At 68.2% G+C, this 111759-nt stretch carries 97 protein-coding genes, 1 tRNA gene and 18 pseudogenes (2 of these 116 running past the window's edge); 51 read left to right on the top strand and 65 right to left on the bottom strand.

The annotated features are described in order from the left end of the window. Nucleotides 1-784, bottom strand: the 5' portion of a protein-coding gene (locus AB0I94_RS28830; protein ID WP_363312609.1) for an ABC transporter ATP-binding protein. It extends 113 nt beyond the left edge of the window; 784 of the gene's 897 nt are visible here — the first part of the coding sequence; the start codon lies at nucleotides 782-784; its stop codon lies off the left edge, out of view. Beyond that, nucleotides 781-1185 carry a GntR family transcriptional regulator gene (locus AB0I94_RS28825; RefSeq protein WP_363312608.1) on the bottom strand — a complete coding sequence of 135 codons (405 nt, stop codon included), beginning with the start codon at nucleotides 1183-1185 and terminating at the stop codon, nucleotides 781-783. Before AB0I94_RS28825 ends, AB0I94_RS28830 begins: the two co-directional genes overlap by 4 nt. 191 nt (nucleotides 1186-1376) lie before the next feature. On the opposite strand from AB0I94_RS28825, the gene AB0I94_RS28820 reads away from it, so the two are divergent. The 5 genes and pseudogenes from AB0I94_RS28820 to AB0I94_RS28800 all read left to right on the top strand — a co-directional run bounded on the left by AB0I94_RS28820 (nucleotide 1377) and on the right by AB0I94_RS28800 (nucleotide 5144). Further along, complete coding sequence (locus AB0I94_RS28820) at nucleotides 1377-2282, top strand: hypothetical protein (RefSeq protein ID WP_363312607.1); 906 nt, start codon at nucleotides 1377-1379, stop codon at nucleotides 2280-2282. A 241-nt stretch (nucleotides 2283-2523) separates the two neighbouring features. Beyond that, the gene (locus AB0I94_RS28815) at nucleotides 2524-3060 is read left to right on the top strand and encodes an SMI1/KNR4 family protein (protein ID WP_363312606.1); all 537 of its coding nucleotides are present in this window, start codon (nucleotides 2524-2526) and stop codon (nucleotides 3058-3060) included. A 438-nt stretch (nucleotides 3061-3498) separates the two neighbouring features. Then, a pseudogene (locus tag AB0I94_RS28810) lies at nucleotides 3499-3666 on the top strand (ISL3 family transposase); the annotation flags it as partial. Nucleotides 3667-3888: 222 nt separating this feature from the next. Further along, nucleotides 3889-4272, top strand: a complete 384-nt coding sequence (locus AB0I94_RS28805) for a VOC family protein (protein WP_363312605.1) — start codon at nucleotides 3889-3891, stop codon at nucleotides 4270-4272. Continuing rightward, complete coding sequence (locus AB0I94_RS28800) at nucleotides 4269-5144, top strand: sigma-70 family RNA polymerase sigma factor (protein ID WP_363312604.1); 876 nt, start codon at nucleotides 4269-4271, stop codon at nucleotides 5142-5144. Before AB0I94_RS28805 ends, AB0I94_RS28800 begins: the two co-directional genes overlap by 4 nt. 482 nt (nucleotides 5145-5626) lie before the next feature. Here AB0I94_RS28800 and AB0I94_RS28795 read toward each other — a convergent pair whose 3' ends face one another. Continuing rightward, entirely contained in the window at nucleotides 5627-6565 is a 939-nt protein-coding gene (locus AB0I94_RS28795) for a chlorophyllase (RefSeq protein WP_363312603.1), read from the bottom strand. Nucleotides 6566-6743: 178 nt separating this feature from the next. Here AB0I94_RS28795 and AB0I94_RS28790 point away from each other — a divergent pair. The 4 genes and pseudogenes from AB0I94_RS28790 to AB0I94_RS28775 form a co-directional block, all read left to right on the top strand. Beyond that, nucleotides 6744-7094: pseudogene (locus AB0I94_RS28790) on the top strand (MerR family transcriptional regulator); the annotation flags it as partial. A 61-nt stretch (nucleotides 7095-7155) separates the two neighbouring features. Then, the gene (locus tag AB0I94_RS28785) at nucleotides 7156-7701 is read left to right on the top strand and encodes a helix-turn-helix domain-containing protein (protein WP_363312602.1); all 546 of its coding nucleotides are present in this window, start codon (nucleotides 7156-7158) and stop codon (nucleotides 7699-7701) included. Then, a pseudogene (locus AB0I94_RS28780) lies at nucleotides 7641-8395 on the top strand (IS5 family transposase). Before AB0I94_RS28785 ends, AB0I94_RS28780 begins: the two are co-directional and overlap by 61 nt. A 43-nt stretch (nucleotides 8396-8438) precedes the next feature. Beyond that, nucleotides 8439-10187, top strand: coding sequence for a protein kinase (locus AB0I94_RS28775; protein ID WP_363312601.1), 1749 nt, complete (start codon nucleotides 8439-8441; stop codon nucleotides 10185-10187). A 143-nt stretch (nucleotides 10188-10330) separates the two neighbouring features. Here the strand turns inward: AB0I94_RS28775 and AB0I94_RS28770 are convergent, their stop codons facing one another. Next, the gene (locus AB0I94_RS28770; protein WP_363312600.1) at nucleotides 10331-10660 is read right to left on the bottom strand and encodes a cytochrome P450; all 330 of its coding nucleotides are present in this window, start codon (nucleotides 10658-10660) and stop codon (nucleotides 10331-10333) included. Continuing rightward, complete coding sequence (locus tag AB0I94_RS28765) at nucleotides 10624-10854, bottom strand: hypothetical protein (RefSeq protein ID WP_363312599.1); 231 nt, start codon at nucleotides 10852-10854, stop codon at nucleotides 10624-10626. The genes AB0I94_RS28770 and AB0I94_RS28765 overlap by 37 nt, the downstream gene beginning before the upstream one ends. 68 nt (nucleotides 10855-10922) lie before the next feature. On the opposite strand from AB0I94_RS28765, the pseudogene AB0I94_RS28760 reads away from it, so the two are divergent. Next, nucleotides 10923-11211, top strand: a pseudogene (locus AB0I94_RS28760) (amidase); the annotation flags it as partial. Nucleotides 11212-11238: 27 nt separating this feature from the next. On the opposite strand, the gene AB0I94_RS28755 reads toward AB0I94_RS28760, so the two are convergent. Further along, entirely contained in the window at nucleotides 11239-12633 is a 1395-nt protein-coding gene (locus AB0I94_RS28755) for an NAD(P)/FAD-dependent oxidoreductase (protein ID WP_363312598.1), read from the bottom strand. 245 nt (nucleotides 12634-12878) lie between these two features. On the opposite strand from AB0I94_RS28755, the gene AB0I94_RS28750 reads away from it, so the two are divergent. The 5 genes and pseudogenes from AB0I94_RS28750 (at nucleotide 12879) to AB0I94_RS28730 (ending at nucleotide 15161) form a co-directional block, all read left to right on the top strand. Continuing rightward, nucleotides 12879-14000, top strand: a complete 1122-nt coding sequence (locus AB0I94_RS28750) for a glutamate--cysteine ligase (protein ID WP_363312597.1) — start codon at nucleotides 12879-12881, stop codon at nucleotides 13998-14000. A 213-nt stretch (nucleotides 14001-14213) separates the two neighbouring features. After that, a pseudogene (locus AB0I94_RS28745) lies at nucleotides 14214-14303 on the top strand (DNA-binding response regulator); the annotation flags it as partial. 217 nt (nucleotides 14304-14520) lie between these two features. Continuing rightward, nucleotides 14521-14646 (top strand): annotated as a pseudogene (locus AB0I94_RS28740) (IS5/IS1182 family transposase); the annotation flags it as partial. A 13-nt stretch (nucleotides 14647-14659) separates the two neighbouring features. After that, nucleotides 14660-14770: pseudogene (locus AB0I94_RS28735) on the top strand (hypothetical protein); the annotation flags it as partial. Between the two features lie 34 nt (nucleotides 14771-14804). Further along, nucleotides 14805-15161, top strand: a complete 357-nt coding sequence (locus AB0I94_RS28730) for a class I SAM-dependent methyltransferase (protein WP_363312596.1) — start codon at nucleotides 14805-14807, stop codon at nucleotides 15159-15161. A gap of 184 nt (nucleotides 15162-15345) precedes the next feature. Here AB0I94_RS28730 and AB0I94_RS28725 read toward each other — a convergent pair whose 3' ends face one another. The 4 genes from AB0I94_RS28725 to AB0I94_RS28710 form a co-directional block, all read right to left on the bottom strand. Beyond that, the gene (locus tag AB0I94_RS28725) at nucleotides 15346-15624 is read right to left on the bottom strand and encodes a hypothetical protein (RefSeq protein ID WP_363312595.1); all 279 of its coding nucleotides are present in this window, start codon (nucleotides 15622-15624) and stop codon (nucleotides 15346-15348) included. 230 nt (nucleotides 15625-15854) lie between these two features. Beyond that, nucleotides 15855-17195 (bottom strand): cytochrome P450, encoded by a 1341-nt coding sequence (locus AB0I94_RS28720; protein ID WP_363312594.1) that lies wholly within the window; start codon nucleotides 17193-17195, stop codon nucleotides 15855-15857. Nucleotides 17196-17206: 11 nt separating this feature from the next. After that, the gene (locus AB0I94_RS28715) at nucleotides 17207-18208 is read right to left on the bottom strand and encodes a terpene cyclase (RefSeq protein WP_363312593.1); all 1002 of its coding nucleotides are present in this window, start codon (nucleotides 18206-18208) and stop codon (nucleotides 17207-17209) included. Nucleotides 18209-19498: 1290 nt separating this feature from the next. After that, a complete protein-coding gene (locus AB0I94_RS28710) occupies nucleotides 19499-20179 on the bottom strand; it encodes a TetR/AcrR family transcriptional regulator (RefSeq protein ID WP_363312592.1) in 681 nt (226 codons plus the stop codon). Between the two features lie 105 nt (nucleotides 20180-20284). On the opposite strand from AB0I94_RS28710, the gene AB0I94_RS28705 reads away from it, so the two are divergent. Beyond that, a complete protein-coding gene (locus tag AB0I94_RS28705) occupies nucleotides 20285-21079 on the top strand; it encodes an alpha/beta hydrolase (protein WP_363312591.1) in 795 nt (264 codons plus the stop codon). 233 nt (nucleotides 21080-21312) lie between these two features. Here the strand turns inward: AB0I94_RS28705 and AB0I94_RS28700 are convergent, their stop codons facing one another. Continuing rightward, nucleotides 21313-21879: a hypothetical protein gene (locus AB0I94_RS28700; RefSeq protein ID WP_363312590.1), complete on the bottom strand. Its 567-nt coding sequence runs from the start codon at nucleotides 21877-21879 to the stop codon at nucleotides 21313-21315. A 1036-nt stretch (nucleotides 21880-22915) separates the two neighbouring features. Between AB0I94_RS28700 and AB0I94_RS28695 the strand changes: the two genes are divergently transcribed. The 3 genes from AB0I94_RS28695 (at nucleotide 22916) to AB0I94_RS28685 (ending at nucleotide 26615) form a co-directional block, all read left to right on the top strand. Next, complete coding sequence (locus AB0I94_RS28695; RefSeq protein WP_363312621.1) at nucleotides 22916-24037, top strand: tyrosine-type recombinase/integrase; 1122 nt, start codon at nucleotides 22916-22918, stop codon at nucleotides 24035-24037. Next, entirely contained in the window at nucleotides 24034-24363 is a 330-nt protein-coding gene (locus tag AB0I94_RS28690) for a helix-turn-helix transcriptional regulator (protein ID WP_363312589.1), read from the top strand. Before AB0I94_RS28695 ends, AB0I94_RS28690 begins: the two co-directional genes overlap by 4 nt. 1079 nt (nucleotides 24364-25442) lie before the next feature. Continuing rightward, on the top strand, nucleotides 25443-26615 hold the full coding sequence (locus AB0I94_RS28685; protein WP_363312588.1) for a hypothetical protein: 1173 nt from the start codon (nucleotides 25443-25445) through the stop codon (nucleotides 26613-26615). Here AB0I94_RS28685 and AB0I94_RS28680 read toward each other — a convergent pair. Beyond that, nucleotides 26545-26892 (bottom strand): hypothetical protein, encoded by a 348-nt coding sequence (locus tag AB0I94_RS28680; protein ID WP_363312587.1) that lies wholly within the window; start codon nucleotides 26890-26892, stop codon nucleotides 26545-26547. The two genes, AB0I94_RS28685 and AB0I94_RS28680, sit on opposite strands and share 71 nt — an antisense overlap. A 243-nt stretch (nucleotides 26893-27135) precedes the next feature. Here AB0I94_RS28680 and AB0I94_RS28675 point away from each other — a divergent pair, with 243 nt between their 5' ends. From AB0I94_RS28675 to AB0I94_RS28665, 3 genes and pseudogenes are all read left to right on the top strand, one after another. After that, nucleotides 27136-28536, top strand: coding sequence for an ISL3 family transposase (locus AB0I94_RS28675; RefSeq protein ID WP_363312620.1), 1401 nt, complete (start codon nucleotides 27136-27138; stop codon nucleotides 28534-28536). Further along, nucleotides 28506-28655 (top strand): annotated as a pseudogene (locus tag AB0I94_RS28670) (hypothetical protein); the annotation flags it as partial. The gene AB0I94_RS28675 and the pseudogene AB0I94_RS28670, both read left to right, overlap by 31 nt. A gap of 368 nt (nucleotides 28656-29023) precedes the next feature. Continuing rightward, complete coding sequence (locus AB0I94_RS28665) at nucleotides 29024-30091, top strand: hypothetical protein (RefSeq protein WP_363312586.1); 1068 nt, start codon at nucleotides 29024-29026, stop codon at nucleotides 30089-30091. Nucleotides 30092-30281: 190 nt separating this feature from the next. On the opposite strand, the pseudogene AB0I94_RS28660 reads toward AB0I94_RS28665, so the two are convergent. Together AB0I94_RS28660 and AB0I94_RS28655 are read right to left on the bottom strand one after the other, a co-directional pair. Continuing rightward, nucleotides 30282-30365: pseudogene (locus tag AB0I94_RS28660) on the bottom strand (IS630 family transposase); the annotation flags it as partial. A 402-nt stretch (nucleotides 30366-30767) separates the two neighbouring features. Next, entirely contained in the window at nucleotides 30768-31604 is an 837-nt protein-coding gene (locus AB0I94_RS28655; protein ID WP_363312585.1) for an NmrA family transcriptional regulator, read from the bottom strand. An 82-nt stretch (nucleotides 31605-31686) separates the two neighbouring features. On the opposite strand from AB0I94_RS28655, the gene AB0I94_RS28650 reads away from it, so the two are divergent. After that, nucleotides 31687-32652, top strand: a complete 966-nt coding sequence (locus tag AB0I94_RS28650) for an AraC family transcriptional regulator (RefSeq protein ID WP_363312584.1) — start codon at nucleotides 31687-31689, stop codon at nucleotides 32650-32652. A gap of 65 nt (nucleotides 32653-32717) precedes the next feature. On the opposite strand, the gene AB0I94_RS28645 is transcribed toward AB0I94_RS28650, so the two are convergent. From AB0I94_RS28645 to AB0I94_RS28620, 6 genes are all read right to left on the bottom strand, one after another. Next, nucleotides 32718-33413, bottom strand: coding sequence for a siderophore-interacting protein (locus tag AB0I94_RS28645; RefSeq protein WP_363312583.1), 696 nt, complete (start codon nucleotides 33411-33413; stop codon nucleotides 32718-32720). Between the two features lie 127 nt (nucleotides 33414-33540). Then, nucleotides 33541-35058 (bottom strand): DHA2 family efflux MFS transporter permease subunit, encoded by a 1518-nt coding sequence (locus AB0I94_RS28640; RefSeq protein WP_363312582.1) that lies wholly within the window; start codon nucleotides 35056-35058, stop codon nucleotides 33541-33543. Between the two features lie 701 nt (nucleotides 35059-35759). Continuing rightward, nucleotides 35760-35933 (bottom strand): DUF6233 domain-containing protein, encoded by a 174-nt coding sequence (locus AB0I94_RS28635; RefSeq protein ID WP_363312619.1) that lies wholly within the window; start codon nucleotides 35931-35933, stop codon nucleotides 35760-35762. Nucleotides 35934-36513: 580 nt separating this feature from the next. Next, complete coding sequence (locus AB0I94_RS28630; RefSeq protein WP_363312581.1) at nucleotides 36514-37770, bottom strand: family 1 glycosylhydrolase; 1257 nt, start codon at nucleotides 37768-37770, stop codon at nucleotides 36514-36516. A 78-nt stretch (nucleotides 37771-37848) separates the two neighbouring features. Continuing rightward, nucleotides 37849-40143 carry a glycoside hydrolase family 78 protein gene (locus AB0I94_RS28625; protein ID WP_363312580.1) on the bottom strand — a complete coding sequence of 765 codons (2295 nt, stop codon included), beginning with the start codon at nucleotides 40141-40143 and terminating at the stop codon, nucleotides 37849-37851. Nucleotides 40144-40190: 47 nt separating this feature from the next. Beyond that, entirely contained in the window at nucleotides 40191-41660 is a 1470-nt protein-coding gene (locus AB0I94_RS28620) for an MFS transporter (protein WP_363312579.1), read from the bottom strand. A gap of 251 nt (nucleotides 41661-41911) precedes the next feature. Here AB0I94_RS28620 and AB0I94_RS28615 point away from each other — a divergent pair, with 251 nt between their 5' ends. After that, nucleotides 41912-42535 carry a TetR/AcrR family transcriptional regulator gene (locus AB0I94_RS28615; protein ID WP_363312578.1) on the top strand — a complete coding sequence of 208 codons (624 nt, stop codon included), beginning with the start codon at nucleotides 41912-41914 and terminating at the stop codon, nucleotides 42533-42535. Nucleotides 42536-42824: 289 nt separating this feature from the next. Here the strand turns inward: AB0I94_RS28615 and AB0I94_RS28610 are convergent. The 3 genes and pseudogenes from AB0I94_RS28610 to AB0I94_RS28600 all read right to left on the bottom strand — a co-directional run. Then, nucleotides 42825-42923 (bottom strand): annotated as a pseudogene (locus tag AB0I94_RS28610) (IS5/IS1182 family transposase); the annotation flags it as partial. Nucleotides 42924-42990: 67 nt separating this feature from the next. Then, nucleotides 42991-43401 (bottom strand): VOC family protein, encoded by a 411-nt coding sequence (locus tag AB0I94_RS28605; protein ID WP_363312577.1) that lies wholly within the window; start codon nucleotides 43399-43401, stop codon nucleotides 42991-42993. A 207-nt stretch (nucleotides 43402-43608) separates the two neighbouring features. Beyond that, a pseudogene (locus AB0I94_RS28600) lies at nucleotides 43609-43704 on the bottom strand (IS5/IS1182 family transposase); the annotation flags it as partial. A gap of 696 nt (nucleotides 43705-44400) precedes the next feature. On the opposite strand from AB0I94_RS28600, the pseudogene AB0I94_RS28595 reads away from it, so the two are divergent. The 6 genes and pseudogenes from AB0I94_RS28595 to AB0I94_RS28570 all read left to right on the top strand — a co-directional run. Then, nucleotides 44401-44523, top strand: a pseudogene (locus AB0I94_RS28595) (GNAT family N-acetyltransferase); the annotation flags it as partial. 558 nt (nucleotides 44524-45081) lie between these two features. Beyond that, entirely contained in the window at nucleotides 45082-47835 is a 2754-nt protein-coding gene (locus AB0I94_RS28590) for a PQQ-dependent sugar dehydrogenase (protein WP_363312576.1), read from the top strand. Between the two features lie 31 nt (nucleotides 47836-47866). Then, nucleotides 47867-49618 (top strand): ThuA domain-containing protein, encoded by a 1752-nt coding sequence (locus AB0I94_RS28585; protein ID WP_363312575.1) that lies wholly within the window; start codon nucleotides 47867-47869, stop codon nucleotides 49616-49618. Nucleotides 49619-49676: 58 nt separating this feature from the next. Further along, nucleotides 49677-51224, top strand: a complete 1548-nt coding sequence (locus AB0I94_RS28580) for a hypothetical protein (RefSeq protein ID WP_363312574.1) — start codon at nucleotides 49677-49679, stop codon at nucleotides 51222-51224. A 67-nt stretch (nucleotides 51225-51291) separates the two neighbouring features. Then, a tRNA-Gln gene (locus AB0I94_RS28575) sits at nucleotides 51292-51367 on the top strand. A gap of 115 nt (nucleotides 51368-51482) precedes the next feature. Then, nucleotides 51483-51794, top strand: a complete 312-nt coding sequence (locus AB0I94_RS28570) for a hypothetical protein (protein ID WP_363312573.1) — start codon at nucleotides 51483-51485, stop codon at nucleotides 51792-51794. 271 nt (nucleotides 51795-52065) lie between these two features. On the opposite strand, the gene AB0I94_RS28565 is transcribed toward AB0I94_RS28570, so the two are convergent. From AB0I94_RS28565 to AB0I94_RS28555, 3 genes are all read right to left on the bottom strand, one after another. Continuing rightward, nucleotides 52066-52479, bottom strand: a complete 414-nt coding sequence (locus AB0I94_RS28565) for a GNAT family N-acetyltransferase (protein ID WP_363312572.1) — start codon at nucleotides 52477-52479, stop codon at nucleotides 52066-52068. 187 nt (nucleotides 52480-52666) lie between these two features. Then, complete coding sequence (locus AB0I94_RS28560) at nucleotides 52667-53227, bottom strand: isochorismatase family protein (protein ID WP_363312571.1); 561 nt, start codon at nucleotides 53225-53227, stop codon at nucleotides 52667-52669. 435 nt (nucleotides 53228-53662) lie between these two features. Then, nucleotides 53663-54955 carry an MFS transporter gene (locus AB0I94_RS28555; protein ID WP_363312618.1) on the bottom strand — a complete coding sequence of 431 codons (1293 nt, stop codon included), beginning with the start codon at nucleotides 54953-54955 and terminating at the stop codon, nucleotides 53663-53665. A 500-nt stretch (nucleotides 54956-55455) separates the two neighbouring features. On the opposite strand from AB0I94_RS28555, the gene AB0I94_RS28550 reads away from it, so the two are divergent. After that, on the top strand, nucleotides 55456-56241 hold the full coding sequence (locus AB0I94_RS28550) for a transposase (protein WP_363312570.1): 786 nt from the start codon (nucleotides 55456-55458) through the stop codon (nucleotides 56239-56241). 690 nt (nucleotides 56242-56931) lie between these two features. Here the strand turns inward: AB0I94_RS28550 and AB0I94_RS28545 are convergent. Both AB0I94_RS28545 and AB0I94_RS28540 read right to left on the bottom strand, forming a co-directional pair. Beyond that, entirely contained in the window at nucleotides 56932-57870 is a 939-nt protein-coding gene (locus AB0I94_RS28545) for an NADP-dependent oxidoreductase (RefSeq protein ID WP_363312569.1), read from the bottom strand. Nucleotides 57871-58210: 340 nt separating this feature from the next. Next, complete coding sequence (locus tag AB0I94_RS28540; RefSeq protein WP_363312568.1) at nucleotides 58211-58735, bottom strand: hypothetical protein; 525 nt, start codon at nucleotides 58733-58735, stop codon at nucleotides 58211-58213. 570 nt (nucleotides 58736-59305) lie between these two features. Here AB0I94_RS28540 and AB0I94_RS28535 point away from each other — a divergent pair. Next, nucleotides 59306-59608 carry a hypothetical protein gene (locus AB0I94_RS28535; RefSeq protein ID WP_363312567.1) on the top strand — a complete coding sequence of 101 codons (303 nt, stop codon included), beginning with the start codon at nucleotides 59306-59308 and terminating at the stop codon, nucleotides 59606-59608. Between the two features lie 30 nt (nucleotides 59609-59638). On the opposite strand, the pseudogene AB0I94_RS28530 reads toward AB0I94_RS28535, so the two are convergent. The 3 genes and pseudogenes from AB0I94_RS28530 to AB0I94_RS28520 all read right to left on the bottom strand — a co-directional run. After that, nucleotides 59639-59797: pseudogene (locus AB0I94_RS28530) on the bottom strand (DUF4259 domain-containing protein); the annotation flags it as partial. 350 nt (nucleotides 59798-60147) lie between these two features. Beyond that, nucleotides 60148-60585, bottom strand: coding sequence for a hypothetical protein (locus AB0I94_RS28525; protein WP_363312566.1), 438 nt, complete (start codon nucleotides 60583-60585; stop codon nucleotides 60148-60150). A 117-nt stretch (nucleotides 60586-60702) separates the two neighbouring features. Next, a complete protein-coding gene (locus AB0I94_RS28520; RefSeq protein ID WP_363312565.1) occupies nucleotides 60703-61605 on the bottom strand; it encodes a LysR family transcriptional regulator in 903 nt (300 codons plus the stop codon). 188 nt (nucleotides 61606-61793) lie between these two features. Here AB0I94_RS28520 and AB0I94_RS28515 point away from each other — a divergent pair, with 188 nt between their 5' ends. Continuing rightward, entirely contained in the window at nucleotides 61794-62087 is a 294-nt protein-coding gene (locus AB0I94_RS28515; RefSeq protein WP_363312564.1) for a DUF1330 domain-containing protein, read from the top strand. Nucleotides 62088-62623: 536 nt separating this feature from the next. Here the strand turns inward: AB0I94_RS28515 and AB0I94_RS28510 are convergent. The 15 genes and pseudogenes from AB0I94_RS28510 to AB0I94_RS28440 all read right to left on the bottom strand — a co-directional run bounded on the left by AB0I94_RS28510 (nucleotide 62624) and on the right by AB0I94_RS28440 (nucleotide 74185). Continuing rightward, complete coding sequence (locus AB0I94_RS28510) at nucleotides 62624-63898, bottom strand: wax ester/triacylglycerol synthase domain-containing protein (protein ID WP_363312563.1); 1275 nt, start codon at nucleotides 63896-63898, stop codon at nucleotides 62624-62626. Nucleotides 63899-63955: 57 nt separating this feature from the next. After that, entirely contained in the window at nucleotides 63956-65164 is a 1209-nt protein-coding gene (locus AB0I94_RS28505; RefSeq protein ID WP_363312562.1) for a beta-ketoacyl-[acyl-carrier-protein] synthase family protein, read from the bottom strand. Next, nucleotides 65161-65436 (bottom strand): phosphopantetheine-binding protein, encoded by a 276-nt coding sequence (locus AB0I94_RS28500; protein WP_363312561.1) that lies wholly within the window; start codon nucleotides 65434-65436, stop codon nucleotides 65161-65163. The genes AB0I94_RS28505 and AB0I94_RS28500 overlap by 4 nt, the downstream gene beginning before the upstream one ends. Nucleotides 65437-65461: 25 nt before the next feature. After that, on the bottom strand, nucleotides 65462-66757 hold the full coding sequence (locus AB0I94_RS28495; protein ID WP_363312560.1) for a wax ester/triacylglycerol synthase domain-containing protein: 1296 nt from the start codon (nucleotides 66755-66757) through the stop codon (nucleotides 65462-65464). A 118-nt stretch (nucleotides 66758-66875) separates the two neighbouring features. Further along, complete coding sequence (locus AB0I94_RS28490; protein WP_363312559.1) at nucleotides 66876-68165, bottom strand: wax ester/triacylglycerol synthase domain-containing protein; 1290 nt, start codon at nucleotides 68163-68165, stop codon at nucleotides 66876-66878. A 138-nt stretch (nucleotides 68166-68303) separates the two neighbouring features. After that, a complete protein-coding gene (locus tag AB0I94_RS28485; RefSeq protein WP_363312558.1) occupies nucleotides 68304-68561 on the bottom strand; it encodes an acyl carrier protein in 258 nt (85 codons plus the stop codon). Between the two features lie 163 nt (nucleotides 68562-68724). Beyond that, complete coding sequence (locus AB0I94_RS28480; protein ID WP_363312557.1) at nucleotides 68725-69888, bottom strand: cytochrome P450; 1164 nt, start codon at nucleotides 69886-69888, stop codon at nucleotides 68725-68727. Beyond that, a pseudogene (locus AB0I94_RS28475) lies at nucleotides 69884-70068 on the bottom strand (VOC family protein); the annotation flags it as partial. The gene AB0I94_RS28480 and the pseudogene AB0I94_RS28475, both read right to left, overlap by 5 nt. 98 nt (nucleotides 70069-70166) lie before the next feature. Beyond that, entirely contained in the window at nucleotides 70167-70394 is a 228-nt protein-coding gene (locus tag AB0I94_RS28470; RefSeq protein WP_363312556.1) for a hypothetical protein, read from the bottom strand. A 267-nt stretch (nucleotides 70395-70661) separates the two neighbouring features. Continuing rightward, nucleotides 70662-71258: a hypothetical protein gene (locus AB0I94_RS28465; RefSeq protein WP_363312555.1), complete on the bottom strand. Its 597-nt coding sequence runs from the start codon at nucleotides 71256-71258 to the stop codon at nucleotides 70662-70664. 474 nt (nucleotides 71259-71732) lie between these two features. Next, the gene (locus tag AB0I94_RS28460) at nucleotides 71733-72572 is read right to left on the bottom strand and encodes a hypothetical protein (RefSeq protein ID WP_363312554.1); all 840 of its coding nucleotides are present in this window, start codon (nucleotides 72570-72572) and stop codon (nucleotides 71733-71735) included. Beyond that, a complete protein-coding gene (locus AB0I94_RS28455; protein ID WP_363312553.1) occupies nucleotides 72569-73300 on the bottom strand; it encodes a MerR family transcriptional regulator in 732 nt (243 codons plus the stop codon). The genes AB0I94_RS28460 and AB0I94_RS28455 overlap by 4 nt, the downstream gene beginning before the upstream one ends. Nucleotides 73301-73437: 137 nt before the next feature. Further along, nucleotides 73438-73563, bottom strand: a complete 126-nt coding sequence (locus AB0I94_RS28450; RefSeq protein ID WP_363312552.1) for a hypothetical protein — start codon at nucleotides 73561-73563, stop codon at nucleotides 73438-73440. 180 nt (nucleotides 73564-73743) lie between these two features. Next, a pseudogene (locus AB0I94_RS28445) lies at nucleotides 73744-73871 on the bottom strand (IS5/IS1182 family transposase); the annotation flags it as partial. A gap of 65 nt (nucleotides 73872-73936) precedes the next feature. Continuing rightward, nucleotides 73937-74185: a hypothetical protein gene (locus AB0I94_RS28440; protein ID WP_363312551.1), complete on the bottom strand. Its 249-nt coding sequence runs from the start codon at nucleotides 74183-74185 to the stop codon at nucleotides 73937-73939. A 679-nt stretch (nucleotides 74186-74864) separates the two neighbouring features. Between AB0I94_RS28440 and AB0I94_RS28435 the strand changes: the two genes are divergently transcribed. Then, on the top strand, nucleotides 74865-75209 hold the full coding sequence (locus AB0I94_RS28435; protein ID WP_363312617.1) for a hypothetical protein: 345 nt from the start codon (nucleotides 74865-74867) through the stop codon (nucleotides 75207-75209). 793 nt (nucleotides 75210-76002) lie between these two features. Next, nucleotides 76003-77064, top strand: a complete 1062-nt coding sequence (locus tag AB0I94_RS28430; RefSeq protein ID WP_363312550.1) for an acyl-CoA desaturase — start codon at nucleotides 76003-76005, stop codon at nucleotides 77062-77064. A gap of 255 nt (nucleotides 77065-77319) precedes the next feature. Here AB0I94_RS28430 and AB0I94_RS28425 read toward each other — a convergent pair whose 3' ends face one another. Next, nucleotides 77320-77928, bottom strand: coding sequence for a tryptophan 2,3-dioxygenase family protein (locus AB0I94_RS28425; RefSeq protein WP_363312549.1), 609 nt, complete (start codon nucleotides 77926-77928; stop codon nucleotides 77320-77322). Nucleotides 77929-79093: 1165 nt separating this feature from the next. On the opposite strand from AB0I94_RS28425, the gene uppS reads away from it, so the two are divergent. From uppS to AB0I94_RS28410, 3 genes and pseudogenes are all read left to right on the top strand, one after another. Then, on the top strand, nucleotides 79094-79804 hold the full coding sequence (gene uppS, locus AB0I94_RS28420; RefSeq protein ID WP_363312616.1) for a polyprenyl diphosphate synthase: 711 nt from the start codon (nucleotides 79094-79096) through the stop codon (nucleotides 79802-79804). Further along, complete coding sequence (locus tag AB0I94_RS28415) at nucleotides 79801-81270, top strand: oxygenase MpaB family protein (protein ID WP_363312548.1); 1470 nt, start codon at nucleotides 79801-79803, stop codon at nucleotides 81268-81270. Before uppS ends, AB0I94_RS28415 begins: the two co-directional genes overlap by 4 nt. A 140-nt stretch (nucleotides 81271-81410) precedes the next feature. Beyond that, nucleotides 81411-82146: pseudogene (locus tag AB0I94_RS28410) on the top strand (IS5 family transposase); the annotation flags it as partial. Between the two features lie 434 nt (nucleotides 82147-82580). On the opposite strand, the gene AB0I94_RS28405 reads toward AB0I94_RS28410, so the two are convergent. The 7 genes from AB0I94_RS28405 to AB0I94_RS28375 all read right to left on the bottom strand — a co-directional run bounded on the left by AB0I94_RS28405 (nucleotide 82581) and on the right by AB0I94_RS28375 (nucleotide 89442). Further along, complete coding sequence (locus AB0I94_RS28405; RefSeq protein ID WP_363312547.1) at nucleotides 82581-83954, bottom strand: tryptophanase; 1374 nt, start codon at nucleotides 83952-83954, stop codon at nucleotides 82581-82583. Then, nucleotides 83927-85183, bottom strand: coding sequence for a tryptophan dimethylallyltransferase family protein (locus tag AB0I94_RS28400; protein WP_363312546.1), 1257 nt, complete (start codon nucleotides 85181-85183; stop codon nucleotides 83927-83929). Before AB0I94_RS28400 ends, AB0I94_RS28405 begins: the two co-directional genes overlap by 28 nt. A 349-nt stretch (nucleotides 85184-85532) precedes the next feature. Continuing rightward, nucleotides 85533-86885, bottom strand: coding sequence for a cytochrome P450 (locus tag AB0I94_RS28395; RefSeq protein ID WP_363312545.1), 1353 nt, complete (start codon nucleotides 86883-86885; stop codon nucleotides 85533-85535). Beyond that, a complete protein-coding gene (locus AB0I94_RS28390) occupies nucleotides 86882-87487 on the bottom strand; it encodes an ATP/GTP-binding protein (RefSeq protein WP_160509866.1) in 606 nt (201 codons plus the stop codon). The genes AB0I94_RS28395 and AB0I94_RS28390 overlap by 4 nt, the downstream gene beginning before the upstream one ends. Next, the gene (locus AB0I94_RS28385; RefSeq protein ID WP_363312544.1) at nucleotides 87462-87851 is read right to left on the bottom strand and encodes a DUF742 domain-containing protein; all 390 of its coding nucleotides are present in this window, start codon (nucleotides 87849-87851) and stop codon (nucleotides 87462-87464) included. Before AB0I94_RS28385 ends, AB0I94_RS28390 begins: the two co-directional genes overlap by 26 nt. After that, a complete protein-coding gene (locus AB0I94_RS28380; RefSeq protein ID WP_160509868.1) occupies nucleotides 87848-88246 on the bottom strand; it encodes a roadblock/LC7 domain-containing protein in 399 nt (132 codons plus the stop codon). Before AB0I94_RS28380 ends, AB0I94_RS28385 begins: the two co-directional genes overlap by 4 nt. Continuing rightward, the gene (locus AB0I94_RS28375; protein WP_363312543.1) at nucleotides 88243-89442 is read right to left on the bottom strand and encodes an ATP-binding protein; all 1200 of its coding nucleotides are present in this window, start codon (nucleotides 89440-89442) and stop codon (nucleotides 88243-88245) included. The genes AB0I94_RS28380 and AB0I94_RS28375 overlap by 4 nt, the downstream gene beginning before the upstream one ends. A gap of 728 nt (nucleotides 89443-90170) precedes the next feature. On the opposite strand from AB0I94_RS28375, the pseudogene AB0I94_RS28370 reads away from it, so the two are divergent. After that, nucleotides 90171-90440: pseudogene (locus tag AB0I94_RS28370) on the top strand (1-acyl-sn-glycerol-3-phosphate acyltransferase); the annotation flags it as partial. 184 nt (nucleotides 90441-90624) lie between these two features. Here AB0I94_RS28370 and AB0I94_RS28365 read toward each other — a convergent pair. Continuing rightward, nucleotides 90625-91473 (bottom strand): helix-turn-helix transcriptional regulator, encoded by an 849-nt coding sequence (locus AB0I94_RS28365; protein WP_363312542.1) that lies wholly within the window; start codon nucleotides 91471-91473, stop codon nucleotides 90625-90627. A 137-nt stretch (nucleotides 91474-91610) separates the two neighbouring features. Between AB0I94_RS28365 and AB0I94_RS28360 the strand changes: the two genes are divergently transcribed. Beyond that, nucleotides 91611-92390, top strand: coding sequence for an NAD(P)H-dependent oxidoreductase (locus AB0I94_RS28360; RefSeq protein WP_363312541.1), 780 nt, complete (start codon nucleotides 91611-91613; stop codon nucleotides 92388-92390). 581 nt (nucleotides 92391-92971) lie between these two features. On the opposite strand, the gene AB0I94_RS28355 is transcribed toward AB0I94_RS28360, so the two are convergent. Then, a complete protein-coding gene (locus AB0I94_RS28355) occupies nucleotides 92972-94150 on the bottom strand; it encodes an alpha/beta fold hydrolase (RefSeq protein ID WP_363312540.1) in 1179 nt (392 codons plus the stop codon). A 231-nt stretch (nucleotides 94151-94381) separates the two neighbouring features. Between AB0I94_RS28355 and AB0I94_RS28350 the strand changes: the two genes are divergently transcribed. Further along, nucleotides 94382-94771 (top strand): hypothetical protein, encoded by a 390-nt coding sequence (locus AB0I94_RS28350; RefSeq protein WP_363312539.1) that lies wholly within the window; start codon nucleotides 94382-94384, stop codon nucleotides 94769-94771. A 114-nt stretch (nucleotides 94772-94885) separates the two neighbouring features. On the opposite strand, the gene AB0I94_RS28345 is transcribed toward AB0I94_RS28350, so the two are convergent. After that, nucleotides 94886-95416 (bottom strand): hypothetical protein, encoded by a 531-nt coding sequence (locus tag AB0I94_RS28345; RefSeq protein ID WP_363312538.1) that lies wholly within the window; start codon nucleotides 95414-95416, stop codon nucleotides 94886-94888. On the opposite strand from AB0I94_RS28345, the gene AB0I94_RS28340 reads away from it, so the two are divergent. After that, complete coding sequence (locus AB0I94_RS28340) at nucleotides 95415-95921, top strand: hypothetical protein (RefSeq protein WP_363312537.1); 507 nt, start codon at nucleotides 95415-95417, stop codon at nucleotides 95919-95921. The genes AB0I94_RS28345 and AB0I94_RS28340 overlap by 2 nt on opposite strands. 239 nt (nucleotides 95922-96160) lie before the next feature. Further along, on the top strand, nucleotides 96161-96388 hold the full coding sequence (locus tag AB0I94_RS28335; protein WP_363312536.1) for a hypothetical protein: 228 nt from the start codon (nucleotides 96161-96163) through the stop codon (nucleotides 96386-96388). Between the two features lie 17 nt (nucleotides 96389-96405). Here AB0I94_RS28335 and AB0I94_RS28330 read toward each other — a convergent pair whose 3' ends face one another. Continuing rightward, on the bottom strand, nucleotides 96406-96861 hold the full coding sequence (locus tag AB0I94_RS28330) for a DUF3592 domain-containing protein (protein ID WP_363312535.1): 456 nt from the start codon (nucleotides 96859-96861) through the stop codon (nucleotides 96406-96408). 245 nt (nucleotides 96862-97106) lie between these two features. Between AB0I94_RS28330 and AB0I94_RS28325 the strand changes: the two genes are divergently transcribed. Further along, nucleotides 97107-97268, top strand: coding sequence for a hypothetical protein (locus AB0I94_RS28325; RefSeq protein WP_363312534.1), 162 nt, complete (start codon nucleotides 97107-97109; stop codon nucleotides 97266-97268). Between the two features lie 166 nt (nucleotides 97269-97434). Next, nucleotides 97435-97881, top strand: coding sequence for a hypothetical protein (locus AB0I94_RS28320; RefSeq protein WP_363312533.1), 447 nt, complete (start codon nucleotides 97435-97437; stop codon nucleotides 97879-97881). Nucleotides 97882-98110: 229 nt separating this feature from the next. On the opposite strand, the gene AB0I94_RS28315 is transcribed toward AB0I94_RS28320, so the two are convergent. Continuing rightward, entirely contained in the window at nucleotides 98111-98500 is a 390-nt protein-coding gene (locus AB0I94_RS28315; RefSeq protein ID WP_363312532.1) for an erythromycin esterase family protein, read from the bottom strand. On the opposite strand from AB0I94_RS28315, the pseudogene AB0I94_RS28310 reads away from it, so the two are divergent. The 5 genes and pseudogenes from AB0I94_RS28310 to AB0I94_RS28290 all read left to right on the top strand — a co-directional run. Next, nucleotides 98456-98599 (top strand): annotated as a pseudogene (locus AB0I94_RS28310) (DUF664 domain-containing protein); the annotation flags it as partial. The gene AB0I94_RS28315 and the pseudogene AB0I94_RS28310 overlap by 45 nt on opposite strands. A 484-nt stretch (nucleotides 98600-99083) precedes the next feature. Further along, nucleotides 99084-99476: a DUF6355 family natural product biosynthesis protein gene (locus AB0I94_RS28305; RefSeq protein WP_363312531.1), complete on the top strand. Its 393-nt coding sequence runs from the start codon at nucleotides 99084-99086 to the stop codon at nucleotides 99474-99476. Nucleotides 99477-99817: 341 nt separating this feature from the next. Continuing rightward, nucleotides 99818-100510, top strand: a complete 693-nt coding sequence (locus AB0I94_RS28300) for a hypothetical protein (RefSeq protein WP_363312530.1) — start codon at nucleotides 99818-99820, stop codon at nucleotides 100508-100510. Between the two features lie 495 nt (nucleotides 100511-101005). Continuing rightward, a complete protein-coding gene (locus AB0I94_RS28295) occupies nucleotides 101006-101416 on the top strand; it encodes an Imm10 family immunity protein (RefSeq protein ID WP_363312529.1) in 411 nt (136 codons plus the stop codon). A 119-nt stretch (nucleotides 101417-101535) separates the two neighbouring features. Next, nucleotides 101536-102000, top strand: a complete 465-nt coding sequence (locus tag AB0I94_RS28290; protein WP_363312528.1) for an SMI1/KNR4 family protein — start codon at nucleotides 101536-101538, stop codon at nucleotides 101998-102000. A gap of 115 nt (nucleotides 102001-102115) precedes the next feature. On the opposite strand, the gene AB0I94_RS28285 is transcribed toward AB0I94_RS28290, so the two are convergent. Further along, complete coding sequence (locus tag AB0I94_RS28285) at nucleotides 102116-102997, bottom strand: ArsR family transcriptional regulator (RefSeq protein ID WP_363312527.1); 882 nt, start codon at nucleotides 102995-102997, stop codon at nucleotides 102116-102118. A gap of 373 nt (nucleotides 102998-103370) precedes the next feature. Here AB0I94_RS28285 and AB0I94_RS28280 point away from each other — a divergent pair, with 373 nt between their 5' ends. Continuing rightward, nucleotides 103371-103757, top strand: coding sequence for a hypothetical protein (locus AB0I94_RS28280; protein ID WP_363312526.1), 387 nt, complete (start codon nucleotides 103371-103373; stop codon nucleotides 103755-103757). 211 nt (nucleotides 103758-103968) lie between these two features. Here the strand turns inward: AB0I94_RS28280 and AB0I94_RS28275 are convergent, their stop codons facing one another. The 5 genes in view from AB0I94_RS28275 to AB0I94_RS28255 are tightly spaced (each overlapping or abutting the next) and all read right to left on the bottom strand, a layout consistent with a single transcriptional unit that may run on beyond the window. After that, nucleotides 103969-104793: a phytanoyl-CoA dioxygenase family protein gene (locus AB0I94_RS28275; protein WP_363312524.1), complete on the bottom strand. Its 825-nt coding sequence runs from the start codon at nucleotides 104791-104793 to the stop codon at nucleotides 103969-103971. Next, nucleotides 104790-106643: a non-ribosomal peptide synthetase gene (locus tag AB0I94_RS28270; RefSeq protein WP_363312523.1), complete on the bottom strand. Its 1854-nt coding sequence runs from the start codon at nucleotides 106641-106643 to the stop codon at nucleotides 104790-104792. Before AB0I94_RS28270 ends, AB0I94_RS28275 begins: the two co-directional genes overlap by 4 nt. After that, nucleotides 106636-110580 (bottom strand): amino acid adenylation domain-containing protein, encoded by a 3945-nt coding sequence (locus AB0I94_RS28265; protein ID WP_363312522.1) that lies wholly within the window; start codon nucleotides 110578-110580, stop codon nucleotides 106636-106638. The genes AB0I94_RS28270 and AB0I94_RS28265 overlap by 8 nt, the downstream gene beginning before the upstream one ends. Beyond that, complete coding sequence (locus tag AB0I94_RS28260) at nucleotides 110577-111608, bottom strand: TauD/TfdA family dioxygenase (RefSeq protein WP_363312521.1); 1032 nt, start codon at nucleotides 111606-111608, stop codon at nucleotides 110577-110579. The genes AB0I94_RS28265 and AB0I94_RS28260 overlap by 4 nt, the downstream gene beginning before the upstream one ends. Further along, a protein-coding gene (locus AB0I94_RS28255) for a radical SAM protein (protein WP_363312520.1) crosses the window boundary here: on the bottom strand, nucleotides 111605-111759 show its 3' portion. The gene runs 1633 nt beyond the window's last position; 155 of the gene's 1788 nt are visible here — the last part of the coding sequence; its start codon lies off the right edge, out of view — the gene reads right to left on this strand; its stop codon occupies nucleotides 111605-111607. The genes AB0I94_RS28260 and AB0I94_RS28255 overlap by 4 nt, the downstream gene beginning before the upstream one ends.

Raw genomic sequence — 111759 nt, 5'->3', positions numbered from 1 at the left:
CGTGAACCGCGGTGTCGGTGCGCACCAGGAGGGTGGTCTGCCGGTCGGTGTGGCTGGCGGTGATGACATGCTGGCCGGCCGGGAGCGCGTCCGGGTCCCGGCGTGGTCCGGTGAGCCGGTGGTGGCAGGCGACCAGGTCGTCGATGTCGCCGGCCACCTGCACCCGGGAGTCGACCAGGACGATGACGTAGTCGCAGGTTCGCTCCACGTCGGAGACCAGGTGGGAGGAGAGCACGACGCTCAGCTCGTGCTCGGCGACGGCCTCCATCAGGTCCTGCATGAACTCCCGCCGGGCCAGCGGGTCCAGGGCGGCGACCGGCTCGTCCAGGATGAGCAGTTCCGGGCGCTTGGCGATGCCCAGGGTGAGAGCGAGCTGCGCGCGCTGGCCGCCGGACAGCTTGCCGGCTTGTTGCTTGGGGTCCAGGCCGAGGCGACGGATCCGGTCGCGCGCCACGGCGTCGTTCCAGTTCGAGTTGAGACGCTTGCCGAAGTTGAGGTGGTCGGCGACGCTCAGCGCCGCGTAGGTCGGGGTGTCCTGGGCGACAAAGCCGACTTTGGCCAGCTGTGCCACACTCCCGTCAGGACGGCCACCGCACACCTCTATGGCGCCGGCCGTCGGGGTGAGCATGCCGGAGGCCAACTTCAACAGGGTCGACTTGCCGGCGCCGTTGGGGCCGACCAGGCCCACCACCCGGCCGGCGGGGATGTCCAGGTCGCAGTGCTGCAGCGCCCAGCGCTGCTTGTATCTCTTGCCCAGGCCCTGGGCTCGTAAGACAGCGCTCACGCTACGTCCTCTCCGGCGGCGTTGTGAAAGGTGTTCATGAACAGCGCCTCGATGCTCTCGTCGTCGAGCCCGGCCAGGCGGGCCTTGGTCAGCCAGCGTTGCAGGTCCTTGCGCAGCGGTCCCTGCGCGGCGAGCGTGCCGTCGGCCAGCGTTCGGGTTACGAATGTCCCGACGCCGGGACGGGCGGCCACCAGGCCGTCGTGCTCCAACTCCCGGTACGCCTTGAGCACCGTGTTCGGGTTGACCGCCATCTGCCTCGCCACGTCCTTGACCGTCGGCAGCCGGTCCCCCTCCTTCAGCAGGCCAAGGCGCAGTGCATGCCGAACCTGCTGGACCAGCTGCTGGTACGGGGACAGGCCGGACCGGCTGTTCAGGTGGAACTCAATCACCGGTTCCTCCATTTATCTAGTTGCCTAGCACTATAGCTCTCTACGTTGACCATTCGGCAAGGCGTCGCACTGCGGGCGCCGGCGCCCGGCGCCAAGGGAAGCCAGCCGCGCATGGTTGGCGCTCGACAGACCTTGCTCGGGTGTCGAGAAAGGATGGCCGCCGTACCTGGCACACTGCCCGGAGCGGCAACCAGGGGGGACACATGACGGAGCAGGATGTCGATGCGCTGGTCGAGGAGCTGGCCCGGGGGCTGCGGCGGATGGCCGCAGGGCTGTTGGAGGCGGCGGCCGAGCATCCGGACGCCGTACGGGCGCGGGAGTTGACGGCGGCCGCCCGGATGCTGACGAACGACGTGCTGGCGCGCCTGGACGGCGAAGCCGTCACGGACTCTCCGGCCCGCCGCATCGAGCCCGATGTGCAGGATGCACCACCGTCGGGCCGGAGCACGGTTGCGGTGTCCGGCAGGGCGCTCGAGGAGCTGGTGGAGCTGTATCTGCCGGACTACGAGCGGCGCCTGGACGACGACCCGGTGATGACCGACCCGGGACTGCCCTACGAGCGGTGGAACCATCTGCACCGGCTCGAGTACGGACGCGGCGAGCCCTTCGAGGATGCGCCGCTGTGGAACGACACCGTGCCCAGCCGGGGGAAAGCCGTGGTGCGCGGTATGACCTCCAAGCAGGAGGTGCTGCGCCGACTGCACCACAGCTACGTGACCCGGCGGCACCTGGACAGCCCGGAGGGCGAGCTGGCAGTTCGTGTGCGGCAAGGGTGCACGGCGATCCGGCGCTCCCGCGCGATCGACGACGGCGACTTCATCGACACCTCGGACCTGAAGGTGAAACTGGAGGATCTGCAATGGCGGGCCCTGGTGGTCGCCGCCGAACGCGGCCATCACGCCCGTACCCAACTCCTCACTCAGCTGCGGCAGTTGGAGGCGCTGGCTGTCGTGGTCCTCGAATTGGACATGGCGTTCCGGCAGCGCAACAACGACCCCTCCCTGGGTGCCCGGATCGCCGGGGCCGCCCAGGCAGCGAAGGCGATGCTCCGGCACTGGCCGCCGAACGTCGAGGAAGCAATGACGGAATCAGGCCACACGGCGCTGTAACCCGCGGCCCTCGACGCCCTCCTCATCTGGACGCGACGCGACGCGTCGCTGAGCAGGCCCAGCCCGCCCGTCGTCACGCCAGGGCCGAGGAGCAGATCCTCGCCGCGTACGAGAGGATGGAGACGGAAGCAGTACGAGGCCTACCGTAACGGGAAGCTCGACACCACCCAAGAGACGAGGGTGTTGAGGGACATCGGAACGAAGACCGGTGCTACAAGATTGTTGTATGTGGGTTCAGCGGGTGATCGAAGTGACCGGGTGGAAGCCACTCGGGATTTCCGTCGACTGGGCGGCAATCGAGGGAGAGCTGGGGGTCCCGCTGCCGGCGGACTACAAGGAGCTCTACGAGGCATTCGGCGGCGGCGTCTTCAGTGATTCCGTCTACTTTCTGGGGCGTGACGAGGGCGCCTCGTTCGACTTCCTGACACAGTGGCGGGTCTCTCTGTCGGTCGACCAGGACAGCAAGCTCGGAGACGTCTCCGCCGTCGATCCCTATGCGATCTACGCACCGGGCGGCAAGGGGCTGGTTGAGTGGGGCTCCACCGAGTGGGCCGACGAGTACTTCTGGCTGATCGATGCCGAGCGGCCGGGCCATTATCCCGTCCTTGCGCGGTCCCATGACGGCCGTGCACGGGACCGGTACGACATGTCCACCTCTGAGTTCCTCTACCGCGTCCTTGCCGACGCCGATTTTCAACCTTTTTCAGTCGCGCCGTACGACCTCGGTACGACGTTCGCGCCCGGCTCCGGCGGCGCCTTCGATGGCCGGCCGCTCTGACGAGAGGCCGGGCGTCCCATGTTCGTGGACACGACAGTGCCGTCGTTTCTCGGTTCTGGCACAGACCTGGAGCGTCGATTCGCCGCGGGATGCACCAGCCTCACCCGACTGCACGGCGAGCTGGTCGCCGAGCGCGCTCCCGTCACCTACGGCATGGTCCGCGCACACGTCGCCACCTTGCGCGGGGCTCCGTCCGAGGCGCCGCCCCGGCCGCCGACAGTGCGGCAGGTGACCGGTTGGCTGACGCGTCACCCCAGGACCCTGACGGAGGAAGACCGCGCCGGCCTGAAGGAGGTGCTGGCCCGCTGTCCTGAGCTGGACACGGCTTCCTCCGGACACGTCCGCGATTTAGGCGAGATGCCCTCTGACCGCCTCGGCGGCACGTTCCCTGCCTGGATCGGCGCAGTCGACGCCAGCCAGTCACCCGGCCTCACCGGCTTCGCAGTCCACCTGCTTCAGGACCTCGACGCCGTGACAGCCGGGCTCACCCTGGACTGGAGCTCGGGCAGCGTTGAGGGCGTCGTGAACCGCAGCAAGAAGATCAAGAGACAGTTCTACGGTCGAGCCGGATTCGAACTGCTCCGCAAAATTATCTTGCTCCAGTAGCTCCTCGCGATGGTGTCGGCCTGTCGTCGGTCGGCACGTTCGAGGTCGGAGTCCGGTCGTCCAGGTCCCGCCAGGGACTGCAAGCCTGTTGCCGAATCACACCGGATGCGCCCGGTATTCGCCACGGCGGACCGTCCTGTTACCTTCGCCCGTCGGCATGCGTCATGGGTGTGACGACCGGATACGAACGGTCGTCACACCCACGAGTGAATCGAGAACAGGATGCTGACCAACATCATGTACGTGACGATCTACGTCACCGATCAGGATCGCGCGCTGGAGTTCTACACCGAGGGACTCGGTCTGGAGAAGCGGCTCGACTTCCCGGGGCCCGACGGACGTTTCCTCACCGTCGGTGTTCCCGGCAGTCCGGTGCAGATCATCCTGTGGTCGCATGCGCCGGACGCGGGACAGCCGGGTGGCTCGGGCGCGCCCGGTCCGCTGATCCTCGAATCCGAGGACTTGCGAATGGTTTTCGAGGCCATGCGCCGCCGCGGCGTTGCCTTCGAGGAGTCCGAACCCGTGGACTATCCGTTCGGGGTCCGCATCGAGGCGCTGGACCCGGACGGCAACCGGATCTCGCTCCGTCAGCAGCTCAAGCCGTGACCGCCCACCCGCCCGGCCTCGCTGCCGAGGCGTTCGAAGCCCAGCGTGATCGGCTGCGTGCCGTCGCGTACCGCGTGCTGGGCTCGCATGCCGATGCCGAGGACGCGGTCCAGGAAGCCTGGATGCGTCTTGCCCGCCAGGACGTGGCGACCATCGGCAATCTGGCCGGCTGGCTGACCACCGTGGTCGGCCGGATCAGCCTGGATCTCCTGAGATCTCGCAAAGCCCGCCCCGAAACCGCCTACGAGCAAGAGTTCGCGAACCTCGTGGTGACACCCAACGATGACCCCGCGCCCGACGAACTGGTGGCGCTGGCCGATTCGGTCGGCCTCGCCCTGCTCGTCGTGCTCGACTCGCTCACCCCGAGCGAACGCCTGGCGTTCGTCCTGCACGACATGTTCGGGGTCCCGTTCCAGGAAATCGGCCAGATCCTGGGCAAATCAGCCGACGCCACCAAGATGGTCGCCAGCCGCGCCCGCCGCAAGGTCCAAGCCACGGACCCCGCGACGGGCCCCGGCCGTGAGTACCGAGAGGCCGTCCAGGCATTCGGCTCCGCCGCCCTCAGCGGCGACTTCGCAGCGCTCCTGCGTGTCCTCGACCCGAACGTGAAGCTGACTGTCGACACCCCCGATGGCGTGGTCGTCACCCTCGGCGCCACCAAGGTCGCCGCCGGCGCCCGCATGTTCTCCGGCGAGGTCGCCCGCCAAAGGCCCATACTGCTCAACGGCATCCCCGGCCACATGGCCTGGAGCCCCGACGGAACACCTCTCTCCGTCATCGCCTTCACCGTCAGCGAAGGCCGGATCATCGGCATCCACATCGTCGTCGACCCGGCCAAACTCGCCTCGATCCATCTGCCCACCCCGGACTGAACTGGTGCCGGCCGGCTCGAACAGCCAGCGGGCTCAGTCTCGCCCCACCAACTCACTCCGCGCCCAAAGGAATCACCGCCCCGGCAAACGCTGAGTCGTTCTGCTTCAGCTCCCCACATGCCCCAGTTGATTCACTTCGTGAAACGACCCGGGCGAAGAACAGCTGAGGGGAAAATTCGAAATCGGCATCACCCTTCGAACGACATCGTCCCCTCAGCAACCGCTCCCCAAGATCTGTGCAAGAACCCGTTTCTCATCGAGATCCGCGAGCCAGAGGATCACCAACTGCCTCCGGAGCCGGTCGCCAAACGCTGCGGAGATCGACGAAGCCAGACCGGTGTTCTCTGGGGGCAGGTCGATGTGGATGCGGACCCGCCGTAGGAGCGTGTATCGCCCCGCTCCCTCGACCTCGGCGGCATCTGTGCCGGTGACCACGAACGTCCCCAGTCGGCACGAAGCAGCCCTGCCCGACCAGCCGATGGTCACTTGCTGTCCAGCCGCCCCAGCGCGTGTGCGTCGGCGAGGACGGTCCGGGCCATCTGCCAGTCGGTGTGGTCGATTCCGGTGATGTGGCGTAGGTAGGCGAGGGTGACCTGCTGGACGAGGGCGACGCGACTGGGGTTCTCGTCGGTGGTCTCTGCTGCACGGTAGCCGGAGATGCCGCCGAGGAAGTGCTCGCCGCCGTAGACGGTGAGCAGGCTCTTGTTGCCGCGGCTGAGGGTGTAAGGGTCGCTCGTCCAGGCGGGTCCTCGGGTGGTGAGCGGGAGGTCGTCCTTGTCGCCGGCGACCACCAGTCCGGGGGCGGTGATGTGGGAGAAGTCCTGGTCGCGGAGCCAGGGAAGGTTTTCGTGGGCGAAGGGGGTCAGTTCGTCACCGCCCTTGCCGGCCGTGGCCAGTTGGATGCTGGCCATGACCCGGGAGTCGGACAGGTCGTCGGCGGTGCCGGTCTGGGGGTCGGTGACGCGAAGACCTACGAGGATGCCCGCGGTCTGGCCTCCGAAGGAGTGGCCCGCTGCGACGATGCGGCTGTGGTCGACCCGGCCGGAGAGGCCGGGCACGGATGCCTCCAGCGGCTTGAGCTCATCCAGGATGCGCTTCATGTCCTGCACGCGGTAGCGCCACAGGTGGGGCCTGCGGGAGTCGTCCGCGGCGATGGCGACCCGCTGGGAGTCGAGATGCGTAGCTTGGATCACCACGAAGCCGTGAGAGGCCCAGTGGTCGACCAGCGGTGCGTAGCCGTCCAGGTCGGAGCCGAATCCGTGTGCGAAGAGCACGATCGGCAGGCGTGTGCCAGTGAGCGGTGCGGAAATGCGTACGTGCAGGTCCTGGCCGCGCTGGAGGGCAGGCAGCACGATCGGTTTCGCCGTCACGGTCGGGGTGGGAGCGGGGCCGGTGAGGCCGGTCGTCTGGTGGGTGGTCATGTGCGTACTACTTTCCGGTGCGGTGTGGGTGGCGGGTCAGGTGATCTTGAGGCTTGGATGCGTCCGGTGATGATCCGTTACATATCGGGTGAAAACCCGGGAGTTATGTCAGCTACGCTAAAACTTGACGTCGACGTCAAAGGCAAGCCGTTATGGCGTAGATCACATGGAGCTCGGAATGCGCATTGGGGAACTCGCCCGCCGCACAGGCGTCAGCACCCGGGCCCTGCGGTACTACGAGGAGCAGAACCTGCTCACGGCCGAGCGCAGCAACTCCGGCCAGCGCCACTATCCGGAGACTGCGGTTGCCCGGATTCTCCTGGTCCGGGAGCTGTTCACTGCCGGCCTGTCGAGCAAGATCATCGCCGAGCTCATGCCCTGCGTCATCGACGGCAAGGCCACACCCGAACTCCTCGACCGCCTGGCCGTGGAGCGCGGTCACATCGACCAGCACATCGTCGATCTCACGCACACCCGAGACCGGCTCGACTCGGTCATCACCAGCGCCTCCGCATCCATGGACACCGGGACCCCCTGCCGGCCCGGCCCGGCGTCGACCGCTCCGGCGCAGGTCAGCGGCGCTACCCTCCGTGGCATCAAGAAGCTCGGGAAGGTGGGGGACGGCGTCGTCTAGTGGCCTTCGCGGTGCTCTGGAACAGGGACCAGCTCGCGTTGTCACGAGAACTGGCGAGCTCGCGAACGGCGCCGCTGCGGCGGGTGCGGCGAGCGCATGTCGCCCTGGCCTGCGCACAGCGCACAGCGCACAGGGCACCGCGAACGCCGTCATCGCCCGCATGCTCTCGCTGCACCTGGACTCCGTGCGCCGCTGGCGTAAGCGGCTCACCGCTGAAGAACTCGCAGCTCTGGAGTACCGTCCCCGGCCGGGGCACTCGCGCCGCTACGCTCCGAAGTGCATCCCGTTGGGGCGGGTGAGCCATCCGCGTACCAGGTGCGGTTTTAGGTCGAGGCCTGCCGAGACGGCAACGCCGGTACGCGTGAGCGAGCCGCCTGAGAGCAGGCGCCGACTCCTACGCCGAGGCGAGTTCGACTCCCGCCAGGGGTCGTTGTCGCAGGTATGGGGCGGGGCGATCCGACGGATGCCGAGTGGGGACGGCTGCGGCCGTTCCTCCCGGTGAGCAACGGCCGTTGTGGCCGATGGCGGGATCACCGGCAGGCGATCGACGGGATTCTGGACCGGGCGCGGACCGACGTGCAGTGGCGGGATCTACCCGAGAAGTACGGCCCCTGGAAGACCGTCTGAACACCAGGCCGAGACGCCGTGGCAGAGCCTGCTCGCCCAGCTGGTGGAGGCGGTGCGGGAGATGAGAGCCTGGGCCGCTCGCGGGGCGGGTTCACCAGCAAACAACTCCACCTGAGCGCGGACGCCCGCTGTCGCCCGCTGTCAACTGGTCGTCACCGCCGGACAGTTGGCGGACCGCACCCAGTTCCAGACGGTGCTGGAAAAGATCCGCGTTCCGCGGGGCGGGCCAGGCCAGCCGCGCGCACGAAACCCGACAGCCTCGCGGCCGACAAGGGATACAGCGACAATCCGTGCCGCACATATTGGCGGCGCCGGGGCATCCGGCACACGTTCCCGGAGAAGACCGACAGCCGGGCTGCCCGCCTGCGCAAAGGCTCACGCGCGGCAGACGACCACCCAGCCTCGACGAAGAGCGATACGAGAAGCGCAACACCGTCGAACGAGCGATCAGCAGGCTGAAGCAGTCCCGGGCCGAGTCCCGGGCCGTGGCCACGCGCTACGACAAGCGCCGCTACGTCTCCCTGGGCACCATCACCGCAGCAGCTCTCGTCATCTGGCTCCGCACGTGATCACCCTAATCGCCCTGGTAGTCGGCATGTACATTGTCTCGTCGTGATCGAAAGTGTGGGCGGGCGAGTCGTTGCCGACAGGTACGTGCTCGGCGACCGGTTGGGCAGCGGCGGGATGGGCACGGTGTGGCGTGCCTGGGACCATCTGTTGCAGCGGACGGTGGCTGTCAAGGAACTCCATGCTGTTGGCGGCGGGTATGAGCAGCAGGCGGCGATGCGGCGTGTGCTGTCGGAGGCGCGGGCGATCGCCCGGGTGACGCACGCGCATGTCATCGACATCTACGATCTGGTGGAGTTCGACGGCGGTCTGTGGATCGTCATGGAACTGGTGCCGGGTGGCTCGCTGAGCGAGCGAGTGCGATCGAGCGGGCTCCTGTCACCGGTGGAGACAGCCCGCGTCGGCCTGGAGGTCCTGACCGCGTTGGATGCGGTCCACGCGGCCGGTGCGCTGCACCGTGACGTGAAACCGGCCAACGTGCTTCTGCGTGCCGACGGAAGCAGCGTGCTCACCGACTTCGGTATCGCCGCCCTGTCCGGTCACACAGGTCTCACGGGCCCGGGGGGCGTGGTCGGCTCGGCCGAGTACATGGCCCCGGAACGCCTACGCGATCAACCTGCCGGACCGGCCAGCGACTTGTTCTCCCTCGGCGTCACTCTGTGCTTCCTTGCCTCGGGCCAGACCCCCTTCGCCCGCGGGGACCTCACGGCCACCTCGTTCGCCGTCGCCTTCGAACCGCCCTCCGTCCACGTCCGGGGCCCGCTGGGCGACGTCATCGAGCAGTTGCTGGACAAGGACCCCGCCAAGCGCCCGTCCAGCGCACAGCTCGCAGACGCGCTGCGATCGATAGTCGACGGCGTTCCCCAAACGGTGCAGGCGACACTGCGGCAGCCGGTGCAGCCCGCACGCGCGAACCGGCGCCGCACGTCGGCCGCAGGGGCGAACCGGCACCGCATGGCGATCACAGGGGCGATCGCCGTGGTGGTGCTGCTCTCCGGAGCAGGCGTGACGGCATACATCGTCGGAGACGACTCCGGATCTGGTTCGCCCAATCAAACCAGGCAGACGTCCACCAGTGCCCATGCAGGCTCACGTGTGGATGCGGTGATGCCGGTTCCGGGTGTGCAGGGCAGGTTCTGGGTGTTCTCCGGCAGCGAGTACATGGTCGTCGAGGTGGGTGCGGACCCGGCGGCGGCGCGGCGGGTGAGCGGGCCTGCTCCGATCGCGCAGTGGCGCAAGACGTTCGGCGGCCTGGACCGCTTCACGGACAAGATCGACGCGGTCCTGCCGGTTCCGGGTGACGACCATCGCTTCTGGGTGTTCTCCGGCGATCAGTACCTGCTCGTCCACACCGCGGGCGACCGCTCCGGCAAGGGCCGCCTCCAAGAACCGCGCCCCCTCACCGACTGGAGCAACAGCATCGGTGAGGCCCCGGGCTTCTCGCGTCGTGTGGATGCGGTGATGCCGGTTCCGGGTGTGCGGGGCAAGTTTTGGGTGTTCTCCGGCAGCGAGTACATGGTCGTTGAGGTGGGTGCGGACCCGGCGGCGGCGCGGCGGGTGAGCGGGCCTGCTCCGATCGCGCAGTGGCGCAAGACGTTCGGCGGCCTGGACCGCTTCACGGACAAGGTCGACGCGGTCCTGCCGGTTCCGGGTGACGACCATCGCTTCTGGGTGTTCTCCGGCGATCAGTACCTGCTCGTCCACACCGCGGGCGACCGCTCCGGCAAGGGCCGCCTCCAAGAACCGCGCCCCCTCACCGACTGGCCGTCATTGAGGCCATTTCGAACGGATTGAACCAACCAGGCTGGACACTTGAACGGAACGCGGCGGTCACAACATTGCCGACACGGGAGGAGGGCCAGTCTCCGGGAGTTACCTGACCGCCATCAATGATCGACGGACAACTCCTAGCCGCACTGGCGTTCCCGCCCGTACGGCTACCAGGCGACCCGCAGCGTGTGCAGCCCGTGGACGAAGCTCTCGTCCCGGAAGCGCAGTTCTTCCGTGTTGTCGGGGCGGTGCAGGGCGGGGAACCGCTCGCACAGCAGGCGCAGTACGATCTCCAACTCGGCCCGGGCGAGCGGCTGCCCGAGGCACTGATGTACACCGTGGCCGACAGCGAGATGGGCGCTCGCGTCCCGGCCGATACCGAAGCGGCCCGCGTCCGGGAACACACCCTCGTCGTGATCGGCGGCGACGAGTGAGCGGATGACACCGTCGCCCTCGGCGATCAGTAAGCCGCCGATCGTGACGTCGCGGGTCGCCACGCGCGCCGTGCCGTGCCGTGCTGGACGATCGTGAGAATCCGCAGGAGTTCGTCGACCGAGGACGGGATCAGGGCCGGGTCCGCGCGCAGCGCCGCGAACTGCTCTGGATGCCGCAGCAGCATCGCGCAGGCCAGCCCGATCATGTTCGAGGTCGTGTCGAGCCCCGCCGCGATGAGCAGTTGCGCCACGGCCACCAGTTCACCGTGGTCCAGCGTGCCGGTGGCGAGATGTCCCGGCTCTCCATCGACGAGGCGATAACCCCCACCGCCTGGACGCGATCGCGGCGCCCACGAACCCGCCCGCGTGGACGGCGCCCGCGGCCACAACGACGTCATCCCCTCCTCCACGCTGGCAGCCGTCGCCGGATACCCCTCCCGCTCGGTGCCCGCCGCTTCCGTGAACGAAATGCCGGTCGGCCTGCTTCTGATGGCCGGTGACCACCAGGACGCCAAGCTGCTCTGTCTCTGGGGGTCGCGGTGGAGCACCGGTTGAAGGCCTGGCGAGCACCCCGCTACCTGCCGACGATCGCGGCCGCCAGCGCGCCACGGTGAACACGGGGCCAGGCCGAACCGCCGGCGTCAGCTCGACGTAGCTCGGCGCAGTCCCACCGGGTCGAGCGTGAGGTACAGGCCGGCCGATGCCTGCTCGGGCCGCGTGGGCAGGGGGACCATGTGGCTGGTGCCATGGCCGCCCAGACCCTGGGCGCGGTGTCCGTGGAGGGGGCGGGCGAGCCTGTCGAAGAGCTGTGTGACGGCGTCGTTCTGAGCGTCGCCGAGGTCCTCGGTGCCGGTCACGATGTTCAGGAACGACTCGTGCAGCCGCAAGTCCTGCTGGTCGCGGTGGCTGAGGGACTGGGCCCTGCGGAAGTAGACGTCGCGGCCGTCGTGGATGCGGTAGAAGGCGCCGACGAGGATCAGCAGGCGTTCGTAGGCGTGCCGGTAGGCGGTGCGGTAGAAGTGCTGGGCCGACATTTCGTCGAACTCTCCACGCAGGACACTGCCGATGGCGGCGGCGGAGAGCAGGCCGCTGTACATGGCCAGGTGGACCCCCGTGGACAGCAGTGGGTCCAGGAAGCAGGCGGCGTCCCCGGCCAGGTAGTACCCAGGGCCGCAGAACTCCTCGGCCACGTACGAATAGTCGCTCTCCACCTGGAGCCCGGAGACCCGCTTCGCGCCGTCCAGCATGCGGCCCAGGAGCGGACACTGGGTGAGTGCCTCCTCGTAGAGGCCGTCGAGGGAGCCGTTCTGCTCTCTGGCCCGATTGAAGGAGTGCTTGTCCGTCACCAGGCCGACGCTGAGGGTGCCGTCGTGGAGAGGAATGGCCCAGAACCATCCGTGCTCGGGCAGGGAGAAGACACCGATCGCGCCTTCGGGCGTCCCCTCGAGGGGCGAGGCGCCGCGCCAGTACGACCAGACGGCGACGTTGCGGAAGACGTCGTGGAAGCGGCGCGTGCGCAACTGTCGTGCGGACAGGAGTCCCGCCCGGCCGGAGGCGTCGACGAGGCACTCGAAGCGTGTCTGCCCGTCACGGCGGCCGTCCCGGGAGGTCCATTCCGCCGAGGTCGCACGCTCGCCGTCGAAGCCCACGCGGCGTACCCGTGTCTCCTCGCGTACGTTGACTCCCTGCTCACGGGCGTGTTCCAGCAGCAGGTGGTCGAACTCGGAGCGGATGACCTGGAAGCTGTAGGCGGCGGGGCGGTCGGGAGTGTCGAACTGCAGTTGCCACTCCTGCCCGCTCCAGCCGTAGAAGGCTCCGGTCTTGCGGGTGAAGCCGTGGAGCTCGACCGCTTCACGGGCACCCATCACGTCCAGGACGGGCAACAGGGAGGGCAGTAAGGACTCTCCGATGTGGTAGCGGGGGAAGCGGTCACGCTCCAGCAGGGTCACTTCGAAGCCCTGCCGGGCCAGCAGTGTGGCCGCGGTGGTGCCCGCCGGTCCGCCTCCGGTGACAAGTACCTGTATCCGTTCGTTCACGCTCAGCCCCTCGCCTTGTAGAGATTCCGCGCCAAGAACGCCAAGAACAGCAGGACAGCGGAACAGCAGGACAGCAGGACAGCAAGAACGCCAGGACGTGCCGTGCGGCGTGCGTGCCCGGAATTGCCCTGTACCGCCGTTTGCACCGGTGACAGCATGGTCCCCCTGTCCCTGTCCCATAGAGACGGACCCGTCGCCGACGCGCAAGACCACTTCTTGCCGCCGCAGAACGCGGAAGGACCTGCGTGCTGAAGGCATCAGAACGTCTGACGGTGGGACTGGAGGAGGAGTACCTGCTGGTCGACCCTGTGTCGCGCAAACTCAGGCCGCAGAGCGAGAAGGTGGTGGGCGGGGCGTGGCCCGAACTCGGTGACCGGGTGGGGACCGAGCTGACGCGTTATCAGGTCGAGGCGCGCACCGACGCGCACACGGAGTTGCCCGCCCTGGCGGATCAGGTACGTGCCATGCGGACCGCGGTCGCCCGCGCCGCCGAACGTCAGGGAATCCACGCCATCTCCAGCGGAACACCTGTCCTGGACGAGCCCGCACCCCCTCCCATCGTCCAGAAGGCGCGCTACACGCAGAGCATCGCGGACTTCCGCGCCCTGGGTGACGAACAGACCGTCTGCGCCTGCCACATCCACATCGGCATGCCGGACCCGACCCATGTACTCCAGGTCAGCAACCACCTGCGGCCCTGGCTTCCGACGCTCCTCGCCCTGCTGGCGAATTCGCCGTACTGGGCCGGAAGGGACACCGGATACGCGAGCTGGCGCACGATGGCCTGGGCACGGTGGCCGGTGGCAGGCCCACCGCCGTACTTCGAATCCCCCGCCCACTACGACGACCTCGTCGGCCACTGCATCGCCACCGGCGCGATCATGGACCACGGTGGCCTGTACTGGGACATCAGACCCTCTCATCATGTGCCCACACTGGAGGTCAGGGTCGCCGACGCGGCGTACGCCACTGAGGACACCGTCCTGCTGGCCGCTGTCGTACGTGCGCTTGCGGCGACCGCACTCCAAGCGGTGGCTGCCCGTGAGCGGGCGCCACGGCCCGAGCCGGAAATACTGCGGGCCGCTTGCTGGCGCGCGGCACGCGACGGCCTGAGAGGCAAGAGCGTCGACCTCACCACCGGCCGCCTCGTACCGGCCTGGAGACAGGCCGAGCACATGCTGTCCTGGATCCGCCCGGCCCTGCTGCAGCACGGCGACTTGGAGACGGTCCGGTCCAACTACGTACGCCTGCGCACCGTCGGAAACGGCGCCGACCGCCAACGCGCCGCGTACCGGCGCCGGTCAAGCCTGCAGGATGTGGTCGACGACCTGATCTCCGGCGTCAGCGCTACGGCCGACCCCACATGACCCACGCACGCACTCACGAGGCACGACGACGACACCCTTGAACCCAACGCAGAAATCCCCGATGGCGCTTGCGGCTCGGGTCAGGCCGAGCAAGGCGGCGAAGGCGCCGGGACGGTGCATGTGCGCTCTCTCCTGATGGCGAAGGGGCCAAGGGGCGCGGGGTGTTTGGGCTTGAGCCGATCCAGCCTCGCGATGGCTCGCCGCCGTCACAGCGGCCTCTCTCCCAATTCCGAACTGGCACGCGAAGTGACGCTCGGTGAGGCGACAGTGAAGACCCACGTGGTTCGGATCTTCGCCAAACTGACCCCTGGGCATCGCCTACTCGGCCGCGGCGCGGATACTGCCCCGGCTGCTCGGGGGAGCGCATCGCCGACCTTCAAAGACACGTGGATGGCAGAACACGGGTTCCTGCCGTCGACAGCCTGAACAGACGAACTCCCCGACTCCGCATCGCCAGAACGACGAAGCTCCTGGTAGACGGGGTGTCGATCAAGATCGACCGTCGTGCCGGGAGCCTCGTGTGCTTGTCTACCCGTCGGCCATTGACCTGTCCACCGCACGCCTGCGCCACTCCCCGAGCCGGGAGTTGGCGGCACGACGCCGGGAGATCGGCAGCCGGTGGCGACGGCTGACTCCCAGGCGCCGGGGTCGAGCCGACCGGAGTGGCGTTGATCCGCCCCCATGCCGTCGTGGCCTGGCGCGCCAAGAAGGCCGCGGACGATCCGGAAAGCGAACTGACGGCAGCGCTCACCGCGATAATCGCGCGCTGACGGCTACTCCTCGGCCCTCTCGGAAAGTGCCGAAATGCTCGCCCTCACCCGTGCCCGCGTCCCCGACGCCCGCCTGATGCAGGCCCTGTTTCCGCCCCTGCCCTTCGCCACCGGTGCCTTCGACCGGCTGGTGACCGCCAACTTCTACGGCCTGCTCCGCCCGGCCGAACGCGCCCTGTTCCTCACCGAGGCCCGCCGCGTCGCCCGCGAACTCCTCGTGATCGACCTGCGCAGCGACAGCGGCACCCACCAGGAGCGGCACGAGGTACGCACTGTGGAACAGGACACCTACTCCATCTACCGGCGCCGCTTTACCCCGCAGAGCTTGAGCACTGAGCTGGACGGCGAGGTCATCTACGGCGGGCGGTACTTCCTGGTGGTACAAGTCTGAGCGGGCCGAACGCCGTCCAAGGACCGTGCGGATCCTGAACAGCGCCGGACCGCATCAGATCACTAGGAGGGCCACCGACCGGGCGGGCTCCCGGCCGATGCGGCACCAACCGGCTGTCGGCGATCCCGTTCACCGACGGCCCCCACAACCGCGCTCCTGGCAGCCGGGATCCAGTTGGGGGTGCTCAGAGGGCGCCGGGGGCGGTGGCGGCCGCGGCGTGTTCGGCGGCGGGCTGGGGCTTCGACGTCGGCGGCATCCGAGCCGGGGGGCCGGTTCCTGCCCCAGCCGCGATGGACGACCAGCAGCTGGTCCCTGGTGCCGTTTTGTCCCGGTAGACGACGGCGGCCGGCCCGGCGCCGCTGAGGTGGTTGGGAAACTGCACGTCCGCGGTCCATGCCTGGCCGGGCAGGAACTTGGTCCAGTACAGGTTCTGGTCGCCAGAGTGTTGCCGCGGTGGATGCATACAGCGCCTCGCCGAACACCGGCCAGCGCTGGCCCTTCCAGGCTGCGGTGGGCGGCGAACTGGCGGTCGGGCTCCGTCCGGGCTGGTGCGGGACTGTCCAATTGACGGTTTGATGGGGCGCCCTCCAGGTTCTGGACGCACATTTGTGACTGCCACGGGGACCTCAGGAGTTGATAGAGCCGGGACAGTGTGGCGAGTGTCGCGGGGTGGTTTTGGCCGGGCCGTCAGCGTCAGCGGGCACGGGTGGTCATGAGCAGGTGGCGGGGGTGGGCGATTCCGTCGATGGCTGTTTTGACCTTCTTGTCTGGTACCGGGTCGAGGGTCCATTGGGCGGCGACGGTTGCCAGGACGATACGCAGCTCGTTCCATGCGAACGCCTCGCCGGCGCATTTGCGGTTGCCGGCGCTGAACGGGAGAAAGGAGCAGCGGGGAAGGGGTGGGGGACTGGGCAGCCATCGGTCCGGGTCCAGGCGTTGCGGGTCGGGGAAGAGGTGGGGGTCTCGGTGCAGTGTGGTGGGACTGTAGATGACCTCGGCGCCCGCGGGGATTCGTACGCTGTCCAGGTCCACATCATCCTCGGCGCGGCGCATGAGCAGCCAGTTGGGGTGATGCAAGCGCAGGATCTCGTTGAGTAGGGCGGCGGTGAACCGCAGGCGGGGCAGGTCGTCGGTGGTCGGTGGGCGGCCGGCCAGGGTTTGGTCGACCTCAGCGTGGAGGCGCTGGCGCAGTTGAGGGTGGCGGCCGAGTTCGTGGTAGGTCCAAGCCAGCGTGGTGGCGGAGGTCTCGATGCCGGCGATCAACAAGGTAATGATTTCGTCCACTGCCTCCTGGTCGGTCATGGAGTGGTCAGCCGGGTCGCGGGCGGCCAGCAGCATGGAGACGAGGTCGTCTCGATCACTGCTGGCGTGGCGGTACTGGGCGACCAGGTACAAGGTGGTGCGGCGTAGGTCGGCGGCTATGGCGTCGAAGCGGCGGTTGCTGGGGGTGTAGATACGGGTGAGGGCGGTGGGCAGGAGGGTGCGGTGGCCGACGCCGGTCACGAACCGCGGCAGACAGCGTTCGACCAATTCGGCAAGGGGTTTGACCTCGTCGGTGGCGAACAGGGTCTTCACGATGATCGCGGTGGCCAGCGCGCGGGTTTCGTGCTCGACGTCGATGGTCTGCTCGTCGCGCCACTGCTTTACGTGGCGGGCGGCGGCTTGGGCCATGCGTGCGGTGAGGCGGTTGATGGCGTCGCGATGGAAGGCAGGCTGGAGGAGACGGCGTTGGCGTTTGTGGAACGGGCCGGAGGAGCACAGCAGACCGTTCCCCATGTAGGGGCGGGCACGGTCGAACAGCAGTCCTTTGGAGAATTTGTCGGCGTGCTGGACCAGCAGGCCGTAGATGAGGTCGGGGGAGTTGAGGACGTAGGCGGGTTTGCGTCCGAGGTGGATGAGCACGGCGTCGCCGTGGGTGCGCAATTCCTGCAGGTAATCGACCCGGCGCAGGGCCAGCCAGGGAGCGTGGCCGAGCAGGGGTAGGCGGCCGGGCGCGGCGCGCAGGGCCGGAGTGTTGGGGGCTGCGGACGTCATGAGGTCACCGCTTAATCGAGGAGCGGGTCGAGGTGGCCAGGCTGGTCGGGGGGCGGGCTGCCGCCGGTCCGGTAACGGATCGTGGCGGTCATCCAGTCGTTGTGGCCACGCAGCCAGTCACCAAGGCCAGTCATGTACCGGCCCACATATCGCAGTTGCATGTCGCTGAGCCCGAGCTCGTGGAGCATGTTGGGAACTTGGGCCCGCAACTGTAGGAAGCGACGGACCCGCTCAGCGACCATGGCTTTGATTTCCTCGGTAGCCTGCGCCACCGAGTAACGGCGCTCCCGGCACAGCACTGTCACGAGGTTGTAGACGTCACCGCGGGCGGTTTCCTTCTCATAGGAGTACACGTCGTTGCACATGAACGGGACGTCGGCGGCGATCTGACGCATAAGCTGCAGCTCGGGGCTGTGGAAGGCGATCGGGGGTACCTCGATCCGGTTGAGCCGCTCCACCATGTCGGTAACCGACTCCGTGGCGGCAGAGCTGCGGCGGATCGTCAAATAGTCGTCCATCGTCGGTACGACCCCGGCGCACCGTTTGACGGCCTCATGGGGGTAGGAGGCGAAGTACCGCTCCCAGTCGTGTGCCGTTCTGGTGACCCAGGAACGGGACATGCCCTCCCTGCTGCGCGCCCACAAGTCGGCGAAAGCTGTGGCCACTGGCGAGCGTGGCGCGGCGGCGGGGTCTTGCTGGGCGATGTCGATGAGTTCCTGGCAGACGGCCGCGACGCTCGCGGGATCCTGCCCCTGCGGTCCGTCGAATTGGTCGTCAAACAGGAAGTAGAAGCTCTTCGCGTCGACCGTCAGCGCGAGATCGTCCACCTTGCACTCGGGCCAGCACCGGGCGGCCAGGTCAGCCAATTCCCACGACCGGTACAGCGCCACGGCCTTGGAATCAACGAGCATTCTGTGATGGCGCAGCCATTCCAGATTGTGCCGCTCGGCCTGGTCATGGTGGGGGTTGTAGCGGGCCGGTAAGGGGATGTCGAAATCCACGTCCTGCGGCAAGGCTGCTCCCGAAAGCCACGATGAGATATATCAGCAGGTCTACCCTTACTCGTGGTCGCTGATACCCAGACCGACGGCCACCGCTGCCAGGGAGGGGGGACGGGAAAGCGCGTCCGGCCGCGCTTCCATAGCGTGTCAGTCCGATGCCGTATTGGGCGTTGCGGAGCCCTACGTAGCCATCACGGAAGAGCGGTCACAGACCCCTTGTCACAGCGGCGGCCACGACGAGGGTTGCCGCCGTCGGCTCCCTCATGCGCAACCGCCTGCAACAGCGGCAAGTGGGGTTCGCCGAATGGGTAATCTCGCGGACCAAGGGTTGAGGGCGCCTCCCTCACAGAGACGGTTCAAGGCGGCTACTCAGCCTTCAGGACGCTGTCGACATCCCTCGCCCCGCCGAGTCTGCATCCGGCGGCCGGATGATCCGCACGCCCCGGCGCCAGCCAGACCATGATCAATCTCAGCGGCACTCTCTATACCGCAACTACTCACACCCGGATTCGAGACGGGCGATCCGCGTGCTGAGTTCCGCGACATCGGCGGGTGCGGGTTCGGTGGGCTAGATCCATGCCGAGCCGGAGAGGACGACACAAGTCCACATGACCCAACGGCAGAGGTGCGCGGGACCGGTCCCGGCTCGGGGATATCGGCCGCAGGGTTTCGGGTTCGAGTCCCAGGGTGGGCACAGAGACAGCGGTTGCGCCCGGGCCCCATCGGGAGCCCAGGCTCATTGGATGGTGATGGTGCTCAGCCCTGGAGTTCACCCGCTGCAACACCGCTGTGCGATGAACGCCTGCGCCGCGTCCTGCAGAGTGACGGCCTCATGGGCCCCGGCGAGAAGCACAAGGGCGCCCGCCGGTGGCCGCCAGCACCAGGATCCGCTGCCTGCCCATGCCAAAGCCCGGCCTCCTCTGTCGCGCAGCTGAAGGAACGCCGCGCGGACGGCCCGGGTGCCGACCTTCAGGGCCGTCCGGGCGTGGGGGACGGCTGCGACCAAGGCGGCCTCAGTTGCGAAGAGTTCGCGGGTTCTCAGGCCGCGCGGGCTGCCATGGCGCCGGTGTGCCTGGACCTAGGCGTGGGCGTCAGCCGTCAGCATGGCGTCGACCATCATGTCCGGGGTGACCGGGAACGGCAGCCTGAACTGGGAGGCGGCGTACGGAAAGGACCATGTCATCTGCATCCCGCACACCATGAGATACAGGCAACGCTCCCATCTCGTCGGCAACTTCACTGAAGATCACCTGACGAGCCGAAGTCAGTAGTCCCACCGCCGTGGTCTGGGTAAGCCGGGAGTCAGAGGGCCCCGTACGCGGCAAGGAAGACTCGGACTGCTTCATCCGCGTAGTGGTCGAGCTCGGCCGTGGTGAATGCGGTGTCGCTGCCGTGGAACATGGCCTGGTTGAGCGGGATCGACAGGATCAGCCAGTTGAAGTGCTGGGCGGCGAGCAGCGGGTCGGGGGCCCTCAACCGCCCTTGTTGTGCGAGCTGTTGGATCTCCGCGGCCAGCGAGGCGTGGCCGCGCTCGGGTCCACTGTCGTACCAGGTGCGGGCCAGCTCGGGGAAGCGATCGGCCTCCGCGATGATCAGGCGCCGCAGCCGGATCAGGTGCGGCTGCGTGACATGGACGATGTGCTGCCGGGCGAACCGGTGCAGGTCCGCCTTGAGGTCCTGGCTCTCGGACAGCGCCGTAACCATGTCGCGGGTGAGTGCCTCGGTGGCGGCGATGTCGGTGGTGATGATGGCTGTGAACAGGCTCTTCTTGTCGGTGAAGTGCTTGTAGACGGTCTGCTTGGACACTGCGGCCAGCGCGGCGACCTGGTCCATGCCCGCCCCTCCGTACCCGTCGCGGAGGAACACTGTGCGGGCCGCGTCGATGATCGCCGCGCGCTTCTGGGCGGAGCGGCCCACCGGCTCGCGGCTTGACTGCCGCCCGGACCTCGCTGGCCTGTCCTGCTTGGATACGGCCTCGGCCACGCTGTCTCCTCTTTGTAGAGCCCCCTGTTCGCACCACTTCCAGAGTACTGGACGGCCCAGTACTCTAAATGAAGTACTGGACAGTCTAGTTCTAAGGTGAGAAGTATGGGGAACGAAGAGCGGGTGACGTCCGCCGACGGTACCTCGATCGCCTTCGAGCGCCGCGGCGACGGGGCACCACTGATCTTGATCGCTGCGGCGTTGCAGGGGCGGGCGGCATACCGCCCGCTGGCCGAACAACTGTCGCGCCACTTCACGGTCTTCATCTACGACCGCAGAGGCCGGGGCGAGAGCGGAGACACCGTGCCGTACGCGGTCGAGCGTGAGATCGACGACCTGCGTGCCCTCATGGTCGAGGCCGGCGGGACGGCGTCGTTGTACGGGCACTCCTCGGGGGCGGCTCTCGTCCTGCACGCGGCCGCGCGCAGACTGTCCCTCGACAACATCGTGCTGCACGAGCCCCCGTTCGGGTCGGGCAGCGCGGCAGAGCAGCGGGCGGAGCGGAAAGAGGCCGAGAAGATCGAGGCACTCCTGTCCCAGGGGCGGCGCGGTGAGGCGATCGAGCTATTCCTGGCCCCGATGGGCCTGCCGCCCGAGGTGCTCGCGCACATGAGTCAGGACCCGGCGATGCTGGCGAACAGCCCCACGCTTTTGCACGACCCCTTCGAGGTGATGAGTGCGCACAGCCGGGGCGGCAGGTCTCCCACTGAGCAGGCGGGCAGCGTGAGTTGCTCTGCACTGGTCCTGGCGGGTGGGGCAAGTCCCGAGTGGATGATCGACGCCGCCAGGACCATCGCGGACGCGCTGCCTGCCGGACACTTCCGTCTCCTGGAAGGGCAGGAGCACGTGGTGTCACCGGAGATCCTCGCACCGGTGCTGACCGAGTTCCTGGTCCCCTGATCTGGTTCCCTGCCGCCCTCCCCGACAGGCGCGGGGCTCGGTCGCCCCGGCCTCGAGGCAGTTCCGCGCCCTGACCGGGCTCGGGGCACGGGGCTTCTTGAGCTAAATTCTGTCTCTTTGGTCAGGATCGGGCCCAGATGAGGACGCCCGCGAGGTGCAGGGCTGCCTGATGGGCAATCACGAGTTTGTCGCCGGACCGGGCGTGCGCGCCCCGGTCCGGCGGTGTGCACGGGTCAGCGGGTGCCGGAGGCCTCGAAGCCGTAGTGGAAGTAGCCCTTGCCGTCGTTCACCCAGTTGATCTTGATGGCGCTGTCGGTGTAGAAGCGGCCGCTACCGACCTTCTTCTTCGTCGTCGACGTGGTGAAGGTGCCGTTGCCGCTGCCGTTCATCCGCTGGAAGTCATCTCGGACGTTGTAGGTCTTCGTCCCCAGCAGGGTGTCGGCGCCCGCATCGGAGCGCTTGACGTACAGCGGCATCGTCGCGCCGGTCATGGTGTTGCCGATGTCGCCGCCGGCGTAGGTCGGCGGGAAGTCGAAGGACATCGTCGCCTTGGCGTAGACGTAGCTGCCGGAGCGGGCCACACAGTTCTTGACCTTGATGTCGATGTTGTCCGGCGCGGGGCCGGAGTAGCTGCGGTCGTCGATCGAGCGGGAGCTGGTGTTGCACTTCCAGCTCAGGGCGGAGGCGGGAGAGGCCATGGCCGTCAGCACGGTGGCGGCGGTCGCGCCGACCAGCGCGAAGGAGACGGCCTTACGGCCCGTGGGCGAAAGCCGCACAGAAGGTATACGACGTACGTTCATCAAGCTGGATTCCCTCGTTAGACAGGGGGCGACAACTGGTCGGCGTCGCGCCCCTTGATGCAGGTGAGCGGATGTTCGTGTGAAGGCTGGTCTCCTGGTTTTCTTCAGGGGGCCATCACCCGCCACGCAGCTATCGTGACGTGGCCCGCCAACAACCCGCCAACATGAACCCAACTGCGTCTGCGAGCGGGTGGACGTGTTGATCTGCGGTGATAGGGAGCACCACCTACCGCGACGCCCATGGGGCCCGTTGGCGGGCTGTTCCTGCGGGTCATCGGACACCTTCCGAGGCCAGGTAGGCGAGGCTCTGCGTCATCGCGCCGGACATGTCGGTCGCGCATCGTTGAGGCCTACAGCTGGACGGCGAGCGGCGGAGTGATGGTCAAGCCGGTGGGTGCTCGGGTCGGGGGCGGTAGACCGGTCGGAGGGGCGGCCGCCGACCGTGGGAGGGCGGTTGGCGGCGGGGCGCGGGCGGTGGCCGGGCGGGGTCAGGCCGGGGCGTCCCCGAAGTCCCGGACGTCCAGCTGCCGCGCGCTGAGCAAGGTCCGTCGCCGGGACACGACCGAGGCGATCATCGGCGTCATCACCGGCACACCGAGCCACCCCCGAAGCCTGGTCCTGGGCCGCCTCGACCCGCACGGAAACCTGAGCCCCGTCGGGCGCAGCACACCGCTACGGGCCGACGCCGTACGACAGCTGACCGGACAACTCACGGCGGCCGGACCCGACCACCCCTGGAAAGGCCTCTGGTTCACCGCCTCCTGGGGATCACGGACGCCGTCGAATGTCGTCCTGGTGGAGCCCGACCTGGCCGCCGAGATCACCGTCGACACCGCCAGCGAGCGGGGGCCTGGCGGCATCCAGTGCGCTTCGCCCGGATCCGAGCGGAGTTGCATCCGATGCATGTCCCGCTCTTCGGCGAGTAAGACGATTCGGCTGGTCGCACCGGCAGCCAGTATGAGGGATAGCCGATTCTGAGCTGGGTCTTTCGGTGAAACGACAATGCGATGCATCGATGTTGTATTAGATGCATCGCATGGACAGGCGAGTCGACCTACCGGGCGCTGCGCATCTGGTGCTGGTCGAGAACGTGTTGCCCCTCGATCCTGAGCCGCGAGTGTTCGAGGCGATGCTGGAGGGCTGGGCTCGTCAGCAGCGGGTTCGGTTCCTGAAGGACGACACCATCAGCCGTCGGTTGCAGCTGGTACAGCGGCTGGCGCAGTTCTCGGGCCAGTACCCGTGGCAGTGGAACGCTGCCGAGATCGAGTCATTTGTCGATCAACTGCGCTCGGGAAGCGATCCCATCACCGTGTCGACGGCTCGGGGGCACCTTGGCCATCTGCGGCTTTTCCTGGAGTTTGTGACCGACCCGCGCTACGGCTGGTCGCAGGTGTGCCAGCAACGGGTTGGAGCGCCGCCGCAGCAGGTCCTCGACCGGTGGAACACCGTCGTGCACGTCGACGAGTACGAGGGCGATCCGGAGCGGCGCCCGTTCACCTATGACGAGGTGCAGGCGTTGTTCGACGCGGCAGACGGCCTCGTTGAACAGATCCGCGGTCGGGGCCGCAAGGGCGCGCTGGCAGCATGGCGGGACGCGGCGCTGGTAAAGACGGTGTATGCCTTCGGCGTGCGTCGTCGGGAGGCATGGGGGCTGGATCTTCCGGATCTTCGTCGGAACGCGAGGACGCCCGGGCTTGGCCGGTTCGGCGTGATGCACGTGCGGTGGGGGAAGTCCTCGCGGGGCAGTCCGCCGAAGCGCCGGACGGTGTTGCTCGTACCGGAGATGGACTGGGTGGTGCCGGTTCTCGAGGAGTGGGTGGCCGAGGTCCGGCCCCGGTTCTCACCCGGTGTGCATCCGGCATTGTGGGTGACCGAGCGGCAGGGCCGAATGTCCGGCCGGCGGATTGACGAGGTCTTCGCACTGATCCGGGAGGCGGCCGGGCTGGACCCTGTGCTGGACCTCCACTGCCTGCGGCACTCGTACATCACGCACCTGATCGAGTTCGGGTACCCGGAGCGGTTCGTACAGGACCAGGTCGGACACCGCTATGCCTCGACCACGGCTTTGTACACGGGGGTGTCCCTGGAGTACCGCAACCGTCTGCTGGCCCGTGCGCAACGTGACCGTTTTCCTGGACTGTGGGAGTCGCTGTCATGATCAAGAAGATGGGTATCGAGTGGAATCTGCGTCTGCGGATGGCGGAGAAAGGCATGTTCCAGACCACCGACCTGAGGCCGCTGCTCGCCGAGCGCGGCGTCCACCTTTCCCGGGAGCAGGTCTACCGGCTGGTCAGCAGCCCGCCACAGCGTTTGTCGATGGACACCCTGGCCGCTCTGTGCGACATCCTGACCTGCACCCCCAACGACCTGATCGACATCCAGGTCACCAACACCCAGGTCCGCAAGACGGCTGATGCTGCACGGCCGCCGGCAGCGCCCGCTGTCCGTCGCAGCACGATCCGACGGCCGGACCCCTCCTCGTGACACGGCCCGAAGCAGCAGAGACGGTGCGTGCCCGCGTCATCTCGTACATGTGCGACCGTCTTCCGGGGCTTGACGCCCCATCCGCTGCGCGCGCCCTGGAAGCAGTCAACGCGCACCGGCACGTTGCCCTGCACCGTCTCGACGATCACCTTCGCGAGCACCCTGAGGCTTTCCACGCTTCGGACGCGGCCGTGCCACCGTCTTTGCACAGGCTGCTGCAGCACCTGAATGCCGAAGGGCGCCCGGTGACCGTACCGGGGTGCGGGATCTGCGGACGCCAAGCGCCGTTGCCGGAACGGTCCGAGCAGGGACGGATCTGTTCTCGCTGCGCCTCCGCGCGGCGTTCTCGGCCGTGCTTCCGGTGTGGCCGGACCCGCGTGGTGGCAGCCATCGTGCCGGAGGGACCTCTGTGCTCGACTTGCTACGCCGGGGATCCTGCACGTCATGAACGTTGCGCTACCTGCGGACGTCGAGCCCGCGTCCGCCGTCGACTTCCGGACGGCGGGGCCCTGTGCGCCTCCTGCGGCAACTGCCGCCCACCGGAGCCGTGCAGCGTGTGCGGCCGCACCGCGACCGTCGTCCGTCGCCTTCCGACCGGACCGCTCTGCGACATCTGCTACCGCACTCTGCGCGCCCGCCCGTGCGGGAGCTGCGGGCGCACCGTGCCGGTTCACCGTGCGGCTCGCGCCAACACCCCGGATCTGTGCCGCAAGTGCGCGAAGGCTCCGCTGGCCATCTGCGTGAACTGCGGCAAGCAGCGGCCATGCACCGGGACCCGCGCGGGAACGCCCCGCTGTTCCTCCTGCCTCCAGGTGCCGCCGGTCACCTGTGCACGATGCGGCAAGGAACGACGATGCCGCGCCCGCTGGCCCATCGGGCCAGTCTGCACCTCCTGCTACGGCCACACCCGCGCTCACCCCCAGCCGTGCTCCGCCTGTGGCCGCACCCGCCCCCTGGTCGGCTCCGCGCCAGACGGCCGGGGTACGTGCGGCGTCTGTGCCGGCGCGGCCAACGCCTACCTCTGCATTCAGTGCGGCTCCGGCAGGGAGACCGACCGCGGCCCGCGCTGTGCCCGGTGTGTGCTGCGCGACCGCCTGACCCGGGAGTTCACCGGGCCCGGCGGGCGGACTCCCCCCGAACTCGCTGCCCTCATCAATGCGTTCCTGCGCGCGCCCAAGGCTCGGTCAATCCTGGCCTGGCTGGACAAACCCTCCGGCGGCGTCGACTGCCTTCGCCGCCTCGTCACCGAGGGACAGCCGCTCACCCATAAGACGCTCGACGACCTCGGGCCAGGCCAAGGCCCGGCGGTCCTGAGAGCCACGCTGGTCCACCTCACTGTCCTTCCACCCCGCCACGATGCCCTCGACAGCATCCAGCCCTGGCTCGAACGACTCCTGGCGAAGTCTCCCGCTCACCACCAACACACCCTGCGCGTCTACGCGGAGTGGTCACTCCTGCACCGGGCCCGGCGCCGAGCCGCCACCCCGGCAGGCTTCACCCCAGCCGGTGCCGCCAGCATCCGCGGGGCGCTCCGCACCGTCGCCGCCTTTCTCGCCCGCCTGGATGACCAGGGCACCACGCTGGCCACGCTCACCCAAACCGAGATCGACTGCTGGCTGGAGGAACATACCTATCGCGTGCCCCTGAAGAACTTCCTCACCTGGGCACACCGGCACCGTCTGACCGGGAACCACCAGATCGACCGCCCGCCCCGCGACGAGCCCCACCGCTGGTGGGACACCAACGACCACTGGATGCACCTACGCCGCTGCCTCCACCACGACGACCTTCCCCTCGACGTCCGCGCAGCCGGCGCCGTCATGCTGCTCTACGGCGCCTCGATCACCCGCATCGTCGAACTCACCACCACAGACCTCACCGACGGAGACCCACCCACACTGCGTCTCGGCCTCCACCAGGCGCCGATTCCGCCAGCTGCCCACCTGATCCTGCGTCTGCAAGCCGATCAGGCACGCCCCGACTCCGCCGTTGGCCGAGCCACCCACAGCACCGGATGGATCTTCCCCGGGCAGGCAGCGGGCACCCACCGATCCGCAGCCGCTTTCGCCGCCCGGCTGCGAAGACACGGCCTGCCCGCCCGCACCGGCCGCAACACCGCACTCCTTGCCCTGGCCGAGGACTTGCCCGCCTCAGTGCTCAGCGACACCCTCGGCATCAGCATCACCGCAGCCCTCCAGTGGACCCGCCGAGCAGCCCGCGACTGGAACGCCTATGTGGCCACACGCACATGACCGCTCTGTCCCATGGCGGCCGCGCGTGCAGGCGCCCACCGCGGCGGCCCACGTGGTGACATCGACTGACTTCGTACTCGTGGGCCAGGGCGGCGATGAAGCGGCCTGCCAGGTAGGCGACGCGTACGGTGTCGGTGCTTCCCGTCGGGACGGTGAGGCGGCGCCCGCCCTTCCTGCCTCTGGCCTCGGCGGCGCGCAGTCCGTCGTACGTCAGCTCGCGTTGGAGGTCTCGCGGCAGTTCGCTGGCAGCGGCGAGGGTCTGCACCAAGAACTTCATGGTGGACAGCAGCTCGCCGGCGCGCAGGTGGCTAGGTAAGCCTCAAGGGGCTCTGGTCCACTTGCTGTGGACGCGTACGCAGCGTGACTATCGATCTCATGGTGACGGTGGCTGAGATAGCCCGAAAATCGCCCGGCCGGTGAGCGGTGTGGTCGACAGTGCTGCGGCGTGAACGAAGTACGGTCGCAACTCGAAGAGGTGCTGTTCTCCTCATCGGAGGACGTGGTGGTGGAGTCGGTCGAGATGACCGACATGGCCGTCCGGGTAGAGGCTTTGAGTACTGCCCGGCAGGCGATCTGTCCGGACTGCGGCAGCCTCTCAGGGCGAATACATGGTTCCTATCTGCGGTTTCCTCGCGATCTTCCGACGGCGGGCAAGTCCGTCGTGGTGGCATTGAGGGTGCGCCGATTCGCCTGCGCGGAGAGCTCTTGTCCGCGCAAGACTTTCGTCGAGCAGGTGCCGGGACTCACTCGCCGGTTCGGACGACGGACGGAACGGCTGCGATCGATGCTCCTCTCGGTCGGTCTCGCGCTCGCGGGCCGGGCCGGGGCTCGCATGACAGACGTCTTAGGGGCGCCCGCCAGCCGCAACACCCTGCTACGGCTGATCGCCTCGCTCCCGGATCCGCCCATTGCCACGCCCCGTGTGGTCGGGGTGGACGAATATGCCCAGCGCAAGGGACAGGTCTACGGGACCGTACTCGTTGATGTCGAGACACGTCGCCCGATTGACCTCCTGCCCGACCGGGAGGCGGACACCCTCGCGGCCTGGCTCGCCGAGCGCCCCAGCGTCGAGATCGTCTGCCGCGACCGCGCCCCCTTCTTCGCCGACGGCGCCACCCGCGGTGCTCCGCAGGCCATCCAAGTGGCCGACCGGTGGCACCTTTGGCACAACCTGGCCGAAGCCGCCGAGAAGTGCGTCTACCGCCATCGCGGCTGCCTACGCCCCATGCCGCAGCAGCCGGAGGAACGCCGGGAGGAGGTGGGGGCGGCTGCGTCATCACCGTGGCCCACCGGACACCGCTTCGCCGAACGCACCCGCGCCAAGCACGCCACCATCCACGCGCTCCTCGGCGCCGGGCACAGCAAGCGGTCCGTCGCCCGGCAGCTCGGCATGACGCTCAACACGATCCTGCGCTTCTCCCGCGCCACCACCCCGGAGGAGATGTTCACCGGGCAGTGGCAAGACCGTCCAACCGGGCTCGACGCCTACAAGCCCTACCTCGATCAGCGTTGGCAGGAAGGCTGCACCAACGCCTGGAAACTATGGGAGGAGATCAAGGAACAAGGCTATCCCCGCGGTTACGCCGGCGTCCGTGCCTACGTCAGCAGGAACCTTCGCGGCAAGCCCCAACCGGCCGGAGCCCGCCCTCCATCGGCCCGTGCCGTCACGCGCTGGCTTCTCACCCACCCTGACGCCCTGCCCGAATACGACCGGATCCAGCTCAAGGCTGTCCTGGGCAACTGCCCCGAGCTGACGGCACTCGCCGAGCACGTGCGCTCCTTCGCCCACATGGTCACCGAGCTCCAGGGTGACCGGCTGCCAGAATGGATCGAACTGCCCGAGCAGTCATCGGCCTGCCCGGCCTCAGCCGATTCGCCCGGCACTTCGAACGCGACCTCGACGCAGTCATCGCGGGCCTGACACTGCCGTGGAACTCCGGTGTCGTGGAAGGCCATGTCAACCGGATCAAGATGCTCAAGCGTCAGATGTTCGGCCGCGCAGGATTCGAACTCCTCCGCAAACGGGTGCTGTTGGCCTGACATCCACGGTTACTGAGCTTGAACTCGGGTTGTCGTAGCCGCTGACAGGGTTGATCCTCGTGGTACGCCGTTGTCATGAGGTACGCACAGGGGCCCGCGATCCGTCGGACGAGTGCCGACAATTCCGCGAGGAGATCCGCATGATGGCCGCCGAGTGGCTCACCGCTGGTGGGCCGAGCTTGACCATGGCGAAGGAGTTGCGGTCGGACCAGCGGCGGCGTCGGAGGTGGGGCAAGGGAGGCCCACTGACCAGTCTCACGGGCTGCCCTGACGTCGTACGACAGTCGCTGTAGTCACTTCTCATACACATGCCGACAGGCAAGCAAAAAAGGTCTGTGCTGCAGCTCGCGTGGCGGCACTGTGTAGTCATGGGGGTCGAACGTGACAGCGCGAAGGATTATCTGTACTACGCCTCAGACTGGATCTGGGACATCGACTTTGAAACTCACATTAAGTCTCTCCTCCTATTCTTCGACGGAGTTGCCTTCTCTCTTCCCGGGGAAGCCATTTCGGAGGTTATTAATCGAAGCTCCGGGCTTGCTCAACCACTCACCGAGCATGGTCTTCTGATCAACCTTGTACCGGAGGAGACCCTCCCTGTCGAGTCTTCGGCGCAACTGGCCGAGGCTCTGACGCAGTGGGTCACGGATAATCGTGATCTGCTGGCCAGCATGGACGAGCCCTATGAAGCCTTAACTCCTCAACACTGGGGAGTCCGGCCACATGAGCAAGTTCGCGAGGCAGAAGTGCTCTCCGCCACTCTTCGGCGGCTTGGATTGGCCTACCCCACACACCATCAAGATATTTGGCATCTTTCTCCACACGTACATCTACTGGTCCTTATGTTCTACTGCAAGGCGCTCCATCGAGCAATCCAACAGCGCAGCGACATCACCCTTCAGCCGGTATTCGAGGCTCACGAATTCAAGCACACGTACGGCTTCACGCCCCGGCAGCTAATTGAGATGGTCATGAGTTCGTCGAGTCTAACCACTTCACAACGCAGGGGATCCGTTCGGATCGTTGAGTCGGATATACGGCAGGTAGGAGTTGACCTGACACATGTCCCTTTAGATGAAATCTTAGATTTTCGCCGCCAGCACAGGGATAGCTTGCGCTCCTATGTTCGCGGTCTGCGGGGTTTGCTACTCGCGGCCGAGCATTTTAACAATGAGCAATTCGAAGCCGAGCTCAGGGAGCGCGCCAACCAGATTGACCAAGAAGCGCGAGAGCTACGCAGAGCAACGCGGCGGGCCTTTGGCGCCACACTCGCCGGTTCGGCATTGAGTATTGCCGGTGCGGCATGGACGGCAACACAGGGAGACTTGGTAGGAGCTTTGCTGGCAACAGCTGCCGCTGGCGTTACCTTCACTCCACCCTCTCAACCCGCTACGGCGTACTCGTATTTCTTTCAAATCGACCGCAGGTTCGGCTGACTTAATTCCTGGAGAGATGGGATTCCGAAATGTGCTCTGTTTGCGAAGCCAAGCATTAGGGTGCTTTTTGTGGAAGCCAGCCAAGATTACAGTTTCCGATGCATCTTCCAGCAAGTTGGTGCTCCAGTGAGGTGCAGGCAGTGTTGGAGAGCCAGCCGCGTCGCACCAGCGACCAGAGATCGGGTGCCTAGGAGGGCAACTGGCAGACGGTCAGCCAGTCGTGCCGGGCGATGAACTGCCGCATCCCGTGCGCCAGATGGACATCGAGGTTGTCGGATTCCCAGTTCCGTAAGTTCTACCCCGAACCCAGTCAATGGGCTGTCACAGCCAGTGGATGCTCCACAACAAGTGGGCCAGAGCCCCTCAAGGGGAGGCGATTGTCGCTGACTTCGGATGACAGTTGCTGGGCGGACACTCATGAGATGTCACTGAAAGGTGAAGTCGCACGTCTGTCTGATGAGTCGCCGAACTGTTCGATTGCCCAGCTTCTCGGCTTTACTTCCGCATGGCCGCCAGGTGATGAGGCCGTCAACCGTGAGCACACCCCGGCACGGCACCCGGGCCCTGGCCAGGAGTCCGGGTGCAGACGACGGGTTGCGCAAGCAGCCGAGCCGCAGTGAGCAGCAGGCTCTACTGAGAGGCTTGTCCGGCGGATTCGGTGGAAAGCAGACGCAATTCAGGCGGTCCAGGCTCCTTGCGCGGCGGCGGTGCGGGCGTACTCGGTGAAGTCTCGCGGCGGGCGGCCGAGGACCTTGTGGACGTCGTTGGTGAGCGTACTGAGGCCGCCGGAGCGTACGTGGGCGTAGAGGTCGACCGACAGCTGCACCCATTCCTCGGGCACACCCTGTGCACGCTGTTCATCCGCGTACTCTTCGGCGCTCAGCGGCACGTAGCGGATGTCACGGCCGGTGGCCTCGGCGATATCCGCGACCGCGTCGGCGAAGGTCATCAGCCGGGGCCCGGACAGTTCGTACACCTGTCCGTCGTGTCCCTTCTCGGTCAGCGCGGCAACGGCGACGGCTGCGATGTCGTCGGCGTCGATGAAGGCTTCCGTACCTTCCCCGGCCGGCAGTCGGACTTCACCGCTGAGCACGGGATCGCGCAGGAAGTCCTCGCTGAAGTTCTGGAAGAACCAGCGCAGCCGCAGCACCGTCCACGCAAGGCCCGCTTCGCCCAGCGCTCGCTCCGCGGCCGCTACCTGGTCCTGGTCCATGCCCTCACTGGCGGGGACCGAGACCAGCACCGCGCGCCGGGCCCCGGCCTTCGCGGCCTGCCGGGTGAAGGCGGCAATATCCGCGGCGGCTTGCGGGCTGCCGAGGTCGGGCGCGAGCAGATACAGCCCTGTCGCGCCCCGCAGTGCCGGCTCCCAGGTGGTGCGATCGCTCCAGTCGAAGGGCACCTCGCCGGACCGGGACGCGGCCCGCGCCGCCACTCCCCGCTCCTGGAGCAGCCGCACCACGCGGCCACCGGTTTTGCCCGTGCCGCCAGTCACCAGAATTGTTTCGTCGCTCATGCCTTCCAGGCAACCAGCCGCTCTACGGGGCAGCCATGGTGAGCACGCTCGATTCCATACGCGTTCGTCTACGCTGACCTGCATGGATCCCCTGACGCCGACCGGCGCCGACCCGCTCACGGACCTGCTGAACGGCGTGCGCACCGCCGGGGCCGTCTTCAACCGGTCCTCCCTGCGCGGCGCCTGGGCCGTGCGCTTCGAGGACGGTTCGCCGCTCGCGCTCGCCGTGCCCCTGCGCGGCACGTCCTGGGTGATCCCGAAGGACGGCACACCGGTACGGCTTGATGCCGGCGATGTCGCGGTGCTGAGCGGCGGCGCCCCGTATGTGATCGCCGACGATCCGGCCACCGAACCGGACGTGATAATCCGCCCCGGAGGACGCTGCACGAGCGTGGACGGTCAGGAGGTGAGCCGCACACAGGGCGTGGGGGCCTGGGGTGAGACCGGGCCGGACAGCATGGTGCTGCTCAACGGTCTGTACACGGTGCAGGGCGGCGTACCGGGCCGGCTGCTCGCGGCGCTGCCGCCGCTCGCCGTCGTCGAGGCGGGACAGGGGGCCTGTCCGGTCAGCTCGGCGGCTTTCGAGGAGGCCACCCGGCCCGCTCCGGGCCAGCAGGTCCTGTTGGACCGGATGCTGGATCTGATGCTCATCACCGCCCTGCGCTCCTGGTTCACCCGCCCCGGCGCCCAGGTCCCCGCTTGGTACCACGCCCTCAGCGACCCGGTGGTCGGCTCGGCCCTGCGGCTGCTGCACGCCGACCTCGCCCATCCCTGGACGGTCGATGCACTGGCCGCCGGCACAGGTGTGTCCCGTGCGGCCCTGGCCCGGCGCTTCGGTGAGCTGGTCGGACAGCCCCCGATGACCTACCTGCGCGAGCAGCGCCTCAAGCTGGCCGCCGAGCTGCTGCGCGAGCCCGGCACCACGATCGGTGCCGCCGCCGCCCGCGTCGGCTTCTCCAACGCCTTCGCCCTGAGCGCCGCGTTCAAGAAGAGCCGGGGTGTCAGTCCCAGCGAATACCGCACGTACGAAGCGCGGGCACAGACCTGACAGCCAGGGGGAGCCGCCACCGTCCTCGGGCTGGTCAGCGGTAGCGTTCGTGCGCCGCATGCCGGTCACAGGCCCACCTTTCCTGTCGCCCAGTAGGGCTGGGTGTAGATGACGGACCGGTGCAGGCCATAGCGGGTCCGGAGCATGTCGCGGGCGCGCTGGATTGTCTGGCCGTGCCCCGACAGGTAGGCGTGCGTGACCTCCCCGAACGAGGCATCGCCCAGGCGGGAGAGCACCGCGTCTCCCGGCTGCCCGCTCTGCGCGACGACCTGCACCCCGGGCAACAGGCCCTGCACCAGCGGCACATCTGGCGCGGGCACCTCGACCACACCGCTCACCCGGGTCTGCGAGTCCAGCCAGCGGATCATGGAATTCCAGAGCCCCACCGTGGTGCCGTCACCGCACACCAGCACCGTCCCCGGCACGGCACGCGCCCGGAAGCTCCGCGTGGTCTCGAGCCCCATCGCGGTGACCTCATCGCCGACCGCGAGTCCCTCCAACCATGCCTCACCCGGCGCAAGCGCGCCCGCATGGCCGGCGCCGTGCCGGTAGAACAAGAGCGACATGCGCCCCGCCATGGCGTCGAACGAGTCCGGCGTGTAGCGCCGGAACTCGGTCGGCGAGACCAGGAACGTGGACACCTGGCAGGGCGCCCACGCATGCCCCCGAAGCCCGTCGCCGGCCAGATGCACGCGCCGGAAGGACGGCGACAGATCCTCTATCTCTGTCACCGTGCACGGCCTGCCACGAGCCTCGATCATCCGAGCAAAGGGTGCGGGCAGTCGGGGCATCGGGACTCTCCTTAAGGGTTCGAGCCAGCCCACGGTGCGGCGTCTCGACAGGACCAGGGGGCTAGGCGTGGTGCGTGGGATGTGCTCTTGCAGCAGGTCAGCCCATGTGAATGGGCGCCGCGCCCTCGGCGGGCTGCTGTCGGCCCGTGTTGACGGCCCAGAGGGTGACCGTCAGGCCGGCCAGGAACATGGCGCCTGCGGCGACGAAGGCCGCCGTGTAGCCGTGCGTCAGCGCCTCGCCCGCCTTTGTCACCAGGGCGAAGTCCTTGGCCGCCAGGCCCCGGTAGAGAGCGGAGGCCGCTTCGGGGAGCTTGTCGTTGGCCGCCGATGTGGAGATCGTCGACAGGACCGCGAGACCGAGCGCGCCGCCAATCTGCTGCGCGGTGTTCAGCAGCGCCGAGGCAACGCCCGTGTCCAGGTGCGCCACCCCGCTCACCGCACCCAGTGTCATGGGCACGAAGCTCATGCCCAGGCCCAGGGCGGTGAGGAACATCGCGGGCATCAGGTGTGCGGTGTAGGAGGAGTCGGGGTCCAGGGTGGCGAACCAGAACATGCCGACCGCCGCGACCAGCAGGCCCGGTCCGGCGATCAGCCGGGGTGCCAGGCGGGCGACGAGCTTGGAGCTGATGCCCGCGGCGGCCCCCATGCCGACGCTGAAGGGCAGATAGGCGAAGCCGGTCTTGACCGCGCTGTAGCCAAGGATCAGCTGCATGTACAGCGTCAAAAAATAGAAGGTGGCGAACATGCCCGCGCCGATGAACAGCATCGTGGCGTAACTGCCCGACCGGTTGCGGTCCTTGAGCAGGCGCAGCGGCATCATCGGGTCCGCGGCGCGTGACTGGACGATCAGGAATACCGCCAGAAGTATGACGGCCGCCGCGAACGAGGCGAGCGTCAGTCCGTCGGTCCAGCCGTGCTCGCCGCCGCGGGTGATGCCGTAGACCAGGGCGAGCAGTCCGCCGGTACCGGTGATCGCACCGGGAATGTCCAGGCGGCCGGGGTGGCGTTCGGCTTCGGTCAGAGTCCGGGTCCCGGCCAGGACGGCCAGGCCGATGGGGATGTTGACGAAGAACACCCAGCGCCAGTTAAGCGCGTCAGTCAGGATGCCGCCCAGCAGCAGGCCGACGGTGGCGCCGACCCCTGCCATGGCGGCGTACACGCCCATCGCGGTGTTGCGCGGCTTGCCCGCCGGGAACGTGGTGGTGATCAGCGCCAGGGCGCTGGGGGCGGCGATCGCCGCGCCGACGCCCTGCAGGACGCGGGCACCGATCAGCAGCGCCTCATTCGTGGCCAGGCCGCCCAGCAGCGAGGCCACGGTGAAGACGGCGATGCCGACCTGGAACATGCGGCGCCGTCCGAACAGGTCGCCGGCCCGGCCGCCGAGCAGGAGCAGACCGCCGAAGGCGAGCGCGTAGGAGTTGACGATCCAGGCCAGGTTCGCGGCGGAGACACCCAGGTCGGTCTGGATCGCGGGCAGCGCGATGTTGGTGATGGTGGCGTCGAGGACGACCATCAGCTGGGCCGCGGCGATCACGAAGAGCGCCAGCCCGAGATGCCGGCCGCCCGGGGGAGCCCCGGACGCACCGGAACCCGGCTGCGCGGTGGTGGTGGTCACGCTGTCAGAGGACACAGAAGGAACTCCAAGTAATGAGAGAGTTGCGCGAATTACCCCGGAAGTGAGGCAGAAAGATCCCCTGCATTCATTTCCGAGGTAAGCGGGAGGCTAATTGCGCTAGGTGCCACATAGCGGCCACTTCGGCAGCGTATTACGCACCGAACAGAGGGCCGTCAGGCCCGACACGACTCGGAACTGTAGCACCACTTCGAGGCCATATTCGGCACTCTTCCGCACAACCCCCGTGTGATGTCGTAGCAGTTGACAGCCCTACAGCCCTTGTGTGCCTCCGGAAATGACGAATATTGCGGCACTGCTTGCAATTAAGTTCCACGTGTGTACCGCAGATCGCCATATTGGCGGTACTCACATTCCCCACAAAAACGCAAACCCGCATCAGGAGCTAATTGGCAACCCGGCACACAAGCTTCGGAGGCTGTCAAGTTGCAACGCGATCTGAGTCATCATCAACAAACGGTTGCGCGCGGTGGCCCGCTCGCATGCAACGCCACCGGTGCCCTTCGCTGGCCTCGGCTCCGTCCACGCTCCGTGGCGAGGCAACGACGTACCTCAGAGCCAAAGGGCGCAGGGCATACCGCAGGGTTCGAATACGTACCTGGTACCAGCTCTGCGACTGGACGCCGCCGCGGACGTACCCACCTTCGGCGCGGGCGCCGATCCGCCCGGATGAGCAGCGCGGGCTACTCCAGCACACCGAGTTCGGTGTCGGGCCAGCAGTGCGGGCAGGCATCGACTCCCTCGGCCAGAGCGTGGCGCGCCCGGTCCCGGCCCGCTCCTCGTGACTGCTGGCCCGCCATATGGCAATCGCCCCGGTGCACATACGCCGGGGCACGTCCGCCCAGGCCCTGCTCGATGAGCCAGTCCGGGGCCGGCGGCCTGGCTTGCTCGCCGCGGTGTCATGCAGCTCGAAATGGCAGACATGCACAGGCGTCATGAGCGGCTTCTGGCGCCATCACGTATCGAGCACGAGTGCCGAACCGGATATCGCGTCGCTCACCCGGCCCGACCGAGGCGGATGATCACGATGGTCACGGTCTTCTCCGGGACGGGTGCCGCTCCCGGGCCCGGCCGGGTGCGCCCCGTCCTGCCTACGATCCGCCGACAATGACGCTCAGCGAGCGCCGGGCGGCGAAGGCCGCGGAGCTTGCTGCTATGGCGCCCGCCTCGTCGGTACCGTTGCCCATCAGCCCATCCAGTAAGGGCTGGGGCACGGGCGTCGCCACCCTCTGCATCGGCGTCGGCCAAGGACGCGCGCACTCACGTACCAGGCATCCCGGAAAATTTCATGGCTCTCTCCCTGCCGGAAGTTGACACCGAGATCGGACCTGACGGGAGCGGTTTCCGGGGAGTTCGGCCCATATGTGCACCGGGCCGCGACCAGTCAGGACATTATGGTGACGGCGGCCGAGTTCGGCGTCGGCCCTCCGGAGCAACTCAGTTGCGGCTGGCCGAGAGTACATCTCGGTAGCTTCGCACCACCTCGGCGTATGTCTTCGCGCTTGGCTTCGGGCGGCGCTGGAAGGTGACGCGGTCGACCTCGTGGAGCCCGAGCTGGGCGCCGTATCCGAAGATCCACTCGAAGTTGTCCATGAGCGTCCAGTGGCAGTAGCCAAGGACGGGTGTGCCGGCTTTGGCCTGGGCCACGAGTTCGTCGATGGCGGCGGGGATGAAGGTGGCGCGTTGGGTGTCGTTCGGGGTCTGGATGCCGTGCTCCGTCACCAGTACCGGAACGCCCGATACCTCGTGGGCGTAGCGCGCCGCGCCGGCGAGGGAGCCGGGTGCGATGGCGGTGCCCATGCCGTTGAGCTCGCCCTCGATCTTCACTTCTCCGTCGGGGCCGTGCACGATGCGCTCGTAGTTCTGCACGCCGATGAAGTCGTCTTGGCGTGCCTCGCGCAGCCAATGGTCGTACACGGCGGCCCGCTTGGCGTCCCGGCGCTCTTCACCACCGGGGACGGCCACCTCGTCGGCGATGGCGATGGACACGCCGACGGGCAGGTCACCGCGGCGGGCCTTGATCGCTGCACGGGCGGCCCGATGGGCGTGGGTGAACGCCTCCTGGAACGCGTCCTGCAGGTCGGCTGGGATGACGTTCGCGCTTGCGTAGGTGCCGGTCCCGGCGGCCCGTGCCGCAGCGGCGAGCATCTGTGTCTTGAGCCCCTCGGCCTCGGCCGGGAGCTTCCCGCCCGCCTGCAACAGTTGCTCCAGGTTGGGTTCGTTGAGGGTGACGGCGAAAGCGATCCGGTCACCGAAGCGCGCCATGACGCGGTCGCACTGCTCGGCGAAGCGTGCCGGGGCGTCTGCACCGGTCCAGGATCCGGCTGCCGCGAACCAGTGTGGTCCGGTGAAGTGGTTGAACGTCACGACGGGGGCCAGGCCGCGATCGAGGCAGCCGTCGACCATCTGCTCGTAGTGGTCGAGGGCTTCGGCGGACACGACACCTCGCTGGGGCTCGACGCGTGCCCATTCGACGGAGAACCTGAAGGCGTTGAGTCCGAGTCCCGCGACGAGGTCGAGGTCCGACGCCCACTGCTGGTAGCCCCTGCACGCCGGCCCGCTGGGCTCGCGGAACAGGGAGGGCGTGGTGTGCTCCAGGAACCATGTGTCGCTGGCGATGTTGTCGCCTTCGTTCTGATGCCCCGCGGTGGCGACGCCCCAGAGGAAGCCGTCGGGCAGACCGTTGTGTGTCATGAGTGCTCCCTTGCATTGATGTGCTTTGGTGTTCCATCGCCCGGTGCGGGTGAAGGGTGAGCCGTGGGCGTGGCGCCGTCACCGCGTGGCGGGATAGGGGATGTGGAAGGAGTGCTGGCCGGGGCCGACCTCTACGTGCGCCATGCCGGGCAGGTCGATCGTGGCGTCGCTGCCTTCCGGGACGGTGACGGTGACGCTGAGCTGCGCGCCGTGCAGCGCCCAGGACACCTCGGCCCGCCCGTGGGGCGTCTCGTGTGCGGCTTTCGCCCAGGTCAGACCACCGCCAGGGCGGGGCCGGACGAGCAGACGGCGGTAGCCGGGAGCGGCGGGGGCAAGGCCGGCGACGGTGCGGTGCAGCCAGTCGGCGATCGCCCCGAGCGCGTAGTGGTTGAAGGAGGTCATCTCTCCTGGGTTGACGCTGCTGTCGGGGAGCAGGCTGTCCCAGCGTTCCCAGATCGTGGTGGCGCCCATGTCGACCTGGTAGAGCCATGAGGGGCAGGAACGCTCCAACAGCAGCCGGTAGGCCGTGGCGGTGTGGCCGGTGGCGGTGAGTGCGTCGCACACCAGAGGGGTGCCGAGAAAGCCGGTCCCGATCCGGTGGCCGCGCGCAGCTACGAGGGCGGCCAGCCGGTTCCCGGCCTCGGCTCGTTCGGCGTCGTCGTGGAGGAGGCCGAAGCCCAGGGCGAGGGCGTAGGCGCTCTGGGTCTCTTCGGTCAGTTGGCCGCCGCCGGTGTGGAAGCAGGCGCGGAAGGCCTGCCGCACGGCATCGGCGAGAGTGTCGTAGCGCTGGGCGTCGTCCTTCTCGCCCAGCACCTCGGCGGTGCGGGCCAGCAGTCGCGCCGACCGCGCGAAGTAGGCGGTCGCGACGAGTTGGGAGGAGGTCGTCGCTCCGCCGGGGTCGTCGGGGGATGCGGTGGGGTCGAGCCAGTCGCCGAACTGGAAGCCCTCGCCCCACAGGTGTCCGGGGCCGGCGATCCGGTCGACGGCGTCGACCCAGGCCCGCATGGACGAATATTGGGCGCGCAGTACCTGGCTGTCGCCGTACCGTTCGTACAGGACCCACGGGACGATGACGGCGGCGTCGCACCAGCCGGCCATCGCGGGATTGCCGGGAGGCATCGGAACGGGGATGTTCAACGGGATGGCGGGGCTGATGACCGGGGGAATGCCGTCGGGGTCCCCGCTCTGGTCTGCGGCCAGGTCGCGCAGCCAGGAGCGCAGGAAGTCCCTGGTGTCGTACAAGAAGGTGGCTGTGGGGGCGAATACTTGGATGTCGCCGCTCCAGCCCAGGCGTTCGTCGCGTTGCGGGCAGTCGGTGGGAACGTCCAGGAAGTTGCCCCGCATTCCCCACACGACGTTCTCGTGCAGCCGGTTCAGCGACGGGTCCGAGGACTCGAACCAGCCGGTCCGGCGCAGGTCGCTGTGCAGGACTACGGCGGTGATGTCACCGGCGGCGAGTTCGCCGGGCCAGTTGTCGATCTCGGCGTAGCGGAAGCCGTGGAAGGTGAAGCGGGGTTCCCACTGTTCACCATCGGTGTCGCCCCGCAGGGTGTAGCGGTCGGTGGCCGTGGCGCCGCGCAACGGGCGCGGGCACAGCTCGCCGTCCTCCAGGACCTCGGCATGCCGCAGCGTCACGGTGCGGCCCGCCTCACCGCGGACGCGGATGCGCAGGCGGCCGACCAGGTTCTGCCCGAAGTCCACCAGGGTGCGGCCGGTGGGCGAGGCGGTGACGGCCACCGGAGGAAGCCGTTCGATGCGCCGGACGGGAGGGCTGTCGGCCGGAAAGAGCACGGAGGTGTCGAAGTCCATCACGCGTACCGGCTGCCAGTGAGTGTCGTCGAAGCCCGGTTCGCACCAGCCGGATACCTCGCGGCGGGCGTCGTAGGACTCCCCCTCGTACAGGCCGGCGGCGGTGATCGGGCTGGGCGCCGCGCGCCAGCCGGGCCCCGTCGTGACCGTCTGAAGGCTGCCGTCCGTGTACTCGATCCGCAGCTCGGCCAGCAGTCCGGTGTGCGGACCGTAGATGTCACGGTTGCCGCCACCGAAGCCGAGCAGCCCCCGGTACCAGCCGTCCGCGAGGTAGGCGCCCCAGGCGTTGGCGCCGGGCAGCAACGACGTGGTCACGTCGAAGGTCTGGTAGCGGTGGCGGTGGTGGTAGCTGGTCCAGCCCGGTGCCAGGACGTGGTCCCCGACGACGGCTCCGTTGAGGTGCAGCTCGTACACCCCCAGGGCGGTGACCCGCAGTTCCGCCCGTCGTACCCGGCCGCTGACGGCGAATCCGTCACGCAGCAGCGCGGCCGGGCGGCCCTCGGCACCGGGCGGCTCTTCGCGCCAGGCGGGGGTGATGACGTGTGCGGTCCAGGTGAGCGGCATGGCTGCCCTTCTCGGTGTCGGTGGGCGAAGTCGGCGGGAAGCGGTGTTCAGGCGGCGGGGGCGGTGTCGCTTTCAGCGGGGTCCCGCAGGCGGGGGATGAACAGGGAGAGCGTCAACGGCACGGCGGTGAGCAGCGCTCCGGTCCAGAAGATCCAGTCGTAGCCCGCGTCCTGGTAGAAGGCGGTGCCGTGCTGGACGACGCTGTGGCCGGCCAGAATGGCGAACGCGAGGGCGGTGAAGACAGAGCCGAAGAGGGTGATGAGCATGTTGAGCATGCCGCTGCCCAGGCCCTGCTCGTCCTTCGACACCACGCCTACCACCAGCACCGGAGCGCCTGCGACGACGAGACCGGAGCCGAGGTGGGCCAGAGACGAAGTGAGGATGAGTTCCATCTCGTCGGCGTGGAAGAAGCCGCCCAGGCCGTAGCCGAGTCCCATCAGGAGCAGCCCGGCCCGCCACAGATGGCGGGCGTCGATCCTGCGCATCAGACGGCTGGCGAGGATGCCGGCGGCGAACATCACCAGGTTCCAGGTCACACCGACGGCAGCGTTGTGCTGCGCGGTCCACCCGAGTCCGGCGGAGACACCGGGGATGTACGGGTAGAGGGCGAGCAGGATGACCAGGCTCGGCATGGTGTAGGCGATGGCCTGGGCGAGGCCGCCGGCGGTGAGGACCAGGGCGACCGGGCGGCGCCTGAGCACCGTGAAGTCCAGGATGGGGTGGGCGCTGGAGCGCTCCACGAAGGCGAAGACGACCAGTGTCATGAGCCCGGCGCCGAGCCAGCCAAGGGTCTTGGCGTCGGCCCACCCCCAGCTCTGTCCCTGCCCCAGCGCGTAGATGACCGCACTCAGGCCCCCGCCGAGCACCAGACCGCCGAGCCAGTCGAAGCCGGGCTGTCGGTCGCGCGGCGGTGTGGACGGCACGAGGAGGGCGATCAGTACGAAGGAGAGGGCCGTGGCCGCGGTGAGGAACCACATCACGCCCCGGTATCCCCAGCCGTCGACCAGCCAGCCGGCCAGGAAGGGTGCGCCGATGCCCACCAGGCCGACGCTGCTGCCCAAGATGGCGCTGGCCGGCTTCACCAGGCGGGCGGGGAAGATGTCCCGTACGGCAGGGAAGGACAGGGCGCCGAACGGTCCGTAGCAGCCGGCGATCGCTCTCCCTATGAGCATCAGCCAGAAGCTGCCCGCCAGCGCGGCGATGATGTCGCCGACCGTCCCGATGCCGGTGATCACCAGCATGAGCCGCTTCTTGCCGTACCGGTCTCCCAGTTTCATCACGAACGGTGTCAGCAGGGTGGTGACGAGGACGAAGGTCAGACTGAACCAGGCCACGTGGGTGGTGTGGAAGCTCTGCGCCACGCTGGAGGTGGCGTTCGCGCCCAGGATTCCGGCGGCGGCCAGCATCTGAGTCGGCCAGATCAGTGCCACGAGTACGCCGACCAGGCGCGGGGTCCATCTCGCGGTGTCGTCGGACGGTGCTGCGTCGAGCGAGGGGCTGGCGGACGTCGGTGTCATCGAGCCGCTCCTTTCGCAAACAGGGAGGTCGGGTTCGTGCGTGGAACGGCCTGCCTGCACCGATGGCTCATGTCTCGGTCACTGGCGCGAAACGGTCCCTCGCTTTCGGATGATGATGAAGCCAATACCTAGTGGACGCTAGGTGTTAGTGGAGTGGCGCACATCACACGCTGGCGCGCCGAGACACCCCGGCCAGGCGGCGGCGACGCTCTCGTGGGAGCTCGGTGACGGCACTCGGTACGGTGGTGCGCATGGGAACACCACGGGGGCCGCGCGGCGGCTACGCGACAGGGCTGGTCAGGCGCAATCAGATCCTCGAGGCCGCGCTGCTGCGCTTCGGCCAGGACGGTTTTCGCAAGACCTCGCTGGCCGGCGTTGCCCGCGATGCCGGGATCACCGATGCCGGGCTGCTTCACCACTTCCGCGACAAGCAGCAACTGCTGCTGGCCGTGGTGCAGTACTGGCACGAGAAGCTCGACGAGCAGTGGGTCCGCGTGTCCGACTCGGTGCGTGATGCCTTCCGATGCCATCTGGATGACGCTGCCGAGTCGCTGAACATGCCGGGGATGCTGGAACTCGCCGTCGTGGTGGGCGCCGAGGCCACCGCTCCCGACCACCCCGCACACGACTTCTTCTCCCAATGGCAGGAAAAGGGCGTACGCGAACTCGCGGACCGGCTGCGCGCCGGCGCCGAGTCGGGTGAACTCAAGGCAGGGCTGGACCATGAGAACATCGCCCGGGAGTGCGCCGCTCTCGACGCCGGGCTACGGCTCCAGTGGCTGGCCTCCGGGCGCTCCTTCGACTTGATCGCCGTGATGCGCTCGCACCTGAACCGCCTGATGATCAGCATCGCGGCCGACGGCAAGGGGCTGTAACGCCCGCGCAAGCCTCCGGCCGGGACGGGGGTTGCCGTTCGTCAGCTCCTGGCTCAGTGGCGTCGAGGCTCAACGGGGATTCTCATCAGGCCTTCGCCGACCGTCAGATGACCGGTGTTGTGGGCCGAGCGAGCAGAGTCCTGGAGCTTGCGCCGCCTCGTCCGTGTGGAGATGAGCCTGGGAACGGCCGGGGTGAAGTGGGTGAGGGGCTTCTCTGTGCCCAGTACCGCAGGTGTCCGGTTCCGCCCCGCCCTGAAGGACGGGGCGTCTTCGGGGGAATCTGGTGACCGTACTTCCACGCGATGGCCTCAAGGGCGCGGCGGTGGTCTGCCCACCGCCGCCCGCGGACCGGATCGGCCGGCATCAGCGGCTCGATCCGTCCCCACATCGCATCAGTGATCACTAACCGGACAGGTGCATCCGATCAACTGACCAACCCATCAAAGGGACACGCGCTAGTCGTGCTTGGGCCACGTCGGGCCCTCGTCGGTCCAGATGACGCCCTTGTTGCGGCACAGGCAGAAGGGGTGGCCGATCGGGTCGGTGTAGATCCGCCAGCCGTATCCGTTGGGGCCGATGAAGTCCTGCCTCAGCGTCGCGCCGAGGTCGAGGACGCGGCGCTGCTCGGGCTCGATCTCGTCCACTTCGAAGTCGAGGTGGAACTGCTTGGGGTGCTCGCTGTCGGGCCACTGCGGAGCGCGGTAGTCATCCACCCGGATGAATGCCAGCTCGATCTCGCCGAACTGGATGCCGGCCCAGTCCGCGGAGCTGCCTTCCTTGATCGGACGGCCCGTCACCTCGGAGTAGAAAGCCGCCAGTTTCATGGTGTCCGGGCAGTCGATAATGAAATCGGTGAGTCGTAGCATCCTGCGATCTTGGCACAGGCTCACACTCGATTTCGCGACAGCCCTGGGGGACATCTGATCAGTGTCCATGCGGATGTGAGTGGGATGTCTGTTTCGATTCGCCAGGTTGGTGCGGATTCTCCGGTCGGTTCGCGGGACATTTTGTTAGCCATGGCCTAGTGGATCATCGTCTGGGATCTCTGCGGCAGGCTTCGTAGTCCCGCGTGGCCGGTGCTGCATCAGCCGGCCGAAGGTCCGCTCGTTCACCCACCGTTTCGGCAGCGGCTCGAACTCCTTCGCCCGCGGCCACTGAATCACCTCGACATCGATGCCCAGACCGGCGCCGTGGTTGAAGATGCTGTTCTGGTGACCGCCGTCGGCCCAGACCTTGGACACGCTGGGATGTGCCGCGGCCAGGTCGTCGACGACGGTGATGGCCGCCGCCCCCGGTCGCCCTCCCCGTCGGCCTCGACCCAATTCCTTCCCCCGGGCGCGCAGGCGGCAGTCCTGCTGGGCGACGAGGAAGCCGTCCGGACAGCCGATCGTCGGGCCGTCACCTTGCGTGAGCAGAGTTGCGCCGGATGAGCTGGACGCGCTGGACGGGCTCTTCACCTACCCCGAGGTCAAGCAGAAGTACTACGCCGTCGAGGCCGCCGTCCTCCTCGGGCAAGGCGATGCTCGCGTCACCACCGCCGGTGAGGAGGCCGTTCGCGGATTCAGCGACCCTCCGCCCCGAACTGGGCCTTCGGAGACCAGGCCGGCTTCCGGTGGAGCTTCGCTCTCGTGCGCCTCTACGGAGACGACCTCGACGGCGCCGCCGAAGCCATCCGCCCCGTTCTGGACCTTGCACCCAGCCACCGAAACAACGGCATCGTCGTCTCGGCCGACCGCGTCCGCGCCGCCCTGGCCCGAGGCCCCGCCCGCGACGCGGTCGTAGCCCCCGACCTGCCCGCCGAGATCGAGACGTACCGTCCAACGCGCCCTGCCCTGCCGTGTGTAGCGCGGGTCGAGTCCGCCGACATGTACCCGATCAGCCGTCGCAGCCCGCGCCTTGAGCTCCGCGAACTCACCGTTGACGACGTGGATGCCGTGCACGCGATCTACGGCAGCGCGGAAGCGACCGACCACCTGTCCTTCGAGCCGGTAGCGCGGCTTGTTACCCGCGACACCTGGCAGCCCACGCCGTGAGCCGAAGATGCCCTCTAGTCATCATGACTTCGAGTCCAGGGCTGGAGCCCGCTGCGGCCGGAAACTGGCCGGCTGAACCCGGCGTGCACCGCGGGCCATGAGCAGTCGCGACCTTGCTGGAATGTGCGCCTCACGACTACCGAACATTCGGCGCTTTTAACTCGTGTCCCTGGTGCGGTTCGACGATTCCTCCAGAGGGTTTCAGAGGACTGCAGTCGCTTTGTCCCGAGCGCGGAAAAAGTATCGAGATCTTGTGCGAAATGGGTTACGGAGTCCATCAAAGCTCGCTAGCTTCCTTGAAACCAACCGGTCACAGATTCCTCAGGCCGGTCTCCACGGCGCGACGGCGCGCGCCTGTGAACCTCTGGCAGTCCGGTGAGCTGCCGCCATCCCACCCCACTTTGGGAGACCTCTGTGCGCAGGAGACCGCTCAGACACAGACATGTCCGTGTCTTACTGACCGCCGTGGCTTGCGCCTTCGGCTGTCTGCTGCAGATACCCTCGGCCACCGCTGTGCCCGCGGATCCGGGCGGCGGGGCCAAGACTCTCGCCGCTCCGGAGTTCCAACAGGTCACGCTCGCCAAGGGGGTGGCCGAGACGGGCGAACCCATGACGTTGGCGGTGCTGCCGAACCGCTCGGTCCTGCATACCTCGCGCGATGGCACCGTCCGGCTGACGAATGCCGGGGGAGCCACCGCGGTCGCGGGGAAGCTGGACGTCTACAGCCACGACGAGGAGGGTCTGCAAGGCGTCGCCGTGGACCCCGGATTCTCGTCCAACCGGCACGTCTACCTCTACTACGCGCCCAAACTCAGCACGCCGGGCGGGGAGGCCCCGGCCAACGGCACAGCCTCCGACTTTGCCCCCTTCGACGGGGTCAACCGGCTGTCACGGTTCGTCCTGAAGGCTGACGGCACCCTGGACCTCGCCAGTGAGAAGAAGATCCTTGACGTGCCCGCTTCCCGCGGCATCTGCTGCCACGTCGGCGGTGACCTCGACTTCGATGCGGCCGGAAACCTGTACCTGTCCACCGGTGATGACACCAACCCGTTCGCCTCGGACGGCTTCACCCCGATCGACGAGCGCGCGTCCCGCAACCCCGCCTACGACGCCCAGCGTTCTTCGGGTAGCACCAACGACCTGCGTGGCAAGGTCCTGCGCATCAAGGTCAATACCGACGGCTCGTACTCGATCCCCAGCGGCAATCTTTTCCCGCCCGGCACCGCGAAGACCCGCCCCGAGATCTACGCGATGGGCTTTCGCAATCCCTTCCGGATGAGCGTCGACAAGGCGACAGGAACCGTCTACCTCGGTGACTATGGACCCGACGCCGGCAGCGCCAGCCCCTCGCGCGGCCCCGCCGGGCAGGTGGAGTTCAACCGGATCACCAAGTCGGGGAATTACGGCTGGCCGTACTGCACCGGCGACAACGACGCTTACGTCGACCACAACTTCGCCACCGGCGCCTCGGGTTCGGCGTTCAACTGCGCGACCCCCAAGAACAATTCGCCGAACAACACCGGCCTCACCGATCTGCCCCCTGCCCAGCCCGCCTGGATCCCCTACGACGGAACCTCCGTACCGGAGTTCGGCGGCGGTTCGGAGTCCCCGATGGGCGGTCCGGTCTACCGCTACGACGCCGCCTCCACCTCCGAGGTGAAGTTCCCGCAGGAGTACGACGGCGACTACTTCGCCGGGGAGTTCGGCCGCCGCTGGATCAAGCGCATCGAGGCCGGCGGCGACGGCGCCGTGCAGTCCATCAACTCCTTCCCCTGGAGCGGCACGCAGGTCATGGACATGGCCTTCGGACCGGACGGCGCGCTGTACGTCCTCGACTACGGCACCGGCTATTTCAGCGGTGACGAGAATTCCGCCCTGTACCGCATCGAGCATGTCACCGGCGGGCGCGCACCGGCCGCACAGGCGAAGGCCGACATCACTTCAGGCAAGGCGCCCCTGGCCGTCTCGTTCTCCTCGGCCGGCAGCTCCGATCCGGACGGCGAGGTCCTCAGTTACGCCTGGACCTTCGGTGACGGCGACACTTCCACCGCTGCCAACCCCACCCACACTTACACCTCCAACGGCCAGTACACGGCCACGCTGAAGGTCACGGACACCACTGGCAAGTCAGCTACGGCTTCGGTGCCCATCACGGTCGGCAACACCGCCCCCTCGGTGAAGCTGGACCTGCCCGTGGACGGGCGCATCTACGACTTCGGTGCCGCGATCCCGTTCAAGGTGACAGTGACCGATCCGGAGGACGGCACGATCGACTGCTCCAAGGTGAAGGTCAACTTCATCGTCGGGCACGACAGCCACGGTCACCCGCAGACCTCGGCCACCGGATGCACCGGCACGCTGCAGACCCTGGCGGACGGCGAGCACGACCCCAACGCCAACATCTTCGGCGTCATCGACGCCGAGTACACCGACAAGGGAGCAAACGGTCAGCCGGCGCTGACCACGCACGACCAGCGCATCACGCAGCCCACTCACCGGCAGGCCGAGCACTACAACGATTCCTCCGGTGTCCAGGTGACCACCCACGGGCCCGCGCACGGCGGCAAGACAGTCGGCTACATCGACAACGGCGACTGGATCTCCTTCAAACCGTACGCACTCGACAACGCGACGAAGTTCACCGCCCGGGTCTCCTCCGCGGGTGCGGGCGGCACGATCGAGGTACGGGCCGGATCCTCGACCGGCACCCTGCTCGGCACGGCGACCGTGCCGGTGACCGGTGGCTGGGAGACCTTCCAGGACGTGACCGCCACGCTCGGCAGCCAGCCGGCCGGATCGACGTCCCTGCATCTCGTCTTCAAGGGCGGCAGCGGTTCGCTGTTCGACGTCGACGAGTTCTCCTTCACCACCACCGGCAGCGGCCCTCGCTCGGGTGAGGTGAAGGGGGTCAACGGCAAGTGTCTGGACGTGGATGGTGCTCAGACGGCCGACGGTACGAAGGTGCAGATCTGGACGTGTAACGGGTCCGGTGCGCAGAAGTGGACCGTGCCGGGTGACGAGACGTTACGGGCGCTGGGCAAGTGCCTGGATGTGTCGGGCGGCGGCACCTCGGACGGTACGAAGGTGCAGTTGTGGACGTGTAACGGGTCGGGTGCGCAGAAGTGGGCGGCGCAGTCGGAGGGTTCGGTCCGCAATCCGCAGTCGGGCAAGTGCCTGGACGCCTCGGGGAGTACGTGGAACGACGGAACACCCGTCCACCTGTGGACCTGCCACACCGAACCCAACCAGAAATGGGCCCTGCCGTAGAGCCGTAGAGCCGTAGAAGGAGGCGACCGTAATGCGCACACCCCTGAAAGTGACCCTCGCCCTGATCGCCGGTGCCGTGCTCTGCCTGGCCCCGCAGGCCGCGGCCCTGCCCGCAGCTCAGAGCCCTTCCGCCCCCGCGGAGAAGCGCGCGGCGGCGGACCCGGAGTACAAGATCCTCGTATTCTCCAAGACGGCGGGCTTCAGACACTCGTCGATCGACGACGGCATCGCGACCCTGCGCAGCCTGGGCACGGAGAACAACTTCACCGTGGACGCCACCGAGGACGCGCAGTCTTTCACGACCGGCAACCTCGCCCAGTACAAGGCGGTCGTCTTCCTGTCGACGACAGGCGATGTGCTGAACGCCGCCCAGCAGACGGTCTTCGAGCAGTACATCCAGGGTGGTGGCGGGTACGTCGGTATCCACGCCGCTGCCGACACCGAATACGACTGGCCCTTCTACGAGGGGCTGGCCGGCGCTCTCTTCCACTCGCACCCGGCCATCCAGTCCGCCACCGTCAAGGTGGAGGACCGGGCACACGACGCCACCGCTCACCTGGGCAGAACCTGGCAGCGCACCGACGAGTGGTACAACTACCGCACCAACCCGCGCACCACCGCTCGCGTCCTGGCCTCGCTCGACGAGTCCAGCTACTCGGGCGGGAACATGTCCGGTGACCATCCGATCGCCTGGTGCAAGGACTACCGGGGCGGCCGGGCCTTCTACACCGGCGGCGGCCACACCGACGAGTCGTACACCGAGCCCGCCTTCCGTCGGCATCTCCTCGGCGGCATCCGCTGGACCGCGGGGATGACAGACGCCGACTGCCGCCCCGAGACCGGCTACACGCCCCTGTTCGACGGATCGTCCACCACCGGCTGGAAACAGGCCGGTCCCGGCGAGTTCACCCTCGCGGACGGCACGCTCACATCCCAGGGCGGGCTGGGCATGCTCTGGCACTCCGCCAAGGAGATCACCGGCGACTACTCCCTCAAACTCGACTGGAAAGCGGCCGGTGACGACAACTCCGGTGTCTTCGTCGGCTTCCCGGCCTCCGAGGACCCATGGTCCGCGGTGAACAACGGCTACGAGATCCAGATCGACGCGACGGACGCGGCCGACCGCACCACGGGCGCCGTCTACGGCTTCAAGTCCGCCGATATCGCTGCCCGGGATGGCGCACTGAATCCACCGGGGGAGTGGAACACCTATGAACTGAGGGTCACCGGCGAACGGTTGGAGATCTTCCTCAACGGCCGGAAGATCAACGATTTCACCAACACCGATCCGGTGCGGAGCCTGCGGCAGGGGCACATCGGCCTCCAGAACCACGGGGACGGCGACGAGGTGTCCTTCCGCAACATCCGCGTCAAGCAGGGCGGAGGCCAGGAGCCCGGTCCTCGCTCGGGTGAGGTGAAGGGGGTCAACGGCAAGTGTCTGGACGTGGATGGTGCTCAGACGGCCGACGGTACGAAGGTGCAGATCTGGACGTGTAACGGGTCCGGTGCGCAGAAGTGGACCGTGCCGGGTGACGAGACGTTACGGGCGCTGGGCAAGTGCCTGGATGTGTCGGGCGGCGGCACCTCGGACGGTACGAAGGTGCAGTTGTGGACGTGTAACGGGTCGGGTGCGCAGAAGTGGGCGGCGCAGTCCGACGGTTCGGTCCGCAATCCGCAGTCGGGCAAGTGCCTGGACGCCTCGGGGAGTACGTGGAACGACGGAACACCCGTCCACCTGTGGACCTGCCACGCCGAACCCAACCAGAAGTGGACCCTGCCCTGACGCGAACAGAGCGGTGAATCAGCCGACCTCTCGGTGGTGAATGCGCGCGACTTCCCGGATGGCAGACGGCGTTGGCCGACTGGACGCTGAACTGACCGCCGAACAGCGAGTCGATCTGTCGCAGCGCGGTGTCTGGCCGGCAATCCCGCAAGCACTGCTGCGGGATGATTCGCGCCTGCGGCCCACGGATATCCAGTTGGGCAGCTGGCCGAGGAATGACAAGGTGAGGCTCATGCTGCCGTCCACCGTCGAAGAACTCCTCCGGGAACTGCACGCCTCGCTCACACTGCGCAAGCGTCCGGAGGATGTAGCCCGGCTCATCCAGGATCTTTATGCGGCACAGGGCACTGAACTCGACGAGGTCACCGAGGCGGCACTCGGCAAAGCCGCCGAACACTCGCTGCGCAACCTTTGGCACGGCTACACCTCCATGCGGGAGGACTTTGCCCGCCCGGTCGGCGCACAGCGCCAGCTCGCCCGTGTGGCAAGCCTGTTCACGGATGTGCCGGAGCTTCCGGACAGCGCCGGGGACGATCCCGACCGGATTGAGGCAGTGATCCGGTGTGCAGGCGAGTCCATAGGCCGCGTGTACGGCCAGAACGACTTCGGCGCGGACCGTCTCAACCGGGGTGAGCGAACTGCTGCCGGCCTCGGCGAGGTCTCCAAGCGCCAGTACAACAAGCGCTTCCGTCTCCTGTGCCGTATGGAGGCCAAACTGGCGCGGCTGATGCACGAGCAACGCCGCCGCGAGGTGACGATGACGGGCAAGGGAGCGCTCGCGCACGTTCTGCCGTACGGTCTCTTCGCTGCGGACCCGGACACGGCGGCCTTCATCGCGTACATCACGGCGCGGGGCTACATGCGCAGCGTCTTCACGAACGGGAGCCAGCGCCAGGTCTACGACGAGGTCGCCGAGGCGCTGTTCCAGCGCTTGCGTGCGCAGCCCGAGCGGACCTGCTGGTCCGCGGTCGCGCATGTGCATCCCACAGCGGAGGTGCTGGGCGCAGTGTCCGACGAGGACCTCGCTCAGCTGCTGGTCCGGTGGAACGGTTTCCTGCGCCAGGTCGCGGATCTGTTGGAGGACGCCTGGAATCGGCACCCGCTGGAGCGCGAAACGATGATCGTGCGCCGCGGCGACGACTCATCGACGTGGAACCATGCCGCGCAGGCGTGGAATTCGGCCCGAGCGCACTGGTTCGCGATTCTGACCGAACTGGGTCAGGAGAAGATCCTGGACCGGGTCTGCCCGGGTAAGGTGCCCCGCCTGATGGCTGCCGATGTGGCGTATTGGCACCGCATGAGCGGCGGCGGCCTGCACCCTGACACCTACATCTGGGCAGAGCTGCCGTTGCCCTGGGAAGTGCTGCGGGGTGAGAAGGAATGCCCACGTTCGTTGGTCGAGGCAGTCTGCGCCCGACATCGGAGGGATCCCGTCGCCAGCGCCTGGACCGCCCCCCGGCCGACGGTTGAGGCTGTCGACTTCCGCCGGACGCCCGAACTTGTACACGGTGTTGCCGTCGCGGACCCTCTTATGGCCAGTGCCCTCCGGTCGGCAGGGGTGTTCTCCGGCCATGGCAAGCGCGCAGCGGCGAGGGAGTGGCTGTGACGGCTTGCCGAGGGGCTTGGGGAAATCGGTTGCCCGAAACGGCAGCCCCAGCCATGATCGACGTGGCGACGAGGAAGCTCTGCGGAGGAGCGCCCGGCTCTGTCCCCGGGTGGACGTAGGTTCGAATCCTGCCCTCGTCGCCACTTCACTCGCCATCGCTAGGACTGACGGCGGCCGACCCAGCGGTGAGGTCGCGGGTCCTGGCCTCGGTCAGTCGCTTCGGGGCCGTCGCGCGACGCTGCCGGAGTGCGCGGGGCGATGCCGCTGCCCTTGGCCGGCCGGGGACGTCCCATCGGTGCCACCCGGGCCGCCGACCACATCTCCCTGGTCGGCTTCCTCGGCGGCATGACCGCCCCGCTGGACGTCCTGTCGCTGCTCTACAGCCAGGCCGCCATCCGCGGCATCGCCGTCGGCCACCGCCGCGCCTTCCTCGACATGAACGCCTGGAGCGAGAAGAACGGCCTCGACCCGATCATCGACACCGTCTACGCCTTCGAAGACGCGATCAAGGCGTACGAACACCTCGCCTGCAGCGCCTTCGGCAAGATCGTCATCCGTGTCGCCGACTGACACCGCGCTCACCATCGCAAGGACGACCCCGCCTCGCCCGTCGTCAACGACGGTTTGACGACAGGCGAGCGAAGACCTGTCACACGCCTTCGCGAAGGATGATGCCTCGACGTCCCAGACATGTTGCGTGATCAAATCCAGATTCAGGATGCCATTCGAGTGTGCTGGCTATAGCCACTCGTTAATCGCTACGACGAAAACGGTCCCTTCGAAGCGGACCGCACGTTTGTCGTACCTCGTGGCCCAGGCCGTGTAGGGGAAGCGGATCTCATCAGGTGTCGAGTGGCAGCTCCAACAGTTCTTCCGGGGGCTGGAAACCGGATCGTTGCCAGAGGGAGCTGCTCCGCTCTGAGGGCCAGACGATCAGAGTGTCGAAGCCGGAGCTGCGTGAGTGCTGTTTCAGCGCCTCCAGGAGGGCAGAGCCGGCTCCCTTGTTACGTTGCGACGGCGTGACGTAGAAGTTCGTGACGTAGCCGACCGGGGTGTTGTCGGTGTACGGATCCGGCATTCTCTCCACCAGGCAGAGGAAGACGTGGCCGCAGATTTCGCCTCCGGTCTCCGCAACCAGAGCCAGCCATTGGCCATCGCTGAGACGGTCACGCATCCAGTGTTCGGCCTCTTCCAGGGGCCGGGCCAGTGCTGGCGGCTCCTTTTCGTGATCCTCTTGCTTGAACGTCCAGCGCATTTCGGCCAGGGGCCGGGCATCGGTGGGCCGGGCCGGGCCGGGCGCACGGTGAAGTCTGGGGTCATGAGGTGAGTTTCGCCGCCGTGCCCTGGTGAGGTGAATCGATTTCCGTACTGGTCACAGCCATTCGTTGATGACCGCAACGAGGACAGTGGCTTGGTTGGCCCGCAGTGCGCAACGCGAGCCGTCAGGATGTGCTGGTGAAGGCCGCCTCCTTGGTCTCGACGGTCCCGGCCGTACGACCCGGCGCCGCCTGATAGGTCCAGTACAGGTTCGTGTGCGCGATGACCTGGTCCGGCGACGGCGCACCCCGGTCTGTCTTGTCGCCCGTCGTGTGGGCGTCGCTGACCAGGATCGCGTCGTACCCTCTGGTGAACGCGCCGTGGAGCGTGGAGCGGATGCACGCGTCGGTCTCCGCGCCGACGACGACGAGGCGCCCGACACCCAGCCCCGACAGCACGGTCTCCAGCGTGGTGTCCTCGAAGGAGTCGCCGTAGCTCTTGGCGACGAGCGGCTCGGCGTCCCGCGGAGCGAGCTCCGTGACGATCCGCCAGTCGTCGCTCCCCTTCGCGAGGTCCTCGTCGAAGTGCTGGACCCAGACCACCGGGACCTCTTCCCGCCGCGCCCGCTCGACGAGACCGGCGACGTTCGCGACGACCACGTCGCGCTGGTGGGCCCCCTCGACGACGCCGTTCTGCACGTCGACGACAAGAAGCGCGGTGTTCGGCCGGTTCTCCAACGTAGTCATGATCTTCCTCTGCTCGCACCGGACTTGGATCCACGCACGATAGTCCCGACCACTGACATCGGGGCGGACGCGGACCAGTGCTGCGGTCCAGGTCTTGTGCAGAAGATCCAACACACGACTGAAACGGGCGTCCCTTCATGACGTCGCGAAATGTGGCATCAGTACCCCCGCAACGGTCGCTACCGCGCGGCCAACTATGACGCTCGGAGTGGCCAACTGAAGCGATCAGTGACAGGCCGCTGGCTCTAGCGCCACCCCTCTTGCAGAGAGGCGCAAGTCGGCTCGCCGCCGACTGGCGCCTGTCCGCACGATGCTCTAGGAACAGCGTTTGTCGACCGGTTCCGGAGGCATTTGGTGACCGTCTGGCTCGTTGATGTCGATGACAAATGACAGACGCCAGATGACAGATGACGGCATTGTCGGGAAGATTGCGACTCAGGTGCTGCGTGCGCGGGTGGCGAGCAGGGCTGCCAGGGTGCACGGTGCGAGCAGCATTCCGAAGGCGGCGCTGTAGCCGACGGTGTCGGCCGAGCCGGCGCCGAGGCAGGCGTTGAGCAGGGCGGAGGAGAAGCCCAGCACTGTTATCTGTCCCAGGTTCTGGGAAGTCTGCATCGCGCTGCTGGCGTAGCCCTGCCGGCCGGGTGGGCTATGGGTGAGTGACAGCACGGTGAGGGAAGGGGCGTACATACCCATACCGACTGCCGCGACGACCATCGCCGATGCGGCGGTATACGCGGGCGTCGCGGGAAGTGTCCCGGCAACCGCGAGCGCGATTGCCGCCGCCTGCACCAGTGCGCCCGCCACGACCAAGCGGTGGCGGGGGCAGTCCTCCAGCAGACGGCCTTGCACCCAGGAGGAGCCGGCCCAGGCCACGGCAGCTCCCGTGAAGGCCATGCCGACTACTACGGGCGAAGCGCCCCGGTCGGTGATCAGCAGCAGGGGTACGTAGGCCTCCAGTGTGAAGAACACGCCTGATCCCAGGCCGCACAGCAGCACCGTGGCCGGCAGGCCGCGCGCGGCACGCCAGGTACCCGGCGGCAGCAATCTCGGCGCGAACACCACCAGCAGGGCGAACCCGCCCGCTGCGAAGAGCAGGTGGCGCATGTCCCAGCCCGAGACACCGTACTGCCCCAATGCCGCACCCAGGCTTACGGCTGTCGCGACCATCACAGCGGGGCGCGGCAGCCTGTCTTTCGACCGTGCGGGCGCGGCCGCCCAGGAAGCGCCGCGCAGCACGGCCACCACCACCAGGGCGGGCAGCACGGTGAGAGCGGCCAGACCGAAGAACACCGCGCGCCAGGACCACCACTCGGCCACCAGTCCCGCCAGCGGAGGACCGACCAGCGACGGGACAATCCAGCAGGCGCTCATCAACGCCAGTACGCGTGGCCGCAGATGCTCGGGGTAGGCCCGGCCGATGGCAGCGTTGATCGACACCGCGACCATCCCGCCCGCCAGCCCGTCCAGGAAGCGCCCGGCCGCCAGCTGCCAGATCGAGGTGCTGGCTCCCGAGACCAGCAGGGTGGCCACTGCCAGTACCACGCCCGCCGCGAGCGGACGTAGCGCCCCTGCGCGGTCTGCCCAATGACCGCCCAGTACCCCACCGAGCAGACTCGCAGCTACGAAGCATCCCGCCACCAGGGGGAAGAGCGACACTCCATTCAGGTCGCGCGCTGCCGTCGGCAATGTGGGGACCACGGCCAGCGCGGCAAACCCGGTCAGGAACATCACCGCGGCGAAACTGGAGGTGGCGGCAGCGTACCGCCTGGAGAACAACTCCTCGGCGGGCCCGGGATGCGCCGGTAGACGATCGGCTGCCGTTGTCGAATCGTCGGAGACTGGCACGGTCGGTTCCGTAGAAGTTGCAGGCAAGCTACTTGGTACGTGCTTCGGATCACCAGTCACGGGCGCAAGGTAGACGGAACGCACAGCCTCATGCCACCTGTTTGTTCGAGCTGACTGCCCCCCTTTGCGCTCTCAACTACCCAAACCGCCAGGGGGGTTCAGGCCGGATATCAACAGCAGGCGGGCAGGCGAATTCATTGGTGACCAAGCTCTATACGACCAGCTGCACCAGGCGGAGCCCACCAGCAAGCAGATCCTGCAGCTCCTCTACCCGCAGCTCGCCGAAAAGATCAACATCGACCAGATGGCTGGCGCGGCCATGGCTCGGCCATGGCGCGGAACGAGGCTCAGCGGGGCCTCGGCATCCTGGCCGCCATGGACGAATGGGCGACGCGGTTACCGGTAGTTCGGCGAATCCGGCGATGGTGTGGGTTGACGACCTTTTCTTCAGCCTGGCACAGCGGCGGGGGTTTCGTGAGTACCTGACGGGGCTGCTGGCGCCGCGAGAACGGAACAAGACGATCACCTGCCTGACAGAGGCTGAGCCGGTGGCCGGTGGCCGGTGGCCGGTGGCCGGTGCGGGGATACCGGGGGTGCAGCGGCTGCAGTTCTTCTTGTCCGAGTCGCCCTGGGAAGCCGAGCAGATCAACGACCGGCGGCTTGAACTGCTGCGCGAGCAGGCGGCGACGGCTCCGCACGATGGTGGAGTCATCGTGATCGACGACTCCGGGGACCGCAAGGACGGCACGGCCAGCGCCAACGTGGGCCGGCAGTGGCTGGGCCGGCTGGGCAAGACCGACAACGGCATCGTCACGGTGACCACGGTGTGGACCGACGGGCGTGTCTACTACCCGCTGCACGCACAGCCGTACACGCACGCCCGTCACGTCACTCGCGGCCGGTCCGACCTGGCCGTCCGCACCAAACCACAGATCTCCGCCGCTCTCACGGTCCGGGGCGTGGAGGCGGGCTTTGCCTGCCGGGCGGTGGTCGCCGACTGCGCCTACTCCGTCAGCGCAGTCTGGTATCTCGCACTACGCGAGGCTGGCCTGCCCTACGTCGTGGCGCTCAAGCCGCACCGTGGCACCTGGGGCCCGGGTCGACCAACCGCACACCCCCATCAAGGCCGCCCGCTCCCTGGCGGGGACCGACCCGGCACATCCGGGTGACTGGACACCGGTTGAGCGCCACTTCCGCGATGGGTACATCGAGAGCTGGTGGACCGCCGACGCCCGCTGGGGTGGCTACGGCCCCGACTCCCCGTGCCGCCTGGTGGTAGCCACCACCGATCCAGCCACCCTGCCGGAGAAGGCCACCTGGTACCTGGCACCCAACCTGCCCCCACCCCGACGCGCCCCACGCCGCCACCAGCCCGTACCCGCCGGCCGGCCAAGCCGAGACCGTCCGCCTCTACGGCCTGCGGCCCTGGATCGAGCAGCGCTACAAGCAGGTCAAAGACGAACTCGGCTGGGTCGACTTCCAAGTCCGCTCCGACCGTGCCATCCGTCGCCACCAGGCCCTGGTCAACTGCGCCTTCTCCCTCTGCTGGAACCAATGGTTCGCCCCACCCAGGCCCTTGGACGCCACCGCGCCCGATCCATGTTCCGAGAGGAGCCAGAGAGGGGGCCCAACCGAGCCCCACCGGCCCCAACCGCCTTGCTGACCCGGGGCGTTACGAGCCGTCGGTTCCTGGCTTACCTCTGCCATTACCCTCAACCGGTGGTGGCGAGCCTGGACGGACAAGGAGCCGCCTCCGAGCTCCAGGCCCTGATTGACGCGGTCACCACCGGACATGGCATTGACCTCTACTGCCGGATGCAACGAACTACCGGTAACCACCTGAGGTGTCTGATGCGGTACTAAGGCACGAGGACGATCTTGCCCTGTACCCGGCCGGTTTCGCTGAGCTCGTGGGCCTTCGCGCACTCGGTGAGCGGGAAAGTCTCGGAGATCGTGGGGCGTACGCCGTGGGTGTCGACGAGTTCGGCGAAGGCGGTCAGCACGGCGGGGGTCGGATCCAGGAAGAACTCCACGAACCGTATGCCGAGTTCGGCGGCGCGTGCCGTCACCTCGGTGCGGTCCACGCCGACGCCGACGACGTCGACCAGAATGCCGCCTGGCTTGAGGGTGGGCAGCGAGCGCGGGCCGTAATCGTTGCTGATGGTGTCCAGCACCGCGTCGAGGCCGCGCAGGGCCGAGAAGTCTTCCACTGTGTAGTCAATCAGCTCGTCGGCGCCGAGCCCGCGCAGGTAGTCGTGCTTGGCGGCTCGGGCCGTGCCGACAACGTACGCGCCCCGGGCCTTGGCGATCTGTACGCCGAGGTGGCCGACCCCGCCGGCCGCGCCGTGGATCAGCACTCGCTGGCCGGGCTGTACGTCGGAGAGGGTGACCAGGGCCTGGTAGGCGGTGAAGCCGGAGATCGGCAGGGCGGCGGCGCCGACGTGGTCGAGGGTGCGTGGCTTGGGCGCGATTCGATCCTCGGGGACCACCACGTGGTCGGCGTGGCTGCCGTGTGGCGGGAGGGTCCAGCCGTAGACTTCCTCGCCCACCGCGAAGCGGGTGACGGCCTTGCCGACGGCCTCAACCGTACCGCTGAACTCGTGGCCGAGCACGAACGGCGGCGGGCCGAAGAAGTCCACCTTGCCGATGCGGACCTTCCAGTCCGCGGGGTTCATGCCGGTGGCCCGTACCCGGACCAGGACCTCGCCGGGGCCCGGCGAAGGTAGGGGTATCTCGGCGAGTTCCAGCACGTCGGAGCCGCCGATGGCCTGCTGTGTGATCACCCGTGTCGTCGTCATGCAGGTCATTCTGAGCCCGACGATTACGGGAGGAAGGCGGTTTCACCCCCAGCCGAATGAGTCCCCACCGGTTCCTCTGCCTCTGAGACAGCCAGGACCTCAAGTAGCCGCGGCACCGCTCAGCGAGCCTGCCAACCCGAACCACCAGCCTGCTGACCAACTGTCATGAGCGGCTCGGACACAGGCACTTAACGGCCTGGGATCATCGCCTCGCGTTGGTGGGAGTGAGGCGAAGCCCGCTCATGCTCCTCCGAGGCTCTCGCACAGCCCCAACGCCCGCCCCAGGAGTGGGAGCTGGCGGGCAACTGGAATCGGAGCAGAGAGACGGCGGGGGCCGCTTCTATGCCATCAGGTCGAGGACGGCCCACACCTGGCGGCCCTCGGCGGTCAGCTCAGTACTGCAGGACACCGCGCCCATCTTCAGCAGTTGCGGCAGTACGTCTTCCCCGGCGGGAATGTCGGTGGGCTGGTGGCTGAGCGCCAGGATGAGCACTTGGTGGTTCTGCTCGGCCAGATGCACGCTGACATGGCGTCCGCCATCGGCGACGACGAGGCCGACCATGTGCCGCAGCAGGCTTTCGAGGTGTTCCGGTACGCGGACCCCCCATTTGGTGAGCCTGCCGCTGACCTCCTTGAACGCTTTGGCGCCCGCCCACGGCTGCGCCTCAAGGTTCCATGCGGCACCTTGCCGGTTCTTCATCACCGGGCGCCCGGTGCGCGATCCGCGCTGGGGGAGCGGGAAGGACGCCGGATCGATCCGGGTCTGGGGCGGCGGAGGCGACGGCGGCTTCTTCGGCGGCGGGGGAGACTTGGGCGGATAGTCGGGGCGCGGCTTGGTGGCCTCTGGCTCGGCGTGCGATTCCATCAGGGCCTCCCGGCGCAGCGTGCATCCATCGTAGAGACTGCCCCGCGCGCCTGGCCGGTGAACAGCGCATCCCCATATGCCTGTTGCGGCTGGCCGCACGCCAGCATGCGGATGGCGCTGGATTCCCCCTGATGTCATCGAGCGCCTCAGCTATCCGCCCTTTGTCGACCCGTGACACACCACTTCCTGCACAGCTGCTGTCCGCTCCCATGATCTCTCCGGCCGGACGCGGCACGCTACCAAGGAGCTCGGACAGCACCCCGGCTCTACTACCGGACATCGAGGCGGGGCCGTCGCGAGGTCGCGTGCTGCCTCGCCTCGTGGACGCACCCCAGTTGGTTGAAGGGCACAGACGGTTGCCCGGGCCAGACAACGCGGAGACCCATGAGGCGCTACGCGACCACTCAACCGCAACGCTGGACGGATACGCCGACGAATGTCAGTGGCACAGGCGACGCTAGGAGCTGTCCGGTCGATCATTGATGACGTGCTCTGGCTGCTGCTTGAGAGGCTTATGACCGCGGCCTGCAGTTGATTGCCAGGGCGCTGCTGCTGCGCGACCATCGTCGGGTGAATACGGACGAGGGTCGGAAGCTGATGCGGGTTGTGCAGACCTGTTCCGCCTCCCCATCGCAGTGGGATGCCTGGACGGCAGACGGCCAGTACCTGTATCTCCGCTATCGGCATGGTGGGGGCTGCGTCGAGTGGCATCCCGGCTCTGGCGATGATGACGACACGCCGGACTCTTGGAACAAGGGTCGCTCGGGGCTCCTGGTCGAATGGGACGACGGCACCGGCAGCGGTGCCATCAGTCTTGAGGACTTCCTCGCGACCGCGGGCTTGGCGCTGGCGCCGGGTGCCTCGGTGAGCTGAGGTCGTGGCACGTGCGGCGGCCACCGCTTCGGTGCCGTCGCCGCCATCCACGCGTGCTCCGGAATCCGTGACTCGCTGGAATGTTCGCTCGAGTACTTCGATGACCTTCTGAGAAGTCAGTCCCTCGAGTTCATCGACGAAGTCGGCAGCGAGATCGCTGTCGAATGGGCCTGTTCCCCACGTTCCCATGCACGGCTCCTGGTATCGCTCTCGCGGACGAAGCCAGCATTCCAGCAGACACTGACAAACGCTCGCGGGCCAGGAGGACTCGTTTGCGAAGCAAGGCGAATCCCGCACGGCCGAACATCCGGCGCTTGAGCATTTTGATCCGGTTGACATGGTCCTCCACGACGCCGGAGTTTTAGGGGAGGGTAAGACCGGCAGTGACGGCATCGAGGTCGCGCAGGAGGCGCTGAGCAAAGTGGCGGAGGCCGGGCAGTTCGGTAGTGGCGCTGGCTGCTTCGTTCCATTCGTGGATCCGGTCGCCTTGCAGGTGAGCGAGCATGTGGGCAAAGAAGCGCACGTGCTCGGGAGTGCTGTCAGTCCGGGGCAGTTGGCGGTCGGGGGCCGACCGGTGGGGCTTGCCGCGAAGAGTCCTGCTGACGTAGTCGCGGACGCTGGCGTATCCGCGTGGATAGCCTTGTTCCTTGATCTCCTCCCGTAGTTTTCCAGGCGTTGGCGCAATCTTCCTGCCGGCGCTGGTCGATGTAGGGGTTGTAGGCGTTGAGCTTGGTGGCACGGCTTTGCCACTGGCCGGTGAACATCTCCTCCGGGGTGGTGGCGCCGGAGAAGCGCAGGATGGTGTTGAGGGTCATGCCGAGTTGCCGGGCGACGGATCGCTTGCTGTGTCCGGCGGCGAGGAAAGCGTGGGTGGTGGCGCGCTGCGGGTGCGTTCGGCGAACCGGTGCCCCTGTCGGCCAGAGCGACAACGCGGCCGACACTGCCTCTGCTTGCGGTTCCTCGGGCTGTGTCGGCATGGGGCGTATGCATCCGCGGTGCCGAAAGAGCGCCGTCGACATCATCGCGATGTCCGCCGGGCGCAAGGTCTTTGGCCTCACCACCGCAGGCGTCCGTCTGGCTTGACCCCTGGAGCGTCAGTCCGGCAGCCAGTGCAGCTCGTGCGCCAGGGATTTGGCGACGGCACGGACGCGGTGGTGTAGCGGCGATTGCTCGCGTGGGAGGACCAGGTGGATCGTCAGGCCGGGCGCGTCTCGCAGCGGTCGCCAGGTGAGACCGGCCGGTTGTGCCGTGATCGCGGCTTCTCCGGCCGGGGCGAGGGTGACCCCGTCGTGCAGGTCGCGCTGAGACATGTCGAAAGAGACTGCGGGTGTGTGGAATTGGGGGTGTGGTCGGGTGTCTCGGAACAGTGCGGACAGCTGATCGTGGATCACGGGGTTGGCCGCACGGTCCGGGAGTCGCAGCGGATACGCGGCCGCGTCGGCGATCTCGATCTCCGGGTGTTCGGCCAGCGGATGGTGCTGCGCCAGCTGAACCCCGATGCGCGCACGCCGCAGCAGGTACCGGCGCACGCCACGGCCCGGCTGTTCACCGCGGGTGATCCCGGCATCGATGCGGCCGTCGGCGACCGCGGGGGAGATCTCCGGTGTCGCCATCGGGACCGCGCCGACCTCGAGTCCGGGACTGCTGCGAATCAGCCTGTCCACCAGGGCCGGTGCCGTTTCGGCCCCGGCGCTGAGACTGTATCCGATGCGGAGCGTGCCCAGTTCACCGGCCGCCGCGCTCCGGGCGGTGTCCCATGCCCGGTCCAGCGCCGCCAGCGCGGGCGGCGCGGACTCCGCCAAAGCCGCACCGGCCGTGGTCAATACGACGCTACGCGTGTCGCGGACCAGCAGGGCCGTACCGAGTTCCGTCTCCAATCGGCGCATCCGGGCGCTGAGTGCGGGCTGTGCGATACCGATCCGGGCGGCCGCGCGGGTGAAGTTCAACTCCTGTGCCAGCACCAGGAAGTACCGCAGGCTCACTGTGTCCGGCGCCACGTGGCCTCCCTGCGGATTGATAACGATCCGTTCTGAGCCTATCCCGTACCGGTCTTTCCCTAGACCGCACATCAAGCCCTAGCCTGCGCATATGGCGATTCAACTGACCGCAGAACCCGTCGCCGGGATCGATCGATCTGAGTGTCAATTCGAAGTCGGACGTGTCCGGCCGAACACAGGAGGTTTCCATGGCTAAGGGCTACTGGGCCAGTGTCTACCCCGCCATTTCCGACCCTGAGAGGCTGACTGCCTACGACAAGCTGGCCGGTCCGGCTGTCCAGGCTGGGGGCGGGCGCGTCCTGTCCAGTGGCGGTCGAGTCGTCGCCCACGAGGCCGGAATCACGCAACGCGTCGTTCTGATCGAGTTCGACAGCTTTGAACAGGCCGTCGCGGCATACGAGAGCGAGGCATACCAGAAGGCGCTGGTGGCCCTCCCCGACGGCTTGGAGCGCGACTTCCGCATCACCGAAGGCATCGACTGACCGGCGGGCCCAGCCATCGCTGAGCATCCGTAAGCCGGCCGCCTAGCCACACCACAGGCACCACCCTCACTGGAAAGCTCGGGCAGGGTTTCACACACTGCACACCGTCGGGCAGACCCACCCGGGCCTGTCCGACAGGCCGTCTCCGGAGAGATCCCGCACAGCTTGTCAGCCCGTAGAGATAAGGCTGAGTTCGGGCCGCTGTCGGGAGGGTGTCCCGCGTGGCGGCCCATCGCTGGCCGCGTTCGCCTCCGGCGAGCCCGTTCTGGTGGACCAGCTCGGCTCCGCTTGGCCGCTGTTCACGGATGCCGCGTGCCGCATCGGCGCCGGTGCCGCCTTCGCATGACTCCCTGTCCACCGCCACCACGCATCCGGCGATCATGGGCCGCATGCCGCCTCACCACCTGGCACCAGCTCGCTGACCGATCGGCCCCGGGCCCGCATTGCGCACTCCTCCGCGGCCTCCTCGGTGGGGTGCGCCGATGACGTGGACGAGAAGGTCAACGCCGGGGCGCTTTCCCGTCATCTCGACCATTTCACTCCGCCGACTCAACCGCGCATTCGCCATGTGAAGCGCTCATCACAGCCATCGTTGTCAGTTCCTCCGCCACGGTGTCGGCGATCAGTTGGGAGTCACCGGGTCGGAGGTGGCTTACGACCGTGAGCGTGTAGGTCTCCGCGTTCTGGGCGAGGGCGAGGTTCACGGAGGCGCGTGGGGAGAGGGGAGGCAGGGCTACGATGCCGGTCAGGCGGCGGCCGTGCAGGCGGCTCGGGCCGTATCGCCACTTGAACGCCGTGCACACTGCTGTGTTCACATCGGGCCGGGTCATGCGCCTGGTCAGCGCCGTGGTCAGCCAGGGTGCCGCACGGGACATGCCTTCCAGAACGGGCAATGCCGCGCGGTGGGCATGGCATCGCCGGTTCAGGGCCGACAGCAGGTGCTGGCAGGTCCGTAGGCGGTCGGCCGGGGAATCGGTGTCCACGGGCAGCGGGACGCGGATGGCGGTGATGAGGGTGCCGAGCGTCTGGGCCTCGTACGGGCTGCGCAGGTCCACGGGCACTCTCGCGTAGAGGGGCGCGGCGTCGCAGGACCGGGATGAGAGGGCGTCGTAGCAGGTGGGGAGGGCACCGGCCAGGGCGCTGAGGAGTAGTTCGTTCAACGTCGCGCCCCGTCCGGTTGCGGGCTGACGCCGTGCTGAGCGCATCACGGTGGGGTCGAGTCGGGTGACGGTAACGGCGGGGCGGCATTCGCCAGGTGCCAGCGGCAGGGGCTGTCCCAGGGCGTTGCTGTTATGCCACTCCTTGATCAGGTTGGTGAACGGGACGCGGGGCCGTGGCGGCGTTTGGGCCGGTTTCGGTGCACGGACGCGAATTGTGGGGTCGTCCATGAGGAGGCGAAGGAGGGTGGTGAGGGAGCTGCCGTCGAGAAGCGCGTGGTGGGCCAGCAGCACCAAGGGCTGTTCGCCGGTCGGTGCGGGTTTGGGTACCAGTAGCTGCCACAGGGGCCGGTCGGGAGGTAGCCGCCGGACTACCGCCGCGGCCAGGAGCGACTGCAGTTCCTCTGCGCAGGCGGTGACGTGTGCGGCCGGATCGAACGGCCCCGCGAACGCCCAGCGGTGGCCGGACAGCGCCGCCGACCGGGGTGGCGGCTGCAGGACTTGGTGCATCCTGTCCAGCGCACCCCACCGCTCACCGACACGGGAGCGGAGTTCGGCCAGGTCGAAGGGCTTGCCCGTGTACAGCGTGGCGGAGCCGATCGTTCCGGGCAGTCCCGCGCGCAGGAAGCCTCCCTCAATCCCTGACAGTCGCATGTGTATCCCTCTTCGCTCGTGATGGGCACGGTCGTCGTCTTCGGTTCGGTCGGCGGGTCAGGGCCGGGGGGTGTCGAAGACGAGGCAGGAGTTGTGGCCTCCGAAGGCGAAGCTGGTGCTGATGGCCGGTCCGGCGGGCAGTTTGCGCGGCCGGGCGGTAACGACGTCCAGGTCGCACTGCGGATCGAGCCGCATGGTATTTGCGGTCGGCGGCACGATTCCCTCGTGCAGTGACAGGGTGGTGATCACGGCTTCCAGGGCTCCGGCCGCCCCGAGGGAGTGCCCGGTGACCGACTTGCAGGCGGTCACCGGGACGGCGGCGGGGCCGAAGAGGGCGGTGAGGGCGCGTGCTTCGGCCACGTCGTTCAACGCGGTGCCGGTGCCGTGCGCGTTGATGTGCGTGACGGCTTCGGCAGACGTGCTGGCGTCGGCGAGCGCCTGCTCCATGCACGCTCGCGCGCCGGTGCCTTCGGGGTGCGGTGCCGTGAGGTGATGGGCGTCGGAGGTGCACCCGTATCCGGTGAGGGTGGCGTAGACCCGGGCGCCGCGGCGGCGGGCGTGGTCCAGCCGCTCGAGCACCAGGAACGCCGCAGCCTCGGCGAGCAGGAATCCCTGTCGGTCCGTGTCGAAGGGCCGTAAGGCACGGGCAGCGTCGTCGCACTCGGTGACCATGGCACCGGACCGCCCGAAGGCGAGCGCGGTCGTCGCCGTCATCGGGCTTTCGTGGCCGCCTGCGACGACGACGTCGGCGCGCCCGGCCCGGATCATCAGCATCGCCTCGCCCACCGCGTGGCTGCCGGAGGCGCAGGCCGTGGAGAGGGTCAGTGTGGGACCGGTGGCGCCGAGCTTGGCGCTGAGCCAGTGCGCGCCGGCGTTGGGCATGATCCGGGGTACGTACAGCACGTCGGGCCGCCCGATTCCGGACTCCTGGCTGATCACTCCGCCATAGGCGGTGCCTGTGACGACCGCGCTGCGGCTTGCGGGGGCATGAAGGCCTCCGGCATCCGCGACGGCGTCCGTGGCGGCGCACACCGCCAACTGCACGGAACGGTCCGTTCGCCGCGCTTCTTTCGCGGTGAGGTAGCCCTCCGGTGTGAACTCGGGCATGGGGCAAGCGGGGGCTACGACGGTGCCTTCGGCATCGAAGGCGTGCATCCTGGCCGAAGAGCGGGAGGTGAGCAGGTTCTCCCACAGTGCGCCGACGGTCACCCCCGCCCCGCAGCGGACACCGAGGCCCGTGACCGCGACGGTGTTCTTGTCGGTCATCCGGTGACCACACCCGAGGCGGGGGCGGTGCGCAGCCTCTCGATGAGCTCGGCCACGTCACCGATCGTGCATACCGAGGCGGGGTCGACGCCCTTGAAGGACACGTTGAAGTGTTCCTCCGAGGCGGCCTGTAGTTCGGTGATGTCCAAACTGTCGGCTCCGAGGTCGGCCACGAGCCGGGCTTGCGGTACGACGTCCTGCACCGGCACGGACATGCTGCTCGCGCACAGGGCGCGCAACTCATCCCAGTGGTCCAGCTGTTCTGTGTTCACGGTGCTTTCCTTTGTCCTGGTGCCGTCATGAGGGGTCTGGTCGTTTCGAACCGGTGTGGCCGGCACGGTGGTCCGGCTCTGCCGTCCGGGCCAAGGTCTCGATCTCCTGCGTGACGGCATCGGCGAGCCGGTGGGCGCTGCCGGGGAGGAGATGGCACACGGCGGTGAGCGCGCACACGCCAGGGGCTTGCATCAGCAGGAAGCTGGCACTGCCCGGCCGGCGCAACGGGGGCAGTCCCGCCATGTGCCGTAGCTCACGGCCTTGGAAGGTGGTCGAGCTGGCACGCCACTTCGCGGTGGTCGTCACCGTCGCCAGGTAGGACGGCCGGCTCTTTCTGCCGGTCATCGGTGCGGCCGCCCACGGGGCCATCCGCCGAACGTTCTCCGCCAGGGGGAACAGCGCGGCGGCGTGGACGGCGGCTCGTTCGGGCACCGCTTGGAGCGCGCCCTGGCAGACCCGCAGGCGGGCCACGGGGTCGTCGAGGCCGAGGGGCAGCGCGACCCGCACGGCTGTGACGACGTTGCCCAGCTCGTCCTGGTTTTCCCGCGTACGCAGGTCACACGGCACCAACGTGTACACGGGCCGGGCGGACGGCCAGTCCTTCGGGGGGCCGAAATGGGTGCGCAGCGCTCCGGCCACCGCGCTGATCAGCAGTTCGTTCGGTGTGGCGCCGCGTGTGCCCCGGGGGTGCCGGCTCGCGGCACGCAGAGTGGGAACCGGCAGCGTGCGGACGGCGACCGAGGGCACCGTCCGGTGAGGCGAGGGCGTGGGGAGGGCCTGCCCGGGGAGGGTCAGCGCTTTGAGCTCCCTGGCCACAGCTCCGAGCGGGATGCGGGGCCGTGGCACGTGGCTGGTGGTCCGCACAGGATCGGCGCCGTCCATCAGTACGCGCATCGAAACGGCGAGGGAGTGCCCGTCCAGCAGCACGTGCTGGGCCACCAGCACCAGCGCGAAGCCGCCTTCCGATCCGCCCGGGACGATAAACAGCCGCCAGGGCGGCACGCCTTCGGGCAGCGGGCGGTTCACGACTTGCGCCCACAGCTCGTGCAACTCGCAGTCCGCGGCCAGAACTTGCTGCTCAGGGCGGAACGGCCCCGGGACGATCCAGTGCGCGCGGCGCCGACGCGGTGGCCGGCCCTCGCCTGCGTCGGGCGTGAGATGGAGTACCTGGTTCAACCGTCGCATGGCCGTCCAGCGTTCGGCGACCCGCCGCCGGACTTCCTCCACCGAAGGTTGTTTCCCGGTGAAGATTGCCGCCAGGCCCGTGACACCGGAGCATCCGTTGCGCAGGAGCATCTCATCGGCAAGGGACAGCCTCATGTGATGTGCCGCCTACCTGTCTTCCGTCGGTGATCTCCCCTGGCGCCGGGCGCCGGGCGCTGTTGCCCGGCGCGCGGCACCCCAAGACACAAACTGGAACGAGGCGCGAAGCCACGGGTTACGAAGGCCGGTTACCGTGCCGGGCGGCGCGCAGCTCAGGCGCGCTGTGCGCGAGGGACGCCAGTTCCCGCCCGAACGCGTCGGCCAGTTTCCGGGTGAGACCCTCAGGGGTGTGGCCCGTAACGGTCAGTGTGAAGGTGCGTGCGTAATCCGTGAGGTTTACGCCGACCGCGTTCGGGGTCTGCACCGGCGCCAGCGGAATCACCCTCTCCAGCGGCGCGCCCTCCAGGGACCACGGCCCGCGAGGCCATCTGATGACAGTGCAGGCCACGGGGGCCCAGCCCGGCGAGCCGGCCCGTCTGATGAGCAGGCGAAGTCCCCAAGGACCTAGCCGGGAGACGGCGTTGACCAGGCGCGTCGTGGTGTGTGCGTCATGGGGCGGAGCGGGGCCGGCCAGCAGGTCACGGCAGGCTCGCAGCCGCTCCCGGGAGCCGTCGACGGCCACGGGCAGGGGGAGTCGTACCACCGAGACGAGGTTGCCGAGCTCTTCGCCCTGTTCGGGCGTGCGCAGGTCCACGGAGAACATGCCGTAGAGCGGGCGGGCCGCTCCGGGCCAGCGGTCCGGGGGGCCGTGGACGGCTCGCAGGGCGCCCGCGGACGCCGCGAGCACCAGCTCGTTGAGGGTCGCGCCCAGCCCCGGCAGGGTGCGGCGGGCCGCTCGTACCGTGTCCGTGTCCAGGCCGGCCCAGGTGAAGCCCCTTTCCGGGCGAGGCGGCCCGGAGGGGAGCGGCAGGGCGCGCCCGGAACGCAGGGTGTCGAGTGGCCGCCCGGCGCCCTCCACCTGCCCGGCGGGCGCCTCACGTGCGGGCACAGCGCTCCGAGGTGTACGTGTGGCACGCACGCCGCCGCGGATGGTGCCGCTGTGACCGGTACCGCCGTCGAGGAGCCCGCTCAGCAGGCGCTCCAGGGACCGTCCGTCCATCAAGGCGTGATGGGCGGTCAGGATTACGGCGAACCGCTCCTGCGGTTCCTGGTCCGGTCCGGGGCGGACCAGCCGCAGCCGCCAGGGCGGCGGCCCGTCGGGCACCGGCTCGGTGACCAGGCGGGCGAGCAGCGCCGTGAACGCCGTATCACCCATGCCGTCACACGGGACCGCCGTGCGGACCTCGGCGACATGAACGCGAAGGTCGACGTCCTCGGTCTCTTGCCAGCGGTGACGGCGCAGCCAGGAGGGCTGCCCCGGCCGCAGCAGGCTGCGGCGCATCAGCGGGATGCCGCCCCAGCGTTCGGCCACGCGAGCGCGCAGGTCATCAAGGGACGGCGGTCGCCCCGTGAACAGCAGGGCCATTCCGATGGGGGGTTCGGGACGCGCACTCTTGCCGCAGAGGAGTTCATCGCAGGGCGAAAGAACGACACTATTTTTCACTGTGCGGACCGTTCTTTTCATGCTCGGCGCCGCCTTCGAGTTCCGGCCGCTCGCTCGGTGTCACGGCGCCACTACCTCCGCACCAGGGGCGCACGAGGCATCGATGGTGGCGGCGATCTGGCTCAGCGTTGTGTCCAAGGTGACCTGGTCGTCACTGAACCGCAGTCCGGTCCGCCCCTCCAGGGCGACGGCGAACTCGACCTGCGCCAGCGAGTCCAAGTCCACGTCCTCCATCGTGGTCTCGGGCATCAACTCCGCCTCCGTGCAGCCGAACTGGTCGACCAGAACCTTCACAACAATGCTGTATCCCGTGCCCACTACAAACTCCTCGTGAGGTCGCTCGAATTAGCTGCTGCCATCGGTGTGCAACTTTCAATCCTCGCCGCATGACCCAGGACAACCGGCCGATGACAGGCATTTCACTCGTATGAGAACTCCGCCATGGCCCGGCGCAGAGTCCAGACCCTCGAACGCGCCCCTCTCACCACTCCACAAGCAGCCGGGACAGCCCGCGGGTGATCAGGCCCTCCTTCCAGGCGACGGCGTCCGGCGGCCCGGCGGCCAGGTGCAAGACCGGGAAGTGCCGCAGCAGCTGCGCAAGGACGATCTGCAGCTGGAGCCTGGCGAGCGGCGCGCCGAGGCACCTGTGCGCCCCGTGACCGAACGTCAGGTGGGCGGCGGACCGGCTCTGTGACGTGCCGTCACGCGGCTCGGCGAATGCCCTGTCGTCCCGGTTACCGTGGATCAGCGACACGACCACAGCCTCGCCCGCGGCGACCGTGACCCCGCCCAGCCGTACCGGTTGCGTCGCCACTCTGGCCAGACTCACCGGGGTGGAGGGCGTGAGCCGCAGAAGTTCCTCCACCGCCGAGGGCAGCAGCTCGGGCCGTCGGCGCAGCTGCCCGTACGCGACCGGGTCGGACGCCAACGCGAGCGCCGACAGACCGATCTGACCCGCGGTCGTCTCATACCCGGCTGTGAGCAACGTCAGGCCCATGGTGATCAGTTCGGCCAGCGACAACCTGGCCTCGTCGTGTGCCCGGACCATGATGGTGAGGAGGTCGTCGCCCGGTTCCTGGCGCCTACGCTCGATGAGGCCGGCCATATAACTCACCAGCCGGACGCGGCGCCGCGCCTTTTCCTTGCGTGTGCCGTGCGTGGAGTCGAACAGCACTTCCACGTGGTCACGGAAGCAGTCGCTGTCCTGCGCGGGGATGCCCAGCAGCGAGCACAGTACGCCGCGTGCCAGCGGCAGGGCCAGACCTTCGCTCAGGTCCGCGGGCGGCCCTGCGGCGATGAGCCGGCCGATGTGTTCGTCGGCCAGCCGCTCGATGGACGGGCCCAGAAGCGCTGCCCGGCGGCCAGTGAAGGCGCCCGCCACCACGCGCCGCAGCCGCGCATGGTCGGGGCCGTCCATGCTCACCATCGACTGCGGGGCGGGCTGGACGTCGACCAGCTTCGGCGCCCCGGCCCCGACGGCCGCGGCCCGGCTGAATCTGTCGTCCGTCAGCACCAGGCGCCCGAGGGCGTGGTCACGTACGAGCCACACCTCGTCGCCGGTCGGTGCCTTCACGAGAGCAATCGCTTCCGGGGCACCTGCCAGGAACGTCGGCAACGGCCCCAACTGATTCATCTCGATGCGCATGGGCGAAGACGCGGAACTCACGGTCCTCCAGGTCATTCAGACACGTCCACGGGACGTCGCCTTGGCCGATGTCCGAGATCGGTCGCGCCGTGGGCCCGGGGTCGCCCCCGCCACCTTGTCGTCGCTGGGGTACAGCAGCAGGACAAGGGGGACGCGGTCCGGCACAGTCCTGGCGTCAGGCTTCACACAGGGCTCAACGGCCGAGTCTCCTCAAGGTCACTGACCTGAAGGAACACCCCAACTGGCTCCCTTGGTGAGCAGCCACCTGAACTGGCCATTCACGTTGTCGTTTGGTAGGGCTCGCTGCTGGCCCAGCGCTGTTCGTTTCCGGCGGCCGGCGCGCCCTGGCCGACGCCGCCGTGCAACGGGCTTTCCTGCTGTGCTGGCAGGCCGCCAATCTGGAGCCGGTGGCCAACTGGCTGGCCTGGCTGCGCACCACCGCGGTCCATGAAGTGCTGCGCCTGAAGAGAGACACCAAAACCGTGGACCTCGACCCCCAGCTCCACGACCGTCCTTCGCTCGCCGTCGACCTGGCCACGCTGCTGGAGGCGCGCGGGGCCCTGCGCCGGGTGTGCGAGAAGATCGCCATACTCAGCAGCAAACAGCGCAAGATCATGGACCGTTGCGCGATTGCCGGTCAGCCGGTGGGGAGGCCGCCAAGGTCATGGGCATCGAGGCGGCCACCGCCCGCGCGCACCTCTACCGGGTGCGCCGGAGGTTTTCCAATGGCTTGTGGTGGGCGGCCCACTGGCGCGCCTGGCCTATGTCTGCTCTCAGCGTGGATGCAGCTGGGTCTCCGACCAGAGCGCCGCACCGGCATGGCCGAGCAGCAGCTTGGGGTAGTAGGTCCAGGCGAACCAGGGTGCGGTATGCGAGGGGCCCAGCAGTTTGTCCAGCGTGAGCCCGCCGGCCGTGCAGGCCACTGCGAGCATCCGTCGGCGTGCCGGATACCGGCGGATCGCGATGGTTGCGGTAGCCATGTACGCGTAGTGAGCGGCGGCCCAGGCAGCTGGGTGCACACGCTTTTTTCTGCCGCTGCCCGCGACCCCCGCGTCGAGCCAAGCTACCGCTGCCGGATGCACGTGCAAGGCGGCGAAGGAGTAGTGCTCTGTGTCGCCCTGTCCCGGGCGCTCGTACCAGCGGGCGCACGCCCGTGTGTTGTTGACGTAGACCCCGCCTGCGAGGTCCACCGCCATGAGCCCTGCCAGGGCCGCGCGCCCTGCGTCCGCCCCGCGCGCCGTGGCCGCGATCGGCGCTGCGATCGCACCGGCCGCCGTCGTCAACGCCGTCAGTACATGGTTCGCCCGCGTGGCCTCCGGCCCGACGAACTCACCCCACCTGCGGTGCAGCGCTGGACTGATCCCTGTCATCGTGCCTCCCCGGTGATGGTATCGACATGCTCGGCGGCGCCCTCCGGCCACGCGGCCCCGGACGACGAACAGGGAGCCCGTGGCCAGCTCGGCACCGAGCAGGTGGCCCGCTTGTGCAGGTGCGTGACGAGCAAGGCGAGCAACGGTGCTTCCTGCGCCGCCCGGATGCCGCCGTGGGATGCAGAAGAGCCCCGCAGGCTCGCCGACAGCTTCCTGCGGGGCTCTTTCGCGTACCTGCTCAGGCCTTGAGCGCGGCAACTTCCTGCGCACGGCCCGCCAGCTCCTTCACCGGCCGCGCCCCGCCGTGGCATAGGCCCCGGCGGCCATTCCGCATGCCTACAGGGCCAGGCATGGTGGCCAGGGAGTGTCGTTGGGCCGGAGGGTCTGCCAGGAGTCGTCGGCTTCGCGGAATCGGTTGGCAGAGGGCGAAGTTGTCTACCGCTCCGTCTGTGTGGTCGGAACCGATCTGCGTGCTCAGGCAGGCTGACGGAGTGCGCTGACCAGTGCGCGCGCGTCGTCGGCGTGGAAGCGGATGATGTGGGCCTCTTCCGTTGCGCCGAGCGGGCGGGTGAAAGGGAGTGGCCGGTTCAGCTCCAGGGTCACCGAGGTCTGGCTGCCCACGATCAGGTCGAGGACCCCGTCCTCGGAGAGGGTGATCAGGCTGCCTTCGGGGTAGCGCCGGTCGACCCGGACCGAGGCGACGGCGTCCGGCGGTATAGCGAGGTCGAAGAGCGCTCCGTAGCGGATCCGCAGAGAGCCGTCGGGGCGCACGACGTGCGGCCGGGTGACGCAGGCCGCGTGCAGGGCCAGCACGAGGACGACGCCGTACAGGTCGAGAACCAGGATCACCCGGTGGACCACCGGCCAAGGGATGAGCAAGGCCAGGACCACCGTCTCGATGACCATCACGAAGAGCAGCCCGTACATCATCGCGGTCTGGGGCCCGGTGTACGCGGCAGCGAGGTCCCCGGGGCGCACCCCGTGCGTGCCGCGCCGGACCCACCGCCCCAGGGAGGCGAGGGCGCGCAGCTCGTGGAGGACCAGGCGGCGGACCGCCACCGGCACCGCCTCCTGCACGGCGGACCGCCGCGCCGCCCGGCGGTCCGCACCGCGGGCGCGCGCGGCGACGTACAGCGAGCGCAGCACCCATGCCTCCAACAGCAGCACCACGAGCACCAGCGCCTCGGCGCCCGCCAGCGCCCAACCGGGCGGCCGGACCCCAGCCACCAAGCAGGCCGCCAGGGCCAGTTCCCCCGGCAGCACGGCGGCCACCGCGACCCGCGCCACCCGTACGCCCCTTGGCCGACCGCTCATCCCCGACCCCTTTCCATGAAAGCCTCCATGAGCCGGCCCACGACTTCCGCCTGCGCGGGGGCGTACTCGGCGAGCAGCGCCTCTTTGAACCCGGACACGACCACCCCGTGCTCGGGGATTGCGGCGAACAGTTCCTCGGGGACGGCTGCCATCAGGTCAGCTGCCAGGGGTGCGATCCGCGGATCGTCGGCCGGGGCTTCGGCGAGCGCGTCGAGGCGCTCATACAGTTCGACAACCGCGGGATCAGCGATCAGCGTTCCGAGCAGCGCGAAAATCTCTTGGCTACCGGTCCTGGCGTCCATCAGTGTGAGGTACTCGCGGTCCTTGGCCGCGCTCGGCGAGTCTGTCCTGGGGGCCTGTGCCAGCAGTGCGGCGAGGGCGGGTGAAACGGGCCCGGTCGCGCCGGGCGGCTCGGCGAGCAGGGCGCAGAGCCGGCGACGGCGCTCCCGGATGTCGGCTTCCTGGCGGGCCAGGTCGGCGTCGAGCTCCTTCAATACCTCGGCCAGTTCACGTTCGGCATCGTCGGCGAGGGCGTCGCGCACTTCATCGAGGCTGAGGCCGAGTTCGGTGAGCTGGCGCACCCGGGCGAGCAGTACAGCGTCGCGGACGCTGTAGGCCCGGTAGCCGTTGGGGCGCCGCTCCGGTTCCGGAAGCAGCCCGACATGGTGATAGTGCCGGATCGCCCGGGTGGTGAGCCCCACGAGCGCGGCGATCTCTCCGATTCGCATGCCGCCAGTAGAAACCCTGCCGTTGCGTCAAGGTCAAGCGCTGAAAGTTTCGTCGGGCGCAAAACGATTCAAGCGTGTCTAGCCACCAGAGTGGTACGTCTTCGTCAGCGCGCGTATCTGGCCAGAGTCCGCTCCCGCTAACCCTCGTCGTCCTCGTCGTCCTCGTCGTCCTCGTCGAGTTCGACCGTGTCCGGGTCGCTCACCGAGCAGGAGTTCGGCTGCAAGGCGTCCTGCAGGTTCCTTCTGGTCGGGTTGGGAATCAAGAATCACGGGGTGAGAGACCATCCCGGCGGGGCGGGGCGGGGCGGGGCGGGGCGCAGGGCAGGCTGCGTCACTAGTCTTCCTTCGGGACCTCGCCGGTCAGGTAGGCGGCGCAGTCGGCGGCCGTAGCGGGTATCGATTGCCGCGATGCCCGCGATGCCCGTGATGCCCGTGATGCCCGCGAAGGCGAGGAAGGGGTCAGCCTTGCGTTCGTACGGTGGTGGAGCCTGCGGGCGCCGCCGAGCAAGCTCACTGTCCGTTCGGCGACCTCCTGGTGTCGGCCGAGCCTGGCCGAGAAGTCGACGCCTCGCGGGCTGGTCGAGGCGCGATGCGGCGGCGGATCCATAGACACGGGGGCGCAGCTGTCCGAGAGGGTCAGCAGGTGAGGGCGGCTGCCGGAGGCTCTCCCTCCGCTTCTTCCCGGGGCAGGTAGATGCCCAACTCGCCTTCCAGGAAACGAAGGAATGCGACATCGCCCAAGTCCTCAGTGTTGCTGGGCAGGAAGCCAAGTGCCACTTCGGCTGGGGCACCGTTCGTCAGGTGGGGGCCAGGCTCGAAGGACGTCACTTCATCGCCGCGGTAGGCATAGTCGACGCGGCTGAAGCCTTTCGCGTTGCGATGCACGCAAAACGCCCGTCCTCGCTCGGACAGCGCTGCAAGGTACCTGCCCGTCAGGCAGCGGAACTCCTTTTTTGCTGAACCCACGTCAACGGGGCCGGGCAGCCGATCAGCTTGTGCAGCACGGGAATGCTGCCTCCAACGGCCACCAGGCCCGTCGCGACGGCTGCGGCACGGACTTGTCGTGGAGGAACATGAGGCCGCCCATGACGAGGCCGATGATGACGGCCGCCAGCAACACCACGGCGGCGTGGACCGACAGCAGCGGGCCTCCGACGGCATCCCTGCGCTGGGTGGGCCGGGCGGTTCCGGTCGGGCGGGTATGGGGGAGTGCGGGTGCGGGTCCCGAGCCATCGGGAGTCTCCTACGAGGCGGAGAACAGAGACGGCGGACACCTGTGGTGGTGTCGCGTCAGTGACGCGGACAGGACATGCCGACGCCGACGCCGACGCCGACGCGACACCGAGTCCGACGAAGGGCGGCAACCCGGCTCGAAGCCAGGGTCGGCATGGTGCGGGCCTTCTCCGCGCCGCACTAGGCTGGCTCCCACGGCCCGCCGCCGATCCGGGTTCCTGCTTGTTGGCCCTCAGCCCGTCGGCCCACAACTCATCAGCCCGTTGCTCATCGGCTCAGTGGGCTCGTTCCGACTTCGCCGACACGACGCACAGGAAAGCGACACACGATGATGTACGACCAGGCACGTGCTCAGCAGCCGCCGGACAAGGTTGGGGGTTCCACTGAACGCCGCGCTCCGGGCCCGGAGTCGCTGCTTCCGGCGGACGAACGGGACCGGCTCGCCCTGCGACTCCAGGAGGCCCTCAACAACTTCGCCGACAGCCCGCTCGAGGCGCTGGAAGAGGCTGAGGGCATCTTCGATGAAGCCGCCGCCCATCTCGCAAGCTCTCTCGCGGAACGACGGCGCGCTCTTCACGACGGCTGGCAGGGCCAAGACGCCGAGACGCAGTCGGATGAACTCCGGCATGCGATGAGGCAGTACCGAGAGATCACACAGCGGCTGCTGCGTATCTGAGCAGGGGGCGCGCTTCGTCGCCGAGCTGTCAAGCGGTCAAGTGGCCCTGCGGATGGGGCTGTCCGTCGGCATCGGTGTACCAGCGCCCCTTGCCCGGGGCTGTGCTGTGAGGCGAGGTCCCTGTCCCCGGCAGCGATGATCCATTCCGCCCGGGAGGTGCCACCCCGTGATCGTCTTGCTCGGCCGTCCTTGTTGTTGCTCTGTTCGGCCTCGGCTTCCTCAATGCCATGTGGTGGGTGGCCGCAGCCGTGCTGATCTTCACAGTTGTCCACTACGGCCGTGGTGGTCTGGGGGGGGCGAGGCCGAGGCGGTAATTCCGAGTACCGCGACTATCGGGACCGCCGGAACCGCCGGGACCGGCAGGACCGCCGCTACCGGCGCCGGCGCCGGGGGAGCTGGATGCGCCAGGGCCGCCGCAACCGCGAACATCGCAGGTGATCTGCGGACGGGTCTCGTCGTCGCCGCTCCTTACGTGATGTGAACACGACGATGGGTACTCTGAATGCAAGATGCCCTAGCCCTTGGCTGCTCTTCCTGGAGTCCCGGAAGACGTACTGGCTCCGCACTCGGTCGCGATGACGGCGCGTACAAGCAATGCGCCACGACTGTGCGGGCCCGATCTCTACGACACGTCGCCACCGCTGCGTGACAGATCACACCACTACCGCCTGCCCCAGATCCTCGTGTGACGGTCTTGCCTGACGTCCACTCGCAGCGATCGGGCACCTGGCGGGAAAAGAGGCATCATGCCGGTCACCCTCCGCTCTTCGTCGACGCAACAACAGGCCCGCCGATGAGCACGCAGACACCGCTGCGGGCGGGCACAGCCGTGGACACACCGGTACGACGTGAGGGCAGTGACTACGCCCGGCTGTCGAAGGAGATCAAGCACGCCGGACTGATGCGGCGCCGTCCCTTCTACTACGGCGTGCGGATGGCCTTGGCGGCCTCAGCCTTCGCGGGGGGCTGGCTGGCCTTCGTGGCCGTCGGTGACAGCTGGTGGACGCTCGCTGTCGCAGCTTTCCTCGCTCTGGTCTTCGGGCAGATCGCACTCGTCACGCACGACGTCGGCCACCGCCAGGTGTTCCGAACGACCCCGGTGAGCGCGCTGGTCGGTCGTCTCGCCGGCAACCTGGGGATCGGTATGGGGTACGGCTGGTGGCAGGACAAGCACTCGCGCCACCACGCGAACCCCAACCACGAGGAGCTCGATCCCGATGTCGCCCCCGACATTCTGGTCTGGAGCCAGGCGCAGGCCCGAGCGGCCAGCGGCCTGCCCCGCCTGATCGGGAAGGCGCAGGCCTATCTGTTCTTCCCCTTGCTGGCTTTGGAGGGCTTCAACCTGCACGTCGCGGGGGTGCGTGCCCTGGCGGACCGGTCCCTGAAGCAGCGCAGGCTCGAGGGGACGCTGCTGGCCGCGCACTTCCTGCTGTACTTCGGAGCCCTGTTCGTCCTGCTCTCCCCGGGCAAAGCAGTGGTGTTCGTCGTTGTGCACCAGTGCCTGTTCGGGCTCTACTTGGGCGCCATCTTCGCCCCGAACCACAAGGGCATGCCCACGTTCACCGGCAACGACCGGCCCGACTTCCTGCGCCGCCAGGTCCTCACCTCCCGCAACGTACGCGGAGGCTGGCTTACGGACGTGGTCCTTGGAGGACTGAACTACCAGATCGAGCATCACCTGTTTCCCAGCATGCCGTCGCCGAACCTGCGCAAGGCTCAACTCCTGGTCCAGCGCTACTGTGACGAGCTGGGCGTGGCCTACCTCCAGACCTCGCTCATCGCCTCCTACGGCCAGGCGCTCAAGAGCCTGCACCAGGCGAGCCGCCCCCTGCGGCAGCAGCCCCGATCCATCTGACGCGTCGAGCGCCGGCGGCAAGCTCTCGCACCCGTGCTGCCGACCTGGGCGGAAGGCCTTCCTCAAGATCGGAGTCGGGTTCGCCGCGGACGAATCTGCCCTGGTCCCAGGTCAGGGACCGCAGCTCCGGGGCCGGAGCGTCCTTTTGCTCGATGGCGGTGTGGTCGGGCAGGAGGTCGGCGACGGCTGTGCGGCTGCCGCGGCCCATCCCGTCTGCCCTGCACCGGCCATGGCACGCGTGAAGACGCGGCCCGCCTAGGACGCCTCGCCCCGGCACCGTTGCCCCTCACGGGGCGGCAGGTCGATCCGGGCGCGCAGATGAGCCAGCCCCGACGTTCCGCCAGTGCCGGGCTGGTCACCGATCATCCTTTCGACCAGCAGCAGGTGCCGCGTCTGCCAGCGGATGACGGCACCCCGCAGAGCCTGCAACGCGGTTGTGAGCGGCTGTTGAGCGGGAAGTGCGTCGGCCGGCCGGCCGAGGAGGTCCGCCGCGGCGATGCGGTGGAACAGATCGGCGAACTGGCTCGACTGGCATCCGCTGGCATTCTCCAGCAGGGGACGGAAGGAGGCGAAGCTGTCGGGTTCGAGGTGGTCCAGCAAGGTGAGGTGGTGTTCGAGGATCTCCACGAGGGCTGTGACCCGGCGCAGGGCCACGGCGGCTTGGGTCTCCTTGCCCGCCTGTGCGTGCTCGGCGGCCCGGTTCAGATCCACCAGGGCCTGGCTGGCAAGGACTTCGGCGGACTGGTGCACGGTGATGAAGAAGTGCTCGTCCGCCCACTGCGCGGGCCGCTCGGCCGGAGTACGAGGCTGCTGCAGTTCGAGGAGAACGGGAAGTCGCAGGTAAGAGGCGTAAGGCGTCTCCATGCACACGATGATGACTGCCGACGACCACTGATGCTTCCGTCGCCGTCCGGTGTACCGCCACGCCCACCCGATCGGGTCACCCGCCTTGGTCTCAGCACACGCATGCCGAGCGGGCCGTGATCGTTCGCAGCGCCAACGGCTGTACCGGTGTTCCGACCGCCGCCCATTGCGTCAGATGTGAACTCGCGACAGTCGGCGAATCTCCCGGAGAGGCGCACCAGGCCGGGCCGCTCCAGGTGAAGACCCGGGGAAGCGCATGGAGAGCGGGCGTTGCTGGCCGCAGCCGTCCGCGCGGGTGTAGAACACTTGTGGCCAGCCCATCTTGCTCGCGAGCCGCAACGTGAGCCAGCTCTTGTCATCGGCCTTCTTCAGGTCGTCGAGTCAGTCGGAGCGCTGCTCGGCGGTCGACTTCTGCGCGGCCGCGATGCCGAGTTCGCGGTGCACGGCCGTGAGTATCTTCTCCGCCTGGGCGCGCGCCGGTACCGCGCAGATCGTCACGCGGTGGGAGCGGACGGCGTGACTCGCGAAGCAGTCGGGTCTAAGGACGCCTGCGCCCGGGGTCGGCGTATTCGGCTCGCTCTGGGCCGCCGCGTCACGTGAATCGCCTGGTGGCCACCTGCTGTCGCCGGTACGGGGAAGGTGCCGGCGTCCGGATCCTAGACAAGGAGACCCACCCTGCAGTCGGCCCTGCGCTACCTCCACCTGCGGGCGGGACGCCTCGCCCCGGCCTTCGGCACCGCCCGCAGCCACCTCCGGTGGGAGTACGGAACACCGGTTTTACCGGCACGCCGACGACAGATGGAGCGCCTGCAGGTGGTGCCCCGTCGGCGCGTTGTCAATCACCACCGGCTCCGGTCGGAGCGATTGGCTGCTCTTCGGTATGGCCCTTTACTCCGGAATCAGGCATATGAGCCAAGGGTGACAGTGATCCGTATGACCGGTCCGGGCCCTTTCGCGCCGTCAGACTCCTGGAAGGGAACGCTTCAGTGGGGCGTGGGTGTGGGCGTGGCGAGGGCGAGACGGGGTGGGCGTGATCGAACGCGGTAGTGCTGCTCCGGGTGAGACCGGCCACGGCGTCCCGCACGCACGCGCGGCGACGGAGGACCGGTCGGGCGGGCGACAGTACGGCGACGAACAACGGCAGGGTGACGGCCCGGCGCGTGCGGTGCCGCGGCATGTGGCTTGTGTAATGGACGGCAACGGCCGCTGGGCGCAGCGGCGCTCGCTTCCCCGTATGGCGGGCCACCGGGCTGCGGAGACCACCGTCATCGACATCATCGAGGCGGCTCGGGCCGCGGGCGTCGAGTGGCTGAGCCTGTACGCCTTCTCCACCGAGAACTGGAACCGCCCGGGCATTGAGGTCGACTACCTGATGCGCTTGGTCCGCCGGGTCGTGCGGAAACACGCGCCGCTGCTGCTCGCCCGCGGCATCCGCTGCCGCTTCCTCGGGGTCACTGACCCGCGCATCCCCCGTGAACTGGCTCGGGACTTCGACGACTTGGCGACGCTGACCGCCGACAACCAAGGGATGACGCTGACCGTCGCCTTCGACCACGGCGGGCGCCGGGACATCGTCGAGGCCGCGAGATCACTGGTCCGCAGCGGGACGCCCGCCGACGAGGTGACCGAGCAGCTCTTCGCGGACCATCTGCCGTTTCCCGACACCCCCGACGTAGATCTGGTCATCCGTACCTCCGGCGAGCAGCGCATCTCCAACTTCATGCTCTGGCAGGTCGCCTACGCCGAGTGGGTCTTCCCCGAGGCGCTCTGGCCGGACTTCCGGGCCCCCGACTTCCTCGCCTGCCTGCACACCTACCGGTGCCGCGACCGCCGATTCGGCGGCGTGCCGCCCCGGACGAACGGAGACCCATCATGACGACCGGAACCACGGGAACGGCCGACGAGACGCCCCTGTTCGGCCCGGAATCGCAGTTCAGCGCCTTCTTCGACGATCCGCGCTGGGCGCTGGCCATGATCCGCGCCACCGTGCTGGAGGCTGCTCATCCGCAGATCGGCGCCGCCCTCGTCGACAACTCCACCTTCGTCGCCCACCCCTGGCGCCGGCTGCGCAACACCTTCCTCAGCATGCGTCGCATGTTCGGCGCCGACTCGGCGGTACGCGAACGGGAGGCCGCCCGGCTCAACCGGCTGCACGCCCGCATGAGCGGATCCGACTCCCGCGGCCGCGCCTACGACGCGATGGACCGCGCGACCCGCGCCTGGGTGGTCGCCACCCTCTTCGAGAGCGCCGTCACCATGCTCCGGCTGAGCGGCCAGCCGCTCGACCAGGACACGATGGAGCGGATGTACGCCGAGTACCGCGCGTTCCTCGCCGCACTCGATGGCGATGCCGCTGAACTCCCCGAGGACCTGAACGACTTCTGGCGATACTTCGACCGGGTCGTCGAAAACGAGCTGGAGAACACCGAGGCCGCCCGCGTCATCCTCTACCGGCTCTTTGACCACCTGCCCGCCCCGGCCCTGCTCGACGGCGCGCCGACGCTGTGGGCGGCTGGCCGCGCCGTCGCCGGCCCGCTCCTCGGGGCGATCACCGTCGCCTCGCTCCCCGAGCCCTACCGGCGCCGGGCCGGCCTGCCCGAGATGCCCGGCACCTCGGCCCTCATGCAAGGCGCCTACCTCGCTGCCGGACTCGCCCGCTTCCTGCCCAAGGGCTGGATCAACGCCGAAAGCATCATCGAAGTCCTCTCACTCTCACCTGACAGCGACGACCCCCGCGCCCGGACCGTGACCGCCCTGCACGCCCGCATGAAGCGGGCGTCGGCCCTGCTCCGCCTCCTCACACCGCTGGGCGGCGACGCCGATCCCGCCCCGGCGCCTTCGGCGGGCTCAGGTTCGGGAGAGGGCCGACGCTCGGCGGAGGAGTTCTTCCGCCAGGTCCTGGACCAGACCGGCGACGGCCACCTCGACTGGCCTGACCTCGCCGCCATGGCACGCGAACTCTCCACCCGCCTCGACCTTGACGAACCCGAGGAGACCCGCCTCTACGACGCCTTCGCCGCTTGGTGGCGGGAGCTCCAGGCCGCCCTCGACACGGACGGCGACGGCCGCGTCAGCGCCGAAGAGTACGCCACCGCCGTCCCCACCCTCGCCGGACCCGCGCTCATCCGCGTCGCCGAGGTCCTCTTCGACGCCACCGACAAGGACGGCAGCGGAACCATAGACGCCGACGAGTACCGCACCCTCTTCCGCACCGCCTTTCACCGCGACCTCACCACCACCGACGGCACCTACGGCCAAAGCGCCTTCGTGGGCGACTTCCTCTCCTTCATGTCGGGCCGCCGCACAAGCACCCCGTACGACCCTCTTCTCGCCGATGCCTAAAACGCATCCAGATCCGAGTCTGCGGATCGACCGACCCAGGGCTCCTTAGGGGACGGTGCCCCCTTACGACAAGTACGCCAGGACCGCCGTCGCTAGGCAGTGTCTTCAAATGATCACCGCTGGTGGATCATGGTGTCGTGATACGTCGCCATGAACTGTCGGATGCCGAGTGGGAGTTCGTCCGGCCCCTGTCGCCCAGGCCGTTGCGGGGTAGGAAGCGGCTGGACGATCGCATGGTGCTCAACCGGATCGTGTGGAAGTTCCGGACGGGGGTGGCCTGGCGGGATGTGCCCGAACGGTTCCGGCGGTGGGCTCTGGACGGAACGTTCGAGCGGATGCTGCAGGCCGCCCAAGCCGGGGCGGACGCGGCCGGGACGTCGACTGGCTCGTGTCGGTCGATTCCACCGTCGTCCGCGCCCACCAGCACGCTGCCGGGGCACGAAAAGGGGGCTCCGCAGCCCCGCACTCGGACGATCCCGAGGTGGCCTGACCAGCAAAATTCATCTGGCCTGCGACGGTGTCGGCCGTCCGCTCGCTTTCACACTCACGGGCGGCAACACCAATGACTGCACCCAGTTCACTGCGGTGATGGAAGCGTTACGAGTGCCGGGCGTCGGCCCGGGACGGCCCCGAGTACGACCCTCCCACGTGCTGGGCGACAAAGGCTACAGTTCCCGGGCCATCCGCACCTGGCTGCGACGACGAGGCATCGGTCACACCATCCCCGAGCGGGCCGACCAAGTCCGGAACCGGCTCCGGCGCGGTAGCCGCGGCGGGCGCCCACCGTCCTTCGACAAGCAGCGCAACATGGTGGAACGCTGCTTCAATCGGCTGAAGCAGTGGCGCGGCATCGCCACTCGCTACGACAAGACCGCGGAATCCTTCGGGCCGCGTTGGAGCAGGGCGCCCAGGCGCACGGGTTTGAGGCGGACCTGTGGACCTTGGAGACGCAGACGGTGGCCAGTTGAGCGGGCGAGAGACCCGGTCGCCCGTCCCGCGGGTGCCAGTCGGCGAAGTCCTCGTCGCACCACAGTCCATCGAGGCGGTCACGTACCCATATCGCCGTCGTGCCACCCGGGTTGCTCGCCCGCGCGACCTGCACAGTCAGAGGCGGGACTTGCTCACCGGAACGGGGCGAAGGGACAACAGGCACCTCGACAGCTGCATGGGTCGGCGGAACTACCCGAGCATCCCCGTTGACCATGCTGCCGCACCGGGAAACTCCAAGATTCCCGACAGAGTCAAGCTCAAGAAGTGGGAGCCGGTGCTGCCGGCCCCACTCTTGCGCGACGTGACGTGTCGAGTAGAGATCAGCCGCCGGACTGCACGGGCTCCAGCTTGATGCTGAAATGGCGAAGGATCGGCGACTGACCCACGATGCGGTAGCCGTGCACCGATTCGGGGTTCTTGGCTATGTCCGCCAGGGTGGCGGCGACATGGTCGTAGTGGCTGCGGGTGTAGACCCGACGGGGGAGTGCCAGCCGCACGAGTTCATAAGGTGCGGTCTTGATGGAGTTGCCTTGTTCGTCCTCTTCCCCGAGGTACAGGCTGCCCAGCTCCGCCGAGCGGATGCCTCCGCGGAGGTAGAGCTCACAGACCAGTGCGGTGCCCGGGTACTGGTGCGGGGGGATGTGGGGCAGCAGCCGCCCGGCGTTGACGTAGAGGGCGTGCAGGCCTGCCGGCTCCACGATGTCGACTCCGGCCTCGCGGATGCGCGCGGCGAGGTGGGCGGCTATGTCGGCGCGTTCGGCGAGGTAGGCCGGTTCGGTGACTTCCACAAGTCCGCGGGCCATCATGTCGAGGTCACGGCCGGCCAGGCCGCCGTAGGTGGTGAAGCCCTCGGTGGCGATGAGCAGGCCCGCGCACTTCTCGGCGAGTTCAGGGACCTTGAGACCGATGAAGCCGCCGATGTGGACGATGCCGTCCTTCTTCGCGCTCATGACGCAGCCGTCCGCGAGGCGGAAGGCTTCCTCGGCGACCTGGCGGGGGGTGCGGTTGGCGTAGCCGGGCTCGCGCTGGGTCACCAGCCAGGCGTTCTCCGCGAAACGCGCGGCATCCAGGATCAGGGGCACGTCGTGGCGGCGGCACAGTTCGGCGGTCCGGTACAGGTTCTCCATGCTGACCGGCTGGCCACCGCCACCATTGTTGGTGATGGTCATCAGCACGGCCGCCACGGGCGCTTGATGCGCGTTGTCCAACGCCTGCTCAAGGGCGATCAGGTCGATGTTGCCCTTGAACGGGTAATCGCTGTCGAGGTCCTTCGCCTCGGCGCAGGGCAGGTCGTAAGCCTGGCAGCCGGTCAGTTCGACGTTGGCGCGGGTGGTGTCGAAGTGGGTGTTGGACAGCACGCTCGTGCCGGGCTTGAGCAGGGCGGAGAACAGGATGCGCTCGGCGGCGCGGCCCTGGTGTGTCGGCAGGATGTGGGGGTATCCGGTGAGTTCGGAGACGACCTCGTGCCACCGGTAGTAGCTGCGGCTGCCGGCGTAGGACTCGTCGCCGTGCATGCCCGCGGCGAGCTGGTCCGCGGAGATGGCACCGGTCCCCGAGTCGCTCAGCAGGTCGATGGTGACCTCGTCGGCACGCAGATCGAAGGGGTTGTAGGCGACCCGCTTCAGCGCGGCCTCGCGCTCCGCTCGGGTGGTGAACGCGATCGGTTCTACAACTTTGATGCGGTACGGCTCCACGTAACTTCCTTTGGTGCGGTGTGCGGGATGGCATGATCGGCGGCCTTGCGACCGGAGTTCAGAGCGCTCTGGGTGCGTTGTGCAGCTAACAGGCCGACTTGCGCGTACTGCTCTGTCGGCGCCCTGGTCAGATAGGCCTCGGAGGACAGATAGGCCGTGATGCGGGGCTGCCGGTTTCGCTCGTACACGAGAGCGAGGTAGGCGATCAGCCCCACACCGTCGGTGAGCTGTCGTTGTGTGAGAGCGCGCAGGCTCCGGCGCAGGACCGTGGGGTCCATGCCGAACCGGGTCAGCAGGGTGGTTGCCCGGTCGAGGGCCTCCTCGTCGTCGCGCACGTAGTCACGGACGGGGATGTGGAGCGTGAAGCCGCTCGGGTCGCTGTCGCCTTCGGTGAAGGCATGGCAGGTGAGCGCCGACCGCCGCAGCAGGCGCGGCGTACCGTCCCCTTGCTGCCCGGATGGCCGGAGGGGTCCGGCGGCCGCGTGGAAGAAGTGGCGGATGTCTGCCGCTGCGGCCCCGGAGGCATGGCTGAGCGCGCAGGCGTCGTCGGCCGACATACGCGGATGCTTCACGTAGACCTTGACGCGAGGTGACTCCCAGGAGCCCAGATCCAGTGCGAGGAACGGATAGCCCGCCGCGGGGGGAAGCTGCGCGAAGGCCTTGTCGTAGCCAAGTCGGCGTAACGCCTCTTGCACGGTGTGTGCAGCGTGCTCGGGTCCGGCGGCGGAGGGGTTCAGATAGACCTTGACGCCGGGGACCCCTCCCGCGCGCAGATCGAGCGCGTACCACAGTGCCAGTGGCCCCTCGGCCGTAGCGGGGAGGAACAAGTCGTCCAGGGCGTCGAGTTGATCGGTGGAGAAGTTCCAGCGGGCGGCCATCGCGTGGATGGCCTCGAGTCCGGCGCGGCCGCTGTCGCCCATGTCCTCGTGGGCCCATCCGGGCTCCACGAGCACCCGCAGTGCCGGGGCGGCGTCCGACGTGCAGGCCAGGGAGAACTCGACGGGAGTGTGGTCGTCGGAGAGGAAGCTGGGCGACGCCGGGGGCAGAGACAACGGTCGCCGGGCGGAGCCCGCGAGGGAGTCGAGCAGGACCAGCCCGTACAGCGCGGTGTCCGCTTCGCTCAGGCCCACCGCGGCGCCGAGGCGCTGTAGTTGACCCAGCACGTGATCGCCGAGCGTGGCCTTACCGGGTTCGTCTGCCGGTATGCCCGCCTCCGGCAGGGACGTCATCGCGTTCCTCGCACGGCACGGCGCAAGAAGCGTCTGTATGGCGCGGAGGTACGGGGACGTGCTGCGCCGACGAGGCGGGAGACGAGGGCCGATCCGCCGTAAGCGGCGGGTATTCGGCCCTGCGCCTTTTCGGGGTCGTCGCGCCCGCACGAGTTCCTGCTGCTGGATGTGGTGCGCCGTTGGCCCGGTCGGTTGCCTTCGGAACGGGGCGCGGAGGTTGCGAGGTTCACTGCCTCTCCTTCATCTCGTGTCACTCCAGACACTCCGCGCTGTCCTACCCCAGCAGTTGATCTTTCATGCAGGCTACAACAACTGCCCGTGTCGTCTGCATCACAGGGGGTGCACCGGCCTACTGGCCCGTCAGCCACCTCACGAAGCTGCTCCAGCGCGCCGGCTTGCCGGTGGCCTGCGGCTCCGCGGGCGCGGGCGTGGGCGCCAGGGGAGGGTGCGCCTGGTGGCTAGGGGACGCGGCCGTCGGCTCGGACGCGGCCGCGGGGCGCGGGGTGACCGCACCGAAGCGGACGGGCAGGCTGGCCAGAGCCCGGTTGAAGGGGCCGGGCCGCCAGGCGAGGCTGTCCGCGGGGACCGCGAGTTCAACGTCCGGCAGCGCGTTGAACAGAGCCTCCAGGCCGGTCAGGGCGATGAGCCTGGCCGGTTCCTTGGACGGGCAGGCGTGCGGGCCTGCGCTCCAGGCCAGGTGACCGCGGGTGTCGGCCCCCTGGTCCGCGAGCGCCGTATTGGCGGCACCGAAGGACACCAGGACCAGCTCACCGGCACGGACCTTGTCGCCGGCCACGTCTGTGTCGGAGACCGGGTAGTGCGGCGCGTAGTTGGACATAGGCGCGTTGCGCCACAGGGTGTCATCGAGGGCCTTGTCGAACTGCCCGTTGCGCGCGTACTCCTCAACGGTCAGCATCGTGTAGAAGGCGTTGCCGATGAGGTTGCCCTCCGGCTCGCCGCCCGCGCCGAGGAGCAGCACCAGCGTGTGCGCCAGTTCCTCGTCGGTCAGCTGTGCCGGGTGCTGCATCAGGTAGGACGTGATGTCCTCCCCGGGATGGACGCGCTTGAGTGCCACCAGCTCGCCCACCGCCTGGAGCAGGACCTGGCTGGCCTGCTCGGCATTGACGCCGTCGAACATGCCGGAGATGCCGAACAGGACGCGGTCGCCGATCTCCGCCGGGCAGCCGAAGAGTTCGTTGAAGACGTACAGGGGGAGCTGTTGCGCGTAGTCCCTGAGCAGGTCGGCACTGCCGCGAGCGCTGAACTGGTTGATGAGGAACTGGGCGGCCTGGTTGACGATGCGGTTCAGCCGGCTGTTGCTGACGCGGGCGAAGCTCTCGGTGATGGCCTGCCGCAGTCGCACGTGCTCGGCGCCGTCGGTGAACATGCAGTTCGGCCGGTAGGCCAGCAACGGCAGGACCGGGCTGTCGGGGCGGATGAGGCCCTCGTTCAGCGCACGCCAGCGGCGCGCGTCCTTGCGGAAGGCAGTGGGGTCCTGCAACAGCTCAAGAGCCGCGTTGTAGTCGGTCACCAGGGTCGCCTCCACGCCGGGCGCGATGGTGACCGGCGCCGTGGGGCCGAGCTGGTGCATGTAACGGTAGTACGCGTGCGGGTTGGCGGCGAACTCCGGGGTGTCGAGGGATATGCGCTGCCCGCTGCCGTGTGCGGGGCAGCCGGGCGGAGGTACGGGAGGGGTTGTCATGCGTGCTCCAGGGCGGCGCGCTTTTGCAGATAGCGGACCATGGTGATCAGGGCGTTGACGGACGACGCTTTGTCGCGCGCGTCGATGGTGACGACCGGGGTGTCGGGCAGCAGGTCGAGCGCCTCCCGGACTGCTTCGGGGGTGTGTACCGCGCTGCCGTCGAACTGGTTGAGGGCCACGGCGAAGTCGAGGCCGTAGCTCTCGACCAGGTCCATGACCTCGAAACTGTCGGCCAGTCGCTCGGGGTCCACCAGGACCAGGGCGCCCAGCGCTCCGCGGGCCATGTCGTCCCACAGATTGACGAACCGCTGCTGGCCCGGTGACCCGAACAGATACAGCACGATGCGCTCGCTGAGGGTCAGGCGACCGAAGTCCAGGGCGACCGTCGTCGTGGTCTTCCCCTGAACTCCCTTGAGGTCGTCGACTCTCTCCGAGAGGCTCGTCATCTGCTCCTCGGTGGACAGTGGCGCGATCTCGGAGAGCGAGCCGATCAGAGTGGTCTTGCCGACGGCGAAGTGCCCGACTACCAGGATTTTCACCGCAGTCTGCTGTGCACCGCTGCGCACGTAGGCGTCCTCAGACAGAGAGAGCCTTGAGACCATCGAGCACCTCCTGAAGCAAGGTCTTGTTGGCGAGACGAGCCGAGGGCACCGGCGCACGGGTGACCAGATAGCCCCCCTCGGCGAGGGAACTGAGCAGCACCTTGACGACTCCCAGAGGCAGCTGAGAATGGGCGGCGATCTCAGCGACCGAGAGGTAGCCGCTGGAGCACATCTCCAAGATCTGCTGCTCCTCGGGCGAGAGCCGCTGGGGACGCTGCTGATCATCGGTGGATGTCGTGACGAGAGTGATGAGGGCGAACGCGCCCTCGTCGAGCAGGTCACGCCCACGGGTGATGACATAGGGCCGGACTAATTCTCCGGCCTCGGACACGAGCTCGGGCTCGGTACGGTCCGGATCCGTCATGAGGTGACCGTGTCGGTGCGGCGGCCGGTCGACATGGCCTTGCCCAGTCGGCTGACCAGCTGCTGCATCCGATACGTGATGTCTCCCATGTCGACCTCGGCGGACGCTGCCACGGCGAGGTAGGAGCCACCTCCTGCGGCATTCAGGAACACCCAGCCACCGTCGAACTCGATGAGCGTCTGGCGCCAGGTCGTGCCGTCGTCACCACAGAAGAATCCGACGGACCGGCTGAGCGACTGCAGTCCGCTCACGGCGGCGGCCACCTTGTCGGCGTCGTCCCGGCCGATCTCCGCGGTGCGGGACATCTGCAGGCCGTCAGCAGAGATCAGGACTGCGTGCAGGGCATGGGGAATCGCCAGCGCGTCCTCGAGCATCCAGGACAGGTCGTCGCTCACGGGGCATCGAATCCTTCGTGTGTATCGGCAGGAGTGTCGCGTTCGGCGGCCGGTACCCCCGCACTTCGGCCGCTGAGAGTGCCGCGCTGAAATGCGCCCATGGCCGCCACCCGTGCCTCCGCCGATCGGGCCGGCGGCGCAGTCGCTTCATCGGGCTGGTTGTCCGGCACGAGTGCCATGGCGCGGCGCTTGTTCTGTCGCCGGGGCAGGTCGCCCGCTGTCGTCGCGGGAGCCGAACCGCTTTCCCCTGTGCCCGCGTTGGCTCCTTGTGTTGCGGCGGGCCTCGCGGGTTCCGGCATGTCGGTCAGCAACTCCTTCGGCACCATCACCACCGCTCGGACGCCGCCGTAGGGAGAAGTGCTGTCGATGGTGACCGTGAACCCGAAGCGCGCGCACAGCGCACCGATCACCGCGAAACCGAACGCGGGAGGATTGCCGAGTTCGGAGACGCTCACCGCGGACCCACTGGACAGCAGAGCGGTGGCGGCCGTCTTCTCTTCCTCGCTCATGCCGACGCCTGCATCGTCGATCACGATGCACATGCCCTTGGGCACCGTCCGCACTTCGACGTCGACCATGGAGGACGGCGCCGAATAGCTGGTGGCGTTGTCGAGCAGTTCGGCCACCGTCAGCGCGACCGGCTCGACGGCGCGGCTGGTCACCGCGATGTCCACCCGCGAGGCGATGTCGATGCGCTGGTAGTGCCGGATACGGCCCTGAGCTGCGCGGATCACGTCGTAGATGGATGCCGCATCCCGCTGCCGGCCGAGCCACCCGCCGCAGAGCACGGCAATGGACTGTGCACGCCGGTTGAACTGCGAGTTCATGTGGTCGACGTCCAGAAGATCCCGCAGCACGGCCGAATCGCCGTACTTCTTCTGCAGCCCGGAGATGGCCCGCTGCTGTTCCGCCGCGAGGCCCTGAAGGGTCTGCATCGCAGACTTCAGTACGGTATTGGTGGCGTTCTCCGCCTCTTCCTTTGCCTGTCGGACCACCTCGTCGTAACCCCTGCGGAGCTCTGCGATGGTGGACTGGAGGCCAGCGTGGCTGCCCTGAAGTTCGGTCAGATCGCTTTCGAGTCCCCGCTTCTGACGGCGCAACGACTCAGTCGTTTTTCGCTGGCGAACGACCACCATGGTGGCGACAGGGACGCCGGCAGCAAGCGCCCAGACCGTCGGATCCTGCAAAATTGTCATGTGACTCTCTTTGAGCGGCTGGAGTCCAGCTCTCGGAATCTGTCCATGCGGACCCTCGGCGTGGGCAGCCTTCACCACCCGGAGAGCCCCCTGGCTGTAGCCAAGCCGAGGAAAAAGTCCACGTGGCATGTGCCCGAGATCGTAACACCAAAGGATCATGACACTTTGTCAAGTGCGCCACGCCGTGGCTACGTTGGCGAAAAAGGCATGCTCAGGTCAGTGAAGAAGATGTGAGTGCGACGTGGAGACTCGCAACAGCCGGCCATGCAGTGAGTCGCCCAGCAGTGTGCTGTCCGAGTTTCCGCAGCGCAGGGACGCCCTCACCTGGCGACCGGGTGCCCGCACCGGGACGCGCGCCGGCAAGGCGAAGCACGGGCGAGAGGCGTCCGCTCAGCGCAAGATGGCTAATTTGGGTGTGGCTGGGGGAGTGCGAGGCGTCGACGACTCTGACGCACCACTTCAGCGCCCCTGCGGGAGACCGACGTCATCCGTCAGCACTACGCGCACCACGAAACTGAACGCGCCCGACACCCGGGAGAGGGAGCAATGCGTCCCGGGCCTGTCCATAGCGACCGACGCAGGAGGATCTCGTGACGATGTTCCTCCCTCATCGAGGATGGTGAATGCGCGGGGTGGAGCCTTCCGTGCGGGAGGTTCAGCCGTCGCCGACCCGTCGGGCGGGGCGGCCGAGGCGCGGGATCCGAGAAGGGTTGAGCTCAGTGAGCCGCGGCTTGTCCCGCCTCGCCAGCATGGCCGGGGCCCCGGTGGTTCCCGTGGGGCAGGCCGGCGCCTGCCGATTCATCTCGGGAAGCGTGACCAAACAGCTCTCTGGCCTGCTCACGGCTCCGGTGAGCGTCCGGAATTGCACGTTCACGTGGAGCACCACTCACGCTGACTGGCGATGGGGTCGTCCGGACGGAGCGAGTTCGCACGGCAGTGACGGCCGCCTGGCGCATGGCTGCGCAGAGCTCGGCGAACCCGCCGCGCTCGCCGCGTAGGGCTCGTGAGGTGGCCGGAGGGACACGTCCCCGTTGTCCGGTTCAGGAGGGTGGGAGAGGAGCGAGGGGCGGCCGGTCACGCTGTGCGGCTACCCTGTGGGATTGCCCCCTTGCTGAAAGTAGCCCCCCCGCGGGCTGGGTGCCGACGCGGTTTGAGAGAGTCGCGGATTACGGTGGTGGGGGACTACTTGCGGACCCGGGTGTTCACGGCGGGATGCGCGTCACCGCTGTCCGCGTCCAGGCTCGCGAGAAGGCGCAACCCGTCCTCGGCGGGGCTGTCGGGGGTCGCGGACAGTACCAGCAGCTCCATGCCTGACTCATCCGGTAGTGCGAAGTTCTCCTGGTGCAGTTCCAGCAGTCCTACCAGCGGGTGCTGGTAGGCCTTGCGTCCATGGGTGCGGGCGCACACGTCCGCCCGGGCCCAGAGTCGGCGGAAGCGCTCGCTGCTCATCGCCAACTCGCCGATGAGCGAGGCCAGGCGGGGGTCGTCGGGGTATTTACCGGCCGCCAGACGCAGGTGTCCGACCACGTCGAGGGTGCAGTTCTCCCAGTCCGCGTAGAGGCCTCGCTCGGTCTCATCGAGGAAGATGTGCCGGGCGGTGTTCAGCCCCGGCATCGGCCGGCCGTAGAGGAGCCGGGCGAGACGGTTCCCGGCGAGCACGTTCAGGCGGTGGTCCATGATCAGTGCGGGTGCGTCGGCGACCAGGTCAAGGACGCGCAGCAGCTCCGGTCGGAGCCGCCCGCCGGGCGCCTTCGCCCGGCGGCGGCGCTGCCGGGCGAGCCGGTAGAGGTGCCCGCGTTCGGTCTCGTCGAGGCCAAGGACGCGGGCGAGCGCGTCGCAGACCTGCTCGGAGGGCTGGGTCGCGCGGCCCTGCTCCAGGCGTACGTAGTAGTCGACGCTGACTCCGGACAGGTGCGCGACCTCTTCGCGGCGCAGCCCCTCGACCCGGCGGCGACTGTCGGTAGGGATGCCGACGGCCGCCGGGTCGACCCTGGAACGCCGGGTCCGCAGGAAGCTCGCGAGATCGCCCATGCCCCCAGTATGGCCTCGGTGTTGCCCGGGAAGGTGGCACTGCCGATACCAGGAAGTCCCGTCCGATGGAAGAGGAGCCCCTGAACGCCGGGCGCCGCGGCGCCCAGAATCGAAGGCACCCGATCCAAGGAGTTGCCGTGAAGACGCTGATTGTCTACGCCCACCCGGAGCCGAAGTCGCTCAACAGCTCGCTGAAGGACCTCGCGGTGTCCACATTGCAGACTGCCGGGCACGAGGTACGGGTGAGCGATCTGTACGCGATGAACTGGAAGGCGGTCGTGGACGCCGCGGACTATGGTCCCGACGCCTCAACTCCGCTGCGGGTCGCGTTGGACTCGGGTCGGGCCTTCGACGCCGGGACGCTCACACCGGACGTCCTGGCCGAGCAGGAGAAGCTGCTGTGGGCCGACACGATCATCTTTCAATTCCCGCTGTGGTGGTACACGATGCCCGCTATCCTCAAGGGCTGGGTGGACCGGGTGTTCACCTACCACTTCGCGTACGGCGTCGGTGAGCACAGCGACACCAGGTACGGGGAGCGCTTCGGCGAAGGCACCCTGGCGGGCAGGAAGGCTCTGCTGTCAGTGACCGCCGGGGGACCGGAGTCGCATTACGCCGCTCGCGGGATCAACGGCCCCATCGACGATCTGTTGTTCCCGATCCACCACGGCATCCTCTACTACCCGGGCATCGAGGTGCTGCCGCCGTTCGTGCTGTACGGCACCGACCGGATGACCGGCGAAGACTACGCAGACGTGAGCAAGGCCTGGGAGCAGCGCCTGCTGACCATGGAGTCGACCGAACCGATCGCGTTCCGGCGGCAGAACTTCGGTGACTACGAGATCCCATCGCTGCACCTGAGGGAGGGATTGGAGCCCGCAGGCCGCACGGGTTTCGGGCTGCACGTGCGCGGCTGACCGCTGGCGGTGGACACCGGACGGGCTGGGGTGCGACCCGAGGAGCAGCCCGAGGGACGCGGCGATGGTAGGGGCGAGCGCTACCGGCCAGGTGCGGGCGAGCTTTTAGGCGTGCGTAGTGCCTGTCGTCGCGGAAGGGGCACTGCGTCAGAGATCGAGGTTCGTGCGTCCGAAATCTATCCGGCCGGAGAAGTGCAACAAAGGCCTGGCTACAGAACGTAGTTCAGCTGCCCGTCTGAGGTGAGCGTCCAATGTCGATGTGAACCAAGAGCACTGTCTCCAAAACGGCGGCAGAACTGCGGGCCTGGACCCCATTGCTCTGCACCGGTAGGCCCAGTTGGTCTGCTCGCCGTGCATGCGCGGAATGAATCCGCGGTCGGCGACTACGTCGGTTCCGCCCACTGGTGCCTCCTTCGTGGAGGGGGAGCCCGGCTGCCGGAGGTGGGCGAGCAGCGTGGCGCTGAAAGCGGCACGCTTGCGCTGGAAAACAGCCCCACCGCCCCGCAACGACCCATCACTGATCCCGCATACGCCTACGCCCCTCCTGGGCCGCTCGGCCCAGGAGGGGCAGTGGGATGTGTTCAGGGTTCGAGCAGGAGCCCGAGGACGTGGGCGAACTCTGCCGGCTCGGCGCTTGCGCCGAGGTGGTTGCCGGGCATGTCGATCAGAGGCAGCTCCAGAAGTTCAGCGAGTGCTTGGGTCGCCCGGCGCGCCATCTGGTGATGGCTCAGCGAGCCAGCGCACAGCGTCACCGGAACGCGACGGATGGCCTCGATGTCGGGGACGTAGAAGACCGTGGGGCCGGCCATCCGCCCCAGGAAGTAGCGGTTCTTGTCGAGTTCCTCGACCGGTAGCTCGGGTAGCGCCATATGGGCGGGAGGCGTCTGATCCGGTCCTGTGTGGTGGGCAGCGCCGCTGAGGTCAAAGAATTCTTGCACTGCCCGCTGAGGATCAGCCTCCGCAGCTTTGAACGCTGCTGCGGCTCGGCCCGCCAGAGCTGCGTCATCCAGGAGGGACACGAGGGGCGGCTCGTGCAAGACGGCCCGGCCGACCACGTCAGGATGCTGCTTGCCCAGCTCCAGCAGCGTCACGGCACCACCACTGGTACCGACAAACAGGGCGGGCCCTCCGGTGAACCTGTCGACAAGTGCAGCAAGGTCCTCGGCAAGGACCTCGGGCGTGGGCGCAGCCATCCCTGGGACCGCACGGCTGGCACCGGTACCACGCGGATCGTGTGTGACGACGGTAAACCGGCCTGCAAGCTCATGCGCCAGCGCTGCGAAACCGGCCCGCCCAGCCGGCGCGCCGACGAGGAACAGCAGTGGCCCCTCACCCTGGACACCGAAGGCAATCGTGCAGTCTGGTCGGTCGAGAAGGTCCACCGAACTCGTGACCCGATCACTGAAGTCCGCGATCTTCCGAGTGATCACATCGAGCGCACGGTCCAGCTCCTCGCGTCTATCGCGGACGCGACGGCGGTGAGCCCTCAGCAACTCCACTCGGAGCCTGGCCGGATCAGCCACCTTGTCGTCAGCGCCTGTGAACTGCGCGATATCGGCCAGTGGCATCCCCGTCTCACGGAGATGAACCAGCATGCGGATCAGCTCGACGTCGGCCGTCGTGTATTGGCGACGCCCCGCACTGTCGCGCCGTGGAGACGGTACAACCCCCTGACGTTCGAAGTACCGCAACGTGTCGGGCTCCAGACCGATCCACGCCGAGACCTCCGCGATACCAAACAGCTCATCTGTCTCACTCATGCCTCAAGCCTCGCCCCTGAACCTCGGTACAGGTCAAGCGATCGTCAGCCGACCGCGGCTTCGACAGACTCAGTCAACCTGTCCGGTCAGCACTACTAGCCCCACCGCCCGGTGTGCCAGCGCCCCCACCTGGACAGTCGTCGTAGCCGGCCCGGCTCCCGCCTCGGATACCGTGTTCCTCTACGGGGTGCCATAACGGATGTGACGCCCCCCACCGGAGGTAGTCAGCGTATGAGTTCAAAGCGCAGCAAGAATCCAGCCCTGCCCGTACTTGACGACGCATTTCGACTCGCGTCGGTCAAGGACGCCGAAGAGTCCACCCGTGACTTGGCCGCGCGATTGGCCACCACCGAGCTGCGCCGCGTTTCCCACCCGGGCCGGGTCACCTGGGAGCCCACCGATCAGGCCGAGCCCGTACCGGTCCCGCCGACTGTGGTCGACGGTGACGGGGACCTGTGGCTGCGGGACCGGGGGACTGGCACCTGGACCATGCCCGAGTTCAACCCGAAGGACTTCCCGGCCCGCTGTGGCGAGATTCTGACGTGGAACCAGCTTGCTCGCGAGTTCGGCCCCCTTACCGCACTGGCCGACGACCGCCGCATCGGCGGCGGCCGGCGCTGACCGCGCAGCCTTCTGGGATGACCGCGCCCCTGAAGCGCCCGTTACGGGTAGCTGGGAGCTCCAGCTCACCGCCGAACTCGACGATGGCGGCGAGCAGGTGAGCGTGGTGGTCGGTCACGATGTCTCCATGTTGCAGCCGGATACGTCGTCGCTGTCCGTGGGGTCGGGGTGGAAGAAGCGGGTGTAGCGGAGTCCGGTCTCCGGAGTGATGTTGAACATCGCGCATAGGTGCTGCGGGTCAGCGCCGGTGACGGCGGCTTCTTCGAGGGTTCGGTCCTCGCGAAGTTGCTGGGCGGTGACCGGGAGGCCGCGCAGCAGAGGCTGCATCCAGCCGGTTGTGACCGGGGCGCGGGTGTGCGCGGTCTGCGAGCTGATGAACAGGTGTGGGTTGCGGGTATGTGGCCAGCGCTGGTGCCGGAGGTGGATGTAGTCGACGGCAGCCTGCTGGGTGAAGGCGTCGAGGGGGTGATCGATGTCGCCGAGCGTGAGCAGGCCGCGGGTGAAGTCGATGGTGGTCAGGGGCAGCGCTCGGGCCTGGTGCGGGTAGAGCGCATGGATGCCGACGAGGGCGATCAGCAGCTTCAGGGCGGGGTTGGTCTCGGCAGCTGCGGTCAGACTCTGGATCGTTTCGGGGCTCAGCGGCATGGGCACCGAGCTGGGCCGGGATCCCAGGCTCACGCCGCGTGCGGGGGTTGGCGAACAACAGCCGTTCGCTCTTGAGGGTCTTGAACATGTCGCGCAGCGCGACGGCTTCGGTGTGCGACGCCGCGCATTGGGCGAGCCACTCGGTGACGTCGGCACGGCTGACCTGGCGGAGGGTGCGGTAGCGCTGCGAGCAGGCAAGAAGGAACGGGATCGCGGAGTTGGCCTGGTTTCGGACCGTGGTCGTCGAGCGGGGACGGCGGCGAGGTCCGCCGTGACGGACGATGCGGATCCACACGAGGGCTTCTTCGCGGATCTCCGGGTGCACGCCGGCCAAGCGGCGGTGGATCCACGCGTCGAGAGGGTCGATGCGGTCGTCGTCGAGGAGAGCGAGGCGGGCAAGGACTTCGGTGACCCGGATGACGGCACCTTGGTTTTGCTGACGCGGCAGCGTGGCAACGGTGCTGGCCTTGATCGTCTCGTACGGACCGTGGACGGCGGTCAGTAGGTACAGGCTGTTCCGCACTCGCTCGCGCAAGGCTGGTGACCAGCCTTGGGTCTCGGCGCTGGCATCGGCCTGTGCGGCGACGTAGGCGGTGAAGGCGGAATCGATCGGCGTGACGTCGGGCACGGTGACGCGCGACATGTCCCGAGCTGCGATGAACAGCGGCTCCTGGCGCCACCGGGGTGTCGCCCAGAAGGGGATGTCGGGCTGCTGGGCCGGCCTCCCCGGACAGTCCGACGCAGGTGATCGACGCGGGAGACCTCGCGGCCTGGCTGCTCGACTGTGCGGAAAAGGGGACCACCGGAACGTACAACGCGGTCGGCCCGACCGTGCCCTTCGGGGAGTGGGTCGCACTGTCGCGGGAGACCGGCCGGTACACCGGGCCGGTGGTGGAGGCGGACGGCGACTGGCTGCTCGGGCACAAGGTGGTGCAGGCCATGGGCCCGGAGTCGCTCCGTTCTCTCATGTAACCCGCGCCGGTGGGTCTCTAGGGGCATGAGGTGCTGTAGTCGCTCGCACCCCACTCACACTTTTCAAAGGAGGGTCCCCAGAACACCATGACCAATGCGATTCCTACCCCGATCAGCGCGAAGACGGCCCCCGCTGCGGCGACGAGCCAGTAGATGCGGGTGCCCGCGGACGAGGGCGTCCAGCGGGAGGGGTCGGCCGGGTCGTAGTAGACGGTGACCGGGGTGCCGGGCGGCGCGTTGCGGTGGAGCGCGCGGGCTACGTGGCTTTCGGTTTCCATGGGGCGGCCGTCGGCCGTGGTCCAGGCGATGACCGGGCAGTACATGGGGGTCGAGGGGCCCGATGGATCGGAACCAAGCTTGGTGGGGTGCAGGCGGGTCACCACCCCCTGCGCCCACGCGCCCTTTTGGCGCAGTCTCCGGTCCCGCAGGAGGCCACGACACGCAACTGCGCTCGTGATAGCGCCGGTCAGCATGAAGCCCGTGGGGAGCAACCAGAGTTCGAGAGGAAAAGGCACGTGGACCGTTTCGGATCAGCGTTGGCGGGACGGGGGCAGCGTAACCACGACACGGGGTGCAGCGGTGCGGAGGGTCCCTAGCGGTGCGACAGCGTCGATCTCTTGGGCATCGACGAGCTGGACGGTGCGTCACCAGGCGCTGATGGATCTCGCGGAATGAGAGGCCCGCCGCCGGTCCGCGCAGGGACAGACCCGGACCGGAGATGTACATCTCCCGCGCGACCGCCCGCCTGGCCGCGCCCATGCCCACGCCCACGCCCGCGCCCACGCCCGCGCCCGAGCCCGCGTCCGCGCCCGCGTCCGCTCCGGCGGTGGCGCCCGCCGTCCCGATGCCCTTGGCGCTGTTCCCGGCTGCGGGCTGCTGACCTGTAAGGCGGCTCGTCGCACCGAGCCGCCGACGACCTGACCGGACCAGCTCGCGCAAGCCGCCTGGTCTGCCAGACCTGGAAACGACCTTGGGGGAGCCGGTAGCAGGTGGCCCTCGTGTCCGGGTTGTAGCGCGGGACCATCTCTTTCTGGGATTGTCTGCGCATGTTCGAGTTACTCCCCGAGGTGGGTCTGCGGCTTCCTGGCTGTGCTGGCACCCTGCGCTTCGGCATGGACGAGCGCGCCGCGCAGTGGGCTGTCGCCACCGTTGCGGACGTTCGCGAGGGTTGGGTCTGTGGCGCCGACTGGGCCTTCAGCGCGCACTATCAGGGCCTGACGCTCGACGCCTACGGCGACGCCACGGACCGCCGCGGCCTGCACCAGAACACCCCTGGTCTGTCCGGCATCGGCCTCACCCGCGACCCCTTCACGCTCACCGGGCCATCTGCCTGCCCCGTTGTCCTTTGCGGCGTCGACCTCTTCGGCTACCCGCCCGCCGAGGTCTCTGATGCCCTCAGTGGCAACCTGCCCCCCACGCTCAAGCTCAGCGGCGAAGGTCTCTACCTGACCGCCGTGTCGCTCCACGCGGCGTCCGTACCTGTCGAGAGCTGATCACGACGGCGAGCCCGCGCGCACCGCCGACGTTTGCCCTCGAATGTGGCCCATGATCCGTGAGCACAACCAGCAGCCCGGACCCTGCCCGGCGCGCGGCGTGGCCACACAACGTGAGTCTCAGAAGAGGGTCCGTCCCGCGTTTGAGTGAGTACGGGTTCTGCGAACGGACCCCGGTGCGGCGGGGGCCCGGCGGCCCGTTTCTGATCTTGCTCGCGCAAAGGACCGTTCATGAGAGGCATTCTCTGCCGGAGTGGGCCCCCTTTCCGTCTGGCCAGGAGCGGGTCGGGCGGGCTTCGGCGAGCCAGGTGCGGGCTGCTGGAGGTGCGGTGCGCAGGTCGATGCTGAAGTCGCGGTAGCGGAGCCTGTCGAGGGTGTACTCGTTGTGTCCCTTCGGGGCCGGTGCGACGGTGTACTCCTGAGCCTGCTGGGCGGTGAAGTCGGGCAGGGCGTTGACGGTGCCCTGGTTGAAGGCCAGGCCGATGTTGACGTAGCCCGGGCCGAGTTGTGCGCGCAGGAAGGCACCGGTGGGTTCCGGGAACTCAGCCGGGCTGTCGCTGGTGTATGCGACGTGGCGTGGGACGGGCGCCGGGTGACGATGCGGTGGGTGCTCATCCACATGCTGGAGGAGACGGTCCGGCACTCGGGGCACATGGACATCGTGCGAGAGCTGATCGATGGATCGGTGGGAGATCACCGGGAGTACGCGGAGAACTAAGCGGCCGTCCGGTGGCCGATGAGCTGATGATCGCTGCCGGGTAGTTCAAGGTGCTTTCGTGATCCGGTTCTGTTCGGGAGTGGGTTGTTGAGGAAGCATCTGTGCCCTCGCGTGATCAGCTCCTACAGTGTGGTGTGAAGCGACCGGCTGCGCGCCGCCGGTATCGGCCTCGTGATCGTCTCCAACGCCCCGCACAACTGCCCCCTTTGCGATCCGCTCGAGGGGCGCGTGCTCTCCCTCGACGGCCCCGGCGGCACGCCGCGTAGGTCGCGTCTGGTATCGCCGATGGAGGGGATGTGGCACCCTGCACGACCTCAAACGCGAGGACAATGAAGATCACCAACAGTATTCGGAAATCTTGACTGAGCCCCGATTCACGCGTCGCCGACACCACCTTTAAGTCACAGCTTCAAAGCTTGCCGCACGTCTGGCTGTTCCTCATAGTTCCGAGGGACCAGAGATTCTCGCCTCCCAAGGAGTGCCCATGAAGCTCTTTTTCAGCCCCCTGCGGGTCGCCTCGATGGCAGCGTCAAGCGCCGTACTGGCCCTTCTGGCGGTTCCCGGAGCGGCTCACGCCGAGATCGAGCGTGAACCCGGAGCGACACAGACAGCGACAGCCACAAGTGCGTCCGTCCAATGCGGCTTCTACAGGTACAAGGTCCGCGAGTCCCAGTTCGCCGGGTACAACCACTGCGGCTCGACAACGGTACGGGTACACGTCGATGTAGCGGGTGGCGGAAGCGGAAACGACTACCACCTCTGCGTCAGCCCTGGTGCCAAGGACTTTCCGGGCGCGGGGCCGAACTACCTCAACGCCTACTACATCGGCGGCGCCGGCTGTCCGAGCGGCCAGAAAACCGTGCACACACCTCACTGATCCCGGGCGCAGCGCCGGTGGAACGTGCTCGGCGAATTTGCCGGGCACCCGCGTCCCGCCCAGTGCAACTACCAGTGCTGTTCGAATCACCAGAAGATGAGGCCGACGGCTCCTGTGCGGCCCATCGGCGGGCGGCTCGGGTTCGTCGGTTCGGCCGTGGGGCCGGCGTCGTCCTGGCGGAGGTCCGGGGCACCATCGCGCACCACCCGTAGCGGCCCACCGCCGCGCTGCACGGTGACGTACGAGACCCCGGACCCTCACGGCGGGCCCGGGGGCCTCACCACGGCGGGGGAGCGGTCAGAGCTCGCCTGCCGATAGAAGTGAACGAAGCCAAGGGGGGTATGGCTGTGCTCGTGCTGACACTGCCGTTACACCCCCAGCCACTGAACGCACGCTTCGCCGAAACCCGGTACCTTCCGCTCCCAGGGCTGCTGAGCCGAAACGGGCTGAAAGCGCTGCGGGAGGAGACCGGCCTGCTGGAGACCGCGGCGACCCGCCGGGGCTTCCGCATGAAGTGCATGGACGACAGCCCCCGCCACATGACGACCCTGGGCGGCCACCGCGTCGCCCGGGAATCCGCACTGATCAGCACCCTGTACCGCGACGCAAGGCTGCTGGAACTGCTTACTTCCCTCACCGGCACGGACGTGCTGCCCGTCCAGGACGAGGTCGAGCGGCACGTGCTGAACATCCTCCACCAGCCCGGCGACACTCACGGTGCCCATACCGACGACTATCCCCTGGCCCCTGGCCCTGGCCCTGGTCCTTTTCCTCGAAGTGCCGCCCCAGCCAGGTGGCGGCGCCTGCTTGAGTACCACCCCGGCCGCCGAGACTTGACCGCCCTGGAAGAATCCGGGACACAGCAGGTCCACCACCAGGCAGGGGACGCCTACCTGTTACCCAGTGACCTCACCGCCCACCGCGTCACACCTCTCTGCTGCCCCGGCACCGGTCGCACCGTGTTGAACTTCGCCTACACCACCCGCGGTCACCAGACGCCGACCACTGGCTCTGCACGACGCCTGTACGGCTGATCAGCACCTGGACCCCCAGTCCTCGGCGCTGCCGCCTTCCTGCGGACCGGCCACCTCGGGCCAACTCGCTCTGCGAGCACCGGCGCGGACGTACAAGACGGCGAAAAGCCCATCACCCCGGTCACGACGGAGACACAGAGGGGCGCTGTGGTGTGCGCAACGTCCTGAACTGCGGTGGTCGGGCCTGGCAGCTCGGTGGCCGGGGTGGCGTCGAGGGCAACGGCCGGTATCGCCCGTCGCCTTGACCGCTGCCGGCGGCACGCAGTGATCGGCGCCGTCGCGCGGTGCCCGCGTGCGCACTGAACGGGTGGCGTTGCCCGCTTGCCTGCGCGGCCCGCTCTGCGCATGTAGACGCTTACGCCATTCCCCAGCCAGGAGTCCATGATCTTCGCGGGGGAATCGCGGGGTCCGCAGCGCTGGCGCCGCCCTGTGGAATGGAAGCCGGTGCCTGACTCTGGCGACGAGCCCGGTCGAGTGGGCTGGTAGAACCTCGTCATGACGTATCGATTCACCGCCCGCGCAGCCACAACAGAGATCGATTTTGACGGCTACTTCACGGAAGCCGCTCTCGCCGAGGGGGAAGACGGAAGCGGCTTCATCTTGATGTTCATGGCCGGAGAGGAAGACCCGGACGATCAAGAGGTGGCTCTGGGGATGGACACCCACTGCCTGGTCACGGCCGGGCAGGGGACTGCGTACGGCTGTGTACGCGAGGCCGTTTTGACGGGCAACGTCCTTCGAATCTCGCTCAACCCTGAAGCGCTGGAGAGCCTGGGGTTGAGCGACAGCAAAATCGAGGCAGTCATCGAGGCACCTGCCAAGGACATCGCCCTGTTCCGCGAAGTCCTGGGCCGGGTGCTCGCCTACGGACGCGCGAACGCTGTGCCCACTCCTCTGGCTGTCTGAGCCGCACCCCGGCCCGTTGCCCCGCCAGGAAGGACGCTGATCCCCATGCACTCCGCCGTTGAACGCCTTACCACGCTCATTGCCCTCCCGGCCCTCGCCGCTCACGGGACTGGGCCGCCGTGGAGCAGCAACTTGGCAACGCCCTGCCGCAGGACTACAAAGACCTCGTCGAGGTCTATGGAGGTGGGCTCTTCGACGAGGAGATCTGGCTCCTGGACCCCGAGTGCTCCGACAAGGACTACAACCTTGTTGACGAGGCCAAGTCACGTGCGGAGATCCTGGCGAACTTGTGGGAGACCGAGCCCAAGCCGCCGCAGCTTCTGGAAGGCGACGGGGCCGAGGTGCTCCCCTGGGCCTACATCGAGGGCAGCGGCGCCATGCTGTACTGGCTGCGCCGGCCGGGACAGAAGCCAGAGGAGTGGACCACTCTGTTCAACGAGGGCCGAGGGCCGGAATGGGAATACCACCCCCACTCCTGCGCGGAGTTCCTCTTCCTTGCTCTCACGGGAGAAACCAACACCGTCTATTTCGATGACTTTCCCCCTGAGGAGCATGAGTTCGAATCCAACGACGACCTTCTCTGAAGGCCGGGGGCTGCCCCGCAGGGGGTGGCGCAGTGGAGCCGGTCTGCTGGGCTCATTGAGTGGTTTCTGACCGTCAGCTTCAGGGTGAGCTGGTCGGCTCGGCCGGCACCCAGGGCTAGGAGCGCACCACACTGGTGATTCGGGATGATGCGTACCGCCGCCCGGCTGTTTCGCACCAGCCTGTTCCGTCGTGCAACTGGTCACCCAGCGACGTTCGTACGTGCAGCACCTGTGCACCGTCGCGCCAGGAGGCCACCAAACCCGCTTCACGCAGCACGCTCGCGTGGCGGCTTGCTGTGGACAGAGACAATCGCAATCGCACAGCGAGTTGCGTGGTGGTCGTGGGGCACTCCAGCAAGCCGAGCACCAGCGCCCGGGTCGCGCCGATGAGCCGGGCCACGGACTGCGTCTCTCTCCGCGGTCGGACAACCTCCTCCGCACCATCGGGCATCCAGCCAGGAGCGAGGTCGAGCGGCTGTACCAGCACCGGTGGAGAATCGACGTCGGCGAGGGTTACCGGAGTCAGCACACAGAAGAACGAGGGAAGGACCGTCAGAGGGCGGTCCTCGAGCTGGACTTCGTGTTCTACGGGGTAAGGGAAGACCAGGCTGTCACCGCTCGGGGAGGTGCGGGCACCGTAGTCACGCAAGAGCGCGATCGGCCCGTTGGCCTCCAATGCATGGGCGCGGGCAGCTCCCTCGGAGCGCACGGATGAGCGCAAGCTCGGTAGGTAGGGGCATATGGCCACCTCCCAGTAGGAGCGAAGCGCCCCGGTGAGCGCGGTGAGGGCTGCCACCTCGCCCCTCGCAAGGCTGTGGGCCCAGGCTGGCACGGGTTGACTGGAGAAGAGCAGTGACAGCTCCCGGCGCAGCTGGCTTCGCGGTGTGCTGAGGAGCCGGTCGAGTCCGGTCTCGAGGTCACGGTTTCCCTGGCCCGGCGTCAGGAAGTCAGGGAAGTACGAGGCCCACGGAGCGAGCTTCATCAAGATCCCGGTCACGGCTGTCATTCCTCTACGGCGCAGTTCAGCATGGGTCCGGCGCCGCCATGGATCGAACGTCAGCGCCGCCTGGATTTTGGAGCAGGTGCAGGCTGAGCACGATTTCCCACAAAGGATCTGGCTCCACCGCAACCCGCAGGCGGTCCAAGTCAGCCGTGTTCAGATCAATGTGGAGCATTCGTTCCCCCAAGTGCCATGCCCACGGTCGCATCCCCCTTCAGAGCGTATGACCCCGTCATCTCTCCCACCACCGGGCAACGCGCCATACCGCACGGCGGCGCGCCTATTGCACCGTGGTGCAATTCCGCGCCATAGGCATCCCCCCGGTTCTACGGTTCCGGCATCCGTCACTTCGACCACTTGGAGACGTGAGATGGGCATCCGGAACAAGGCACGGGCCAGGGCTCTCACAGTGTGCGTCGCTCTCGCCCTGACCGTCCCGTGGGGCGTCGGGAACGCTGCTGCTGACGACGCGACGTCGGCTGGCTGCCTCACAGTGAAACAGGGCAGTGACTACGCCTCGTACTGCTATGACACGGGCTGGTTCGAGGTCTGCGACATGGAAGCCGACAGTCATGGCGTATACATGGGTTTTGGTAACTCATACGGAGACATCGAAACCGCGGAGTACGAGGATCAGAATGGTGCTGGGGGCGGCTGTGGCAATGGCTACCAGTACAAGCGGTACAAGTACATGCTCGTCTGCGAGCGCGTGCCCTTGAGGCCCGATCCGTGTGTCTCCGGGAACCTGTACCTGTAACTGATGATTCAGAATGAGGTTCGGAGCCGCCTCAAGCAGATGATGTTGCAAGACGGCATTGGGCTGCGCACGCTCAAGCCGACCTGGCAACGGTTGAGATCAGCTGGATGAACCGCCGGACGCGTGGCCCGCATGTCCGGTGGTGTGGGAGGAGGGACGGGCGGCCCGTCCCTCCTCCCCGGTTTCGTTCATCAGTTGTGCGCGCCGCGCCTCAGACCGCCTCCAGCGGGAAGCGCTCGTCCCACCTCGGTTTCAGCTGGTCCGTGTTGCGGCCCACCAAGAACTCGGGGCGGGTCGGATGGGGTGGGGCGTTGTCGACGGAGTTGTACGAGACCATCAGCAGCGCCCGTCGGTCGGGGGACGCGTTGTCCGACGAGGAATGCACGAGGTTCGGGTGGAAGGCCTGGATCGTGCCCGCCCTGCCGGTCACCCGTGTGCTGCCGAAGGAGTCGATCAGTTCCCGGGCCCGGTCGGCTTCCATGGTGTGCTCAGGGTCCGCGTCGAAGTTCCTGCGCCAGTCGCTCCTGTCGCCCGGCGTGACCTTGCCGGGGCCGAGATAGCCCAGGCGGTGGGAGCCCGGGATGAGGTTGAGCGGGCCGTTGTTCTCATGGACGTCGTCCAGCGGTACGGCCAGCGTGACCGCTGCAGGGCTGGGCAGGCCGTCCTCCGCGTTCCAGAAGGCGAAGTCCTGGTGCCACGGCCAGGCCTGGCCCTCCCGCGCCTGCTTCAGGTTCACCTTGAACTGGTAGACGTACACCGGCGTCCCCGTCAGCGCCTCGGCAAGGGCGAGGAGATAGGGGTGGCGTACGAGCATCGCGTACGCCTCTTCGAATTCATGGCAACCGTGCACCGCGCGGACGGCCTTACTGCCCTTCTCGTGGACCACCTCAGGACCGCCTCGGCGGCAGACGGCGTCCAGGCTGTCGCGGAGCACGTTCACCGCGGGACCGGTGAACCGGAACGGGGAGCGGCACCAGCCGTTCTCCTCGTACTCCGCGACCAGCTCCGCCAGATGTCCGTCGTCAGTTTCGATCACGAATCCAGCCTCACCGGTTGTCGGGACAGCGGTCGGGGTGCGTCCGACCGCTCCTGAGCCTGCGACCGCTCCTGCGACCGCTCGCCGATCCACTCGGCCATCTCCGAGATCGTCGGCCGCGCGATGAACGTCTCCAGGTCCGCGTACGCGCCGAAGCGCTCGTTGATCCGGGATATCAGCACCGCCGCCAGCAGCGAAGTGCCGCCCAGCTGGAAGAAGTTGTCGTTGAACGCGATGTCCGTTGCGTCCAGGACGTGCTCCCACAGGAGGGTCAGCTCATGCTGTACGCCGTCGTCGGCAGGGCCGTCGATCGCTTCCCCGTCCGGGCCGACGCCGCTGCCCGTGACCGTCAGCTCGCGCGTGGCGAGGGCCTGACGGTCGAGCTTGCCGCTCGGCGTGAGAGGCAGCCGCTCCACCGGGACGAACGCCACCGGCAGCATGTACTCGGGCAGGGTCCGGCCGAGCCGGTCCCGGAGGTCGTCGGGCAGTGGCGATGGCCCCACGACGTAGGCGACAAGGCGCTTGCCCGCCGTGCGGCTCTCGTTCACCACGACCGCGGCGTCGGCCGCCTCCGGCAGCGTCCTGACCGCCGACTCGATCTCACCGAGTTCCACGCGGAAGCCGCGGATCTTCACCTGCCCGTCGTCGCGGCCCAGGAAGTGGATCCGCCCCTGGTCATCGACCCGGCCCGAGTCCCCGGTCCGGTACACACGCGATCCCGGCGGGCCCAGCGGGTCGGGAGTGAAGCGCTCGGCCGTCAGACCGGGCCGGTCGAGGTAGCCACGGGCGAGCACCGGCCCGCCGATGACGATCTCGCCGGTGACGCCGACCGGAGCCGGGTTCCCGTCCGCGTCCAGAACCCGTACCCGCGCGGCGTCGATGGACCGGCCGATGGGGGCGCGCTCCGGCCAGGAGGACGGCTCGCCGGACAGCCGCAGCGCCGTCACGTTGTGTGTCTCCGACGGTCCGTACTGGTTGTGCAGCGCGACACCCGGAAGGGCGTCGAAGAACCGTCGTACGGCCGGAGTGATGTAGAGCTGCTCGCCCCCGCAGACGACCTCTCGCAGCGAGCGCGGGTGGCGGCCCACGTCCTGAGCCGTGTGGGCGAGCGACTGCAGGGCCACGAACGGCATGAACACCCGGTCGAGACGCTGCTCGTCGAGGAAGCGCAGCAGCCGGTGGGAGTCCCGGCGTATCTCCTCGTCGATCAGCACGAGGCAGCCGCCCGTGCCCCAGGTGCTGAACATCTCCTCGAAGTGGACGTCGAAGCTCGCCGCCGCGAACTGGAGGGTCCGGGAACCGACCCCGGCCTTGAAGGTCTCACGCTGCCAGGAGATCAGGTTGCGCAGCGGGCCGTGCGGCATGGCGACACCTTTGGGCGTGCCCGTGGATCCTGAGGTGTAGATGACGTACGCGAGATCGTCGGCTGTGGCTGCGTGGGCAGGGCGACTGCGGTCCTGTGTCGTCGGCTGGTCCTCGTCCAGCAGTACGACCTTTGTCCCCGGCGGCACCGGCGGCACTCCCGTCGGGGTGCGGTGCGTGAGGAGTACGCGCATGCCGCTGTCCCGCATCATGAAGTCAAGGCGCGCTTGGGGGTAGGCGTGATCCAGCGGCATGTACGCGGCGCCGGCCCGCAGCGCGCCCAGGATCGCGATCGGGAGCCGGAACGAACGGTCGGTGCGGATGCCGACGACCGTGCCGGTGACGGAGAGGTCGTGCAGACGTGCGGCTAACTCGTCCGCCGCACGGCCCAGTTCCTCGTACGAGAGGCGGCGCCCCCGGTATTCCACCGCGGGCAGTTCGGGTAACGCGCGTCGCGTGTCGTCGAAGTACTGCAGCACGTCAGACATCGGGAACGTCCGCCTCCTGAAGTGTCTTCTCCACTTCCGCCGCAAGGCCGGACACCAACGGCTCGTCCAGCATGGAGTAGTGGTCGCCGGCCAACACCCGCGGCGGGGAGAGCGCCGGGCACAGTTCCGCCCAGGCCGCACCGGCCGCCGCCCGCATCAGCGGGTCGCTCTCCTGCGCCTGGAACAGCGCCGTCCGACCGGCGTACGGCACCGGCCGGTAGCGCAGGGCCGCACGGGCGTGCGCGTCGCCCGGGGCCGATCCGGTGTCGGCGGGCAGCTGCTCGGCGAGGTAGCTGTCGAGCAGGACCAGCATGTCGACCTGCTCCCCGAGCCGGGTCAGTCGCTGGGCCATCTCCAGGGCGACGAGGCCGCCCATCGACCAGCCCATCAGGAGATACGGGCCGTGCGGCCTGACCTCTCGGATCAGTGCGAGGTGGTGCTCTGCCAGGGCCTCGATGTCGGGCTCCGAGGGCCCTTGACCGGCGTCTGATGGCAGCGTGCCGTCGTGCACGGCGTACAGCGGACGCCGCAGCACCTCCCCACCGGCGAGGTTCCGGAAGGTGATGGCATCGCCGCCGCCGGGATGGATGCAGAACAGCGGGGTTCCCTCGCCCCGGCTCTGGAGCGTGACGAGCGGGCGTGGCCGTTCGGCAGTGGCGGCTCCGTCCCTGCTCCCTGCTTCTTCGCTGCCTCGGAGCAAGGCCGCCAGTGCCCTCGGGGTGGCCGGGTCGACCTGCGCTCCGTCGACATCCGCTGTCTCCTCGAACAGCACCGACACCGGCAGCTCGGCGGAGAACGCGGCGTTGATCCTCGCGATCAGCCGCACGGCCAGGATCGAGTGGCCGCCGTGGTCGAAGAAGACGTCGTCCGCACCGACGGAGGGGAGCTTGAGCAGCTCCGCGAAGACGGCCGCGACCTGTGCTTCCAGGGCGTTGCTTTGCTCGGGAGGCTCCGTTGCTTCCGGACCCCCTTGTGCTTCCGGGCCCCCCTTCGCCTCCGGACTCCTCTGCCCTTCCCGGCCCCCCTGCCCGTCGACGGCGACCAGCGCGTCGCGGTCGATCTTGCCGTTGGCCGTGAGGGGCAACCCGTCGAGCCAGACGTACGAGTCGGGGACCATGGCGGCCGGCAGGCGCTCGAGGAGATGGCCGCGCAGTTCCGACGGCGCGACCCTGCCTTCGGCCGAGGCCGAGAGGAACGCGGTGAGCAGCCCACCGTCCGCACCGTCCTGCCTGAGCACCACGGCCGCCTCGCGGACGGACGGGTGGCCGAGCAGCGCCCGCTCCGTCTCGGCGGGCTCCATGCGGATGCCGCGCACCTTGATCTGTTCGTCCCGGCGTCCGAGGCAGTGCAGCGTTCCGTCGGGGGAGTAGTAGCCGATGTCGCCGGTGCGATAGAGACGCTGTCCGGGTGTCTCGGAGAAGGGATGCGGTACGAAGCGTTCCGCCGAGCCTGCCGGATCGGCGGCATAGCCGCGTGCCAGGCCGATGCCGCCCACGCAGATCTCGCCGAGCGCCCCGACCGGCACCGGTGCCAGGCGGCCGTCGAGTACGTAGACCTCGCTGCCGTCCACCGGGCGGCCGATCGGCACGTCGCCGATCTCGGGTTCAGCGGCCGTGATCTCGTGGACGGTGCAGCCCACCGCGGTCTCCGTGGGGCCGTACTCGTTGAAGATCCGTGGGGGCGTCGCGGCCCTGCGCCACGGCGCGATGTGCTCCCAGGACAGGTTCTCGCCGCCCAGCACCAGCGAGTGCGTGACCTGGGACGTGTCGCCGGGATCGAGCGCGTGGTTGATCACGCTCAGATGCGAGGGCGTCAGCTTGAGCAGGTCGAGGCCGGTGCGCCGAGTCAACTCGCCGCTGAGGTCGAAGACATTGCGCCAGGCCGGGTCCAAATGCACCGTACGACCGCTGACCAGGGGCACGAAGAGGCTGGTCACCGTCAGGTCGAAGGCCACGGACGAGTGCACCATGGCCCCCGTCCCCTCCGCGTGGCCGTACGTCCGGGCCGCCCAGAGAACGTAGTTGGCCAGGGCGCGGTGCGGCAGCATCACGCCCTTGGGGACGCCGGTGGAGCCGCTGGTGAAGAGGACGTACGCGAGGTTGTCCGGTGTCACCTCGGGGCGTGGGGCGACCGGGTCTTCCGTCGCCCGCAGTCCGTCGACGTTCAGGCAGCGGGCCGGGCCGAAGCGGTCCTGGGGGGTGTCCGGGCCCGTGAGGATCAGGGAGCAGTCCGAGCGCGTCAGCATGTCCGCGGTCCTGGCCCGCGGCAGCTCGGGATCGAGCGGCAGATACGCGCCGCCCGCCTTGAGTACGCCCAGCATCGCCACCAGGAGGTGACGGGTGTGCCCGATGGCTATCGCGACGGGTTGATCCGGGCCGATGCCGTACTGGCCCAGCGCCAGAGCGACTTGGTCGGCCTGTTCGTTCAGCTGCCGGTAGGTCAGGCGGGTCTCCGGGTCCGTGACCGCGACGGCATCCGGTGACCGCCCGGCCCGGTCTTCGATGATCTGGTGCAGACACAGGGGTGTCTGCCGGGTGGCGGCGCGGGCGTGGTCAGCGGCGGCCCGCACGACGTCGCGGCTGTACGAGTCCAGCACGCCGATGGTGTCGAGCGGGGCCGACGGGTCGGCGATCACGCCCTCCAGCAGTGTCAGATACTGCCCGGCGAGGCTCCGTACATAGTCGGCGGGGAACTCGCCCTCGCGGTAACGCCACACCAGGCTGAGGGAGTTGTCGCCCGCGACGCTCTCCAGCTTCAGGGCACACGGCTCGGCCTCGACGTCGTCCCAGGCCAAGGTGAAGGTGACGCCGTCGGCGTGCTGCTCGACGGGTGCCTCCTCCTTCGCCTCGTACACGGCCGCCCAGCCGGTCGGGCGGGTGGCGTACGAAGCCGGCACGAGCTCGGTGGCACGCTCGGCGTTCGACCGCTCGTGCTCGATCTCGTTCAGGAGGCCGGAGAAGGTCGTGGCCGAGTCCGGTCCGGTGTGGATCGGCGACCAGTGAGTGAAGTGGCCTGCGCAGTCGCTCAGTTCGTCGTACGGGCGTCCTGTGAGGGCCGTCGCGATGGTGAGGTCGGAGCGGTCGGTGATCCGGCGCAGAAGCGCCATCAGGCAGGTGAGCAGGACGACTTCGGTCGTGACGCCGTGGTGCTGGGCGCAGGCCCGCACGGCCCGCGCGAGCGAGGACGGCACGGTGCGATCGAGGCGTACGACGGCGGGATCGGTGGGAGCTCCGGCCGCGGGCGGGAGGGGCCGACGCAGGGGCAGGCCCCAAGCGGCACCGGTGTTCCTGGCCGCCACCGGATCGGCGCCGTCCCCGGTCACCGACTCGTCGGCCCCCTGCTGGAGCTGCCATTGCGCGTACTGGACGTACTGCACAGGCTCGGCGCCGCCCGGTGAACGCCCGTCGTAGGCGAGGGCGAGTTCGGCCGTCAGGCCGCGCAGGGCCAGGCTGTCGGCGGACAGACCGGAAGCCGTGATCAGCAGTGCGTGGCGCTGACCGGAGAACCTGAGCAGGCGTGCGCGCAGCGGGGCCGCATCGTCGATGCCCGCCGGGCACAGACGCTCGTACCGCACTGCCGCGTCCACATGGCCGGGTATGTCCGCCTCGGTCAGCGCCCGCAGGTCCTTCACCGTCCACTCGACGTTGCCCGTGCTCTGCGGGGCGATGTCCGCGAGCGCCGTGCTCGCCCCCGGCACCCGGCGGTAGCGCGCCCGCAGCGCGCCGTGGCGGTCGGCGACCGTGCGCAGGGCGGCGGCAAGGCGGTCCGGGTCGACGGCTCCGTCGATGTGGACTAGCGCCTGTGCCCAACCGGGGTAAGCGGAGGACGCGTACGTCTGCCAGATGCGCTGCTGCTGGAACGAGAGCCGAAATCCCTCGACCCGGTTGGCCGTCGTCCCGCCGCGGTTCCCGTCCGTGGCGGTGTTCTGCCCCGTCATGCGAACTGCACCAAGTCGCCCATGGCCACCAGGAGTTCACGCGGACCGCTGAAGGGGTTGCGGGCGTGTGCGATGAGGATGTTGTCAAGGACCAAGACGTCGCCCTTCTCCCAGGGGAAGCAGACTTCGAGTTCGGCGTACACCCGGCAGATCTCGGCCATCGCCTCGTCGGGGATCGGGGATCCGTCGCCGAAGTGGCACGACCGCGGCAGCGTGTCCGGGGTGTGGGTGGCCTCAAGGGCCGCCCGGGTCGTGGGGTCGAGGCAGGCCGGGTGCCAGTGCTGGGCCTGGTTGATCCATGACCAGACGCCGGTGCGCGGGTGCCGGACGGCGGCCGGCCTTACCGCCTCGGTGCGCAGACGGTCACCGTCCCAGGTGGTGCGCAGGCCCTGCTCGGCGCAGCGCGCCTCGGCCTCGTGCCGGTCGTCGGTGCGCAGGACCTCACGCCAGTCGAGGCCGAGCCCCGTCCCGTAATTCCTGACGTACATCACGCCCTTGGCGAGGAACTCGGCCCGCAGGTCCGCATCGAGCCGCCGGAAGACCTGCCGGCTGTCGACGATCGGGGTCTCACCGCCGGAGGCCGCGGGCCGTGCGCAGCAGAACATGATCCGCGCGGGTCCCGAGTCGTTGAAGGAGTTCTCGGTGTGCCACAGCAGCTTCTCCTCCGGCGGGAAGAACACCGGAGAGGAGATGCTGCCGCTCAGCGAGGCCCGGGGATGCTCGCCGTTGTCGCGGTAGACCTCGTCGACGAGCGCTTCGGCCAGCGGCTCCAGAGCGTGTGTCGTGGTGACCGAGAACCCGCGGAGCAGTACGGCGCCGTGCTCGTCGAGGGTCTCGTCGAGCCAGGCCTTCGCGTGGGCGGCCCAGGCCGCGACGTCGACACCGGCGGCGGCAGGGCGGACGACCAGGGGTGGTTCGCCGTCGGCCGCGAGCGGTGCGTGGCTGACGAGCGAGTCGCAGGTGAGGCTGACTTGGGCGGGAACGGCCTGCCGCAGCCCGGCAGGGCCCCGGCGCGGTGGTGGGGTCACGCCGGTTCCTCCTGGTGCAGTGCCCGGCCGAGGCGGTCCGCGGCCAGCAGATACAGGGCCTCGACGTCCTGACCGGTGATCGAGGAGAACTGGTGCGCGGTCTCGAAGGCCGGGTGGCGCACCAGCTTCTCGCGGTAGTCGGGCAGTGTGG

Origin of the sequence: Streptomyces sp. NPDC050147 (assembly GCF_040660195.1) — a bacterium.
Lineage (GTDB): Bacteria > Actinomycetota > Actinomycetes > Streptomycetales > Streptomycetaceae > Streptomyces.
This window is presented reverse-complemented; position numbering and strand designations above follow the sequence as displayed.

What these genes read in the sequence shown, in the direction of transcription:
- AB0I94_RS28825 (WP_363312608.1), bottom strand. Translation starts at nt 1,185, where the DNA reads ATGGAGGAACCGGTGATTGAGTTCCACCTGAACAGCCGGTCCGGCCTG.
- AB0I94_RS28820 (WP_363312607.1), top strand. Translation starts at nt 1,377, where the DNA reads ATGACGGAGCAGGATGTCGATGCGCTGGTCGAGGAGCTGGCCCGGGGG.
- AB0I94_RS28805 (WP_363312605.1), top strand. Translation starts at nt 3,889, where the DNA reads ATGCTGACCAACATCATGTACGTGACGATCTACGTCACCGATCAGGAT.
- AB0I94_RS28795 (WP_363312603.1), bottom strand. Translation starts at nt 6,565, where the DNA reads ATGACCACCCACCAGACGACCGGCCTCACCGGCCCCGCTCCCACCCCG.
- AB0I94_RS28730 (WP_363312596.1), top strand. Translation starts at nt 14,805, where the DNA reads ATGCTCGCCCTCACCCGTGCCCGCGTCCCCGACGCCCGCCTGATGCAG.
- AB0I94_RS28725 (WP_363312595.1), bottom strand. Translation starts at nt 15,624, where the DNA reads ATGCATCCACCGCGGCAACACTCTGGCGACCAGAACCTGTACTGGACC.
- AB0I94_RS28720 (WP_363312594.1), bottom strand. Translation starts at nt 17,195, where the DNA reads ATGACGTCCGCAGCCCCCAACACTCCGGCCCTGCGCGCCGCGCCCGGC.
- AB0I94_RS28705 (WP_363312591.1), top strand. Translation starts at nt 20,285, where the DNA reads ATGGGGAACGAAGAGCGGGTGACGTCCGCCGACGGTACCTCGATCGCC.
- AB0I94_RS28700 (WP_363312590.1), bottom strand. Translation starts at nt 21,879, where the DNA reads ATGAACGTACGTCGTATACCTTCTGTGCGGCTTTCGCCCACGGGCCGT.
- AB0I94_RS28695 (WP_363312621.1), top strand. Translation starts at nt 22,916, where the DNA reads ATGGACAGGCGAGTCGACCTACCGGGCGCTGCGCATCTGGTGCTGGTC.
- AB0I94_RS28690 (WP_363312589.1), top strand. Translation starts at nt 24,034, where the DNA reads ATGATCAAGAAGATGGGTATCGAGTGGAATCTGCGTCTGCGGATGGCG.
- AB0I94_RS28680 (WP_363312587.1), bottom strand. Translation starts at nt 26,892, where the DNA reads ATGAAGTTCTTGGTGCAGACCCTCGCCGCTGCCAGCGAACTGCCGCGA.
- AB0I94_RS28675 (WP_363312620.1), top strand. Translation starts at nt 27,136, where the DNA reads ATGACCGACATGGCCGTCCGGGTAGAGGCTTTGAGTACTGCCCGGCAG.
- AB0I94_RS28665 (WP_363312586.1), top strand. Translation starts at nt 29,024, where the DNA reads ATGGGGGTCGAACGTGACAGCGCGAAGGATTATCTGTACTACGCCTCA.
- AB0I94_RS28655 (WP_363312585.1), bottom strand. Translation starts at nt 31,604, where the DNA reads ATGAGCGACGAAACAATTCTGGTGACTGGCGGCACGGGCAAAACCGGT.
- AB0I94_RS28650 (WP_363312584.1), top strand. Translation starts at nt 31,687, where the DNA reads ATGGATCCCCTGACGCCGACCGGCGCCGACCCGCTCACGGACCTGCTG.
- AB0I94_RS28645 (WP_363312583.1), bottom strand. Translation starts at nt 33,413, where the DNA reads ATGATCGAGGCTCGTGGCAGGCCGTGCACGGTGACAGAGATAGAGGAT.
- AB0I94_RS28630 (WP_363312581.1), bottom strand. Translation starts at nt 37,770, where the DNA reads ATGACACACAACGGTCTGCCCGACGGCTTCCTCTGGGGCGTCGCCACC.
- AB0I94_RS28625 (WP_363312580.1), bottom strand. Translation starts at nt 40,143, where the DNA reads ATGCCGCTCACCTGGACCGCACACGTCATCACCCCCGCCTGGCGCGAA.
- AB0I94_RS28620 (WP_363312579.1), bottom strand. Translation starts at nt 41,660, where the DNA reads ATGACACCGACGTCCGCCAGCCCCTCGCTCGACGCAGCACCGTCCGAC.
- AB0I94_RS28615 (WP_363312578.1), top strand. Translation starts at nt 41,912, where the DNA reads ATGGGAACACCACGGGGGCCGCGCGGCGGCTACGCGACAGGGCTGGTC.
- AB0I94_RS28605 (WP_363312577.1), bottom strand. Translation starts at nt 43,401, where the DNA reads ATGCTACGACTCACCGATTTCATTATCGACTGCCCGGACACCATGAAA.
- AB0I94_RS28585 (WP_363312575.1), top strand. Translation starts at nt 47,867, where the DNA reads ATGCGCACACCCCTGAAAGTGACCCTCGCCCTGATCGCCGGTGCCGTG.
- AB0I94_RS28580 (WP_363312574.1), top strand. Translation starts at nt 49,677, where the DNA reads ATGGCAGACGGCGTTGGCCGACTGGACGCTGAACTGACCGCCGAACAG.
- AB0I94_RS28570 (WP_363312573.1), top strand. Translation starts at nt 51,483, where the DNA reads ATGCCGCTGCCCTTGGCCGGCCGGGGACGTCCCATCGGTGCCACCCGG.
- AB0I94_RS28565 (WP_363312572.1), bottom strand. Translation starts at nt 52,479, where the DNA reads ATGCGCTGGACGTTCAAGCAAGAGGATCACGAAAAGGAGCCGCCAGCA.
- AB0I94_RS28560 (WP_363312571.1), bottom strand. Translation starts at nt 53,227, where the DNA reads ATGACTACGTTGGAGAACCGGCCGAACACCGCGCTTCTTGTCGTCGAC.
- AB0I94_RS28555 (WP_363312618.1), bottom strand. Translation starts at nt 54,955, where the DNA reads ATGTTCCTGACCGGGTTTGCCGCGCTGGCCGTGGTCCCCACATTGCCG.
- AB0I94_RS28550 (WP_363312570.1), top strand. Translation starts at nt 55,456, where the DNA reads ATGGGCGACGCGGTTACCGGTAGTTCGGCGAATCCGGCGATGGTGTGG.
- AB0I94_RS28545 (WP_363312569.1), bottom strand. Translation starts at nt 57,870, where the DNA reads ATGACGACGACACGGGTGATCACACAGCAGGCCATCGGCGGCTCCGAC.
- AB0I94_RS28540 (WP_363312568.1), bottom strand. Translation starts at nt 58,735, where the DNA reads ATGGAATCGCACGCCGAGCCAGAGGCCACCAAGCCGCGCCCCGACTAT.
- AB0I94_RS28525 (WP_363312566.1), bottom strand. Translation starts at nt 60,585, where the DNA reads ATGCCGACACAGCCCGAGGAACCGCAAGCAGAGGCAGTGTCGGCCGCG.
- AB0I94_RS28515 (WP_363312564.1), top strand. Translation starts at nt 61,794, where the DNA reads ATGGCTAAGGGCTACTGGGCCAGTGTCTACCCCGCCATTTCCGACCCT.
- AB0I94_RS28510 (WP_363312563.1), bottom strand. Translation starts at nt 63,898, where the DNA reads ATGCGACTGTCAGGGATTGAGGGAGGCTTCCTGCGCGCGGGACTGCCC.
- AB0I94_RS28505 (WP_363312562.1), bottom strand. Translation starts at nt 65,164, where the DNA reads ATGACCGACAAGAACACCGTCGCGGTCACGGGCCTCGGTGTCCGCTGC.
- AB0I94_RS28495 (WP_363312560.1), bottom strand. Translation starts at nt 66,757, where the DNA reads ATGAGGCTGTCCCTTGCCGATGAGATGCTCCTGCGCAACGGATGCTCC.
- AB0I94_RS28490 (WP_363312559.1), bottom strand. Translation starts at nt 68,165, where the DNA reads ATGGCCCTGCTGTTCACGGGGCGACCGCCGTCCCTTGATGACCTGCGC.
- AB0I94_RS28480 (WP_363312557.1), bottom strand. Translation starts at nt 69,888, where the DNA reads ATGCGCATCGAGATGAATCAGTTGGGGCCGTTGCCGACGTTCCTGGCA.
- AB0I94_RS28465 (WP_363312555.1), bottom strand. Translation starts at nt 71,258, where the DNA reads ATGACAGGGATCAGTCCAGCGCTGCACCGCAGGTGGGGTGAGTTCGTC.
- AB0I94_RS28460 (WP_363312554.1), bottom strand. Translation starts at nt 72,572, where the DNA reads ATGAGCGGTCGGCCAAGGGGCGTACGGGTGGCGCGGGTCGCGGTGGCC.
- AB0I94_RS28455 (WP_363312553.1), bottom strand. Translation starts at nt 73,300, where the DNA reads ATGCGAATCGGAGAGATCGCCGCGCTCGTGGGGCTCACCACCCGGGCG.
- AB0I94_RS28435 (WP_363312617.1), top strand. Translation starts at nt 74,865, where the DNA reads ATGTACGACCAGGCACGTGCTCAGCAGCCGCCGGACAAGGTTGGGGGT.
- AB0I94_RS28430 (WP_363312550.1), top strand. Translation starts at nt 76,003, where the DNA reads ATGAGCACGCAGACACCGCTGCGGGCGGGCACAGCCGTGGACACACCG.
- AB0I94_RS28425 (WP_363312549.1), bottom strand. Translation starts at nt 77,928, where the DNA reads ATGGAGACGCCTTACGCCTCTTACCTGCGACTTCCCGTTCTCCTCGAA.
- AB0I94_RS28415 (WP_363312548.1), top strand. Translation starts at nt 79,801, where the DNA reads ATGACGACCGGAACCACGGGAACGGCCGACGAGACGCCCCTGTTCGGC.
- AB0I94_RS28400 (WP_363312546.1), bottom strand. Translation starts at nt 85,183, where the DNA reads ATGACGTCCCTGCCGGAGGCGGGCATACCGGCAGACGAACCCGGTAAG.
- AB0I94_RS28395 (WP_363312545.1), bottom strand. Translation starts at nt 86,885, where the DNA reads ATGACAACCCCTCCCGTACCTCCGCCCGGCTGCCCCGCACACGGCAGC.
- AB0I94_RS28390 (WP_160509866.1), bottom strand. Translation starts at nt 87,487, where the DNA reads ATGGTCTCAAGGCTCTCTCTGTCTGAGGACGCCTACGTGCGCAGCGGT.
- AB0I94_RS28385 (WP_363312544.1), bottom strand. Translation starts at nt 87,851, where the DNA reads ATGACGGATCCGGACCGTACCGAGCCCGAGCTCGTGTCCGAGGCCGGA.
- AB0I94_RS28375 (WP_363312543.1), bottom strand. Translation starts at nt 89,442, where the DNA reads ATGACAATTTTGCAGGATCCGACGGTCTGGGCGCTTGCTGCCGGCGTC.
- AB0I94_RS28365 (WP_363312542.1), bottom strand. Translation starts at nt 91,473, where the DNA reads ATGGGCGATCTCGCGAGCTTCCTGCGGACCCGGCGTTCCAGGGTCGAC.
- AB0I94_RS28355 (WP_363312540.1), bottom strand. Translation starts at nt 94,150, where the DNA reads ATGAGTGAGACAGATGAGCTGTTTGGTATCGCGGAGGTCTCGGCGTGG.
- AB0I94_RS28350 (WP_363312539.1), top strand. Translation starts at nt 94,382, where the DNA reads ATGAGTTCAAAGCGCAGCAAGAATCCAGCCCTGCCCGTACTTGACGAC.
- AB0I94_RS28340 (WP_363312537.1), top strand. Translation starts at nt 95,415, where the DNA reads ATGGGCACCGAGCTGGGCCGGGATCCCAGGCTCACGCCGCGTGCGGGG.
- AB0I94_RS28345 (WP_363312538.1), bottom strand. Translation starts at nt 95,416, where the DNA reads ATGCCGCTGAGCCCCGAAACGATCCAGAGTCTGACCGCAGCTGCCGAG.
- AB0I94_RS28330 (WP_363312535.1), bottom strand. Translation starts at nt 96,861, where the DNA reads ATGCTGACCGGCGCTATCACGAGCGCAGTTGCGTGTCGTGGCCTCCTG.
- AB0I94_RS28325 (WP_363312534.1), top strand. Translation starts at nt 97,107, where the DNA reads ATGTACATCTCCCGCGCGACCGCCCGCCTGGCCGCGCCCATGCCCACG.
- AB0I94_RS28320 (WP_363312533.1), top strand. Translation starts at nt 97,435, where the DNA reads ATGTTCGAGTTACTCCCCGAGGTGGGTCTGCGGCTTCCTGGCTGTGCT.
- AB0I94_RS28305 (WP_363312531.1), top strand. Translation starts at nt 99,084, where the DNA reads ATGAAGCTCTTTTTCAGCCCCCTGCGGGTCGCCTCGATGGCAGCGTCA.
- AB0I94_RS28300 (WP_363312530.1), top strand. Translation starts at nt 99,818, where the DNA reads ATGGCTGTGCTCGTGCTGACACTGCCGTTACACCCCCAGCCACTGAAC.
- AB0I94_RS28295 (WP_363312529.1), top strand. Translation starts at nt 101,006, where the DNA reads ATGACGTATCGATTCACCGCCCGCGCAGCCACAACAGAGATCGATTTT.
- AB0I94_RS28280 (WP_363312526.1), top strand. Translation starts at nt 103,371, where the DNA reads ATGGGCATCCGGAACAAGGCACGGGCCAGGGCTCTCACAGTGTGCGTC.
- AB0I94_RS28270 (WP_363312523.1), bottom strand. Translation starts at nt 106,643, where the DNA reads ATGTCTGACGTGCTGCAGTACTTCGACGACACGCGACGCGCGTTACCC.
- AB0I94_RS28265 (WP_363312522.1), bottom strand. Translation starts at nt 110,580, where the DNA reads ATGACGGGGCAGAACACCGCCACGGACGGGAACCGCGGCGGGACGACG.